Source organism: Streptomyces sp. CC208A, assembly GCF_030010625.1.
Lineage (GTDB): Bacteria > Actinomycetota > Actinomycetes > Streptomycetales > Streptomycetaceae > Streptomyces.
Genome location: NZ_JASCXN010000020.1, coordinates 1 through 113343, shown reverse-complemented (window position 1 = coordinate 113343; position 113343 = coordinate 1). Strand labels below are relative to the sequence as shown.

Here is a 113343-nt window from a genome sequence, read left to right as displayed (position 1 = left end):
ACCCTCCACCACGACGTGCCCTTCCCCGTCGACGCCGTCTACACCTGGGTCGACGGCTCCGACGTGAGCTGGCTGGAGCGCAAGAACGCGGTCCTCGCCTCCCTCGGCATCGTCACCGAGGACGCCGCCACCAGCGCCGCCCGCTTCCGCAACCGCGACGAACTGCGCTACTCGCTGCGCTCCCTCGACATGTACGCCCCCTGGATCCGGAACATCTACCTGGTCACCGACCGGCAGGTGCCGCCGTGGCTGGACACCAGCCACCCCCGGGTCCGGGTCGTCGACCACACCGAGATCTTCGGCGCCGAGGGCGCCCTGCCCACGTACAACTCGCACGCCATCGAGAGCCGGCTGCACCACATCGACGGCCTGGCCGAGCACTTCCTCTACTTCAACGACGACGTGTTCGCCGCCCGCCCGATCCAGCCCTCGCTCTTCTTCCTCGGCAACGGCGCCGCCAAGCACTTCATGTCCTCCAACGCCATCCCCATGGGACCGGCCCTGGAAGGCGACGAGTTCAGCCGGATCGCCGCCAAGAACAACCGCGAGCTCATCAGCGGCATGTTCGGCCAGACCCTGGTGAACTCCTTCATCCACGCCCCGCACCCGCTGCGCCGCAGCGTGATGGCCGACCTGGAGACCCACTTCCCCGAGGCTCTGCGCCGCACCGCCCACAACCAGCTGCGCGACCCCTCCGACGTCTCCGTGGCCTCCTCGCTCCACCACTACTTCGGCTACCACACCGGCCGCAGCGTTCCCGGCCGGATCTCCTCAGGCTTCGTCAACGTCGGCCTCAGCGAGCAGGTCAAGAAGCTCAACGGCCTGCTCGCCTCGCGCCCCCACGACGTCTTCTGCCTCAACGACTTCCACGACGGGGACGTCTCGGAGGACGAGCAGGACGCCACCCTCGCGGCGTTCCTGCCCAGCTACTTCCCCATCGCCAGCCAGTTCGAGACCGGTTCGCCGCGCAACGAACGCTTCCACGCCGGGCGGCTCACCGCCTGGCCCCTGTGAACCGGAGGACCGCCATGCCCAAGTTCTGCATCCTCGGCGCGTCCGTCGCCAAGTCCCGCAAGACCGCCGAAGGCCCGATCGCCGGCTGGGGCCAGTACATGGCCGAGTTCCTCACCCCCGGCTGGGAGGTGCGGAACTTCGCCCGCGACGCGATGACGGCCCGCACCTACTACACGGACCGCTTCGCCACCCTTCTCAACCTGCTCGAACCCGGCGACATCGTCGCCCTCGACTTCGGTGGCGTCGAGCAGCGCATCAACGTCCCCCTGCGCTACCACGGCAAGCGGGAGTTCAAGGAGTTCCTCAAGCTGTACGTGGAGGGCATCCGGGCCCAGGGCGCGTTCCCCGTCCTGCTCACCCCCTGCTCGCGCTGCGCCTTCGACACGCAGGGCCGGGTCTCCGACACCCGCGACGGCTACCCCGAGGTCATCCGAGAGGCCGCCGCCGAGACCGGCGCCGTCTTCGTCGACATGAACGCCCACACCGGCAGGCTGCTCCAGGAGCTCGGCCCCGCTCGCGCCAAGCAGTACTACCGCTGGATCGACGCGGGCGAGCACCCGCTCCACCCGGACGGCATGATCGACTCCACCCACTTCAACCACGCGGGTGCCCGCGAGGTGGCCAGGATCCTCGCCTCCGCCCTGGAGAACCACCCGGAGATCCCAGCGGGAACCGTCGACCCGGCGACCCTGGCCCCCGGCGAATACCCGCCGCCCGCCCCCGAGTTCACCGTGGTGAGCCCGGAGGGCGCGCTCTACGCCACCGACCGGGTCGGCACCGCCCCCGTCTTCGCCTCCCCGGCCCCCGACCGCGCGGTCAGCGGCCTCCAGAAGTTCGCCGGCACCGCCGGACCCGACACCGGCTACCTGCTCTTCTTCGAACAGGGCGAGTACCTCGGCGGCACGGCCGTCAACGAACAGGGCCGCTTCCTGTGGCGCCGCACCATGGTCTGGCCGGCGGGGGAGCACACCGTGCAGGCCGTCGGCATCGCCCGGACGGGCGGGGTCACCCCGATCGCCTCGCTCCGCTTCGAGGTCCGCGACCACGTCGCCCCGCCGGTGGTGACCGCCCCGAAGAGCGGCTCCTGGGTCAACCCGCGCCCCCGCTTCAGCGGCACCGCCGCCCCCGGCGTCACCAAGGTGATGGCTCTGGAGGGCGAGCGGCTGATCGGCGAGGCCACCGTCGCCGAGGACGGCACCTGGAGCATGCGCCACCCGCACAGCTGGCGGCCCGGCACCTACCGGGTCGAGTTCGTGTCGATCTTCAGCGCCTTGCACTCCACCGCCACCCCGGTCGACATCAAGGTGCTCGGCGTCCCGGAGGACAGCTTCCTCCGGACCTCCGCCTCGGCCCGCGAGCGCTGCGGGGAGAAGTGCGACCACTACCCCTTCGACGGGCGCTGGTAGCCCGCGGCGGGACGCGACGGCATGAGGAAGGGGCCGGTGGCATCAGCCACCGGCCCCATCTTCACGCTCTCCCGGGCGTCACGCCGGGACGCTCGCCACGCCCTGCGCCAGGAAACGCTTGCCGTTGACGCGCTCGGAGACGCCCTCGCGGTCCAGGTACGGCGTGATGCCGCCCAGGTGGAAGGGCCAGCCCGCGCCGGTGATCAGGCAGAGGTCGATGTCCTGCGCCTCGGCGACGACACCCTCCTCCAGCATGAGGCCGATCTCCTGCGCCACCGCGTCGAGGACGCGGTCGCGGACCTGCTGCTCGGTGAGGACGACATCGCCCTGCTTGAGCAGCGCGGCGACCTCGGGGTCGAGCTCCGGCTTGAAGCCGTTCTCCGGCTTGTAGACGTAGAAGCCGCGCTTGCCGGCCTCGACGACGGCCTTCAGGTTGGGGGAGACCTTGAAGCGCTCCGGGAAGGCGCGGTTCAGGGTCTCGGAGACGTGCAGGCCGATGGCCGGGCCGACGAGCTCCAGGAGGACCAGCGGGGACATCGGCAGGCCGAGCGGCTCGACCGCCTTCTCCGCCGTCTCCACCGGGGTGCCCTCGTCGATGACGTTCTGGATCTCGCCCATGAAGCGGGTCAGGATGCGGTTCACGACGAACGCCGGGGCGTCCTTCGTCAGGACCGCGGTCTTCTTCAGCTTCTTCGCCACGCCGAAGGCGGTGGCGAGGGAGGCGTCGTCCGTCTGCTCGCCCTTGACGATCTCCAGGAGCGGGAGGACGGCGACCGGGTTGAAGAAGTGGAAGCCGACCACGCGCTCCGGGTGCCGGAGCTTGGACGCCATCTCGGAGACCGAGAGGGAGGAGGTGTTGGTGGCGAGGATCGCGTGCGCCGGGGCGACCGCCTCGACCTCCGCGAACACCTTCTGCTTGACGGACATCTCCTCGAACACGGCCTCGATGATGAAGTCCGCGTCCGCGAAGCCCTCGGCCTTGTCGAGGACACCGGAGACCAGGCCCTTGAGACGGTTGGCCTTGTCCTGGTTGATCCGGCCCTTGCCGAGCAGCTTGTCGATCTCGCCGTGGACGTAGCCCACGCCCTTGTCGACGCGCTCCTGGTCGATGTCGGTCAGGACGACCGGCACCTCCAGGCGGCGCAGGAAGAGCAGGGCCAGCTGGGAGGCCATCAGACCGGCGCCGACGACACCGACCTTGGTGACCGGGCGGGCCAGGGACTTGTCCGGGGCGCCGGCGGGGCGCTTGCCGCGCTTCTGCACCAGGTTGAAGGCGTAGATGCCGGAGCGGAGCTCGCCGCCCATGATCAGGTCCGCCAGGGCCTGGTCCTCGGCGTCGAAGCCCTTCTGCAGGTCGCCGTCCTTGGACGCCTCGATGATGTCGAGGGCGCGGTAGGCGGCCGGGGCGGCGCCGTGCACCTTGGAGTCGGCGACCGCGCGGCCCTTGGCGACGGCCGCGTCCCAGCCCTCGCCCCGGTCGATCTCCGGGCGCTCGACGGTCACGGAGCCGTTCAGGACACCGGCGGTCCAGATGAGCGACTGCTCCAGGAAGTCGGCGCCCTCGAAGATCGCGTCGGCGATGCCGAGCTCGAAGACCTGCGCGCCCTTGAGCTGGCGGTTCTGGTTGAGCGAGTTCTCGATGATGACCTGGACGGCCTTCTCGGCGCCGATCAGGTTCGGCAGGATCGTGCAGCCGCCCCAGCCGGGCACCAGGCCGAGGAAGACCTCGGGCAGCGAGAAGGCCGGGAGGGCCTTCGACACGGTGCGGTAGGTGCAGTGCAGACCGACCTCGACGCCGCCGCCCATGGCCGCGCCGTTGTAGTACGCGAAGGTCGGCACGGCGAGCGCGGACAGACGCTTGAAGACGTCGTGACCGCCCTTGCCGATGGCGAGGGCCTCGTCGTGCTTCTTCAGCAGCTCGACGCCCTTGAGGTCGGCGCCGACCGCGAAGATGAACGGCTTGCCGGTGATGCCGGCGGCGACGATCTCGCCGTTGGCGGCCTCGGCCTCGACCTGGTCGATCGCCGTGTTCAGGTTGGCGAGGGACTGCGGGCCGAAGGTGGTCGGCTTGGTGTGGTCGAAGCCGTTGTCCAGCGTGATCAGCGCGAACCGGCCGGCCCCGAGGGGCAGGTCGAAGTGGCGTACGTGGGCGCTGGTGACGACCTCGTCGGGGAAGAGCTCGGCGGCGCCCTTCAGAAGCTCGGCGGTGGTGCTCACTTGCCCTCCCAGTGGGGGTTCTCCCAGATGACCGTCGCGCCCATGCCGAAGCCGACGCACATGGTGGTGAGGCCGTAACGGACCTCCGGCTGCTCCTCGAACTGGCGGGCCAGCTGCGTCATCAGACGGACGCCGGAGGAAGCGAGCGGGTGACCGAAGGCGATGGCGCCGCCGTACTGGTTGACGCGCGCGTCGTCGTCGGCGATGCCGTAGTGGTCGAGGAAGGCGAGGACCTGGACGGCGAACGCCTCGTTGATCTCGAACAGGTTGATGTCGTCGATCGTCAGACCGGCCTTGGCCAGGGCCTTCTCGGTCGCCGGGATCGGGCCGTAGCCCATGACCTCCGGCTCGACGCCGGCGAAGGCGTACGAGACGAGGCGCATCTTGACCGGGAGGCCGTTCTCGCGGGCGAACTCCTCGGAGGCGATGATCGAGGCGGTGGCGCCGTCGTTCAGGCCGGCCGCGTTGCCCGCGGTGACGTTGCCGTGGACGCGGAAGGGCGTCTTCAGGTTCGCGAGCGACTCCAGGGTGGTGCCCGGGCGCATCGGCTCGTCGGCGGTGACCAGGCCCCAGCCGGTCTCGCCCGCCTCGGCGTTCGTACGGCGGACCGAGATCGGCACCAGGTCCTGCTGGATCTTGCCGTCGGCGTACGCCTTGGCGGCCTTCTCCTGCGAGCGCACGGCGTACTCGTCGGCGCGCTGCTTGGTGATGTGCGGGTAGCGGTCGTGCAGGTTCTCGGCGGTCATGCCCATGAAGAGGGCGGACTCGTCGACCAGCTTCTCGCTGACGAACCGCGGGTTCGGGTCGACGCCCTCGCCCATGGGGTGACGGCCCATGTGCTCGACACCGCCGGCGATGACGGCGTCGTAGGCGCCGAAGGCGATGGAGCCGGCGACCGAGGTGACGGCGGTGAGGGCACCGGCGCACATGCGGTCGATGGAGTAGCCGGGCACCGACTGCGGGAGGCCCGCGAGGATGCCGGCGGTACGGCCGAGGGTGAGGCCCTGGTCGCCGATCTGGGTCGTCGCGGCGATCGCGACCTCGTCGATCTTCGCCGGGTCGAGGGCCGGGTTGCGGCGCAGCAGCTCCCGGATGGCCTTCACGACGAGGTCGTCGGCGCGGGTCTCGTGGTAGATGCCCTTCGGGCCCGCCTTGCCGAACGGGGTGCGGACGCCGTCGACGAAGACGACGTCCCTGACGGTACGAGGCACGATGGCTCTCCTCCAGGTGCGGGACGGCACTGCTGCGGCGCACACCACTAAGCGTGCGCTTGCTTCCCCCATGCTACTTGCGGGTAACCAGGCTGCCCACCCCCTGAGGGCCAAGCGGCGAAGGTCACATCCTGGCAGGACGCGCACCCCCTCCGAGCGCCCGTCCGATCGGAGGGTTCCACAACCCGACGGGCCCAGACGGGAGGCGGTGCCGTGGCGCCGGTTCCGGGGCGAACGGAGGCTGGCCGTGCCGGGACGCGAAGACCCGGCGCGAGCCGCGCACAGAAGGGACCCCCATGCCCGTCGTCACCACCGACCACAAGGTCACCCACACCTCCACCGTTCCGGCGAACAAGGACGAGGTCGTCGAGCTCTTCGTGCGGGAGCGGAACGGCACGCTCCCGGGACAGCCGCGCAAGCCGGTCCTGATGCTCCACGGCCGGAGCATCCCGGCGCTGGCGGGCTTCGACCTCCCGTACAAGACGTACAGCTGGGCCGAGGCGCTGGCGAAGGCGGGTTACGACGTCTTCCTGATGGACCTCCAGGGCTCCGGCCTGTCGCCGCGCCCCCAGATGGACGACCCCCACGACGTCAACCCTGCCCAGCAGCACCTGCTGACCCCGAGGCCACCGGGATTCACGCCCGGCCCGCCGAGCTACCCGTACCAGCTGACCAACTCGTACAGCGACAGGGACGAGCTGGACACCGTCGTGAAGTTCGTCCTGAACGAGACCGGGGCCGCGAAGCTCGCCTTCATCGGCTGGTCCGCCGCCGCCTTCCACATGGGGCCGTACGCGGTCGACAACCCCGGCAAGGTCGAGAGCCTGTTCCTGCTGGCCCCGATCTTCCCGGCCAACGGCTCCTCCACCCCGCCGTCCCCGCTGCCGCAGCCGGGCTTCCCGACGTTCGTCGGCGGGAAGACCGGATTCGTCGCGACCCTGAACAGCGAGGCGCACTGCGTCGACCAGCGTGAACCCGGCGTCGACGACGCGGCATGGGACATGATCATGAAGTGCGACCCGGTCGGCAGCACCTGGGGGCCGCCCACCGGGTTCAACCGGATCAGGAACTTCGTCAGGTGGGGCTGGAACAGCACCACCGCGGCGCAGGGCGGCGTGCTCGGCGGAAGCGTGCCGGTGCTCATCGTGTACGGGGACAGGGACACCCAGGCGAACACCTCACCGCACAACCCCGACCCGGAACTCGACTTCTCCGTCCCCGAGCTCTACGACTCCATCGCCGGCTCCCACAAGCTCATGGTCAAGCTGGCATGCGCCGGGCACTCGGTGGTGTGGGAGATGCAGCACAAGAACCTGCACAACCTCTCGAAGCACTGGCTCGACCACCACAAGGTCGACGGCAAGACCCAGGGCGTCTTCGACATGGACCCCGACGGCATCCTCAGTCCGGCCCCGTAGGAAAGCCCCGGCCGTAGGAAAGCCCCGGCTGTAGGAAAGCGGAGAGCCCCCGGCGCCCGCTTCCAGGCGCCGGGGGCTCTCCGGACGGGTCACGCGGCCGCCGTCAGCGCCTTCACCAGGAGCGGCGTCACCAGGCCCACCTGCCAGCGCCGGGCCCCGTGGGCGGTCAGCGCGGCGGCCACCGTCTCCGGGTCCGTCGGGGCGGGCGGCTCCCAGCAGATCCGGCGCACGGTGTCCGGGGTGATCAGGTTCTCCTGCGGCAGGTTCAGCTCCTCCGCGAGGGCCGTGACGGCGGTCCGGGCCGCCGCCAGGCGCGCGGCGGCCGCCGGGTCCTTGTCCGCCCAGGCGCGCGGCGGGGGAGGCCCGGCCGGCTCCTTGCCCGGCTGCGGCAGCTCGTTCTCGGGCAGGGCCCGGGCCCGGTCCACGGCCGCCTGCCACTGCTCCAGCTGGCGCCGGCCCATCCGGTGGCCGAAACCGGGCAGGGCGGTGAGCGCGGCCACGCTCACCGGGACGGCGAGCGCCGCCTCGACGATCGCCGCGTCGCTCAGCACCTTGCCCGGCGAGACGTCCCGCCGCTGGGCCACCCGGTCGCGGGCCGTCCACAGCTCCCGTACGACCGCCATCTGACGGCGGCGGCGCACCTTGTGCATGCCGGAGGTGCGGCGCCAGGGGTCCTTGCGCGGCGGGGCGGGCGGGGCGGCGGCGATGGCCTCGAACTCCTCGCGGGCCCACTCCAGCTTCCCCTGCCGGTCCAGCTCCTTCTCCAGCGCGTCGCGCAGGTCGACGAGGAGCTCGACGTCGAGCGCCGCGTAGCGCAGCCAGGGTTCGGGGAGCGGGCGGGTGGACCAGTCGACCGCCGAGTGGCCCTTCTCCAGGGCGTAGCCGAGGACGGACTCCACCATGGCGCCGAGGCCGACGCGGGGGAAGCCGGCGAGCCGGCCGGCCAGCTCGGTGTCGAAGAGGGAGGCGGGGCGCATGCCTATGTCGCGCAGACAGGGCAGGTCCTGGGTGGCGGCGTGCAGGATCCACTCGGTGCCGTCCAAGGCCTCGCCGAGCGCCGACAGGTCGGGGCAGCCCACGGGGTCGACGAGCGCGGTGCCCGCGCCCTCGCGGCGGAGCTGGACGAGGTAGGCGCGCTGGCCGTAGCGGTAGCCGGAGGCGCGCTCGGCGTCGACGGCGACCGGCCCGCGCCCGGCGGCGAAGGCGGCGATCACCTCGGCGAGCGCCTGCTCGCTCGCGACGACCGGGGGGATGCCCTCCCGGGGCTCCAGCAACGGGATCGGAAGCCCATTCGCAGGGACGTCGTCGGCCGGGGGGCCGCCCCCGGTGGTGCGCAGTGCGGTGTCTGCTGCGGTCTCTCGGGCGTCGGTCACCTGTCAAGGGTATCCGCCGACGGCAAGCGCCTGCCGACGGAACGTTCCGTCGGCAGGCGTCGCTTTTCCGTCAGGGGCGCCTCAGTGGATGATCCCCGTCCGCAGCGCCACGGCGACCATGCCGGCCCGGTCGCCGGTGCCCAGCTTGCGGGCGATCCGGGCGAGGTGGCTCTTCACGGTGAGCGCCGAGAGCCCCATGGAGACGCCGATGGCCTTGTTGGACTGGCCCTCCGCGACCAGGCGGAGCACCTCGACCTCGCGGCCGGAGAGCTCGCGGTAGCCGCCCGGGTGGCTCGGGGCGCCCGGGGGACGGCGGTGGCCGAGCCGGGCGGCCGCGGCGCCGATGGGCGCGGCGCCGGGACGCGTCGGGTGGCCGATATTGGTCCGTGTGCCGGTGACGACGTAACCCTTCACGCCGCCGGCGAGCGCGTTGCGCACCGCGCCGATGTCGTCGGCGGCCGAGAGGGCGAGGCCGTTGGGCCAGCCGGCGGCGCGGGTCTCGGACAGCAGGGTGAGGCCGCTGCCGTCGGGAAGGTGGACGTCGGCCACGCAGATGTCGCGCGGGTTGCCGACGCGGGGACGGGCCTCCGCGATGGACGACGCCTCGATCACGTCCCGTACGCCGAGCGCCCACAGGTGGCGGGTGACGGTGGAGCGGACGCGCGGGTCGGCCACGACGACCATGGCCGTCGGCTTGTTCGGGCGGTAGGCGACCAGGCTAGCGGGCTGCTCGAGCAGAACGGACACTCGGCCTCCTGGGGGGAAGGGGCGGGACGGAGCCGGCTCGGGGAGAAGCCGGGGGCGAACCCGTGCTCTGAAGGGGTCATGGAATCCTTCGGCAGCATGGCCGCCCGCCTTTAGGGAAAGATCACGATTTAGTGAGTAACAATTGGGGCAATTCGGACGCGCGATCGATCATCCTACGAGCGGCCCCCGCTCCTTCACTCCCACGAGGGACCCCGTACGAACGCGGAAGGGGCCCGAAAGGCCCCGCGCGCACATCTGCCCGGACGGACCGGACTCAGGCCCCCTGCGGCCCCCGCCGCTGCGGCAGCGAGACGACCCCCGCCCCCGTCCCCGTCGCCCCCGCCGGCCCCGAGGGCTCGGCGGGAGCCGGCGGCAGCCCGGCGATCTGGCACAGCAGGTCCGACCAGGCCGCCAGGTGCGCCGCCGTGTCCGGCACCCCGCCCAGGCCCTCCCGGGGCGTCCACGAGGCCCGGATCTCGATCTGGGTGGCCGGCCGCCGCTCCGCGAGCCCCCCGAAGTAGTGCGAGCCCGCCATCGTCACCGTCCCGCTCGCCTCCCCGTACGCGAGCCCGCGCGCCTCCAGGGCCCCGGTCAGCCACGACCAGCACACCTCCGGCAGCAGCGGGTCCGCCGCCATCTCCGGCTCCAGCTCCGCCCGCACCAGCGTCACCAGACGGAAGGTGCCCTTCCACGCCTCGTGGCCCGCCGGGTCGTGCAGCAGCACGAGGCGCCCGTCCGCGAGGTCCTCGCCGTCGTCGACGACCGCCGCCTCCACCGCGTACGCGTACGGTGCGAGCCGCTGCGGCGGCCGGGTCGGCTCGACCTCCATCTCGGACCGCAGCCGCGCCGTCCGCAGGGCCTCCACCGCCCGCCGGAACGCGGGCGGCACCGGGGCCCCCGCCGTACTGTCCGTCGTGTCGCCCGCTCCTCGTCCGCCGTCGGAATGATCGGAAAAATGTCCCTGAGCCGCAGCCATGCGGGGAAGAGTAGGCGGAACGGGGCCGCCATGCGGGGAGGGACACCCGTCCCGCACGAGCGGCTTCCGGCCACATGCGAAGATTTGGGCGTGAGTGCCATGGACAGCCCGACGGGCCAGCAGACGAAGCAGCAGTCGCGGACGTACGACTCCGCGTTCCTCAAGGCGTGCCGGCGCGAGCCCGTGCCCCACACCCCCGTCTGGTTCATGCGACAGGCCGGACGGTCCCTCCCCGAGTACCTCAAGGTCCGCGAGGGCATCCCCATGCTGGAGTCCTGCATGCGGCCCGAGCTGGTCACCGAGATCACGCTCCAGCCCGTCCGCCGCCACAAGGTCGACGCGGCGATCTTCTTCAGCGACATCGTCGTCCCCCTCAAGGCCATCGGCGTCGACCTCGACATCAAGCCCGGCGTGGGCCCCGTCGTCGCCGAGCCGTTCCGCACCCGCGCCGACCTCGACCGGCTGCGCGACCTCACCCCCGACGACGTCCCCTACGTCGCCGAGGCCATCGGCATGCTCACCGGGGAGCTCGGCGACACCCCGCTCATCGGCTTCGCCGGCGCGCCCTTCACCCTCGCGAGCTACCTCGTCGAGGGCGGCCCGTCCCGCAACCACGAGCACACCAAGGCGCTCATGTACGGCGACCCGCAGCTCTGGGCCGACCTGCTCGACCGCCTCGCCGAGATCACCTCCGCCTTCCTCAGGGTGCAGATCGAGGCCGGCGCCTCCGCGATCCAGCTCTTCGACTCCTGGGTCGGCGCCCTCGCCCCCGCCGACTACCGCCGCTCGGTCCTCCCGGCCTCCGCCAAGGTCTTCGACGCGGTCGCGGGCCACGACGTCCCCCGCATCCACTTCGGCGTCGGCACCGGCGAGCTCCTCGGCCTCATGGGCGAGGCGGGCGCCGACGTCGTCGGCGTCGACTGGCGCGTCCCGCTCGACGAGGCTGCCCGCCGGGTCGGCCCCGGCAAGGCCCTCCAGGGCAACCTCGACCCCGCCGTCCTCTTCGCCTCCACCGAGGTCGTCCGGGCCAAGACCGACGAGGTCCTGGCCGCCGCGAAGGACCTGGAGGGGCACGTCTTCAACCTGGGTCACGGCGTCATGCCGTCGATGGACCCCGACGCCCTGACGCGCCTGGTCGAGTACGTGCACACGCGGACGGCCGTCTGACGGCCGTCCGCGCGCGGGACGGGGTTCGGAAGCCGGGGCTCATGCCTCGCAGTCGACGGGCGGGATGCCGGTGTCCACCCGGCGGACGTCGAGGCCGGTGCCGCCGTCCACGGTGCCGCCGTTCGCGTCGACCCGGAGGTAGTCGTTCTGGTCGCCTCCGCCGACCACGCCGCCCGGCGCGACGGATCCGTTGACCCGGATGTGGTCGCGGCCGGTGTCGCCCAGGGCGGTCCCGGCGGCGGTCCCGGTGACGACGATGTAGTCGTCACCGCCCCCGCCGCGCACCACGTCGCCCGCGGCGAGCGAGCCGCAGGTGATGTAGTCGGCGCCCGGCGTGCCGACGACGGTCGTGCCGGTGGCGGGGAAGCCGTTGACCCGGCACGAGGCCACCGCGTGGGCCGGCGTCGCGGTCAGGGCGATCGGGGCGATGACGAGGGTGGCGGCGCTGAGCGCGCGCAGCGTGTGTCTGATCATGCGACCAGTTGCACACGGTGACAGGAAGGGTGTAAATCGTCACGTACGGTGCTGCGCCGCCCGGGTCACCCCGCCGCCCGAACAGCCGCCACCGCCTTGCGCGCCGCGATCAGCACCGGGTCCCACACCGGCGAGAACGGCGGCGCGTACCCCAGGTCGAGGGCCGCGACCTGCTCCACCGTCATCCGGGCCGTCAGCGCCACCGCCGCCACGTCCACCCTCTTCGCCGCGCCCTCCCGGCCCACGATCTGCACCCCGAGCAGCCGGCCCGTGCGCCGCTCGGCCAGCATCTTCACCGTCATCGGCGCCGCCCCCGGGTAGTAGCCCGCCCGGCTCGTCGACTCCACCGTCACCGTCACGAACCGCAGCCCCACCTCCCGGGCGTCCTTCTCCCGCAGCCCGGTCCTGGCGATCTCCAGGTCGCACACCTTCGACACCGCCGTCCCCACCACCCCGGGGAAGGTCGCGTAGTCGCCGCCCACGTTCGCGCCGATCACCTGGCCCTGCTTGTTGGCGTGGGTCCCCAGCGGCACGTACCGCTCCCGGCCCGACACCAGATCCAGGACCTCCACGCAGTCCCCGCCCGCCCACACGTTCTCCTGCCCCCGCACCCGCATCGCCGGGTCGGTGAGCAGCCCGCCGTGCGCGCCCAGCGGCAGCCCCGCCGCCCGCGCCAGCGAGGTCTCCGGCACCACGCCCGTACCGAGGACCACCACGTCCGCCGGGTACTCGTCCGCGTCCGTCGCCACCGCCCGCACCCGGCCCCCGGCACCGGTGAGGATCTTCGTCACCGCCGCCGAGCCGACCGTACGGATCCCGAGGCCGTCCATCGCCCGGTGCACCAGCCGGCCCATGTCCGGGTCGAGCGTCGCCATCGGCTGCTCGCCCCGGTTGAGCACCGTCACCGCGTAGCCCCGGTTCAGCAGCGCCTCGGCCATCTCCACGCCGATGTACCCGGCGCCGACGACCACCGCCCGCCGCCCCTCCGTCCCGGCCAGCGAGTCGAGCAGCGCCTGCCCGTCGTCGAGGGTCTGCACCCCGTGCACCCCTGGGGGTGCCCCCTCTGGGGGAGCGTCGATGCCCGGCACCTCCGGCCGGCGCGGCCGCGCCCCCGTCGCGATCACCAGCTTGTCGAAGCCCGTCCACGTCTCCGTACCGGCCTCCAGGTCCCTGGCCAGAACCCGCTGCCCCGGGACATCGATCTCCGTCACCTCGGTCCGCGTCCGCAGGCCGATGCCACGGGCCCGGTGCTCCTCGGGAGAGCGCGCGATCAGCTCCCCGCGCGAGGCCACGTCCCCGCCGACCCAGTACGGGATGCCGCAGGCCGAGTACGAGGAGAAGTGCCCGCGCTCGAAGGCGACGATCTCCAGCTCCTGCCGCCCCTTGAGCCTGCGCGCCTGCGACGCGGCGGACATGCCCGCCGCGTCGCCGCCGATGACCACCAGTCGTTCGCTCATGCGCCCACGCTACGGCGCCGGGGTCTCCCCGTCCGGCGCTCCGTCGGTCTCCTTGCCGGGCAACGGAAGTCCGGCCGCGTTCGTCCGCGGTGCCCCCTGAGCGGGTACGGAAGCCGGTACGGGTACGGCGACGGGCGCGGAGGCCGGGGCCGTACGGGCACGGGCCGCGCGGCGCGGCCGCAGGACCCACCGCCACACCGCGTACCCCGCGAGCGCCACCGCCAGCCACGGCGCGAGCGCCGCGAGCACCACAAGCATCCACGCCACCACGGAGACCAGGGCGTTCCAGCCGCCGGACAGCGCGTCCAGGAAGCCCGGACGGCCCTCCTCGGCCGGCTTCTCCTCGACGGCGGCCCGCTCCTTCTCGTGCAGGTTCAGCGTGATCGTCGCCAGCGAGGTCCGGTCCTTCAGGGACGCCTGCTGGGCGAGGAGCGCCTCCAGGTCCGCCTGCCGCCGGCTCAGCTCCCCCTCCAGGGTCACCACGTCGGCCAGCCGCTCCGCCCGCTCCATCAGCGTCCGCACCCGCGCCACGCTCGCCCGCTGGCTGGCGATCCGGCTCTCCACGTCGACCACCTGGTCGGTGACGTCCTTCGCCTCCGCCGTGCGGTCAAGGAGTTTCCCGGTGCCGGCCAGGTCGGCGAGGACCCGGTCGTAGCGGTCCTGCGGCACCCGAAGGACCATCGTCGACCGGTCGTACTCCTCGTCCACGCGCTCGGTCGTCTCCGACTCCACACGCCCGCCCGCGGCGGCCACCACCGCCCGCACCCGGTCGGTGGTGGCCGCCACGCGGTCGACCTCCACCGAGAGCGAGGCCGTACGGATCAGGTGCTGCGCGGCCGGCGCCTTCGACGCCCCCGGCTTCGCGGTGTCGGCGGCCTTCGCCGCGTCTCCCGAGCCGCCCGCCCCGTCCTGCCGGTCGGGTGCGGCCTCGCTCCCCGCCACGGCGGCCTTGCCGTCCGAGGCCTGGCTGGTGGTGCCGCCGCCCGCGCACCCCGCCGTCAGCGCCAGCGAGGCGGCGAGCAGCACCGCGACCGCCCCCGCTCTCCTCGCCCGCGCCGCCCGTCGTCCGTCCGTCCTGTCCGCAGTGCGCACCGTGCCCCCCAGGGCCGTAGGAAACCGACGTCCCTAGGACGTACGGGACCGGCCGGCGGTTTGCGCCGCGGGGTAGCGATGCGGTCACGGTCCGGCCTCGGAACGGGAGCGTGGAGGCGATTTGAGAGAGTGGTCCCATGAACGCGGACACCACGGGACCCCACGCCGGAGCTCATGCCGGACCGCACGCCGTCGTCGTCGGCGGCGGCATCACCGGCCTCGCCACCGCCCTCCGGCTGCTCGCCGCCGGCGTGCGCGTGACCGTCCTGGAGGGAACCGGCCGGCTCGGCGGCAAGCTGCTCGCCGGGGAGATCGCCGGCGCCCCCGTGGATCTCGGTGCCGAGTCCCTGCTCGCCCGCCGCCCCGAGGCCGTCGCCCTCGCCGAGGCCGTCGGCCTCGGCGACCGGCTCCAGGCCCCCGCCACCAGCACCGCCTCCGTCTGGTCCCGCGGCACCCTCGTCCCCATGCCCAAGGGCCACGTCATGGGCGTTCCCGGCGACGCGGCGGACGTCGCCGGGCTGCTCTCCGAGGAGGCCCTGCGGCGGATCGGCCAGGACCTGGAGCTGCCGCCCACCGAGCTCGGCGAGGACACCGCCATCGGCGCGTACGTCGCCGCCCGCATGGGCCACGAGGTCGTCGACCGGCTCGTCGAACCCCTCCTCGGCGGCGTCTACGCCGGTGACGCCTACCGCATCTCGATGAAGGCCGCCGTCCCCGCCCTCTTCGAGGCCGCCCGCCGCCATCCGACCCTCACCGCCGCCGTCCGCGCCGTCCAGGCCGCGGGCTCCGCCACCCCCGCCGACGTGGCGGGCGCCGCCACCGGTCTCGGCGGAGCGGTCTTCGCCGGTCTCGCCGGCGGCGTCGGCACCCTCCCCGTCGCCGTCGCCGCCGCCGTCCGCGCCGCCGGCGGCACCGTCCTCACCGGCACCCCGGCCACCGCCCTGCTCCGCACCGGCCCCGCCACCTGGCAGGTCGTGACCCGGGACCGGACCCTCGACGCCGACGCCGTCGTCCTCACCACCCCCGCCCCCGTCACGGCCGGGCTGCTCGCCGCCCACGCCCCGGCGGCCGCCGCCGAGCTCGACGGGATCGACTACGCCTCCATGGCCCTGGTCACCCTCGCCTTCCGCCGCGCCGACCTGCCCGGGCTGCCCGGCTCCGGGTTCCTCGTCCCGCCCGTCGACGGCCACACCATCAAGGCGTCCACCTTCTCCTCGCAGAAGTGGCGGTGGGTCGCCGAGGGCGCCCCCGACCTCTTCGTCCTGCGGACCTCCGTCGGCCGCCACGGCGAGGAGCACCAGCTCCACCGCGAGGACGCCGACCTCGTCGCCGCCTCCCTCAAGGACCTCGCCGCCGCGACCGGCCTCGCCGCCCGGCCCGTCGCCACCACCGTCACCCGCTGGGCCGGCGGCCTCCCCCAGTACCCCGTCGGCCACCTCGCCCGGGTCGCCCGGATCCGCGAGGCCGTCGCCGCCCTGCCCGGGCTGCGCCTCGCGGGCGCCGCGTACGACGGCGTCGGCATCCCCGCCTGCGTCGCGTCCGCCCACCGCGCGGCCGACGGGATCGCCGACGAGATCATCGCCACGTCGGAAACGACCCACCCCGGTGCGGGGCACTCTTCGTGACGGGCGAGAATAGGCGTATGAGTGCGCCCGAAAAGATCCCGAACGCCGGTAAGAAGGCGAAGGACCTCAACGAGGTCATCCGCTACACCCTGTGGTCCGTGTTCAAGCTGCGCGACGTCCTGCCCGCCGACCGAGCCGGCTACGCCGACGAGGTCCAGGAGCTGTTCGACCAGCTCGCCGCCAAGGACATCACCATCCGAGGCACGTACGACCTCTCCGGTCTGCGCGCCGACGCCGACGTCATGATCTGGTGGCACGCCGAGACGAGCGACCAGCTCCAGGAGGCGTACAACCTCTTCCGCCGCACCAAGCTGGGCCGCGCTCTGGAACCGGTCTGGTCGAACATGGCGCTGCACCGCCCCGCCGAGTTCAACAAGTCGCACATCCCGGCCTTCCTCGCCGACGAGACCCCCCGCGACTACGTCTCGGTCTACCCCTTCGTCCGCTCCTACGACTGGTACCTGCTGCCGGACGAGGACCGCCGCCGGATGCTCGCCGACCACGGCAAGATGGCCCGCGGCTTCCCGGACGTCCGCGCCAACACCGTCGCCTCCTTCTCGCTCGGCGACTACGAGTGGATCCTCGCCTTCGAGGCCGACGAGCTGTACCGCATCGTCGACCTGATGCGGCACCTGCGCGGCTCCGAGGCCCGCATGCACGTCCGCGAGGAGATCCCCTTCTACACCGGCCGCCGCAAGAGCGTCGCGGACCTGGTGGCGGGCCTGGCCTGACGGCCCCACGACCTGGTGGCGCCCCGGCACCCCGCCGGGGCGTTCGCCCCTCGACCCGGAAGATCAGACGGTGGCCACGCCATGGCCCGCCGCTCCAGCGACACCGGGTCCGGCACCGGGTGCGGCGCGCGCGAGCGCGCCGCACCGGCGTCCTGTCCTTCTTCCTGAAAAGCTCTTACGGAGTCGTCGGCCGGCCCAGCGCGGCCCGCAGCTCCGGTTCCAGCACCGCCGGCCCGCGCGTGGCCAGGGCGGTGAGCGGATCCTCCGCCGACAGCCCCGCGAGCAGCCGCCGACCGGCGTGCGAGGCCCACCGGCCGCGCGGAGACGAGCCCATCGCCCAGCAGAGCCCCGAGGCCGTCAGCGGCAGGGCGAACGCGGCGAGGGCCTGCGCGCGTTCCCCCTCGGGCACCAGCGGCACCGCGACCGCCCCCAGCGCCAGGGCCAGCAGGAACGCCCCCTTCACCGCCCGCAGTCCGGCCGCGGCCTCCCGCCGGTCCGCCCCCTTCACCGCGAGCCCCCGCGCCACCAGACCCTCCTCGATCCGGCGTACGCACGGGGCGGCGGCGACCGCGGGGCGCAGCAGCGGCACCGGCGCCTGCCCGTCGGGACCGATCGCGCCGAGCACCGCCCGCTCCAGCTCGTCCCCGCCGTCGGAGGCGCCGACGACCGTGGCCCAGCCGGTGTGCGCGAGGAACAGCCGCCGGGCCCGGTGCATCGACACCAGCGTCAGCTCGGTGACCCGCCCCGGCCCGCCGGCCAGGAACGCGGCCTCGCCCAGGGTGAGTCCGCCGTCCCCGCCCGCCCCGGCGCCGTGCCCGCCGGCGGCGATCGCGGCCCGGCAGAGCCGGGCGCAGGCGACGGCGGTCACGACGCAGGCGACCAGGAACAGCGGTATCCAGACCATGATCGAGTTGTACGGCAGGACCGGCGGCCCCGCCACCCGAACGGCTCAGCCGCTGGACCCGCAGGACGAGCCGCACGAGGACGACGACGAGGACGAGGACCCGCACGAGGACGACGACGAACCGCACGACGAGGACGCGCAGGACGAACCGCTCGACCCGCAGGACGAACCGGACCCCGAGCCGGAGTCCGAGCCCCAGCCGTCCCCGCCGCCCACCGCCTCTCCCGCACACCACACCACCACGGCCGCGGCCGCGCTCGTGTCGGAGGAGTGGCGCGAGGACGACCGGGTACGGCTCCGGTGCCCCGGGCTCCCCGCTCCCTGGAACCGCGCCGCGTCCCGCAGCCGCTCCCACAGCTCGCGGTCGGGCAGCGCCCGGATCCCGCGGAGGGCCACCACGGTGCCGGTGTCGTCCCGGCGCTCGTGCTCCCGCCGGTACGCGGCCAGCGCGGCCGTTCCCGCCGCGCTCAGCCGGTGCGCGGCTCTGACGCGGCAGAGGACCGAGGCGGTGACGCAGCCGATGACCAGCGGCAGCACCTTCACGAAGAACGGAAGCCCCGGCTCCTCCCACGCGTCCCACGCGGAGCTCCACTGGACGACGGTGATCACGATCGCCACCGGCAGCAGCACGAAGGCCGACGCGCCGACGAGGGCGCACCAGCGCCGCAGGGCCCGGCGGCGGGCCGGCTCGGCCACGAGCCCGCGGATGGCGAGGCCGTCGCCGATCTCCTGGACCGCCGGGTGGGTCATCACGCCGAGCCGCAGGTGGTGCAGGGCACCGTGCGGGGCGGCCGCGTGGGTGTCGAGCACGGCCCGCTCCACCGGGTCGTGCGCGGTCCGGCGGTTGACCGCGACCACGCCGGGGCCGCCGATCGTCAGCCGGCCGTCCACGGCCATCGTGGCGAGCGCCGTGTCGGCGACCCTCCCGGGACCGCCGCCGAGGAACGCGGCCTCGTACACGTCATGGACGGGACCGCCGGGACCGCCCCGCCCGCCGGAGGCGAGCACGACGAGCCGTACGACGGCGGCGGCGCCGGCGAGGTGGAGGACCACGAGCAGGATGTCCATGCCGGTCACCGTCCCAGGAACACGTGTCGGGCGGCCCGCACGACGCGGCCCGCGATGCCGGGCGGACGGCTGTCCGACCGGTCCTGCCACCAGCGGGTCAGCTCCCGCCGCTCGGGCCGCCCGGCGAGCAGCAGCCCCTCCACGAAGTCGAGCGCGTCCCGCCGGTAGCTCCCGGGCATGGGCCGGGTCCGCGCGTAGGCGAGGAACGCGGGCCGGAAGTCCTCGCCGAGGATCTCCGGCAGCTCCGGCGCGATCCGCGCCACCACCGAGGCCCGCTTGGCCGCGAGCGCCCGGCTCTGCACCTTGAGCCGCCGCACGTCGAACCCCTCCGGCGCGGGCGTCCCCGCCACCAGCGCCGACAGCAGGGCGGCCTGCGCGAGGCCGGCCCGCTGCCGTACCCCCTCCGGGAGGGTTCCGCGCTCGCCGCCGCCGGAGGGCCGTACGTCCTTCACGGCCGCCGGGGCCGGGACCGGGTTCGGGCGGACCGCCGGCATCGGGCCGCCCGAGACGCGGGCGCCCGCGCCGATGAGCGGCGGCGCGTCGCCCGTGAGGGCGCGCCCTGCGCGCAGGGCGGCGGCGCCGAGACCGTGCCGCCGGGTCGGCCGGACGGGCGTCCGGGCCGGGCGGGCGGCGGCCACCGTCGTGCGGATGGCGGTGAGTTCGGCGGCGAGCTCGGTCGCGGCAGGGAAGCGGTCGTCCCGTTCGAGGAGCACGCCGGGCGGGTCGATCCGCCCGGCCAGGTCGGCCAGGATCTCCAGGACCGGCTCCGGCACCGGGTGCGCGTGGCTGTCGTGCCAGACGCCGTCCCGCTCGATCCCGCCCGCCACGTGCACGTACGCGAGGGCCTCCAGCGGCAGTTCGGCGAGCGCCCGCGCCGGGTCCTCGCCCCGGTTGCGGTGGTTGGTGTACAGGTTGGCGACGTCGACGAGGAGCCGTACCCCCGTGCGCTCCACCAGCTCCGCGAGGAACCGCCCCTCCGTCAGCTCCTCGCCCGGCCAGGAGAACAGCGCGGCGATGTTCTCCAGGGCCAGCGGCACCGGCAGCGCCTCCTGCGCGATGCGCACGTTCTCGCAGAGCACGTCGAGGGCGTCCCGGGTGCGCGGGACCGGCAGCAGGTGCCCGGCCTCCAGGCGCGGGGTCGCCGTCAGCGGCCCGCCGGCCCGGACGAACGCGAGGTGCTCCGTGACGAGCGGCGCCCCCAGCGCCTCCGCCTTCGCCGCCAGCGCGGCAAGCCGCTCCGGGTCCGGCCGCTCCGCGCCGCCGAGCCCGAGCGACACCCCGTGCGGCACGACCGTGACGCCCCGCGCCCGCAGCCGGGCCAGCGAGTCGGGCAGGTGGTCGGCGCACACGTTCTCCGCGACGACCTCCACCCAGTCGACCCCGGGCAGTTCCTCGACCGCGTCCGCGATCTCGGGCCGCCAGCCGATGCCGATGCCGAGTTCCGTCATGTCCTCCCCCTTCGGTCCTCAGTCACCCACGTGATGACCCCGGGGGCAACGGCCGAACCTCGCAGGAGGAAGGTTCAGAGCTTCATTTGAGGTTCACGACCCGAGGTTCACGCCCGTCGGGAACGCCGACACCACCGTGGCGCTGCCGGGGGCGATCTCCGTGAACCCGGCGTCACGCACCACCGGAAGACCGCTCGCGGCGAGCGCGGCCCACCCGGCCTCCGGCGCGGTCCGGACGGCGAGCGGGAAACCGGCCTCCCGCCAGGCCGCGCGGGCCGGCTCGTCCAGCGCCCACCACAGCAGCTGCGCACCGTGCCCGGCCTGGGCCATCGCCTTGCCCGCCGACATGGGGAGCCCCGGGTTCATCCACAGCACCGCCGCCCCGTCGGGCACGGCCCCGGCAGGGACCGGGTCGTCGAGCTCGGTGCCCGACACCTGGAGCTTGGCGAGCTCCTTGGGCCACCCGTCCAGAGGCACCGGCGGGAAGACCCGTACCTCCGCCTCCTCGCCGCGCACGGTGATCCCGGGCAGCGTCTCGGCGCGCCGCCACTCCGCACCGCGCGCCCGCCGCACCACCTTGCGGATGCGGGCGTCCTCCCAGCCGGCCACGGCCGCCGCCCACTCGCCCTCCCCGACCGCCCGTTCGTCGGTCAGGAGCCGGAGCACGGCCCGGGCCGCGGTCTCCAGGGCGTCGGTACGGGCCGGCGGCGCGTCCCGCTCGATGCGGACCACCAGGGGGAGGACGTACTGCGGCTTCTCGTCGCGGGGATCGGCGCCGCGGGGATCGGTGTCGTCACTGCTCACCCGGCAAGTCTGCCACCACCCCGAGCCGGCGGATCCCGTGGCCGGGGCGCGGGGGTCAGCCCTCCCGCATCAGCTCGGACACCTTCACGAAGCGGTAGCCGCGGGCCCGGAGCTCGGGGACGATCCGGCGGATCGCCCGTTCGGTGGCGGGGGCGGCGGAGCGGGTGCAGTGGAGGACGACCAGGGAGCCGGGGCGTACCCCGGAGAGCACCTGCTCCGCGACCGCGTCGGGGTCCTTCGCGAAGGCGTCGCCGCCGACCACGTCCCACTGCACGGCGGTGACGCGGGCCGGGGCGAGGGCGTGCAGGGCGGCGTCGTCGTAACAGCCGCCGGGGAAGCGGAAGTACGGGACGACGTTGACGGCCCCGGCGTCGCGGAAGGAGTCGAAGGCGCGCCGGACGTCGGAGGCCATGTCCGGCTCGGCCACCGTCGGCAGGCCGTAGCAGGGCTCGGCGAAGGCGTAGTGGCTGTAGGAGTGGTTGGCGATCTCGAAGCGGGGGTCGCCGCCGATCGACCGGACCTGGTCGGGGTACTCCTCCGCCCAGCGGCCGGTCATGAAGATCGTCGCGTCCACCTTCAGGCGGCGCAGGGTCGCGATGAGCTCCGGGTTGTCGAAGCGCTCGCCGCGCGCCGCCCGGGGGCCCTGGTCGGCGGTCATGTCGGCGTCGAAGGTGAGCGCGACGACCTTCTCGGTGTCACGGCCGGTCCGCCGCTCGTAGACGGGGGTACGGCCCTGGGGGCCGGGCGCCATCGTGGGCGGTGCGGCGGGGGCGGGCTTCGCGCCGGGGGCGGCGGTCGCCGAGGCCGTGGGCGCCGTCCCGGGGGGAGAGGTCGCCGGGGCCTTGGGGGCTGCCGGGGACGCGGTGTCGGCGCCCCCGGCGCAGCCGACGAGAGCGGCGCCCAGAAGACCGAGCGCCGCCATTTTTCGTACAGGAATGGTCACGCACGGAAGTTATCCGATCAGAACCGGAGGTCCGCCGTCGCACCCCGGGGCACGGCGGGGCCGTCACCCGTCAGGCGTCGGCCCTCATGTCGCGAGCAGCCGGCGCCGGTACTCCGCCACGTCGAAGTCGGCCGGCGGGTACTGCGGGTCCAGCGCCTCCAGGTGTTCCAGGAGCAGCCTGCTGACGGCCCAGTTCCGGTACCACTTGCGGTCCGCCGGGACCAGGAACCACGGTGCGGCGGGCGTCGAGCAGCGCTCCAGGGCGAGCTCGTACGCCTTCTGGTAGGCACCCCAGCGGGTGCGCTCCTCGATGTCGCCGGGGTCGAACTTCCAGTGCTTCTCCGGGTTGTCCAGGCGCTCCAGGAGGCGGCTGCGCTGCTCCGCGTACGACAGGTGCAGGAAGACCTTCACGAGGGTCACCCCGTCCTCGGCGAGCGTGCGTTCGAAGCGGTCGATCTCGGCGTAGCGCCGCTCCACCTCCTCGGCCGGTGCCAGCTCGCGGACCCGGGCGACGAGCACGTCCTCGTAGTGCGAGCGGTCGAAGATGCCGATCTCGCCCGGCTCCGGCAGCGCCCGGGTGATCCGCCACAGGAAGGGGTGCTCCCGCTCCTCGGGGGTGGGCGCCTTGAAGGCGCGGATCCGGCAGCCGGAGGGGTTGAAGTGGCCGATGACGTGCTTGACCGTGCCGCCCTTGCCGCTGGTGTCCATGCCCTGGAGGACCAGCAGCAGCCGTCGTCGGTCGCCCGCCGTGCTCGCCGCGTAGAGCCGCTCCTGGAGCGAGGCGAGCCGGGGGCCGAGGGCGGCGGTGGCGGTGGTCCCGGCCGTCTTGTCGGCCGGACCGTCCGGGCCGCCGGGGGTGGCCCGGGGGTCGTACGCGGAGAGGTCGACGGGCTCGCCCGGCGGGAGCCGCAGCGCCTCGACGAGGGACGCGGCCCGCTCGCCGCCGTGTTTCTTCGTCACCGGTCAGCGCCAGGGGCCGGTGACGGCGAAGGTGGTGCCGGGGGTGTAGCAGTTCACGTACATCGTGGAGCCGTCGGGGGAGAAGGTGACACCCGCGAACTCGCCCCACTCGGGGGCTTCCGGGGTCCCGCCCGCCGCGGTAGCGGCTGATGTCAACGCCTGTCGTCCCCGGGCGACCGCGTACACCTCGCCCTTCCGGCTCACCCCGAAGACGTGCTGCGCCCCGGCGCCGTCCTCGCAGACCATCAGGCCGCCGGAGGGCGCAAGGCAGATGTTGTCGGGGGACTCGCCGGGCAGTTGGACGTCGGTGTCCGGGCCGAAGACGACGGCGAGGGCGAGCCGCCGGCCGCGCGGATCGTACTTCCACACCTGCCCGAAGTGGGTGGCCCCGGAGCCGTCGGAGGCCCGCGCGAAGGAGGAGACGAAGTAGACGCAGCGCCCGCCCCAGTAGCAGCCCTCCAGTTTCTGCGCGTGGGTGATCCCGCCGCGCCCGAAGTCCTGGAAGCGGATCGGCGTCCCGGCCGCCTGCGGGTCCGGTACCGGCACCCACTCGACACCCTCGAAGACCGTCCCTGCCTCCTGGACCACCGACAGGTCGGGGACGCCGGGCACGCGCAGCGCCTCCAGGGTGCCGCCCGCGCGCAGCGCGCCGGTGCCGCCGAGCGGCCGCTCGGGCAGGAAGCGGTAGAAGAGGCCGAAGGGGTGGTCGAAGGCGTCCTCCGTCTCGTACACGATCCCGCTGTACGGGTCCACGGCGACGGCCTCGTGGGCGAAGCGGCCCAGGGCGGTGAGCGGGACGGCCCCGGTGCGGTGCGGGTCGGCCGGGTCCACCTCGAAGACGAAGCCGTGGTCCTTCTCGTACCCCTTCGTCCCGGCCCTGTCCTCGGTCTCCTCGCAGGTCAGCCAGGTGCCCCAGGGGGTGGGGCCGCCCGCGCAGTTGACGGCGGTGCCGGCGATGCCGACGCGTTCCCCGGCCGCGCCGTCGTACACCGTGCCGTCGGCGTCGAGGCCGAGGACCGTGCAGCCGCCCCTGCCGCCCCGGTCGTAGACGAGGCCGGGGACGAGGGGGACGGCGTGGCGGGCCCCGGGGCGGTTCTCGTGGTTGCGGACGAGACGGACTCCACCGCTCGGTCCGGCGAAGGCGCCCATGCCGTCGCAGTGGCTGGGGACCGGGCCCTCGCCGGAGCGCAGCGGCTCGCCCTCGCGGGAGAGGACCCGGTAGGAGAAGCCGGCGGGGAGGTCGAGCAGACCGTCGGGGTCGGGGAGGAGCGGGCCGTAGCCGCCGCGCGGCTCGGCGGCGGCCGGGCCGCCCGCGAAGAGCTCGGCCAGGGCGCCGGTGAAGGCGATCCCGGCGACGGACGCGCCGGTCCGGGCCAGGAGCTGACGTCGTGTCACGGGCATGGGACGGCCTTCCCGCCGGAGACAGGTGTGGACCCGCTGTGTGTACCACGCACGGGTGTGCGTGATGCCGCGACGCGGGTCCATGGGGCCTCGAACGGCGCAATCCCGCCCCTGTCCTGACGGCGGGTCGGAAAGGCCACCTCGGTGACGGTGCGTCAGATGAGCTCGGCCGTCAGGGTGATCGTCGTGCCGGCGAGCGCCTGGCTGACCGGGCAGTTCTTCTTGCCCTCCTCGGCGGCGGCCTGGAACTGCTCGGCGTCCATGCCGGGGACCTCGCCGCGCACGGTGATGTGGACGCTGGTGATGCCCTCGCCCGGCTGGAAGGTGACGTCCGTCCTGGTCTCCAGGCGGGTGGGCGGGGTGCCCGCCTTGTCCAGGACGTTCGAGAAGGCCATCGAGTAGCAGGAGGACTGCGCGGCGGCGATCAGCTCCTCGGGGCTGGTTTTGCCGTTCGGCTCCTCGGTACGGGCCGGCCAGGAGACGTCGTACGAACCGAGACCGGAGGAGTCGAAGGTGACGACGCCGGAGCCCTTGAAGAGGTTGCCCTGCCAGACGGTGTGGGCGTGACGGACGGAGGCCATGATGGATCCCTTCCTATCGGTGAGGGCCCCAACCTACTGCGCCACGAGCCCCTTCGCGTCGCGCGCCAGGGCGGTGAGCCGGGAGATGGCGCGGAAGTACTTCTTGCGGTAGCCGCCGTTCAGCATCTCTTCACTGAACAGCTTGTCGAACGGGAGTCCGGAGGCGAGGACGGGTATCTCGCGGTCGTAGAGGCGGTCGGCGAGGACGACGAGCCGCAGCGCGGTCGACTGGTCCGGGACCGGGCCCACGTCGGTCAGGCAGACCGCCGTCAGGTCGTCGGTGAGGGCGCCGTACCGGCTCGGGTGGACCTTGGCCAGGTGGTCGAGCAGGTGCGGGAAGTCGTCCAGCGATGCACCCGACACGCGGTACGCGGTCTCCGTGACGACCCGGTCGGAGTGGGGCGCGGGGGCCTCGGGCAGGCCCCGGTGGCGGTAGTCCTCGCCGTCGATCCGCAGCGGCCGGAAGTGCGCCGAGAGGCCCTGGATCTCGCGGAGGAAGTCGGCGGCGGCGAAGCGGCCCTCACCGAGCTTGCCCGGCAGCGTGTTCGAGGTCGCGGCGAGCGCGACGCCCGCCTCGACCAGCTTGGCGAGCAGGCTGGAGACGAGCACGGTGTCGCCCGGGTCGTCCAGCTCGAACTCGTCGATGCACAGGAGGCGGTGCCCGCTCAGCGTCCGCACGGTCTGCTGGAAACCGAGCGCGCCGACCAGATTGGTCAGCTCCACGAAGGTCCCGAAGGCCTTGAGCGCGGGCTCGGCGGGCGTGGCGTGCCACAGGGAGGCGAGGAGGTGGGTCTTGCCGACGCCGTAGCCGCCGTCCAGGTAGACCCCGCGCGGGCCGGCCGGGGCGGCGGCCTTGCGGGAGAACCAGCGGCGCTTCCCGCCGCCGCTCGCGTGGGCCCCGCCCAGGGACTCGGCGAAGCCGGAGAGCGCCTTGACGGCCTCGTACTGGCTGGGCTGGTTCGGGTCGGGGAGGTAGGTGTCGAAGCGCACCGAGTCGAAGCGCGGCGGCGGGACCATCTCCGCGACCAGCCGGTCGGCGGGGACGTGGGGCTCGCGCGAGCACAGCGAGAGCGGGGCCGCCGCTGCGGAGGCGGCTTCGTTCAGGGCACGGGTCGACACAGTTCCCCACTGTAAGCGCCGTGTCAGACTGCGAGAATGCGACAGCTCTTCCCTGTGACGGACATGACAGCCTCGAAGACCCAGGTCACCGCGGTGGGGGGTGTCGACGGCGGGGACCGGGAGTGGTCCCTCGACGAGCTGGCCGACGCCTACGCCTACCCCGAGGACGCCGAGGTCTGGCTGCGGGCCAACATGGTCTCCTCGCTCGACGGGGCCGGGCAGCACGAGGGCCGCTCGCAGCCGCTCTCCTCCGACACCGACATGCGGATCTTCGGCACCCTCCGCGCCCTCGCGGACGTGGTCGTCGTCGGCGCGGAAACGGTCCGTCTGGAGGGGTACCGGCCCGCCCGCGCCCGGGAGGTCTTCGCGGAGCGCCGGGCCGCCGCCGGGCAGGGCCCCGCCCCGGCCATCGCGATCGTCACCGCCTCCCTCGACCTGGACCTCTCCCTCCCCCTCTTCACCTCCCCGCTGGTTCCGACCCTGGTGCTCACCGGCGCCGGCGCCCCCGCCGAGCGGATCGCCGCCACCCGGGACGCCGGCGTCGAGGTCCTCCTCGCCGGCGACGGGGCCGCCGTGGACCCGGCCCGCGCGGTCGCCCTGCTGGCCGAGCGCGGCCTGCGCCGCCAGCTCACCGAGGGCGGACCCCGGCTGCTCGGCCAGTTCACCGCCGCCGGGGTGCTCGACGAGCTGTGCCTGACGCTCTCCCCGACGATGACGGCGGGTGAGGCCCAGCGGATCGCCCACGGCCCTTCGCTCGCGCTTCCGACACGCTTTGGGCTGGCTTCTCTGCTGGAGCAGGACGGCTTCCTCTTCAGCCGCTACCGTCGGATCTGACAATCGGCGGAATTTGTCGTTCCGCTTAGCGTCGGCTGGGCACAATCACAGTCGCAGTCCCCGTGTGATCACGGGGAAGGATGGTTTCCGCAGAAGGGCTCCTGAGGTGTTCACAAGCGTTCTGATGATCGAGAAGCCCCTGACGTCCGTGGACGTGGAATTCGTCACCACCCTGCACGGCGACGAGGGCGTGTCCTTCATCGTGCTGATGCAGCCGCGCGGTGACCAGGCCGATGTACTGCTGCGCGCCATCGACGACGTCGCCCTGGGCGAACTCAAGGAAGCGGCCCGCGAGGGCGGCGAACCGGAGGGCAGAGAGGCCCGCCGGCCGGCCGAGCTCGCTCTGGAGCAGTCCCTCCAGGCCCTGAGAGACGCCGGCTGCGAAGCGGTCGGACAGGTGGTCGAGGACCACCCCCTGGACAAGATGAAGGCCGTCGTCGAGGAGGCGGAGGCCGACGAGGTCATCGTCCTCACCGCCCCCCACTACGTGGAGGAGTTCTTCCACCGCGACTGGGCCTCCCGCGCCCGCCACAAGGTCGGCGTACCGGTCCTGAAGCTCTTCGCGCACAGCGAGTGACCACCCGCGGACCGGGGGCGCGGCGCGCTCGTGTCCCCGGCCCGCCCGCCCGCAGCCACTACGCTGGGGGCGTCACATCAGCACACGCTCACCCGGGGAGAGAACCGCATGGCACCCGCCATCCCTGCCGCCATGGAACGGCCGCACTTCATCGGCATCGGCGGTGCCGGAATGTCGGGCATCGCGAAGATCCTCGCCCAGCGCGGCGCCAAGGTCGCCGGCAGCGACGCCAAGGACTCCCCGACCGCCGAGGCCCTCCGCGCCCACGGCGTCACCGTGCACATCGGCCACGCCGCCGAGCACCTCGCCGACGACGCCTCCGCCGTCGTCGTCTCCAGCGCCATCCGCGCCGACAACCCCGAGCTGGCCCGCGCCGCAGAGCTCGGCATCCCGGTCGTGCACCGCTCCGACGCGCTCGCCTCCCTCATGGACGGCCTGCGCGCGATCGCCGTCGCCGGCACGCACGGCAAGACGACGACCACCTCCATGCTGGCCGTCGCCCTCACCGAGCTCGGCCTCGACCCCTCGTACGCCATCGGCGGCGACCTCGCGGGCCCCGGCACCAACGCCCGCCACGGCGACGGCCAGGTCTTCGTCGCCGAGGCCGACGAGAGCGACCGCAGCTTCCAGAAGTACGACCCCGAGGTCGCGATCGTCCTCAACGTCGAGCTCGACCACCACGCGAACTACGCCTCCATGGACGAGATCTTCGAGTCCTTCGAGGCCTTCACCGCCAAGATCCGCCCCGGCGGCACCCTCGTCGTCGGCGAGCACGCCGGCGCCCGCGAGCTGGCCCGCCGGGTCGCGGACCGCGAGGGCCTGGAGATCGTCACGGTCGGCGAGTCCGAGGACTCCGACGCCCGCATCCTCAAGATCGTCCCGAACGGCATGACGAGCGAGGTCACCGTCGTCCTCGACGGCACCGAGCACACCTTCACCGTCTCCGTCCCCGGCCGCCACTACGCCCACAACGCCGCCGCCGCGCTCGCCGCCGGCGCCCGCGTCGGCATCGACCCCGCCGCCCTCGCCCAGGCCCTCACCGCCTACACCGGCGTCGGCCGCCGCCTCCAGCTCAAGGGCGAGGCGAAGGGCGTCCAGGTCATCGACTCGTACGCGCACCACCCCACCGAGATGACCGCCGACCTGGAGGCCATGCGCGGCGCCGCCGGGGCCTCCCGCCTCCTCGTCGTCTTCCAGCCCCACCTCTTCTCCCGCACCCAGGAGCTGGGCCGGGAGATGGGCGAGGCGCTGGCCCTCGCCGACGCCTCCGTCGTCCTCGACATCTACCCGGCCCGCGAGGACCCGATCCCCGGCGTCACCAGCGCACTCATCCTCGACGCCGCCCGCGCGGCCGGCGCCGACGTCACCGCCGTCCACGACAAGGACACGGTCCCCGAGGTCATCGCGGGAATGGCCGCCCCCGGCGATCTCGTTCTCACCATGGGCGCGGGCGACGTCACGGACCTCGGTCCGGAGATCCTCGCCCGCCTGACGAACTGAGGGAGTGGACGAACCATGGCGTACGAGGTCGAGAAGTCGGACGAGGAGTGGCAGGCCCAGCTGACCCCCTCGGAGTACCAGGTGCTCCGCCTGGCCGGCACCGAGCCCGCCTTCCGCGGTGAGTACACCGACACCAGGACGAAGGGCGTCTACTCCTGCCGCGCCTGCGGGGCCGAGCTCTTCACGTCGAACGAGAAGTTCGAGTCGCACTGCGGCTGGCCGTCCTTCTACGACCCGAAGGACAGCGAGGCCGTCGAACTGGTCGCCGACACCTCCCACGGCATGATCCGCACCGAGGTCCGCTGCGCCCGCTGCGGCTCCCACCTGGGCCACGTCTTCGAGGGCGAGGGCTACCCGACCCCGACGGACCAGCGGTACTGCATCAACTCGATCTCGCTGCGGCTGGAGCCGGACGAGGACTGACGCCCGAAGGCGCGGCATAGGTCCGCACGGCCACCAGGCCGTGCGGACCCCACTCCTGGCCCACCGTGGCCAGCAGCTCCCAGCCCAGCCGCTCGTACAGCGCCGTCGCCGCCGCGTCGTGGGCCGCCACGTCGAGCACCGGGTGCAGCCCGTGCTCCCGGGCCGCCTCGACGGCCTTCGCGAGCAGCAGCGCGCCGATGCCGTGGCCCCGGGCCGAGGGGGACACGTACAGCCGGTTGACCATGGCGGTCGCCTCGACGCCCGCCCCCGTACGCAGGCTCCACTGGACCGGCGCCCCGTCGCCCGGCCTGGGCCCGGCCAGCCCCGCGTGCCCGACGACCCGTCCGTCCAGCTCCGCCACCCACGCGCCGAGGAACGTCGGCGGCGTGATCCACGAGGCCGGCCGCTCGGGCCAGCTCACCGGATAGCCGTCGTGCTCGTGGACCTCCCGCAGCAGACGCACGCAGGCGCCCAGGTCGTCCTCGGTCCGCCGCCGGACGGCGACAGGCGTGTTCTCGATCTTCATCGGGGTATCGAAGCACACACGGGTCGGCGGGACGCGGCGCCCGCCGGATTGGCCCAGGGAGACAGTTCCGAGGTTGCCCATGATCCGGGGCCGTTCACCCGGCAGACTGTTCCCATGACCATTGACCAGACCCCGCGCCTCCTCGACTCCGTCCCCGCCCCCGCGTCCGACTCCACCCGCACCCGGGTGGACTTCTGGTTCGACGCCGCCTGCCCGTTCGCCTGGATCACCTCCCGCTGGATCCTGGAGGTGGAGCCGCTCCGGGGCCTCGACGTCCGGTTCCACGCGATGAGCCTGTACCTGCACAACGAGGGCAACGACCTGCCCGACGGCTACCGGAAGCTGGTCGACAGGACGCTCGGCCCGGCGCGGGTCGCCGCGGCCGTCGGCGAGCAGCACGGCGAGGAGGTCCTGCGCGACCTCTACACCGCGTACGGCACCCGCATCCACCAGCAGAAGGACGAGGACTTCGACCGGGTGATCGCCGAGTCGCTGGCGGAGCTGAAGCTGCCCGCCGAGCTGGCCGGGGCCGCGCACACCGACGCGTACGACGAGGCCCTCCAGCGCAGCCACGACGCCGGCAAGGACCCGGCCTCGGGCGCCTACGTCGGCACGCCCACCCTCCACCTCGACGGCACCCCGTTCTTCGGCCCCGTGCTCAACGCGATCCCGCGCGGCGAGGAGGCCGCGGAGCTCTTCGACGCGGTCCGCGTCCTGGCCCGCCACCCCCACTTCTTCGAGCTGAAGCGCGAGCGCACCGGAGGCCTCGACTTCTCCTGAGGCCTCCTCAGTGGACGGAGAACCCGCCGTCCACGAAGAGCGACTGGCCCGTGACGTACGCGGACGCCGCGCTCGCCAGAAAGACGGCGGCACCCGCGAAGTCCTCCGCGAGGCCGTTGCGGCCCACCATCGTGCGGGCGGCGAGCGCGGCGACCCGCGCCGGGTCGGAGGAGAGGCGTGCGTTGAGCGGGGTCATCACGAAGCCGGGTACCAGGGTGTTGGCGGTGACGCCGTACGAGGACCACGCCTCGGCCTGCGAGCGGGCGAGCGACTCCAGGGCGCCCTTCGACACCCCGTACGCCCCGCTCTGCACGAACGCGCGGTGCGCCTGCTGAGAGGTCACGTGGATGATCCGGCCGAAGCCGCGCTCGGCCATCCCCGGCCCGAACCGCTGCCCGAGGAGGAACGGCGCCTCCAGGTTCACGGCCATCGTCGTGTCCCAGACCTCCTCGCCCAGCTCGCCGAGCGGCGGACGCAGGTTGATCCCGGCGGAGTTGACCAGAACGTCCGGCTCCCCGAACACCTCGGCCGCCGCCTCCGCGCCCGCCCTGATCCCGTCCCGCGTGCTCAGGTCGGCGCTCACCCAGGCCGCCCGGCACCCGTCGCCCGTCAGCTCGTCGACGGTCGCGGCGAGCTCCGCCTCCTTGCGCGCCAGGACCACCACGCCCGCCCCCGCGCGGGCAAGGGCTCTCGCGATCGCCTTCCCGATGCCGGAACTACCGCCCGTGACGAGGGCGGTGCGGCCTTCGAGGGAGAAGAGGCCGGAGAGGTATCCGGCGGGGGTGGTGGTCATGGGTGTGTCTCCTCTTGTCATACGGAACCGGCCCGTCCACGCGCGGTGGAGGGCCGGTGCGCGCGCCGCCTCAGCCGAGCTGGGCGACGAACTCCGTCCAGGCGGCCGGCGCCACCGCGAACTGCGGGCCGTCCGGGACCTTGGAGTCACGGACGTGGACGGTGGTGGGGCAGGTGGCGACCTCGACGCAGTTGTCGCCGTCGCCGCTGCTGTAGCTGGACTTGTGCCAGGAAAGGGCGACTTCTACGCAGTTGCCGCCATCGCCGGTGCTGTAGCTGCTCTTGAACCAGGCCAGTTCAGTGGTGCTCATAGGGCTCCTCGGATCTCCCGCAACAGGCTCACGGTCGCCTCTACGGACAGAGCCTGTGCCCGCATCCTGACATATCGCTGCTGGAGGATGCTGACCTCTTTGGGGTCGGAGATGAGCTGGCCAGTGCCCTGGCCCTCGCTGTACGCGTACCACTCGTTCTCCTCGGTCTCCAGGAGGCACAAAGGGCCGTCGAGGCCCGCGTGGTGCCCGCGAGACTGCGGCATGATCTGGATGTCGATGTTGCGTCGCTCGCAGAGATCGAGGATGTGGTCGATCTGCTCGCGCATGACCTCAGGGCTGGCCACCTGGCGACGCAGTGCGTGTTCCTCGATGATGAAGCTGAAGATCGTCTCCGGGCGCTCCGTGAGGATGCTCGTCCGCGCCATGCGGGCGATCAGGCTCGTCTCGATCTTGTCATCGCTCATCGCCGGAAGCTGCTTCTCGAAGAGCGTGCGGGCGTATGCGGTTGTCTGGAGCAGGCCCGGCGCGAGCCGAGGCTCGTAGGTGTACAGCGTCACCGCCAGCGGCTCCAGCTCAGCCCACGCCTCGAACCACTTCGCCAGCCCCGCCTTGCGCGTCAGGTGCTTGGCCGCCACCCGGATCACCCCAAACGCGTCCAGCACCTCCTCCGCCCGCTCCACGAACTCCTTCGATGGCAGGCGCCTTCCCTGCTCGATCGAGGCGACCATGGGGACCGAGTAGCCCACCAGCGGCGCGAACTGCTCCTGCGTCAGGCCCGCCCGCTTGCGGAAGACCTTGACCACTTCCCCGAAAGCCCTCAGGCTCTCCGACGTCTCCGGTTCGCTCCCCTTCGGAACCTCGTCCGTCACCCCGCCACCTCCTGCACCCGTGTGCTCGCGCTGAACGCATCCAGGTTCACGGATAGTCACCGGTACGGTCCAGAGGGTGAACCCGTACGCTGCGCAGCGTACGGGTTCCCGAGCTGGCAACTCCCTCTCTTCCTCGCCACATTGGCCCCATGGCCACCCCACTCGCCCGCAAAGGGCCCGTCACCGTACGTATGTTCGCGCAGCGGTTCAGCTCCACCCCGCGCGGCGCCCGCCTCGCCCGGCGGCTCGCTCTCCTCCAACTGCACCAGTGGGGCGTGCCGTACGGCTCCGGGCTCTCCGACTCCGCCGGTCTCGTCGTCGCCGAGCTCGCGGCCAACGCGGTCACGCACGGGAGGGTGCCGGGGCGCGGCTGCGAGCTCGCGCTCCTGTACTCGCCCGGGCTGCTGCTGCGGATCGACGTCTCCGACACCCGGGGCGAGCGCCGGCCGGAGCCCGGGGAGCCGGGGCCGCTCGACGAGGGCGGGCGGGGGCTGCTCCTCGTCGACGCGCTGGTCTCGCGGTGGGAGGTGCTCGACCGCGTACCGGTCGGGAAGACGGTACGGGCCGAGCTGGACCTCAGGCCGGCCCCGGTGGTCACCGGGCCTTGAAGACGTACTTCTCCACCTCGCCGTGCTCCGGGTTCCGGAACGTCACCAAGGGCTCGGTGGGCGGGCGGTACCTCAGCCCTTCAGGGGCTCGTACCCGGCCGGGCGGGTGGCGAAGGTGCCCCGGCCCTGGGTGCGGCCCCGCAACCGGGTCGCGTAGCCGAAGAGTTCGGCCAGCGGCACCGTCGCCGTCACCATCGACGTACCGCCCCGGACCCGCGAGTCCGCGACCCGGCCCCGGCGGGCCGCGAGGTCGCCCAGGACCGCGCCCACGGAGTCGGAGGGCACGGTCACCGTCACCTCGGCCACCGGTTCCAGCAGCGCCACCACGCTCGCCCGGAGCGCCTCGCGGAGCGCGAAGCGGCCCGCCGCACGGAACGCGAGCTCCGAGGAGTCCTTCGGGTGCGTCGCCCCGTCCGTGAGCGTGACCCGGACGCCCGTCACCGGGTGCCCGCCCAGGGGGCCCTCGACGAGCGCGTCCCGGCAGCCGGCCTCGACCGCCCGGACGTACTCCGCCGGGACCCGCCCGCCCGTCACCGTCGACGAGAACGCGAACTCCCCGCCGCCGTCGAGCGGTTCCACGTCGAGGACGACATGGGCGAACTGGCCCGCCCCGCCGTCCTGCTTGACATGACGGTACGTCAGCCCCGTCACGCCCTTCACCACCGTCTCGCGGTACGCGACCTGCGGGCGGCCGACCGCGACCTCCAGGCCCCGGTCGCGGCGCAGCCGCTCCACCGCGACCTCCAGGTGGAGTTCACCCATCCCGGACAGGAGCGTCTGACCCGTCTCCGGGTCCGACCGCACCACCAGCGACGGGTCCTCCTCCGCGAGCCGGGCCAGCGCCGTCGCGAGCCGGTCGGTGTCCGTGCTCCGGCGGGCCTCCACGGCCACCGAGACCACCGGCGCGGCGGTCACCGGTGGTTCGAGGACCACCGGCGCGCCCGGGGCGCACAGGGTGGCCCCGGCGCGGACGGTCTTCGGCCCGACCACGGCGACGATGTCCCCGGCGAGGCCGACGGGCAGCTCGGCCGTCCGGTCGGCCTGCACGCGCAGGACACGGGAGATCCGCTCCGTCCGGCCGGTGGCGGTGTCGAGCACGGTGGCGCCCTTTCCCAGACTGCCCGAGTAGACACGGAGGTACGTCATCCGCCCGGTGGCCCCCGCGCTCACCTTGAACGCGAGCGCCACGAGCGGCCCGTACGGATCGGCCGCCCGCTCGCCCCCGCCGACCGGAGGCCGGTCGGCGGGGGCGGGAAGATAGGCGACGACCGCGTCCAGGAGCGGTTCCACCCCCCGGTTCCGGTACGCCGAACCGCACAGCACCACCACGGCCGCGCCCTCCAGCGTGAGGTCCCGCAGGGCCCGGACGAGCGTCCCGTCGCCGAGCGCGTCCGTCGCGCAGAACTCCTCCAGGGCGGGCGGATGCAGCTCCGCCACCGCTTCCTCCAGGGCCCGCCTGCGGCGCAGGGCCTCGGCCCTGAGCGCCCCGGTGACCTCCCGCTCCTCGGGCTCGCCGGCGCCGTCGGCCCACACGTACGCCCGCATCCCGACCAGGTCCACGACGCCCCGGAAGCCGCCCTCCCGACCGATGGGCAGCTGGACGGGGAGCGGGACGGCGCCGAGGCGGTCCCGGATCGAGACGACGGCCGCGTCGAGGTCGGCGCCCGCCCGGTCCATCTTGTTGACGAAGGCGATCCGGGGCACGCCGTACCGGTCGGCCTGCCGCCACACCGTCTCGCTCTGCGGCTCGACGCCCGCGACCGCGTCGAAGACGGCCACGGCCCCGTCGAGGACGCGCAGCGCGCGCTCCACCTCGTCGGAGAAGTCGACGTGACCGGGCGTGTCGATGAGGGTGATCCGGTGGTCCGCCCAGGAGCAGCTGACGGCGGCGGAGGAGATGGTGATGCCCCGCTCCCGCTCCTGCGGGTCGAAGTCGGTGACGGTGGTGCCGTCGTGGACCTCGCCCCGCTTGTGGACGGCGCCGGTCAGGAACAGGATCCGCTCGGTGACGGTGGTCTTGCCCGCGTCGACGTGGGCCAGGATGCCGAGGTTGCGGACGCGGGTGGTGGGGATGACGCGCACGGTGTCGTGCCTTTCGCTGCTGCGTACGGACAGGGCAGCGCGATTCCCGGACGCGGCAGGGCGTCAGCGGGCCTGCGGTGACGGGCGCGCAGCCGTCACCGGCAGGAGGGAGAGGCGAGGATCACGTCGTACCGGACACGGGGGAGGGCCACGCGGCGCATGGTCGACTCCCCTCGGACGGACACACGGATACGGAAACGGCACCGCACACCGGATGGGCGGTGCGCGGTGCCGCGAGTCTAGGAAGCGGGGACGGCGGGACGACAGCGAATTTCAGGCGGTGGCGTCCGCCGGCTGGAGGAGGTCCCAGCGGTTGCCGTACAGGTCCTCGAAGACGGCGACGGAGCCGTACGGCTCGTGGCGCGGCTCCTCCAGGAACTTCACCCCGGCCTCCGTCATCCGCGTGTGGTCGCGGGCGAAGTCGTCGGTGTGGAGGAAGAAGCCGACCCGGCCGCCCGTCTGGTTCCCGACGGCGGCTTCCTCCTCCTCGTTCTTGGCGCGGGCGAGGAGCAGCCCCGCGTTTCCGAGGCCGCCGACGCCGCCGGCGCCGCGCGGCCGGACGACGACCCAGCGGGTGCCGTCGCCCCGGTCGGTGTCCTCGACGAGGTCGAAGCCGAGGGCGTCGGTGTAGAAGGCGAGGGCCTCGTCGTAATCACGGACGACGAGAGTGACGAGTGCGATGGACGGCATTACCCCAACGTAATACCCGGAACGGGTAGGAACCCACCCGCGCGGACCCCCGTCGGAGCCGGGGCGACCCTCGATGCGAGGAGGGTCGGGACGAGGGTCGGGGGAGGGGTCGGTAGGGGGGTGGCCTGCCACGCGATCATGGGGTTCCGTCACCATGGACGCGACGACAGGGGGAACGGTGAACGAGGTCCTTTACGGCGAGCGGTCGTGGAATCCGCTGGCCCGGACGGTGGAGCTGGGCGCGGACGGGCTGCGGCGGGGCGGCGGCCTCACGCCGCCGGCCGAGCTGAACCTGGGCGCCATGGCGGAGGCGTACCTGCGGGGACGGTGGCTGGGCGGCGGCGGTGCGGAACGGCCGCTTGAGCGTCTGGAGGAAGGGCCCGGCGTCATCCCGGTCACCCGCGTCACCGGCACCAGCACGCCGGTCAAGGTGCGCAGGGCCGCCGACTTCGCCCGGGCGCTCGGCGACCTCGCGGTACGGCTGAGCGGCGGCCCGGAGCGGGTCGCCGCGCTGGGGGAGCGGGCCCGCGCCGAGGGCGTTCCCCTGTGGATGGCCCGGCGCACCGCGCCGGGACCGGTTGGGGACGTCACCGTCGCCGTGGACCGGCGCCTCGTGCGGGTGGACGTCTGGGGCCCGTACGCCCCCGTCGTACGGCTCCGGGCACCGTACGGGTTCCAGCACGACGAGCCCGACCCGTCCAGGGGCCTGGTGCTCACCGTCGGCGACGTCCCGGCCGTGCTCCGCCTGACGCGGAAGAAGCTGCGGAAGTCGAAGAGCGCGGTGGAGGCGGAGCTGCCCGGGCAGCGCTGGGAGCTGCGCCGGGAGAGCGCGACCAGCTCGTGGCTGCTCCGCGACGACCGGCGGGTCGCCCTCCTCGCGCGGCCGCCGCGCCGCCGCCGGGGTGCTGCGGCGGACGGGATCCTGCGGCCGCTCGGCCCGGTGGGCCACGAGACCACGGACCCGCTGGACGCGGTCATGGCGCACGCCTTCGCCGCCTCCTTCGGCCTCGGCGACACGACCGGGCTCGCCCGCTTCCGGTCCCAGCGGCGCCCGGGGGAGGAGTACGAGCCCGTGGCGCTTGACATCGACTGGGACCGTCCCTGGTTCAGCAACCTCGGCACCAGCGGCGACGACAACGAACCCGGCGGCGGGGACGGCTGGGGCCCGGACGGCGGCGACGCCGGGGACTCCGGCGGAAGCGGCGGCGACGGAGGGGGCGGAGACGGCGGTGGAGGCGGCGACGGCGGCGGGGGCGGAGGCGACTGAGGGTGCGCCGGACGCGCCGGGCGCTCCGGTTAGGGTGACGCCATGACTGACACGGGCCTCGGGGACGACGGGTGGGAGGGGCGGGTCGCCGCCCTCTGGGAGAAGATCGACGCGTACGGGCCGGAGGACTTCCGGACCCGGATCGCGGAGCTCGCCGCCGAACGGCCGGAGGACGACGCCGCCGCGCTCTTCGAACGGGGCGCCGCGCACGACTCCACCGGGCTGCCGGTCGAGGCCGTCAGGTACTACGAGCGCGCGCTCGCCCGGGGGCTGAGCGGACTGCGGCGCCGGCGGGCCGTCATCCAGCTCGCCAGCAGCCTGCGGAACCTCGGCCGCCCCGACCGGAGCGTGGAACTGCTCACCGCCGAGCGCGACCTGCCCGCCGACCGCCTCGACGCCGGGGAACGGGCGCTCGCCCCGGCCGTCGACGCCTTCCTCGCCCTCGCGCTCGTCGACACCGGCCGCGACCGGGAGGCCGCCGCGCTCGCGCTCGGCGCCCTCGCCCCGCTGCTGCCCCGCTACAACCGCTCCCTGGCGCACTACGCCCGCGCCCTCCTCACCGCCCCCGACGGCTCCTGACCCCGCGCCGACTTCTCCGGGCGGCCGGTGGAGGCCCCGGGCCAGTCGCTACGCTGAACACAACGGCGACGGAAGGCGGGCTGACGTGGGGTGGCTGCGCAGGGGATCCAGACGGGACGGCGAGGACGTGCCGCGCGACCCGGAGTTCGCGTACTTCTCCGAGCGCGAGGCCGCGCTCTTCCGCGCCACCGTCCGCGAGGCGTTCGCCGAACTCGGCCTGGAGGTCACCGTCTACGCCGCCTCCGTCCAGGACGACAGCCGGCGCCGCTTCGGCCTCGGCAACCTCGCCGCCGTCTGCCACCGCGACCGGCGCGGCCCCCGCGCCTGGCCCGAGCTGATCCGCCGTCACGTCACCCTGGTGGTCCGCACCCTCGACGGCCCCTCGGCCCTCGACACACTGCCGCCCGAGCAGATCCGCGCCCAGCTCTACCCCCGGGTCGTCAACGGCGAGGGCATCGACCCCGGCTCCTTCGGCTACGCCCGGACCCTCGCGCCCGGCCTGTACGAGGTGTTGGCGCTCGACCTGCCGGAGAGCGTCATGATGCTCACCGACGAGGCCCTCGACCGGCTCGGCGACCACGCGCAACTGCGCGCCCGCGCCCTGAAGAACCTGCGCGGCCTGCCCGTGGAGGAGCACGAGACCGTCCGGGACGCCGACGGCATGTCCTTCGAGGTCGTCGTCGGCGACTCCTTCTACACGGCGAGCCGCGTCCTCGACCTGGACGCCCTCGCCCAGCGGGTCACCGGCCTGCCGCTCGGCGAGCACGGCGCCCTCGTCGCGCTCCCGTTCCGCCACCAGATCGCCTTCCACCCCATCCGGGACACCTCGATCATCCCCGCCCTCGGCGCGATGGCCTCCTTCGCCGCCGCCGAGTACGAGGACACCCCGGGCGCCATCAGCCCGTACGTCTTCTGGTGGCGCTCCGGCACCCTCACCCAGCTCAGCGAGCACGACGAGGAACGCGGCCATCTCCGCATCGTCGTCGGCGACGACTTCCAGGACCTCCTGGAGCACCTGATCGCCCAGGGTCCGGGACCCCGCTGAGAAGCCCTGACCGCGCGGGCCGAGCGGCGGGGCTCACCCGTCGGACAGCACCACCGCCGACTCGCCGCCGAGGCGCAGCAGCCCGTCCCGGCCGGGCGCCTCGGCCGGCTCCCAGGCGGCGAGCACCCGGTCCCGGCCGTTGGAGCCCAGGGGGATCGTGGCGGGCTCCGGGGCCAGGTTGACCGCCACGCGCACGTCGCCGCGCCGGAAGACCAGCCAGCGGGCCTCCTCGTCGAAGGCGACCTTCACGCCGCCCAGGTCCGGGTCGGTCAGGTCGGGCAGGGTGCGGCGCAGGGCGATCAGTTCGCGGTGCCAGGCGAGGAGCCGGCGGTGCGGGTCGCGTTCCCGTTCCGTGCGGTCGAGGACCGAGCGGTCCCGGGTCGCCGGATCCTGCGGGTCGGGCACCTCCTCCTCGGCCCAGCCGTGCGCCGCGAACTCCCGGCGTCTGCCCCGCCGTACGGCCTCCGCGAGCTCCGGGTCGGTGTGGTCGGTGAAGTACTGCCAGGGGGTGCGGGCGCCCCACTCCTCGCCCATGAAGAGCATCGGCACCGACGGTCCTGTGAGGACGAGCGCCGCCGCGCAGGCCAGCAGACCGGGGGAGAGGGAGGCCGAAAGGCGGTCCCCCACGGCCCGGTTGCCGATCTGGTCGTGGGTCTGGGCGTAGCCCAGGAAGCGGTGGGCGGGGGTCCGCTCGCGGTCGACCGGGCGGCCGTGGTGCCGGCCGCGGAAGGACGAGTACGTGCCGTCGTGGAAGAAGACCCGGGTGAGGGTCTTGGCGAGCGCCGCCATCGGGGCCCGCGCGAAGTCCGCGTAGTAGCCCTGCGATTCACCGGTGAGCGCGGTGTGCAGGGCGTGGTGGAAGTCGTCGTTCCACTGGGCGTGCAGGCCGAGGCCGCCGAGCGTGCGCGGCGTCGTGGTGCGCGGGTCGGCGAGGTCGGACTCCGCGATCAGGAAGTGCTGCCGGCCCTGCTCCTTCGCCAACTCGTCGACGGCCGCCGACAGTTCCTCCAGGAAGGTGAGCGCCCGGTCGTCGGCGAGCGCGTGCACCGCGTCGAGCCGCAGCCCGTCGATCCGGTAGTCCCGCAGCCAGGCGAGCGCACTGCCGAGGAAGTACGCCCGCACCTCGTCCGAACCGGGCGCGTCCAGGTTCACCGCCGCGCCCCACGGTGTGTGGTGGGTGTCGGTGAAGTACGGCCCGAAGGCGGGGAGGTAGTTGCCGGACGGGCCCAGGTGGTTGTGGACCACGTCGAGGACCACGCCCATGCCGAGGCCGTGCGCGGCGTCCGTGAACCGCTTCAGCGCCTCCGGCCCGCCGTACGGCTCGTGCACCGCCCACGGTGCCACCCCGTCGTACCCCCAGCCGCGCACCCCCGGAAAGGGGCAGAGCGGCATCAGCTCCACATGGGTGATGCCGAGCCCGGCGAGCTCGCCGAGCCGGGCGGCGGCCGCGTCGAGGCTGCCCTCCGGGGTGAAGGTGCCGATGTGCAGCTCGTAGAGGACCGCGCCGCGCAGCCGCAGCCGGGGCGGCTCGTGGCGCCAGGCGTAGGCCGCGTGGTCGACGACGGCGCTGAGCCCGTCAGGCCCGTCCGGCAGCCCGCGCCCGCGCGGATCGGGGAGGACGGGCCCGTCGTCGAGGCGGAAGCCGTACCGGTCGCCGTCGGCGGCCGGCACGGTCCCGCTCCACCAGCCGTCCCGCAGCGGATCCCGGTCCAGGGGGTGCCCGGTGCCGTTCAGCTCCAGGGTCACCCGGTCGCGGGCGTGCGGCGCCCACACCTCGAAGAGCACGGCGGATCTCCTCGCAGACGTCGGTACGGTCGGCTACGTCGCTCCCATCCTGGCAGTCAGGAACGCGACGCGCCCGGTGCGTCCCACACGTAGTCGATCTGGCGCTGGAAGTTCACGTACCCGGCGCGGGCGAAGGCCGCGGCCATCGGCACGTTCCCCAGGTCGGTGGCGGCCCGCACCCGGGGCACCCCGGCCCCGGCCAGGATCCGGGTGCCCTCGGCGAGGATCTCGTCGATGTACCCGTGGCCCCGGTGGGCGGGGAGCACACCGATGTAGGCGATGATCGGGTTGTAGCTGTTGCGGGCGGGGACCACGAAGCCCACCGGCTCGCCCGTGCCCGGCAGTTCGGCCACCCGCCACCACTCGCGCGGCGAGGCGTAGTGCGGGAACTCCCCGTCGTAGTGCCGCTCGGCCGCCTCCCGGGGGGACAGCCCCTCGGCGAGGTCGGCCTGCCCGTGCGCGTCGAGCGTGCCCTCCATCACCGGCGTCATCAGCGCGAGCAGGTCCTCGCGGTCCCGCACGGGGCGGAAGACCAGCCGGTCCGTCGGCTCCGCGACCGGGGTTCCGGGCCGCCACTCCAGGCGCAGCCGTTCGACCAGCGGCCGGGCACCCGTCTCCGCCAGGAGGGAGAGCAGCAGCTCCACGCGGGCCCGGGTCTCCGGGACCTCGCGCCAGTCGGGCGGCAGGTAGCGGGTGTACTCCGGGGGCACGGTCCCCGCCGGTACGACGGCGGCCATGGCGGTGCGCAGCAGGCGGCGTCCCACCTCGGCGGCCTCCCCGTCCGGGAGCTCCGGGTCGAGGTCGAAGAAGTCGAGGGCGAGCGGCTCGCCCCCGTCCTTCTTGGTCCACCAGGCGATCCTGCCGAGCAGACGGCCGTCGCGGAGGGCCACCCACAGCCACTCGGGGCGGCGGCGGCCGGTGGCGAGGTCGTCGGAGAGTTCGTGGTCGAGCGTGTAGGTGAGGCCCAGGAACAGGTCGAGTTCCTCGGGCCCGGCGAGCGGGCGGACGACGAGGCCGTCGGTCATGCGGTGGTTCCCCCAGGGGTACGGTGGTGCGAGCCCGCAGACCGTAGCAGTGATCTTGTGGGGCGGGCCCGGGGTTTTCGGGCGGGCGGTTTCGGACCGGGGATCTCCGCGTCGGAGATTCCGTGCCGGAGATTCCGTGCCGGGATTCTGTGCCGGAGCCGGTACGTCCCTGGTACGGGAGGGCGCTGGACAGCCCGGGCCGGGCACTTGGACAATCGCCTGTGTGACGACCCCTTACGAGCCCCCGGCGCACTCCCCCCGGCTGACCGACGCCGAGCGGGACCGTGCGCTGGTCCTGCTCCGGGAGGGCGCGGCACAGGGCCGTCTCTCGCACGACACCTTCCTCTTCCGGATGGAGCGGGCCCTCCAGGCCCGCCGCCCCGACGAACTCGACGTGCTCACCGCCGACCTGCGCAGCGAGGGCACCTGGACCCGGCGGGTGGTCGGCGCGGTCGAGCGGATGTCCGCGTTCACCGCCCGCATAGGCCGGGCCTGGCACGCCGAGCGGCTCCCGAAGCTGCTGCTGCCGCAGCCGGGGCCGTACCCCCTGCGGATCGGCCGCGACCCGGTGAACGGGCTGCGGCTCAGCCACGAGACGGCCTCCCGGCTGCACGCCGAACTCTCCCTCCAGGGCGGCCTGTGGGTGCTGCGCGACCTCGGCTCCACCAACGGCACGACCGTCAACGGACGCCGGGTCACCGGCGCGGTCGTGGTGCGGGCCGGTGACGTCGTCGCCTTCGGCGAGATGTCCTTCCGCCTCTCCGTCGACTGACCGCGCCCCCTCGGGCCGCACAGAGCGGCACCTTTTCACCCGTCCGGCGGTATGCGGCGGGCGGTGCGGGGCTGCGGGTGGTGGGCTGAGGAGACGCGCGCCACGATCGCCGGCCGCGGCCAGTCACCGCCGAACGAGCCGAACGACGAGGGGGCGCGATGCGAGACGAGCCGAGCCGCGAGGCGGGGGGCTGGGGGGATCCGGATCGCGAGGTGGGGCACCTGGGCGGATCGAAGCGCGGAGCGGGGCGCCGGGAGGGACCGGCGCCCGGTGCCGGTCGGGGCTCCTGGCGGCGGCTGCCCGCCATGACGTCTGCCGGGCGCGCCGCCGGGGTCGTGCCCGGGCGGGTGCGGGCCGTCGCCGATCCGGCCGCCGGGCCGCCCGTGCCGCCCGGCGGGCGGACCGTCGCGCCCAGCCCGCTGGACGCGGACGCCGCCCTCGACCCGCACCCGGTGCACCGCCGGCTGCGCGAGGAGTTCCCGCTCACCTTCGACCCGCTGCTGCGCGCCTGGGTGCTCAGCCGGTACGCGGACGTCGCCACCGCCCTCACCGACCCCCGCTTCAGCCACGGCCACCGCCCCGGCGACCCGGAGTGCGCCCGCGCCCACGTCGACGTGGACCTCGCCGAGCTGCGGGCCGTCGCCGAGCGCACCGCCCACGTCCTCGCCCGCCGGCTCGCAGGGCGTCCCCGGGCCGACCTGGTCGCCGACTTCTGCCACTGGCTGCCCGCCGGGACCGTCGCGGCCGCCCTCGGCGTGCCGTACCGGGACATGATGCGGCTGGTACGGGGCCGGGCCGCGGCGGCGCTCGCCGGGGAGTGCGGCGGGCAGATCGCCGTACGGGAGAAGGCACTGGCCTCCTTCCTCGGCAACGTCCTCGCCGACCCCGACCGGACCGCCGCCCTGCGCGACGCCCCGAGGGCGCTGGTGGCCCGGGCCTGGACGGAGTCGCTGCGCCGCGACCCGCCGGTGCAGATCGCCGTCCGGCGCACCCGCGAGGACGTACCGGTGAGCGGCGGGATCCTGCCGGGCGGCTCCTCGGTCGCGCTGCTCATCGGCTCGGCCGGGCGGGACCCGGAGCGGTTCCGGGAGCCGGACCGCTTCGACCCGCTCCGCGACGACCCGGGCCAGCTCACCTACGGGCCCGGTTTCTGCCCGGCGGTGATACTGGCCGGCTTCGAGGCGGAGTACGCCGTCCGCGCGCTCTTCGAGGCGATGCCCCGGCTGCGCCCGGCCGACGGCTTCCGCCCGGAGCCGACCGGTCTGATCACCCGGGCGCCGCGCACGCTCATGGTCCTGCCGAACGGCTGACCCGACAGCTCCTCAGCGGCGCCTCTGGTAGACGTCGATCTGCGTCGGCATCGCGTTGTGCATCGCACGGGCGTTGTACGACACCCGGTGGTGGGCCGCTTGACGGCGGGCCTGATCCTTGATGCGCAGGCCCTCGGCGCCCTCGGTCCGGCTCGATCCGCGTCTCATCAGCACCACCGTCACGAGCGCGATGAGGCCCCCCAGAACCCCGAACAACAGTGCCAACTCCATCGTTCCCCCCTTTCGTCGAACGTGGTACTGATCAGTATGCGCTCACTCCGTGATTCTGGCGAGGAGTGCGTACGGCCGGTCGGCGAAGAGCTCCGCCAGCTTGAGCTCGCTCGCGGCACCCCCGGTGAACTCCCGTACGCCGTCCAGGAGATCGGCCCACCGTCCCTCCGGCAGCACCAGCTCCGTGTCCCGCCAGCCGCCCGCCTCCGCGAGCCGCAGCGACAGCCGGGTCACCGCCGTGACCACCTCCCCCGAGCGGGCGAAGGCGAGGCAGTGCGCGGCGGCCGGGCCCTCGGCGGCGAGCGGCAGATAGGTGCTGCCGGGGCCGAAGGCCGCCGGGCGCTCCCGGCGCAGCCGCAGCGCGGCGCGGACGAGCGCGGTCCGCCCGTCGTCGGGGCCGGGCGCGAACGGCGCCCGGTTGTCGGGGTCGACGAGCGCCCGGTACTCCCGCTCGGTGTTCTGGTACAGCTCCGGCACGCCCGGCATCGTCAGCTGCACGAGGGCCGCGCCGTCCGCGTGGGCCCGGATGTGCGGCTCCAGGGCGAACGCGGCCTCGGACGCCGACCGCAGCGGCACCCGGCCGGGCCCCGCCGCCGTGAACTCGGCCACCGCCCGCTCGTACGCCGGGTCCTGCTCGGTCCACGAGCTCCGCAGCCCTTCCTCCCGTACGGCCTTGAGCACGGCGGGCCCGAGCCGCTCCGGGTCCGGCGTGCCGAAGCCGAAGGCGGTCTGCCAGGCCGTCCAGGCCAGGTGCGGGTCCGGCGCCGGGACCGTGGCGACCTCGGTCAGCAGCCCGGCCCACACGCCGGGGCACTGGGCGAGGACCGCGATCGCCGCGCGCACGTCGGCGCTGCGCTTGGTGTCGTGGGTGGTGAGGACGGTGCCGGTGGCCGGCCAGTCGCGGACGAGGCGGGCGCAGGCGGCGTGGAACTCGTCGACGCCGACGGCGGGCCTGCCCGGGTCGCCGCCGACCTCGTTGGCCGAGAGCAGCGGGGTGTACCGGTAGAAGGCGGTGTCCTCGGTGGACTTGGCGCGCAGCGCCGAGGAGGTCTGCGCGAACCGGGCCCGGAACGCCCGGTGTTCGGGAGAGTCGCCGTAGGCACCGAGGACCAGGCCCCGGACGGCGTCCACGGCGGCGGCCTCCTTCTCCACCGCGAACGCGGCCCGCGCGCCCCGGGCGGCCTCGGGGGTGAGGACGTCCTCCGCGCCGGTCCGGTACGGCCGGTAGACCGGCATCCGGACGAGCAGCTCCTCGATCGCCGTCCGCAGGGCCCAGGGCGCGTGGTCCTGGAGCGCGGGATGCGCGGCGCAGAGCCGGACGGCCGCCCGGGTCAGGGCGGCGGTCTCGGCCGCGAGGTCGTGCCGCACCACCTCGTACGCGGCGCGCCGGGCGGTCGCCTCCCACTCCCCGCCCCGGTCCGCGGACCGTCCCACGAACTCCCGGTACACGTCAGCGAGTTCGTCAGCGCCCTCGGGGTCGGTGAGCACACCGTCGACCAGCCGCAGGGCGTCGTAGCCGGTGGTCCCGGCCACCGGCCAGGCGTCGGGGAGGGTCTCGCTCCCGGTGAGGATCTTCTCGACCACGGTCCAGCACCGCCCGCCGGTCGCCTCCGCGAGCCGCTCCAAGTAGCCCTGGGGGTCGGCCAGTCCGTCCGGATGGTCGATGCGCAGCCCCTCGATCACCCCGTCGGCCACCAGTTCCAGGATCTTCGCGTGGGTCCCGGCGAACACCTCCGGGTCCTCCGCCCGCACCCCGATGAGGTCCGAGACGGTGAAGAAGCGGCGGTAGTCGAGCTCGGTGCGGGCCAGTCGCCACCAGCCCAGCCGGTACCACTGGGCGTCCAGGAGCGCGTCGAGCGGCAGCCCCTCGGTGCCCTCGCGGAGCGGGAACTCCTGTCCGTCCAGGCGGAGCACGCCGTCCTCGACCCGTAGCCGGTCGCGTACCTCGGAGAGCCGGGCGGGCAGGACGGGCAGCAGCATCCGGCCGTCCCCGGCCGCCCACTCGATGTCGAACCAGCGGGCGTACGGGGAGTCCGGGCCGTGCCGCAGGACCTCCCGCAGCGCGTGGTTGTGGCGCGGCGAGGCCGCCATGTGGTTCGGCACCAGGTCCACCACCAGGCCCAGACCGTGGGCGCGCGCGGTGGCGGCGAGCGACCGCAGGCCCGCCTCGCCGCCGAGCTCCGCGCGGACGGACCGGGGGTCGGTGACGTCGTAGCCGTGGGTGGAACCGGGCACCGCCTCCAGGACGGGGGAGAGGTGCAGGTGCGAGACGCCGAGCCCGGCGAGGTGCGGCACGGCCCGCTCGGCGGCGGCGAAGGGGAAGGCGGGCTGGAGCTGGAGCCGGTAGGTGGCGGTGGGCACGACGGCGGGCACGGCGGTGGGGGCGGCCGATGAAGGCGGTGAGGTCGGTGAGGACGTCATACGAACGTACGTACCCGGTAGGACGCCGTCCGCGTCATCACGTGATCCACCCGTTCGGGTGCATCACCCCGTTTCCGCCCGGCGCCGTCGGGGCCGCCGCGCCCCGACCGGCCGCGCCCTCCCTCGCCCGTACGGGTGACGGAGGGCGCGGCCGGCGGACGGCTCAGGCCGGCCGGCGCAGCACCGTCAGGCTCAGCGGCGCGAGGGTGACGCGCTCCCCGGCCGCGATCTCCGGGCCCTCCTGCGGCGGCATGCCCTCCGGATCGGAGGTGTCCACCACCGTGCGCCAGCACCGCCCGTGGCTGTCCGGCACCGCGAACTCCAGCTCCTGGGAAGAGGCGTTGAACATCAGCAGGAAGGAGTCGTCGGCGATCCGCTCGCCCTGCGGCCCCGGTTCGGAGATCGCGTTGCCGTTGAGGAAGACGGTCAGCGCCCGGGCGTGCGCGGCCTGCCAGTCCCGGGCCTTCATCTCCTCGCCCTCCGGCGTGAACCAGGCGATGTCGGTGAGCTCGTCGTGGGTGCCCTCCACCGGCCGGCCGTGGAAGAAGCGGCGGCGCCGGAAGACCGGGTGCTCGCGCCGGAGCCGTACCATCGCCCGGGTGAAGCGCAGCAGGACGGCCTCCGCCTCGCTGTCCTCCTTCGGCCAGTGCACCCAGGAGAGCTCGTCGTCCTGGCAGTAGGCGTTGTTGTTGCCGCCCTGGGTGCGGCCGAACTCGTCGCCGTGGCTGAGCATCGGCACGCCCTGGGAGAGCATCAGGGTGGCGAGGAAGTTGCGCATCTGCCGGGCCCGCAGCTCGATGATCCCGACGTCGTCGGTGTCGCCCTCCGCCCCGCAGTTCCAGGAGCGGTTGTAGCTCTCGCCGTCCCGGTTGCCCTCCCCGTTGGCCTCGTTGTGCTTCTCGTTGTACGAGACGAGGTCGCGCAGGGTGAAACCGTCGTGGCAGGTCACGAAGTTGACCGAGGCGAGCGGCCGGCGGCCGTCGTCCTGGTACAGGTCGGAGGAGCCGGTCAGCCGGGAGGCGAACTCGGCGAGCGTGCGCGGCTCGCCCCGCCACAGGTCCCGCACGCAGTCCCGGTACTTGCCGTTCCACTCGGTCCACAGCGGCGGGAAGTTGCCCACCTGGTAGCCGCCCTCGCCGACGTCCCACGGCTCGGCGATCAGCTTCACCTGGCTCACCACCGGGTCCTGCTGCACCAGGTCGAAGAAGGACGACAGCCGGTCCACCTCGTGGAACTGGCGGGCCAGGGTGGCCGCCAGGTCGAAACGGAAGCCGTCCACGTGCATCTCGGTCACCCAGTACCGCAGACTGTCCATGATCATCTGGAGGACGTGCGGGGACCGCATGAGGAGCGAGTTCCCGGTGCCGGTGGTGTCCATGTAGTACCGGGGGTCGTCGGCGAGCCGGTAGTACGAGGGGTTGTCCAGGCCGCGGAAGGAGAGCGTCGGGCCCAGGTGGTTGCCCTCGGCGGTGTGGTTGTAGACGACGTCGAGGATGACCTCGATCCCCGCCTGGTGCAGCGCCCGCACCGCCGACTTGAACTCCAGGACCTGCTGGCCCCGGTCGCCCCAGGAAGCGTACGCGTTGTGCGGGGCGAAGAAGCCGATCGTGTTGTAGCCCCAGTAGTTCGAGAGCCCCGCGTCGGACAGACGGTGGTCGTTCACGAACTGGTGGACGGGCATCAGTTCGAGGGCGGTCACGCCCAGTTCCTTCAGATGGCCGATCACCGACGGGTGCGCGAGCCCCGCGTAGGTGCCCCGCAGCTCCTCCGGAAGGTCCGGGTGGAGCATCGTCAGGCCCTTCACATGGGCCTCGTAGATCACCGTGTGGTGGTACTCGGTGCGCGGCCGCCGGTCGTCGCCCCAGTCGAAGTACGGGTTCACCACCACCGAGGTCATCGTGTGCGGGGCGGAGTCCAGGTCGTTGCGCGCGTCGGGCCGCCCGAAGGGGTACCCGTACACCGCCTCGCTCCAGGCGATCGTGCCCGACATCGCCCGCGCGTACGGGTCGAGGAGGAGTTTCGCCGGATTGCAGCGCAGGCCGCGCTCCGGCGCGTACGGCCCGTGCACCCGGAAGCCGTACCGCTGCCCGGGCATCACGCCCGGCAGGTACGCGTGGCGGACGAAGGCGTCCGTCTCGCGCAGTTCGACGGACGTCTCCGTGCCGTCGTCGTCGATGAGACACAGTTCGATGCGGTGCGCCGCCTCCGAGAAGACCGCGAAGTTGGTGCCCGCTCCGTCATAGGTGGCGCCCAAGGGGTACGCCTGTCCCGGCCAGACCTGCATGGGTATGAATCTTCCTCTTCTGTCCGGGTTCCGGTGTGCTCTTCGGCCAGATCCTGCCCGAAAGAGGCGCAACCTCACAGGAACTCGCCCCGTCCTACCGGGTGACCGCATGCCAAGCGGGGGATAGAGGGGGAAATGTGTACGAAATAGTGCGCCGTCACCTGGGGAAGGTGATGGCCGGAGCGGCCATGGCGGTGACCGGGACCGCCGCCGCGGTCGCGATCAGCCTGCCGGGCCAGGCCGGAGCGGACGACACGCCGTCCGGCGCCGCCGCCCCCGGCGCGTCCGGCCCGTCCCGGCCCGGCGGAACCGCCGGGACCCAGGGGGTGCAGGGGACGGACGGGGCGCAGGAGGCGCAGGGGACCGGCGGCGCCGACGGTGCGGCCGGGACGGGCGGCCAAGGGGCCGTACCCGCCCCCGCCACCGTCCTCCCGGCCGCCGCCGAGGACAGCCGGGGCACCGGCACCGATCCGCTCACCGACGCCGAACTGGACCGGGCCCGGAGCCTCGCGCTCGCCCCGGCCGACACCGCGGCCCGCCAGGACGTCGACGGCGACCGCGGCCGGCCCCAGCACCTCGGCACCGAACTCGCCGACCCGGAACCCGGCCGGGAGGGCGTCCGCCGCGCCCAGGTCCGCTTCTACGACTACGCCCGCGACGAACTCATCACCCGGACGGTCGACCTGACCACCGGGAAGATCGAGGCCGGCACCACCCGGCGCGGCGTGCAGCCCTCCGCCCACCCCGAGGAGCTGCGCACCGCCCTGGAACTCATCCTCGCGAGCCCGCTCGGCGGCGGCGTGAAGGAGGACTACCGGGACGCCACCGGCAAGGAACTGAAGAGCGCCGACCAGCTCTGGTTCAACGGCGACGTCTACCGCACCTACCGGGAGAAGAACGTCCCCGAGGCGCTCTCCCGCTGCGGCGAGCACCGCTGCGTCCGGCTCGTCACCAAGGTCCGCGACGGGGCCTGGATCGACACCCGGAACCTGATCGTCGACCTCTCCGCCAGGAACGTCGTCCGTGTCGGCTGACCACCGCCGCCCGCCGTTCCCCACCCACCCAAGGAGCACACCCGCATGACCATCCGGCACCACCGGCGAGCCAGGGGGATCCTCGCCGCCGCCGCGGCCACCGCCGTCCTCGGCACCACCGCCGCCGCGGCCCCGGCCTCCGGCGCCCCCGCCTTCCCGAACCCGCCCGGCCCCCTGCCCACCGCCGCGCCCCCGCCGCCCGTCACGCCCGTCTGCTCGGCCGCGTACCGCATCACCCGGAAGCTCGAGGGCGGCGCCACCTGGGACATGTGCTGGCGCTACAGCACCGACGCGGGACTGATCCTCGACCGCGTCACCTACCAGCCGCCCGGCGGCGCCCCCGTCCGCGTCCTCACCACCGCCCGGCTCGCCCAGATCCACGTGCCGTACGACGACGGCGGCGCCGAGTACGACGACCTCACCGGCGCCGGCTTCGGCTGGGGCCTGCAGAACCTCAAGCCCGCCGAATGCCCCGGCGGCACCCTCTCCACCGTCAAGGTGCCCGAGGTCGGCCAGGTCAAGGGCCTGTGCACCACCACCCGGGCTCGCGGCCACGCCTACCGCATGGCCGCCGACAGCGGCTCCGGCGTCTACCAGACCCAGGCCAAGGACCTGCTCGTCTACACCGTCAACAAGGTCGGCTGGTACGAGTACATCTCCGAATGGCGCTTCTCCTCCGACGGCACCATCGGCGCCAACGTCGGCGCCACCGGCAGCCTCTCGCCCGTCGACTACAACGCCACCGACGGCCGCGGCTGGCCCCTCGGCAAGGGCGCCCGCGGCTACGCCACCAGCCACGCCCACAACGTCTTCTGGAAGCTCGACTTCGGCCTCGACGGCGGCAAGGACCGCATCGAGCAGTACGACTCCACCGTCACCCCGCCCGCCCGCGGCGGCAGTCCCACCGTCAAGACCAGGCGCACCGCCGTCACCAAGGAACTCGCCGGCGACGCCAAGAACATGCGCTGGTGGCGGGTGGTCAGCGGCAGGGGCAAGAACGCCGACGGCCACGCCCGCAGCTACGAGATCGTCCCCGGCCACACCGACACCCACGCCGGCCGCCCCTTCACCAAGCACGACGTCTACTTCACCCAGGCCCGCGCCTGCGAGCAGTACGCCAGCAACAACATCGGCAACTGCGCCGCCAACGCCGGTGACAGCGTGGACAAATGGGTCAACGGGGAGACTCTGACCAAACCGACCGTGTGGGTCAACATCGGGTTCCACCACATCGCCCGTGACGAGGACCAGCAGCCCATGCCCGTCCACTGGCAGGGCTTCCAGCTCGCCCCCAGGGACGTGACCGCTATGAATCCGCTCACTCCGCCCGCTCTCGCCTCCCAGAACGGACAGCCTCGCACCGAGAGTTGAGCAAACGGCCGACCGATCCTGCTGCACCGCCTCCCGCTCGCGGAGTACCCTTCCTTGATCTTGTCGGAAGAATCGGAACGGACGTCCGGGAGCAGAAGGCGGTGCGCGGGTGAGCTCGGGAGGCCTTGAGCTGCCCCCAGGTGACGCGGGTCACGAGGGGGAACCGGCCGACTCCGGGGAGGCGCCGCCCGGAGCGGCCCTGCCCCCGGAGACGGCCAACCCGCCCGGCGCGGTCCCCGTGGTCCGCCCGGTGGAGATCGGAGCCGAACTCGACTGGGGCGCCGAGGCGTGGAGCGAGGTCCGCACCCGCGCCCAGCGCGCCGGCCGCGCCTACATCTGGCTCAACCTCGTCGAGCAGCGGATGCGGGCCGTCGTCGCCGCCGTCCTGCGGCCCGTCTACGAGCCCGTGCACGGCGACGAATGGACCGTCGCCGCGGCAGGACCGGCCGGCCAGGAATGGGTCCGCCGCGCCGTCGCCGTCCGCGAGGTCTCCCGCCGCAAGGGCTACCTCCTCGACCCCGCCGACGACAACGTCCTCTCCTTCCTCACCCTGCCCCAGCTCCGCGAGCTGATGGTGCAGCACTGGCCCTGCTTCGAGCCCTACTTCGACGACCGGCGCGAGGTCGAACTCGCCCTCGACGAACTGGAGGTGACCCGCAACGTCGTCTCCCGCAACCGGGCCCTCTCGCCCACCGTCCTCGCCCAGGCCGAACGGGCCTCCGCCCGCATCCTGGAGATCCTCGGCGGCGGCGCCGGCGTCCCCTCCGCCGACCGGCTCCCCGTCGACGCCGTCGAGGACCTCGTCGGCGACCGGTACGCCGACGTCGTCTCCGTCCACCCCGACCGCGTCCGGCTCCAGCGCCAGCTGCCCGCGGAGGACCTCTTCGGCGGCGCCCGCCGCCTCGACGCCACCGGCATAGGCCTGAACCTGCTCGTCCAGAACTTCTCCGGCCGCCGCATGGTCCGCCTCGCCGAGTCCGGCTGCCGGATACGGCTGCTCTTCCTCAACCCGGCCAGCAGCGCCGTCAAGCGCCGCGAGCGGGAGCTCGGCATCAAGAAGGGCGAGCTGAGCCGCTCCGTCGAGATGAACATCCTGCACATGCGCCGGGTCCGCTCCAAGCTCCGCGACCCCGACGCCTTCCAGATCCACGTCTTCGACGAGACCCCCCGCTTCACCGCCTACCTCGTCGACGGCGACGGACCCGACGGCGTCGGCGTCGTCCAGTCCTACCTCCGCAGGGCCCGCGGCATGGAGGCCCCCGTCCTGGTGCTGCGCGGCGGCGGCCGGACCGTCGTCCGGCACGGACAGCGCGACCCCCACGGCGAGCACGGACTCTTCGAGACGTACCGTGAGGAGTTCGAGTCGGTCTGGCTCGATTCCCGCCCGGTCTCCTGACGCCGTTGTCAGTGGCCCGTGCGAGGGTGGTGACACCACGGGGGAGATCACACAAGGAGGACCCGATGGCCTGGCACGGGGAACCACTGGTCGGCTTCGACCTGGAGACCACCGGTACCGATCCGCTGGAAGCCCGCATCGTGACGGCCTGCGTCGTCGGCTTCCACGGCGGGCGGGTGGTCCGGCAGCGCGACTGGCTCGCCGACCCCGGCGTCCCCATCCCCGAGCCCGCCACGGCCATCCACGGCATCAGCAGCGAGCGGGCCGCCGCCGAGGGCAGACCGGCACCCGAGGTCGCCGACGAGATCGCCGAGACCCTGACCGGGTACTGGAGACAGGGCGTCCCGGTCGTCGCGTACAACGCCTCCTTCGACCTCACCCTCCTCGCCGCCGAGCTCCGCCGCCACGGCCTGCCCTCCCTGGAGGAGCGGCTCGGCGGCACCGGCATCGGCCCCGTCGTCGACCCGTACACCATCGACCGGGCCGTCGACCGCTACCGGCGCGGCAAGCGGACCCTGGAAGCCGTCTGCCGGGAGTACGGCGTCGTGCTCGACGCCGCCCACCAGGCCTCCGCCGACGCCCTCGCGGCCGTCCGCGTCGCCGTCGCGATAGCCGAGCGGCACCCGAGGGTCGCCGAGCTCACCCCGGACGAACTGCACCGGCGGCAGATCGACTGGTACCGCGCCTGGGCCGAGAACTTCCAGGCCTTCCTGCGCCGCAAGGGAGACGAAGACGCCGTCGTCGACCCCGTGTGGCCGCTGCGCGGCCGGCCGGCGGCCGTCACCTCCTGACCGGAGGAGCGGGGGGCACAGGTCAGACGTGCTCCTTCAGGAAGGACAGCAGCAGCTCGTTCACGGTCTCCGGCCGGTCCAGCTGGAGCCAGTGCCCGGCCTCCTCGACCCGCTCGTACCGCCACGGGCCGCCGGTCAGCCCGCCCGTCCGCTCCATCGAGCGCTCGGTGAGGAAGCGGTCACCGGTCGACCAGACGCCCATCACCGGGACCGTCCCCGGCAGCGGCGGCACCGGAAGGTCCGGGCCGAACAGGAGCTCCGGCGAGGCGGCCGCCCGGTAGATGTTCAGCGCGGCCGTCAGCGCGCCGGGCGCGCGCAGCGGCTCGATCACGGACTCCGCGTCCGGGTGCTCGGCCAGCATCTCGCGCAGCTGCGCGAAGTCGTCCCGCGCCAGCCACTCCTCCGCCACCCCGGCGAACTGGAACAGCAGCATGTACCAGGAGCGCTGCCTCTGCTCCCAGCCCGCCTCCCGGATCGCCGCCGGGTGCCCCACCGACAGCAGGCTCAGGCTCCGCACCCGGTCCGGCACCACCGACGCGAGGCCCTGGGCGACGGCCGAGCCCCAGTCGTGGCCGACCAGATGGAAGCGGTCGACCTCCAGCCGGGCCAGCAGTTCGAGCAGGTCGCCGACGTGCTTGGCCGGGTGGTACGCCTCCGGGCCGCCCTCCGGACGGTCCGAGCCGCCGAAACCGCGCAGGGTCGGGGCGACCGTACGGAACCCGGCCGCGTTCAGCGCCGGGACCTGACGGCGCCACAGGGCATGGCTGTCGGGGAAGCCGTGGAGCAGCAGGACCACCGGTCCCTCGCCGCTCGCCTCGACGTCCAGCGTCACCTCGGACAGCTCCACGCGCATCACAACACCCCGTTCCCGTCTGCCGGTTCGACAGGGATCATGATGTCAGCGGGTCAGAACGGATACCAGCGGACCTCGGGGTCGCCGTCCCGCAGTGACGCCACCCGCCGCTCGAATTCGGCCAGCGCCTTCGGGTTGTGCGGCGCGTGCTGGGCCACCCAGGCGCAGCTCGCGGTCTCCCGCGCCCCGCGCAGCACCGCGCACCCCTCCCACTCCCGCACGTCCCAGCCGTACGCCTCGGTGAAGGCGTCGTAGGCCGCCGGGTCCAGGCCGTACCGGTCCCGGGAGAGCGCCAGGACCACCAGGTCGTGCTCCCGCAGGTCGGAGGAGAAGGTCTCCAGGTCCATCAGGACCGGCCCGTCCGGGCCCACCCGCACATTGCGCGGCAGGGCGTCGCCGTGGATCGGGCCCGGCGCCAGGTGCGGGGTGAGCGCGGCGGCCGCCGGGGCGAAGGAGTCCCGCCGCTCCCGCAGGAAGGCCGCGTCCTCCGGCGCGATCGCGTCCCCGGCCAGCCGCAGCCAGCGCTCCACCCCGCCGAGCAGTTCGCGCCGGGGCAGGACGAACTCCGTCGGCTCGGGCAGCGCGTGCACGGCCGTGAGGAGCGGCGCCAGATCACACGGCTCGGCGGGGCGGACCGGCTCCGGCAGCGGGCGCCAGAAGGTGAGCGGATGCCCCTCGACCAGCCGCGGCTCCTCCTCCGCCGCCCGTACCGCAGGGATCCCGGCCCCGGCGAGCCGGCCGGCCAGCGCCACCTCCCGCCGCGCCCGCTCGAACAGCTCGGCGGACCGGCCCACCTTGACGACCAGGCCGGCCACGGCGAAGACCGCGTTCTCGCCCAGGGCGAGGAGCCGCACCCCGTCGGCCGGCAGCCCCGCCGCGGCCAGGATCTCCCGTGCCCTCGCCTCGTCCATCACTCTCTCCCTACCCGGTGGTACGTGTGTGCCGGAAGTCTCCCACCCCTGGCAGCACCCCCCGGCATTAAGAAACCTTGTTCAATAAGTCACAGATGAGTGAAGGGCCTTCCGTTCGCCGCCCTCCATCGGGAAGGGTTCGATCCAGCCACCGCGCCGCCCCCCACGAGGCGCGGTGGCGCCCTAAGGTGGCCGCATGGCGACGTACGCGCTCCTCCTCCGCGGCATCAACGTGAGCGGCCACCGCAAGCTCCCCATGGCCGAATTGCGCGCACTCCTCGAAGCCCTCGGACACCGCGGCGCACGGACCTACCTCCAGAGCGGGAACGCCGTCTTCACCACCGAACCGGGCAGCCCCGAGCACGTGCTCGCCGCCGCGATCGAGGAGGCGATCGAGCAGCGGTTCGGCTTCCGCTGCGACTGCCTCGTCCGCGACGGCGCCTATCTCGCCGCCGTCGCCGAGGCCTGCCCCTTCCCCGCCGACGAGCTGGAGGGGAAGCAACTGCACGCCGTCTACTACTCCGCCCCCGTCACCCCCGACCGCTTCGCCGCCGTCGACGCCGGGACCTACGCCCCCGAGGCCTTCGCCCTCGGCGACCGGGTGATGTACCTCTACACGCCCGACGGCCTCGGCCGCTCCAAGCTCGCCGAGGCCGTCATGAAGCCGTCCCTGAACAAGGGCCTGGTGGCCACCGCCCGCAACTGGAACACGGTCCGCAAGCTGGTGGAGATGACCGCCGGCCAGGACGTGTCCGGCTAGCCGGCCGCGACCGCCACCCGCTCCGGGGCGCGGACCGCCTCCGCGTACCGCTCCACCAGGAGCCGGGCCAGTTCGGGGGAGGGGCCGAGGACGCCGGCCAGGACGTCGGCGTCCGCCGCGCCGGCCGCGATGCGGTCCGGGAGGCGGCCCGGGGCGATGACGTAGGGGGCCACCGCCACCCGGCGGACGCCGGGTTCGGCGCGCAGCGCCCGTACCGCCTCCTCGGTGCGCGGGAGGGATGCGGAGGCGAACGCGGGTCGCACGGAGCACCAACCGGTGCGCCGCAGCTCCCGCGCCGTTTCTGCGATCGCCGCGATCGCCTCCGGGTCGGTGGAGCCCGCCGAGGCCAGGACGACCCCGGTGGCGCTCTTGTCGCCGGGCCCGAGCCCGGCCTCGTACAGGCGCCGTTCCACCGTCGCGAGCAGCAGCGGGGACGGGCCCAGGACCTCCGCCTGCCGGATCCGCAGGGAGGCGGGGGCCTGGCGCAGGACGGCGGGGATGTCGGCCTTCGCGTGGAAGGCCCGGGTCAGCAGCAGCGGCAGCGCCATCACGTCCCGTACCCCCTCGGCGGCGAGCCGGTCCAGGACCCCCGCCACCGACGGCAGGTTGAAGTCCAGGAACGCGGTCTCCACCCGCAGCCCCGGCCGCAGCGCGCCGGCCCGGCGCACCAGGGCCTGGACGGTCGCGGCGTGCCGCGGGTCGCGGCTGCCGTGCGCGATCACGAGGAGGGCAGGGGGCGTACGCATGGGGTCAGGCCTTCACGAGCAGGCCGCGGCGGCGGAGCACCGCGCGCTCAAGGGGGCTGAAGACGAGCAGGTCGATGGCGACGCCGACGAGCAGGATGAGGAGGATCGCGAGGAAGATCCCCGGCATGTCGAAGTTGTTGCGGCCGTTCTCCAGGAGCTGGCCGAGGCCGAGGCCCAGGTCGGGGGAGGAGGCGATGATCTCGGCGGCCATCAGGGAGCGCCAGGAGAACGCCCAGCCCTGCTTCAGACCGGCGAGGTAGCCGGGCAGGGCGGCGGGCATCACGATGTGCCAGGCGCCCTTGAGGCCGGTCGCGCCGAGCGTCCGCCCGGCGCGCAGGAAGAGCGGGGGGACCTGGTCGACGCCGGCCACCAGGCCGTTGGCGATGGAGGGGACGGCGCCGAGCAGGATCACCGCGAACATCATGGAGTCGTTCAGGCCGAGCCACAGCACCGCGGGCGCCACCCAGGCGACCGACGGCAGCGACTGCAGGCCGGAGAGGATCGGGCCGATCGCCGTGCGGACCACGCCCACCCGGGCGACGAGCAGCCCCAGCGGGGTGCCGATCGCCAGGGCGAGCAGGAAGCCGAGGAGGGCCCGGGAGACGCTGGTCCACAGCACCCCGAAGAGGGTGCCCTCCAGCCACATCGTCGCCAGGCTGTCCCAGACCGCCCCGGGCGAGGGCAGCTTGCCGGCGTCGGCGACCTCCAGGGTGACGAGCAGCTGCCAGACCGCGAGGACGAGCACGATCGCCAGGACCGGCGGCAGGACCTTCTTCAGGAGGACCTCGCGCACCGGCGTGCGGTGCGTCTGCACGCTGTCCAGGGCGTCCAGACCCGCCTCCAGACCGGCGAGGTCGTCGGTCTTCGTCTCCTTCGTCTCAGTGCTGGCCATGGCGGCGGATCTCCCCACGCAGTTCTTCGGTGATCTCCAGGGACAGTTCCGCCACGGCGGCGTCCTCGATGCGGCGCGGCTGCGGGATGTCGATGGTCCACTCCCGGGCGATCCGGCCGGGCCGGGACGAGAGCAGCACCACGCGCTCGGCGAGCCGCACGGCCTCGCGCACGTTGTGGGTGACGAAGAGGACGGAGAGGTTCGTCTCCCGCCAGATCCGGGTCAGTTCGTCGTGCAGGACGTCGCGGGTGATGGCGTCGAGCGCGGCGAACGGCTCGTCCATCAGGAGCAGGTCGCCGGCCTGGGCGAGCGCGCGGGCCATGGCGACGCGCTGGCGCATGCCGCCGGACAGTTCGTGGACCCGCTTGCCGTACGAGCCGGAGAGCCGGACCAGTTCGAGCAGCCGCTCGGCCTCGGGGCGGCGCTCGGCCTTCGGCACGCCGCGCAGCTTCAGCGCCAGCTCGATGTTCTTGCCGGCGGTCAGCCACGGGAAGAGGGCGTGCTCCTGGAACATCAGGGCCGGTCGGCCGCCGGGGGTCTCGATGGTTCCCGCGGACGGCCGGTCGAGCCCCGCGACCAGGTTGAGCAGGGTGGACTTGCCGCAGCCCGAGGCGCCCAGGAGGGTGACGAACTCACCCGGTGCGACATCGAGCGAGATGTCGTCGAGGACGAGCTGCCCGCCGGCGGGTCCGCCGAAGGACTTCGAGACGTGCGTGATGCGCGCGGCGTGGCCGGCGGTGGACACGCGGTCCTCGGCCTTGGCGAGCGTGGTGGTCGTGGCCATGGTCGTCACCTCCTGTGGGATCGGCTGGGGGTCGGTTACTTGATGCCGAGGCCGGCGTCGGAGACCTCCGGCTCGCCCTCGGCCTTGAGGACCTTGTTGAGCGGCTTCAGGTCGTAGATGCCCTTGAGGTCGGGCTCTTGGAGGAGACCGGCCTTCACCGCGTGGCCGGCCTGCGCCCGGAGGGTGGCGGCCAGCGGGTCGTCGGTGAACCGGATGGACGGCCAGGCGCCGTCGATCACCCGCTCGGGCAGCGGCTTGCCGGACAGCTCCTTCAGCTTCGCGTTGGCACTGGCCTTGGCCTCGTCCGGGTGGGCGTTGATCCAGGCGTTGGTCTTCACCGAGCCGCGCAGCACGGCCTCCACCACGTCCGGGTGCTTCTTCAGGAACTTCTGGGACACGATGATGTTGGTGATGACGAACTTCTTGTCCGGCCACAGCTCGGTCTCGTCGAGGAGGACCTTCGCGCCCTCGGCGACGAGCTTCGACGCGGTCGGCTCGGGGACCCAGGCGCCGTCGACAGCGCCCGACTTGTAGGCGTCCGGGGTCACCTTGTTGTCGGTGCGGAAGACGGAGACGTCGCCCTTGCCGCTCTGGCTGTCGACCGTCCAGCCCTGCTCGGAGATCCAGTTGAGGAAGGCCACGTCCTGGGTGTTGCCGAGCTGCGGGGTCGCGATCCGCTTGCCCTTCACGTCGGCCAGGGTCCTGATCTTCTCCGGGTTCACCACCAGCTTCACCCCGCCGGAGGCGGCGCCGCCGACGATGCGGAGGCCGGTGCCCTGGGACCGGATGTAGCCGTTGACGGCCGGCGAGGGGCCGATGAAGCCGATGTCGATCGAGCCCGCGTTGAGCGCCTCGATCTCGGTGGGGCCCGCGTTGAAGACGGAGGTCTTCAGGACGGTGCCGCCCAACTCCTTCTGAAAGATGCCCTCCTGGTCGCCGACGAGGGCGGTGGCGTGCGTCAGGTTGGGGAAGTACCCGAGCCGTACGGTGTCGGCGGAGAGCTTCTCGCCCGTCGCCGCCACCTTCTCCCCGTCCTTCTTGGCCTGGGAGCCGTAGCCGCAGGACGCGAGCGCCCCGATCAGCAGCGGCAGCGCGGCGGCTGCCGCGAGGCCGCGGCGCAGGGTGGTGCGGATGGTGGCAGGCACGGGAGTGGTTCCCCTCGGTTCAGCTTCTGCGCGGAGCGCGTCTATGTCGGTGGCGTACGGGGTGGAACGGCATCGCGCCGCAGGGGCGCACGGCGGTCAGCGCGCACATCGCGCGACACCTCCTCTGCCCGCGCCGAGGGTGCCGGAGCCGACCCGGCCGCCTTCCTTCGCGAAGGCGCCGTAGAAGTCCTGAGTCTTCCGAGTCATCGTCAGAAGTCCCAGCCGTCTTCGTCGTCGGCGGCCGTGACGGCCTTGGCGGTGGCGAAGGACTCGCCCGCCATGCCCGCCGCGAGCGTGGTGCCGTCGGCCGGGTCGATCAGCAGGAACGAACCGGTGCGGCGGGAGTCGGCGTACGCGTCGAGCGCCAGCGGCTCCGCGGTGCGGACCTTCACCCGGCCGATGTCGTTGGCGACCAGCTGTCCGGGCTCCGGGTGCTGGGAGAGGTCGTCCAGGGTGAGCCGGGACGGGATCTCCTTGACGATCGCCTTGACCGTGCGGGTGGTGTGCTTGAGCAGCACCCGCTGGCCGACGGTGAGCGGCTGGTCCGCCACGTGGCAGACGGTCGCCTCGACGTCCTGGCTGGTGGCCGGGGCGTCGGCGCTCGGGGCGAGCAGGTCGCCGCGCGAGATGTCGATGTCGTCGGCGAGCCGGATGGTCACCGACTGCGGCGCCCAGGCGATGTCGACGGACTCCCCGAGCGCGTCGATCGCGGTGATCGTGGAGGTCTTCCCGGAGGGCAGGACGGTGACCTGCTCGCCGACCCGGAAGGCACCGGCCGCGATCTGGCCCGCGTAGCCCCGGTAGTCGGGGTGCTCGGCGGTCTGCGGGCGGATCACGTACTGCACGGGGAAGCGGGCGTGGCAGGCCGTCAGATCGTGGCTGACCGGCACGGTCTCCAGGTGCTCCAGGACGGTCGGGCCGCCGTACCAGTCCATGTTCGCGGACGGCTCCACCACGTTGTCACCGGCGAGCGCCGAGATCGGGATCGCGGTGATCTCCGGGACGCCGAGCTCGGAGGCGTACGTGGTGAACTCCTCGGCGATCGCGGCGAAGACGGACTCCCGGTAGTCGACCAGGTCCATCTTGTTCACCGCGAGCACCACGTGCGGGACGCGCAGGAGCGCGGCGACGGCGGCGTGCCGGCGGGTCTGCTCGACGACGCCGTTGCGGGCGTCGACCAGGACCACGGCCAGCTCGGCCGTCGAGGCGCCGGTGACCATGTTCCGGGTGTACTGCACGTGCCCCGGGGTGTCGGCGAGGATGAACCGCCGGCGCGGGGTCGCGAAGTAGCGGTACGCCACGTCGATGGTGATGCCCTGCTCCCGTTCGGCGCGCAGGCCGTCGGTGAGCAGCGCCAGGTCGGGGGCCTCCTGGCCGCGCGAGCGGGAGGCGTGCTCGACGGCCTCCAGCTGGTCGGCGAGGACCGACTTGGAGTCGTGCAGGAGCCGGCCCACCAGGGTGGACTTGCCGTCGTCGACGGAGCCGGCGGTGGCGAAGCGCAGCAGGGTGGTGGCGGCCAGCTCGGCGGCCGGCTGCTCGATGGACGTGCTCATTAGAAGTACCCTTCGCGCTTGCGGTCTTCCATCGCGGCCTCGGACAGCTTGTCGTCGGCCCGGGTGGCGCCCCGCTCGGTGAGCCGGGAGGCGGCGATCTCGGCGATGACGGCGTCCAGCGTGGTGGCGTCGGAGTCCACCGCGCCGGTGCAGGACATGTCGCCGACCGTGCGGTAGCGGATGAGCCGCTTCTCGACGGTCTCGGTGTCCTTCGGGCCGCCCCACTCGCCGGCGGTCAGCCACATGCCGTTGCGGGCGAACACCTCGCGCTCGTGGGCGAAGTAGATCTCCGGCAGGGCGATGCCCTCGCGCTGGATGTACTGCCACACGTCCAGCTCGGTCCAGTTGGAGAGCGGGAAGACCCGGACGTGCTCGCCGGGGGCGTGCCGGCCGTTGTACAGCTGCCACAGCTCGGGCCGCTGACGGCGCGGGTCCCACTGCGAGAACTCGTCGCGGAGGCTGAACACCCGCTCCTTGGCGCGGGCCTTCTCCTCGTCGCGCCGGCCGCCGCCGAAGACCGCGTCGAAGCGGTGCTGCTGGATCGCCTCGGTCAGCGGGACGGTCTGCAGCGGGTTGCGGGTGCCGTCGGGGCGCTCGCGGAGCTTGCCGGCGTCGATGTACTCCTGCACGGAGGCGACGTGGAGGCGCAGCCCGTGCTCGGCGACCACGCGGTCGCGGTACTCGATGACCTCGGGGAAGTTGTGCCCGGTGTCGACGTGGAGCAGCGAGAAGGGGACCGCCGCGGGGGCGAACGCCTTCAGCGCCAGGTGCAGCATGACGATGGAGTCCTTGCCGCCGGAGAAGAGGATCACCGGCCGCTCGAACTCGCCCGCCACCTCACGGAAGATGTGGACGGCCTCCGACTCCAGCGAGTCGAGGTGCGACAGCGCGAACGGGCTGTCGGTCTCATGGACATGGGAGACGGTGGTGGTCACAGCAGACCCCTCTCGGTGAGCAGCGCGTGCAGCTGCGCCGCGGACTCCTGCACGGTCTGGTTCTGGGACTCGATCCGCAGATCGGGCGCCTCGGGGGCCTCGTACGGGTCGTCGACGCCGGTCAGGCCGGAGATCTCGCCCGCCGCCTGCTTGGCGTACAGGCCCTTGACGTCACGGACCGAGCAGACCTCGACCGGCGTGGCCACGTGGACCTCGACGAAGGCGGTGCCCTCGGCGAGGTGCCGCTTGCGGACCGCCTCGCGGCTGTCGGCGTACGGGGCGATGACCGGCACGAGCACGGTCACGCCGTGCGAGGCGAGCAGCTCGGCGACGAAGCCGATCCGCTGCACGTTGGTGAACCGGTCCTCGCGGGAGAAGCCGAGGCCCGCGGAGAGGAACTCGCGGATCTCGTCGCCGTCGAGGATCTCGACGCGGCGGCCCTCCTCGCGCAGCCGGCCGGCCAGCTCGTAGGCGATCGTGGTCTTGCCGGCGCTCGGCAGGCCGGTGAGCCAGACGGTGGCACCGGTCACGGGGGTCTCCAGGGGGGTGTCGGGGGTGGTCATCAGCCGTGCAGCCCGCATTCGGTCTTGGCGCGTCCGGCCCAGCGGCCGGCCCGGGCGTCCTCGCCCTCCAGGACCCGGCGGGTGCAGGGGGCGCAGCCGACGGAGGCGTAACCGTCCATGAGGAGCGGGTTGGTGAGGACCCCGTGCTCCGTCACGTACGCGTCGACGTCGTCCTGGCTCCAGCGGGCGATCGGCGAGATCTTGACCTTCCGCCGCTTCTCGTCCCAGCCGACGACCGGGGTCTTCGCCCGGGTGGGGGACTCGTCGCGGCGCAGGCCGGTCGCCCACGCGGTGTACGCGGTCAGGCCCTCTTCCAGCGGCTTGACCTTGCGCAGCGCGCAGCACAGGTCGGGGTCGCGGTCGTGCAGTCTCGGCCCGTACTCGGCGTCCTGCTCGGCCACCGTCCGACGCGGGGTCAGGGTGATGACGTTGACGTCCATGACGGCCTCGACGGCGTCACGGGTGCCGATCGTCTCCTCGAAGTGGTAGCCGGTGTCGAGGAAGACGACGTCCACGCCGGGCATGGCGCGGGAGGCGAGGTGGGCGACGACCGCGTCCTCCATGGAGGAGGTGACGCAGAAGCGGTCGCCGAAGGTGGCGGCGGCCCACTGGAGGATCTCCAGGGCGGAGGCGTTCTCCAGGTCACGGCCGGCCTGCTCGGCGAGCGCCTTCAGCTCGGCTTCGGTGGTCTCCTCGGTGACCTGAGCGACCGTCATGCTTCTTCCCCTCCCGTGGTGTCGGCCGAAGTCGCCGGGGCGAGCAGCCCCAGGAACTTCAGCTGGAAGGCCCGGCTGCACGCGGCGCATTCCCAGGCACCGTGACCCTGCTCGTTGGGGCGCAGGTCCTCGTCTCCGCAGTAGGGGCAGAAGAACGGCGCGGCGCGCTCGCTCACGACAGGGCCTCCTCGGACGCCCTGGCCGCCCAGGCCGCGAAGCGCTCGCCGTCGGCGCGCTCCGCCTGGTAGCGGGTGAGGACCCGCTCGACGTAGTCGGGCAGTTCGGCCGCCGTGACCTTGAGGCCGCGGACCTTGCGGCCGAAGCCGGCCTCCAGGCCGAGGGCACCGCCGAGGTGGACCTGGTAGCCCTCCACGCGGTTGCCCTCGTCGTCCAGGACCAGCTGGCCCTTGAGGCCGATGTCCGCGACCTGGATGCGGGCGCAGGCGTTCGGGCAGCCGTTGATGTTGATCGTCAGCGGCTCGTCGAACTCCGGGAGGCGGCGCTCCAGTTCGTCGATGAGCGAGGAGCCGCGGCCCTTCGTCTCGACGATGGCGAGCTTGCAGAACTCGATGCCGGTGCAGGCCATCGTGCCGCGCCGGAACGGGGACGGCGTGACCCGCAGGTCCAGCGCCTCCAGGGCCGCGACGAGCGAGTCGACCTGCGCCTCCTCGATGTCGAGGACGAGCATCTTCTGCTCGGCGGTGGTGCGGACCCGGCCGGAGCCGTGGGCCTCGGCGATCGCGGCGATCTTGGTGAGGGTGGGGCCGTCCACACGGCCGACGCGCGGGGCGAAGCCGACGTAGAAGTTGCCGTCCTTCTGGCGGTGCACGCCGACGTGGTCGCGCCAGCGGCCGGCCGGCTCTGCGGGCGCGGGGCCGTCGGTCAGCTTCCGCTTCAGGTACTCGTCCTCCAGGACCTGGCGGAACTTCTCCGCGCCCCAGTCGGCGACGAGGAACTTCAGGCGGGCGCGGTTGCGCAGCCGGCGGTAGCCGTAGTCGCGGAAGATCGAGATGACGCCCTCGTAGACGTCGGGAACCTCGTCCAGGGAGACCCAGGTGCCCAGGCGGACGCCGAGCTTGGGGTTGGTGGAGAGGCCGCCGCCGACCCAGACGTCGAAGCCGGGGCCGTGCTCCGGGTGGACGACGCCGACGAAGGAGATGTCGTTGATCTCGTGCGCCACGTCGAGCAGCGGCGAGCCGGAGACGGCGGACTTGAACTTGCGGGGCAGGTTGGAGAAGTCCTTGTTGCCGACGATCCGCCGCTGGATCTCGTCGATGGCGGGGGTGCCGTCGATGATCTCGTCGGCGGCGATGCCGGCCACCGGCGAGCCGAGGATGACACGCGGGGTGTCACCGCACGCCTCGGTGGTGGAGAGGCCGACCGCCTCCAGGCGGTTCCAGATCTCGGGGACGTCCTCGATGCGGATCCAGTGGAACTGGACGTTCTGCCGGTCCGTGATGTCGGCGGTGCCGCGGGCGAACTCCTCCGAGATCTCGCCGATCACCCGGAGCTGCCGGGTGGTCAGCCGGCCGCCGTCGATGCGGACGCGGAGCATGAAGAACTCGTCGTCCAGCTCCTCCGGCTCCAGAACACCGGTCTTGGTGCCGTCCAGGCCCTGCCGGCGCTGGGTGTAGAGACCCCACCAGCGCATGCGTCCGCGCAGGTCGTTGGGGTCGATGGAGTCGAACCCGCGCTTCGAGTAGATCGTCTCAATACGTGTCCGTACATTGAGACCGTCGTCGTCCTTCTTGAACTGCTCATTGCCGTTCAGCGGGGTGAAGTGCCCCGCGGCCCACTGGCCCTCGCCACGGTGGCGCCCGGTCTTGCGGCGGGCGGCGGCGGGAGTGGGGTTTTCCGGGGTGGCGGCCATGGCGTCTTGTCCTTCGGGACTGCGGGAGGGCGGCTCTGACCTGCACACTCGCGCGCAGAACAGAGAGTGGCGCGGCGGTGCGCAGCAGGGGTCGGGCAGGAGGGATGTGCGGCAGTGCTGGCTTGTTCAGCGCGCCGGACAGATGGCGCTGGACATGCGGCCGAGGTCGACGTGCCGCCGACTCACCAAGGCAGTTCCAGTTCCAGGCATGGCGGAAGCGTGTCACGGGACTTTGGACCCAGTCCAGCAACGTCCGTTATGTGGACAGGAAAGTCTCATAGCACGAGACAGTGTGGTCTGGGTCACGCGGAAAGGGCCCTGATCGGGACGATCAGGGCCCTTTCACGGCGAACCGACGGGAGGTCAGGCGTGCGCGCCGGGCCACGGCCCCGGCGTCCCGCCCTCCTCGGCCGTCTCCACCTTGGTGTCGAAGAGGCGGAAACCGCGGCGCTCGTAGTTGGCCATCGCGTGCGGGCCGTCGAGCGAGCAGGTGTGCAGCCACACCCGCTTCGTCGGCTCCCGGTCCGGCCAGCGCTCGGCCAGGTCCCAGGCGCGCCGGACGCCCTCGGTGAGCAGGTGGCCGCCGATGCCCCGGCCCCGGAAGGCGGGGATCAGGCCGAAGTAGACGATCTCGACGACCCCGTCCTCCTGCGGGTCGAACTCCACGTACCCGGCCGGCGTCCCCCGGTCGTACGCCACCCAGACCTCGGCGCCCGGCTTCTCCGCTATCTCCTTCCACTGCTTGTACGTGAGCGGCAGCCGGTCGGCCCAGTGGATGTCACCGCCGACCGCGGTGTAGAGGAAGCGGCTGAACTCGGCGGACGGGACCTCGGCCCGGCGGACGACGACGTCCCCGCCCTCGGGGGCTCGGGCCGGACGCAGGTCGTCGGGCGAGGTCTGTTCCAGGGACCAGGTGGTGAGAGTGATGCTCATGCCTTCTATCGCATCATGCGGAGCGCGGGATTCCCAGAGCGGTCCGGTTCCCCTGGGCCCTCCGGTCCTCCCGGGCCCTCCGGTCCTCCCGGCTCCTCCGGTCCTCCCGGGCCCTCCAACCCTCCCGCCGGACGGGCTGTCCAACATGTGGACAGCTCCGCCTCAGACCCGGCTGCCCGCCCGGATCGCCGGGGCCGCCGAGTGGGGCAGGAGGTCGGCCGGGTCCTCCGGGCGCCGCACCTCCACCGCGATCTCCTCGCGGAAGCGGTACGGGCGGTGGGCGAGGACCCCCGCGAGGGTGCGGCGCACCCGGGACATCTCGGCCCGGACCGTCACCGTCCTCGTCCGGTCCCCGAACACGTCCTCCGCCAGATCGGCCGCCGTCCGCCCATCCGGGTGCAGCGCGAGCAGATAGAGCAGCTCCGCGTGGCGCGGGCTCAGCTCCTGCTGCCAGCTCCCCGCCGCCCCCGAGACCGCCACCGTCCAGCGGCGCGGCCGTCTCAGGTCCAGCACCACCCGGCTCGCCGCCCCCGACTCCGTACCGGCCGGCGCGGTGTCCTCCTCGACCCGCAGCAGCCAGCCGCCGGGCAGCGGCTCCACCGTGCACAGGCCCAGCGACGGCAGCCACACCCGGCCGGCGCCCAGCCCCTTCGGCAGCGCGATCCGGTCCATCGGCGCGAGCCCCGTCACCGCCGCCGTCCAGCCGTGGACGTCCACGGCGACGGCCCGCCCGCCCACCCGGCACAGGATCGGCGCGGCCACCGCCCGCAGCCGCTCGACCGAGCCCCGGTGCCGCTCGCGCAGCTCGGCCTCGGCGAGCCGGGCGACCGAGCCGACGAGCGCCAGCATCGAGGGGTGGAAGGTGGAGGCCGGGCCGCTCACGTCCAGGACGCCGAGCAGCCGCCCGTCCCGGGGGTCGTGGACGGGCGCCGCCGCGCAGGTCCAGTTGTGCAGCGTGTGCACGTAGTGCTCGGCGGAGTGGACCTGCACCGCCTGCCGGGTGGCGAGCGCGGTGCCGACCGCGTTGGTGCCGGTGGCGTGCTCCGTCCAGGCCGCCCCCTCCTCCAGGCAGATCCCGTTCGCCTGCCGCATCACCCCGCGGTGGCCCTCCCGCCACAGCACCCGGCCGTGCTCGTCGGTGACCACCATGATCTGGAGCGAGGCGTCGGCGATCCCGGCGAGGCCGGAGCTGAGGGTCTGCATCACCTCGGCGAGCAGGGTGGAGCGCCGCCGGTGCTCCAGCTCGTCGCGGCGCAGCAGCACGCTGCTGGTGCCCTGGTCGGGGTCGAGGCCGAGCCGGGCCATCCGCCGCCAGGAGGCGTCGATCTCGGGGCGGGGGGCGATCGGCGGCGTCCGCCCCGCCAGGGTCTCCTCGCGGACGCGGTGCAGGAGACGGGCCGCCTGAACGGCGTCCATGGTGGACAGCCGTTTCATGTCGAGCCGTGTGTTGTTCATCGGTTCCTCCCCGCCACCCGGTGTGCTGTATCGGTTCTGCAGATGTCCGGGCGGATGACCGGAGTCTCATGAGCGCCGTACGGCCCCGTTCGGGGGATCGTCCCCGGCCGCGGCGTGCGGTGTCGCGGTGTCGCGGGTCCATCGTGCCGTCCCGGAGCCCTCCGTGGAGCCCGGTTCGGGTAATCCTGCAACCCTTTGCAACTCTGGCCCCGTCCCGCCCCCCTGGGTGAGGGTGGTGACGGCGGGCGGTGGTGCCGTGTCGGCGCAGCACCACCCCCGCCTTCCGCGCGTGCCGGCCCCCCGCCCCACCCCCGTGGGACGCCCGGCCCACCCCTGGTACGCGCGGCCAGACCTCCGGCGGCCCCCGCCACCGCCGTCCCGCCCGCCCGCGTCCTCACGCGGCGGGTCGGCACCGCTCTACCACCGCGCGCAGATCCGGAGTGGGCGGCGGCATGCGGAAGCCCGCGCCCGCCTCCCCGCCGTCCCGCCCGCCCGCGTCCTCACGCCGCGGGCCGGGCCCGTTCCACCACCGCGCGCAGGTCCAGTGAGTGCGGCAGCGTGCCGAAGGCCGCGCCCGCCTCCCCGCCGAGCCGCCCCGCGCAGAACGCGTCCGCGACCTCAGGCGGCGCCCAGCGCACCAGCAGCGCCCCCTGGAGGACCAGCGCCATCCGCTCCGCGAGCCGCCGGGCCCGCGCCTCGATCCCCTCCAGGTCGGCCAGCTCGGCGAGCAGCCCGCGGATCGCCCGGTCGAGCCGCGGGTCCGCGCCCCGCGCCTCCCCGACCTCCCGCAGATACGCGTCAAGGGCCGCCGGCTCCGTCCGCAGCGCCCGCAGCACGTCCAGCGCCTGGATGTTCCCGGCGCCCTCCCACACCGAGTTCAGCGGCGACTCCCGCAGCAGCCGAGGCAGCCCGGACTCCTCCACGTACCCGTTCCCGCCCAGGCACTCCAGGGCCTCCGCCACCACCGGCACGCACCGCTTCGTCACCCAGTACTTCGCCGCCGGCACCGCGATCCGCAGCAGCGCCAGGTCCCGTTCCGTACCGGAGTCGTACGCCGCCGCAAGCCGCATCCCGAGGACGGTCGCCGCCTCCGACTCCACCGCCAGGTCGGCGAGCACGTTCCGCATCAGCGGCTTGTCGACGAGGGGACCGCCGAAGGCCGAGCGGTACGCGGCGTGGTGCACGGCCTGCGCCACCGCCTGCCGCATCAGCGCCGCAGAGCCGAGGACGCAGTCCAGCCGGGTCGCCGCCACCATCCCCATCACCGTCCGAAGGCCGCGCCCCTCCTCGCCGATCCGGCGCGCCCACGTCGTGCCGTCGAACTCCACCTCCGCCGAGGCGTTCGACCGGTTGCCGAGCTTGTCCTTGAGCCGCTGGAGCGCGAAGGCGTTGCGGGAGCCGTCGTTCAGCACCCGCGGCACCAGGAAGCAGGTGAGGCCGCCGGGCGCCCGGGCGAGCACCAGGAAGGCGTCCGACATCGGCGCCGAACAGAACCACTTGTGCCCGGTCAGGACGTACTCGCCCGCCGCCGCCAGCGGCCGCGCGGACGTCGTGACCGTCCGCAGGTCGCTGCCGCCCTGCTTCTCCGTCAGCCCCATCCCGAGGAGCACGCCCGCCTTTCCGGCGGCCGGCCGCAGCTCGCGCTCGTACAAGCGGGAGGCCGCCAGCGGCTCCCAGACCTCCGCCACCTCCGGCTCGGCCCGCAGCGCCGGCACCGCCGCGTGCGTCATCGACACCGGACAGCCGTGCCCGGCCTCCGCCTGGGTGGCCACCAGGAAACCGGCCGCGCGCCGCACGTGCCCGCCCGGCCGCCCCCACGCGTCCGTCAGCCCCGCCGCCACCGACTTGCCGAGCAGCCGGTGCCACGCCGGATGGAACTCCACCTCGTCGATCCGCCGCCCGTACCGGTCGTGGGTCCGCAGCCGCGGCGGAAAGGCGTTCGCCTGCTCGCCCCACTCCCGCACCTGCTCCGAACCCGTCGCCCGGCCGAGCGCCGTCAGCTCCTCGCGGACCGGGTCGAGCAGCTCCCCGGGCAGATGGCGGGCGACCGCCTCCGAGAGCGCCCGGTCGCAGCCGAAGACGTCGTACCCCACCAGGGGCGGAGGCTGGTTGGCCACGGTGTGGGAGCCCGCTGTCATGCAGATACGGTAAGCAGGTGCAGGCAGCAAGCGAAACACCCGACCAGCCGGAGCGGCGCCCCTGGAGCAGGCTGCACCGGGCCCGCGTCCTCTACCGCAACGTCTCCAAGCGGAAGATGGTCTGGCTGCTCCTCAAGGACACCGTCAACTCGTGCATCGAGTACCGGGTCCTCGGCCTCGCCGCCGAGGCCGCCTTCTTCACCCTGCTGTCCCTGCCACCCCTGCTGCTCGGTCTCATCGCCCTCCTCGGCTACGCCGACGAGTGGACCAACACCGACACCGTCGCCAGCATCGAGGAGAACATCCTCCGCGCCGCCGGCACGGTCCTCTCCGACCGGGGCGTCCGCGAGATCGCGCAGCCCATCCTCGACGACATCACCCAGGCGAAACGGCCCGAGCTGATCTCGCTCGGCTTCGCCATCGCCCTGTGGTCCGGCTCCCGCGCGGTGAACGTCTTCATCGACACCATCACCGTCATGTACGGCCTCGACGGCCACCGCGGCATCGTCAAGACCCGGCTCCTCGCCTTCCTCCTCTACATCGTGGCGCTGGTCATCGGAGCGGTGGTGCTGCCCCTCGCCGTCGTCGGCCCCGACCGGGTCGTCGAACTCGTCACCTGGGGCACCGACCTCGTCGCCGTCCTCTACTGGCCGGCCGTCATCCTGCTCTCCATCGCCTTCCTCACCACTCTCTACCACGTCTCCGTCCCCGTCAGATCCCCGTGGATCGAGGACATCCCGGGCGCGCTCGTCGCCCTCGCGATGTGGGTGCTCGGCAGCTTCCTGCTGCGGATCTACCTGACGAGCCAGGTCGAGGGCCCCACGATCTACGGCTCCCTGGCCGCCCCCATCGCCATCCTCCTGTGGATCGGTGTCTCCGCCTTCGCGGTCCTGGTCGGCGCGGCGGTCAACGCCGCCATCGACCGCGTCTGGCCCTCCGTGGCCACCGCCGCCGCCCGCGAGGCCAACGAACGCGCCCGCGCCGCCCAGGCAGCCGAACTCGTCGCCCGCATCCGCGCGGAGGCCGACGACGTCGACGAGGACGACCCCGACATGCCCTCCGAGTTCCCCGAACGCTGGTCCAAGTTCCTCCCCCCGGACGACGTGAAGGCCCGCCTCCACACGGGCTGGGAGAAGGACTGAGGGGGCCGGGGGCCGGCGAAGTACCGAAGAGGCCGGGGGAGTCGGTGTACGAGGAGCGTCCCGCCCGGCTCGACGGTGCCGTCCTGTGGACCCGGACGGCACCGGCCCCCGTGGTCTCCGACGCCCTCGTCGTCCCCGACGGCTGCATGGACCTGATCTGGGCCGACGGCCGCCTCCTCGTCGCGGGCGCCGACACGCGCGCGTACCGCCCGGAGACGGCCGTGGCCCGCTACGCCGGCCTGCGTTTCGCCCCCGGTGACGCCCCGCGCCTCCTCGGCGTCCCGGCCCGCGAGCTGCGCGACCGCCGGGTGGACCTCGCCGACCTGTGGGGCGCCGCCCCGGCCCGCCGCCTCGCCGGGCGGATCGGCACCGCCCCCGACCCGGCCGCCGCCCTGGAGGCGTACGCGCTCCGCCGCGCCGCCGACGCCGGACCGGCCGACCCGCTGCCCCGCGCGGTCGCCGCCCGGCTCCGCGCGGGCCGCCCCGTCGCCGAGACCGCCGACGCCCTCGGGCTCGGCGTCCGCCGCCTCCACCGGCTCTCCCTGGACGCCTTCGGCTACGGCCCCAGGACCCTGGCCCGGATCCTCCGCCTCCAGCACGCCCTCGCCCTCCTGAGGGCCGGACTCCCGCCCGCCGAGGCCGCCGCCCGTGCCGGCTACACGGACCAGCCCCACCTGACCCGCGACGTCCGCGCACTGGCGGGCACGACACCGGCCGCCTACGCGCGCGTGGCGGCCGGGACGTCGGCGAACAGCGAGACCCCGTAGCCGTCCGGGTCGTGGACGACGGCGTACCGCTGCCCCCAGACGGCGTCCCACGGCTCCAGGTGCCCCGTGTACCCGGCGCCGGTCAGCTCCGCGTACACCGCGTCCACCTCCTCCGCCGCACCGCACCGGAAGGCCAGCTCCCCGCGGCTCCCCCCGGCCCGCCGGTACGAGGGGTCGAAGGACCTGACGGACTCCTCCGTGTCCCACGCCAGTCGCAGCCCCCCGGGCAGCACCACCTCCACGTGCGGGGCCCCCTCCGCGCCCTCCGGGAAGTCGAGGCCCAGACGCCGGTAGAAGGCGAGCGAGGCGGCCATGTCGGCGACCACCAGGCCGATGAGATCGAGTCGAGGTGTCTTCATGCCACCGACGCTACGAGCCCCGCCCGGGGGCGTCTTGTACGGATCGGACACCGCGCGCGAAAAACCGTTGGCGCCACCCGGACGGCGGGGACTATCGTGACCGGCGTCGTTCAGGAGAGACACAGGACACAGGAGGTGTGACCGATGGCTGTCGTCACGAAGGGCCTTGCCCGCACGCGGAAGTTCGTCCACATCACCTCCGTGGCCACCGGCTGACCACCACCGAACCACCGGGATCCGCACGACCGGATCACCGCACGGCCGGGGCCACCCCTGTGAAGGGTTCCCCTTGTCTTTCCCGCTTTCCTCTCTTTCTTCTTCCTCTTCCTCCGTTCTCGACGCCCATGGCTGGGACTCCGGCTGGGCCGAGAGCTTCGCCCCGTACGCCGCCCAGGGGCTCGTCCCCGGCCGGGTCGTCCGGGTCGACCGGGGCCAGTGCGACGTCGCCACCCCCGGGGGCGTCGTGCGCGCCGACACCGCGTTCGTCACCCCGCACGATCCGCTGCGGGTGATCTGCACCGGCGACTGGGCCGCCGTCGACCCCGAGGAGGCCGGCGACCCCCGGTACGTACGGGCCTGTCTGCCGCGGCGGACCGCGTTCGCCCGGTCCACTTCCTCCAAGCGGTCCGAGGGGCAGATCCTCGCGGCCAACGTCGACCACGCGGTCATCACCGTCTCGCTCGCCGTCGAGCTGGACCTCGGACGGATCGAGCGGTTCCTCGCCCTCGCCTGGGAGTCGGGGGCCCGGCCGACCGTCGTCCTGTCCAAGGCCGATCTGGTCGCCGACCCGGTCGTCCTCTCCCACCTGGTGGAGGACGTGCAGGGGGTCGCGCCCGGCGTCGAGGTGCTACCGCTCAGTTCGGCCACCGGGGAGGGGGTCGAGGTGCTCAGGGCCGTCGTCTCCGGCGGCACCACCGTCCTCCTCGGGGTCTCCGGTGCCGGGAAGTCCACCCTCGCCAACGCGCTCGTCGGAGAGGACGTCATGACCGTGCAGGCGGCCCGCGACGTGGACGGCAAGGGGCGGCACACCACGACCACCCGGAACCTCTTCGTGCTGCCCGGCGGCGGGGTCCTCATCGACACGCCGGGACTGCGCGGCGTCGGGCTGTGGGACGCGGAGGCCGGGGTCGGGCAGACCTTCGCGGAGATCGAGGAGCTGGCGGCCGAGTGCCGCTTCCACGACTGCTCCCACGAGTCCGAACCGGGGTGCGCGGTCGCGGCGGCGATCGAGGACGGCTCCCTCTCCGTCCGCCGCCTGGAGAGCTACCGCAAGCTGCTCCGGGAGAACCAGCGGCTGGTCGCCAAGACCGACGCCCGGCTGCGGGGCGAGATCCGCAAGGACTGGAAGCGCAAGGGCGCCGCGGGGCGCGCCGCCATGGCGTTCAAGCGCGAGGGGCGGCTGCGGTAGCGGCTCCGGCCCGGGGGAGTGCCGTGTCCGAATCCCGCCAGTGGGCGGCGGTCCGCCGCCGCACACTGGGGGCATGACGGAACCGGACCACGAGAGCGACACCCGCTACCAGGCGGTGAGCAGCAGGGACGCGCGGTTCGACGGGGAGTTCTTCTTCGCCGTCCGCACCACCGGCATCTACTGCCGGCCCAGCTGCCCCGCCGTCACCCCCAAGCGGCGGAACGTCGCCTTCTTCCCGACGGCCGCCGCCGCCCAGGGCCACGGCTTCCGCGCCTGCCGCCGCTGCCGCCCCGACGCGGTGCCCGGCTCCGCCGAGTGGAACGTCCGGGCCGACGTCGTCGGACGGGCGGTCCGGATGATCGGCGACGGCGTCGTCGACCGCGAGGGCGTCCCCGGGCTCGCCGTCCGCCTCGGTTACAGCACCCGCCAGGTCCAGCGCCAGCTCACCGCCGAGCTGGGCGCGGGACCGGTGGCGCTGGCCCGCGCCCAGCGGGCCCACACCGCCCGCGTCCTGCTCCAGACCACCACCCTGCCGGTCACCGAGATCGCCTTCGCCGCCGGTTTCAGCAGCGTCCGGCAGTTCAACGACACCATCCGGGCCGTGTACGCCCGCACCCCGAGCGGGCTGCGCGCCGAGACGCCCGGCGGCCCGGGGCCCGGCGACGCCTCCGGCGTGCCGCTGCGGCTCGCGTACCGGGGGCCGTACGCCGCCCGCGAGGTCTTCGACCTGCTGGCCGCCGAGGCCCTGCCGGGCGTCGAGGAGGTCACCGGGCCGCCCGGCGCCCGCACCTACCGGCGCACCCTGCGGCTGCCGTACGGCCCCGGCGTCGTCGCCGTCGACGAACGGGCGCCCGGCGGCTGGCTGGAGGCCCGGCTGCACCTCGCCGAACTGCGCGACCTCACCACCGCCGTGCACCGGCTGCGCCGCCTCCTCGACCTCGACGCCGACCCGTACGCGGTCGCCGAACGGCTCGGCGCCGACCCCCGCCTCGCCGCCCGGGTCGCCGCCCGTCCGGGCGTCCGGTCGCCGGGCGCCGCGGAGCCGGAGGAGTACGCCCTCCGGGTCGTTCTCGGTCCCGGCGGGTCGGCCCGGGTGCTCGCGGAGCTCGGTACGCCGCTCGCCGCACCCGACGGCACGCTCCGCGCCCTCTTCCCCGCCCCGGCGGACCTCACCGCCCACCCCGTCGCCGGGCCCCTCGCCCGCGCCCTCGCCGACGGCACCCTCCGCCTCGACCCGGGCGCCGACCGCGACGAGGCCGCCCGCGTCCTCGGAGCCGTACCCGGCGTCGACGCCCGGACCGCCGCCCTGATCCGCACCCGCTCCCTGGGCGATCCGGACGTCCCCGCCCCGGACGGCCCGGACGCGCCGGAGTGGGCGCCCTGGAGGTCGTACGCCCGACGGTACCTGGAGATCAGCCCAGGATGACGGCGCCCGCCCACGCCCCCACGACCAGCAGACAGGCGAAGAGCTCGACGAGCACGCTCGTCCCCGCCGCCCGCATGATCGCGCGGGTCGCGGCACGGGCCTGGCCGTGCCCGCCGAGCCGGAGCCGCTCGGAGAGGTAGATGCCGCCGACGAAGCCGGGGACCGCGCCGAGCACCGGCAGCAGCACGAAGCCGAGGAGGGCGCCGGCGCCCGCGTACCCGATGGTCCGGCGGGTCAGGCCCACGCCCCGGAACCGGCGGGGCGGCAGCTGCCAGACCACCACCTGGGTGAGGAGCAGCAGCGCGGTCGAGGAGACGAGCAGGATCCACGCGAGGCCGGTCTGCACGTGCAGCGACCACCAGAGCATCGCGGCCCACACCAGCCAGGTACCCGGCACGCCGGGCGCGAGGACCCCGAACAGGCCGAGCAGCATGACCGTCGCGACCATCAGGAGCTGCCACACACCCACCCGCCCAGCCTCCCCCACCCGTGGTGTTCCCGCAGGTCGCGAGCGCCGATGGGGTGGACGGCGGGTGCCGCACGAACTCAGTGCCGGGCGACCCAGCCCTTCTCGTACGCGTGCCAGCCCAGCTGGAGGCGGGTCGTCACCGCGGCCAGTTCCATCAGGCCCTTCACCCGGCGCTGGACCGTCCGCAGACCGAGGTCCAGCTGCTTGGCCACGCTCGCGTCGGTCATGCCCGCGAGGAGCAGGGAGAGGATCTCCAGGTCGGTGGAGTCGGGGCCGGGGGCCTGCTCCTCGGTGATCTGGGCGCTCGCGCCGAGCCGCAGGGGCAGTGCCTCCCGCCACACCGACTCGAAGAGGCCCATCAGGGACTCCAGGAGGCCGCTCGCGTGCACCACGAGGGCGGCGGGCTCGACGCCCCGGCCGGTGAGGGGGACCATCGCGAGGTTGCGGTCGGCGACCACCAGCTTGGTGGGCACCCGGTCGACGACCCGGACCTGCTCCTCGCGGCCGAGCGCCGCCGTCAGTTCGAGGAGGCCGGAGGGGAGGGTCAGCACCTCGCGCTCGATGACCACCCGGTAGCGCACGCCCCGCCCGGCGGCCAGCTCCTCGGCGTCGTTCTCCAGGCCGGAGACCACCAGCGGCCGGCCGGTGACCAGCGCGCAGACCTCCTCGGCCGCGCCGAGCTGGAGCTGGAGGAAGCGGTGGGTGACGGCGCTCGCGCCGGTGACCACCTCGACCAGGTCGTGCACGGCCGGTTCGGCCGCCTCCGTCCGGTACTCCTCCGCCAGCAGCGCCGCCGCCAGCTCCGCCTGCTCCAGCTCGTGCCGCTGCTGGGTGAGGAGCGCGCCGAGCGCGACCGCGGGCGGCGCCGCCACCCAGCGGCCGGTGCGCGCCGAGGACTGGGCGGCGAGACCCTGCGCCTCCAGGCGGCGCAGCGCCCGTTCGGTGTCCCGCTCGGGCAGGGACAGCCGGTGGGCCAGGTCGGTGACCTCCGCCGCCCCGAGCGCGATCAGCGCCCGGTAGGCGGACTCCTGCCGCTCGTCCAGTCCTATCGCTCCCAGCATCGGTTCCCGCCCCTCGCCGTGCCGCCGGCGGACCACACACGAAATTCCGCATTCCGCGCGCGTTCTCCGGAGGCACTCGTTCCGTTGGTGACCTGGCGGGAATCGGCCACGGCGCATTCCCGCCTCGCCCATCATCCCTGCACCGCCCTCACCTCTGCCAATGTGGCGCCACCGCAGCACCAACCGCCTCCGGATACAGGTGACTTGCGCCTGTTGTCCGGATTCTGATGGGGAGAGCGATGCGTCCGATTTCGCGTACGGCCGTGGGGGCGGCGGCCGCCGCCGTCCTGGCCGTCACCGGGGCCCTGCCGTCCATCGCGGCCCAGCCGCCGGCCGACGGGTCCGCCGAACGCCCCTTGACGGGCAGCGAGACCCAGGCCCGCACCGGCGAGCGAAGCGAGATGGGGGTCCCCCCGGCCGGAGGCTGGGGGAGAAGCGAGATGGGGGTCCCCCCGGCCGGAGGCTGGGGGAGAAGCGAGATGGGGGTACCCCCGGCCGAAGGCCGGGGGAGGCCCGCCACGGTGACCCTGGTCACCGGCGACCGCGTCCTGGTGAGCCGCGACGGGCGGGGCGACCCCGCCGCCACCGTGCTGCCCCGCGAGGACGGCACCGTGCCGGTGGTCCAGACCCGCCGCTCCGGCCGGGACCTCTACGTGTACCCCGACACCGCCGCCGGGGCGCTCGCCGCCGACCTGGTCGACGAGGAGCTCTTCAACGTCACCGGCCTGGTCCGCCAGGGCTACGACGACGCCTCCACCACCACCCTGCCGCTCATCGCCGTCTACGGTTCCGGCGCCACCGCCCGCACCGCCCCGGCCGCCCCGCGCGGCGCCCGCCGCGGCCAGGTCCTCAAGGTCATCGACGGCGTCGCCCTCCAGGCCGACAAGAAGCAGGCCGCCACCTTCTGGTCCGAGGTCTCCGCCCCCGCCGCCCGCTCCGCCTCCGCCGCCATCGAGAAGCTGTGGCTGGACCGCAAGGTCGAGGCCGCCCTGGAGCGCTCCACCGGACAGGTGCACGCCCCCGAGGCCTGGGCCGCCGGCTATGACGGCACCGGCACCAAGGTCGCCGTCCTCGACACCGGCGCCGACGCCGAACACCCCGACCTCCAGGGCCGGATCGTCGCCTCGGAGAACTTCACCGACTCCGACACCGACGCCGACCGCGGGGGCCACGGCACCCACACCCTTTCCACCGTCGGAGGCACCGGCGCCGCCAGCGGCGGGAAGAAGAAGGGCGTCGCCCCCGGCGCCCGGCTCCTCAACGGCAAGGTCCTCAACGACCACGGCTCCGGCGCCACCTCCTGGATCATCGCCGGCATGGAATGGGCCGTCGCCCAGGGCGCCGACGTCGTCTCGATGAGCCTCGGCAACCCGTACGAGACCGACTGCGACGACCCGATGGCCGCCGCCGCCGAACAACTCGCCCAGGACAAGGGCACGTTGTTCGTCGTCGCCGCCGGCAACTCGGGCCCGTCCCTCAACTCGGTCTCCTCGCCCGGCTGCGCGCCCGGCGTCCTCACCGTCGGCGCCACCGACCGCGACGACTCCACCGCGTACTTCTCCAGCCGCAGCCCCGTGCCCAACGGGGCCCACACCCTCAAGCCGGAGATCGCCGCCCCCGGCGTCTCCATCTCCGCCGCCGCGGCCGGCGGCCGCGGCGTCTACGCGTACCAGTCGATGTCCGGTACGTCGATGGCCACTCCGCACGTCGCCGGGGCGGCGGCGATCCTGAAGCAGCGTCACCCCGACTGGACCGCACAGCAGGTGAAGGCCGCCCTCGTCTCCTCCGCCGACACCGGCATCCCCGGCGACGTCCGGGAGACCGGCGGCGGCCGGCTCGACGTCAAGGCCGCCGTCGACCAGACGGTCCTCTCCGCCCCGGCCGTCCAGGGCGGCACCTTCTCCTGGCCGCAGGACAGGAGCGACCGCACCACGGTCACCGTCCCCTACACCAACACCTCCGACGCCCCGGTCACCCTCGACCTCGCCGTCGAGAAGGTCACCGGCAACGACGGCTCCGCCGTCCGGTCGACCGTCGCCCGCCTCGGCAGGCGCACCGTCACCGTCCCGGCCGGCGCCACCGTCGGGGTCCCGCTCGCCCTCGACCCCGCCGCCCGCCTGGAACGCGCCCAGTACGGCGACGTCACCGGCAGGATCGTCGCCACGGGCCCCGGCGGCGTCCACGTCTCCACCCCGTTCTCCCTCTACGTCGAACCCGAGACGGTCACCCTCCGCGTCAAGCTGATCGACCGTCAGGGCGAGCCCGCCGCCGGCGCCTCCTCGCTCGACGTCATCGGCACCGACACCGCCACCGGTGAACGCCGCTTCAACGCCGGCGCCACCGACCAGGTCTACCGCCTGCGCCCCGGCAGCTACTTCCTCACCTCCTTCGTCACCACCCCCGACCCCGGCGAGGGCGCCACACTGACCGACTCGCTCACCCACCTGGCCCGGCCGCAGCTCGAACTCACCAGGGACACCACCGTCGTCCTCGACGCCCGCGAGGCCGCCCGGCTCTCGGTCCGCACCGACCGGCCGTCCGAACTCCGCGGCGCCACCCTCGCCTTCGCCCGCTCCTGGGACGACACCTGGCTGCACGCCGGGACCGCCGCCGGGCCGCGTACCGTCCGCGCCTACTACGCCTCCGTCGAGGGCGAGGCACGCGACGGCTCCTTCGAGTCCGGCAGTTACTGGCGCGCAGCCGCCCCGCAGATCACCTCCCTGCGCACCGGCGACGGCCTCGACCTCCACCCGGTGACCGCCTCCACCGGCTCCGACAACCTCGACGGCACCGGCTCCGCCCCGCTCGTCGACGCCGGCACCGGTACCCCCGAGGAGCTGAAGGCCGCCGGGGTCCAGGGCCGCCTCGCCCTCGTCCGCCTCCCCGACGACACCACCGGCGTCGCCGCCCTCGCCCGCGACGCCAAGGCCGCCGGCGCGATCGGCGTCCTCACCCACCACCGGTCGGCGGCCCGCTGGTATCCGAGCGCCGGCTTCACCGGTGCGGGCCTGCCCGCCCTCGCCGTCCCCGCCGCCGAGGCCGACGCCCTCCTCGACCGGCTCGCCGCCGGCGAGGTCACCCTCCACTGGAAGGCCACCGCGAAGCCCCCGTACGTCTACAGCCTCGCCTTCCCCGAGACCGACGAGATCGACCGCGACCGGGTCCACCGGGTCCGCGACGCCCGCCTCGGCCGCTCGGACGTCTCCTACGGCTCGGCCGGCATCGCCGCCGACTTCATGAACTTCCCCGCCGCGTACCGCCCGAACGGCGTCGCCGTCGGCTTCGGCGGCCTGGAGACCGTCCCCGCCCCCGGCAGCCGCACCGAGTACTACACGCCCGGCGACACCGTCTGGCAGCAGCTGACCGGCAGCAGCTTCCCCTTCGGCGAGCTCATGGTCGGCGACCGGCACGCCTACACCCCCGGCGAGCGGCGCACCGAACACTGGTACGACGGGATCATCGTCCCCACCGCCCCGCGCGACGACAGCGGCGCGCCCGTCCTCGTCGCCGAACGGCAGGGCGACCTCATCGGCTTCGCGAACGCCATGTGGGGCGACGGCTCGCACCACGCCGAGCCCGGCTCCTTCGGCGACATCGGCAACCTGCGGCTGCGCCGCGACGGTGAGACGATCGGCGAGACCGGCTGGCCCTTCGGAGTCTTCGAGGTGCCCGCCGAGCCCGGCACCTACGAGCTCGAACAGAACACGATGAAGATCGGCAACCGGAACTGGGCCCGCTCCACCTCGGTGCGGTCGATCTGGAAATTCACCTCCCGGCTCGACGAGACCGTCTATTCTCAGAGCATCCCGATCCTCTTCCCCCGGTACGACCTGCCGGTGGACGGACTCAAGACCCTCGCCGCCACCGACGGCCAGCGGATCCGCCTCGGCGCCACCGGTCACGCCGGATACAAGGTCGGCGCTCTCGCCTCCGCCTCGCTCTCGTACTCCTATGACGGGGGCGGCACCTGGACCGAGGCACGGGTCACCCAGGCGGACGGCGAGTGGATCGCGACCGTGAACCACGCGGGCGCGACGGGCAAGCCGGTCACCCTGAAGGCCGAACTGACGGACGCCAACGGCAACTCCGTCACCCAGACCGTGGTCCGCGCTTACGACGTGCGCTGACCACGACGGTCCGCCGGGCGTCCTTCCCGTGGGGGGTGGGGTCGCCCGGCGGACCACCCGTTCGCAGCAACGGTTTTCCTCGTGTCCCGTTTTCCCGAGCCGCCCGCGGTGGACAATAAGGGCATGACTCAGCAGGGGGACAACTGGTGGGACGCGCTCTACGACGAAGCGGCGGAGGACATCGCCCCGACGGCCTCGGGCGACAGCCTCGACGCCCGCTTCGCCTCCGCCACCCGGGCCACCACACCCGACACCACCGCACCTGACACCGCCCCGCCGCCTCCCACGACCGCCCCCCTGCCTCCGGTGCCCCCGGCACCTCCCGCGGCCCCGCCCGAGCCGCCGCGCCCGGCCAGGTCCGTCCTGCCCCCGCCGCCCCGTCCGGCCTCGGCGCCGGAGGCCGTACCGCCCGCGAAGGAGGCCGAGCCGGGCCCCGGAGCCGTACCGTCCCCGCCACCGGCCCGTCCCACGGTCCCGCCCGCGGTGCTCGGGCCCGCGCCGTGGGAGGCGCCCGTCAGCGGGCCCCGCACCTTCCCGTCGCCTCCCGCGGCCCCGCCCGAGCCGGAACCGAAGCCGGCGGGCGAGGACGTCACCGTCCAGGTGCAGGTGCCCGACGGGCACGAGCCGACGGTCCAGGTGGCCCTGCCCGCCGCCATGCCCCGGCCCCGTAGCGGCTTCGTCGGCAGCAGACCGCCCACGTACGAGGCCGAGCCGACCGCCCTGCCCACCGCACGGCCCGGCGAACTCGGCGACCTGGTCCCCGACACCGTCCTCGACGGCGCCCGCTACGGCACCGCCACCCTCCGCGCCGCCTCCGTCCGCGGCGACTCCGCCCGGTACCGGGGCGAGCCCCGCAGGGACGCCCTCCTCACCGCCCGCTTCGGCCACGACGAGACCGCCCTCGTCCTGGTCGCCGTCGCCGCCGGGTCCCGCGCCGCCGACGAGGCCCACCTGGCCGCCGCCGACGTCTGCCGCTGGATCGGCGAGGCCGTCGGCCGCAGTCACGCCCGGCTCTCCGAGGACATCCGCTCCGGCCGCCGCGGCGACCTCAAGTCCGGGCTCCACCGGCTCACCGACCGCACCTACGGACGGCTCCGGGCCAGTGCGGCAGAGAGAGGGCTCGCGCCCGACGCGTACACCGCGACCCTGCGCTGTCTGCTGATCCCCGCCGATCCCGACTGCCGGACCCGGGTCTTCTTCGGCATCGGCGGCGGCGGTCTCTTCCGGCTCCGCGACGGCGCCTGGCAGGACATCGAGCCGCTGCTCCCCGACCCCGCGTCGGTCACCGGAGCGCCCGTCGTCGGCTTCGGTTCGACCCCGCCGCACGGGACGCCCGAGGTGACCGAGGAGGGCGACCGGCTCACCATGGACCTCGGCATCGCCACCGCCCCCGGGCCCGTCATCGAGGAGCCCGTCCCGGCCCCGGCCGAACCGTTCCGCTTCCGTGCCTCGGTGGCCCGCCCCGGCGACACCCTCCTCCTCGCCTCGCCCGGCCTCGCCGAGCCGATGCGCGGCGAGCCCGCCCTCGCCCGCGAACTGGCGGCCCGGTGGACCGGCGCCGAGCCGCCCGGTCTCGCCGCCTTCCTCGCCGACACCCAGCTGAGGGTGACGGGGTACGCCGATGACCGTACGGGAGCGGCGGTCTGGGAGGCGTGACCGGCCGGGCCGTGTGTTGATGGACCCATGGCCCGACAGAACGTAGCGGAACAATTCGTCGACATCCTCGTCCGCGCCGGTGTGCAGCGCCTGTACGGAGTGGTCGGCGACAGCCTGAACCCGGTCGTCGACGCCATCCGGCGCCACTCCGCCATCGACTGGATCCAGGTGCGGCACGAGGAGACCGCCGCCTTCGCCGCGGGCGCCGAGGCCCAGATCACCGGCCGCCTCGCCGCCTGCGCGGGCTCCTGCGGGCCCGGCAACCTCCATCTCATCAACGGCCTGTACGACGCCCACCGCTCGATGGCCCCGGTCCTCGCCCTCGCCTCGCACATCCCGTCGAGCGAGATCGGGCTCGGCTACTTCCAGGAGACCCACCCCGACCGGCTGTTCCGCGAGTGCAGCCACTACAGCGAGCTGATCTCCAGCCCGAAGCAGATGCCCCGGCTGCTGCACACCGCCGTCCAGCACGCCGTCGGCCGCGGCGGCGTCTCGGTGGTCTCGCTGCCCGGTGACATCGCCGACCAGCCCGCCCCCGAGAAGACCGCCGGCAGCGCGCTCGTCACCTCCCGGCCCACCGTCCGCCCCGGCGACTCCGAGATCGACGCCCTGGTCCGGATGATCGACTCCGCCGAACGGGTGACGCTCTTCTGCGGCAGCGGCACCGCAGGCGCCCACGCCGAGGTGATGCAGTTCGCCGAACGCCTCAAGGCCCCCGTCGGACACGCCCTCCGGGGCAAGGAGTGGATCCAGTACGACAATCCCTTTGACGTCGGCATGAGTGGACTGCTCGGCTACGGCGCCGCCTACGAGGCCACCCACGAGTGCGACCTGCTGATCCTGCTCGGCACCGACTTCCCGTACAACGCCTTCCTCCCCGACGACGTCCGGATCGTGCAGATCGACGTCCGCCCCGAACACCTCGGCCGCCGCTCCCGGCTCGACCTCGCCGTCTGGGGCGACGTCCGCGAGACGCTGCGCTGCGTCACCCCCCGGATCCGGGCCCGCACCGACCGCCGCTTCCTCGACAAGATGCTGAAGAAGCACGCCGACGCCCTGGAGGGCGTGGTGAAGGCGTACACCCGCAAGGTCGAGAAGCGCACCCCGATCCACCCCGAGTACGTCGCCTCCGTCGTCGACGAACTCGCCGACGACGATGCGATTTTTACTGTCGACACCGGTATGTGCAATGTATGGGGGGCTCGTTACCTCACCCCCAACGGGCGCCGCCGGATCATCGGCTCCTTCAGCCACGGCTCCATGGCCAACGCGCTGCCGCAGGCCATCGGCGCGCAGTTCACCGACCGGGGCCGGCAGGTCGTCTCGCTCTCCGGCGACGGCGGCTTCTCCATGCTCATGGGCGACTTCCTCACCCTCGTCCAGTACGAACTCCCGGTGAAGATCGTGCTGTTCGACAATTCCTCGCTGGGCATGGTCGAGCTGGAGATGCTGGTCGCCGGGCTTCCCTCGTACGGCACGGGCAACAAGAACCCCGACTTCGCCGCCGTCGCCCGGGCCGCCGGCGCCTACGGGGTCCGCGTCGAGAAGCCCAAGCACCTCGCCGGCGCCCTCAAGGACGCCTTCAGGCACAAGGGCCCCGCCCTCGTCGACGTCGTCACCGACCCCAACGCCCTCTCCATCCCCCCGAAGATCAGCGCCGAGATGGTCACCGGCTTCGCCCTCTCCGCCAGCAAGATCGTCCTCGACGGGGGAGTGGGCCGGATGCTCCAGATGGCGCGCTCCAACCTGCGCAACGTGCCCCGTCCCTGAGGCCCGCGGCCGGGCGCATGCGGGCGGGCTCGCGGGGCAGGCTTTCCCCGTGAGCCTGTTCGACACGACCGTGGGTGGGGGCTATGGCCGGGAAGGCACGACAGCCGACTCAACTGCTCAGGAAGGTGGGAGGAGCGGATCTGACCGCGGTGCCGGAGGTACGCCACGCGTTACGCGCACTCCTCGGCGCCTGGGGCGGACCGGGCGCCGGTGACGTCGCCGAACTGCTCACCAGCGAACTGGTCACCAACGCGCTCGTCCACACCGGTCACGGCGCCGTCGTGACCGCCACCGTGGACCCCGGACAACTCCGGGTCGAGGTCCGGGATTTTGAACCCGGCCTTGTCGGTCCGCTCGTACCGCCCGCCGACGACGGTACGCACGGCCGGGGGCTCTTCCTCGTCAGGGAGCTGGCCGACTCCTGGGGGATCGAGGAGCACGGCGGCGGCAAGGTCGTCTGGTTCGAACTGAACGGCGGGGCCGCCTGAGGCGACCCCGCCGCATCGGGGCTGCTAGCCGAACTGGCGCTCCATCTCGGAGAGTTTGCGCTCCAGGGAGTCGAGCCGGGGCAGCGTCTGGGTGTCGTCCTCGGCGGTGAGGTCCACCGTCCGTGACTCACTCGCCCTGACGGCTTGCAGGGAGGGCCGGGGCCTGAGCGGCAGTTGTCCCGGGTCCGCTATGGCAGGTTCCGCGACGGCCGCGGGCACGGCGGCCGTCGCGGAACCCGACCCGGACCCGGGGGCCTGGCCCCCGCCGGTCCCGGCGGCGTTCAGCGCCGCCACCTCCACCTGCCGTCCACCGCGCCCGAAGGCCCGGTGCTGGCGGTTGAGTGCCTTGATCCTCGCCCGGTCGAGCTTGGCCTGCTCGCGCCGGCGGATCCGGTTCTGCTCCTTCTCGCGCCGGTCCTCCCGGACCTCGTCCACGGCCTCGTCCAGGGTCCGTACGCCTTCCAGGAGCATCAGCGACCAGGCCGCGAAGGTCTCCCGGGGCGCCCGCAGCCACCGCACGATCCGGATCTGCGGCAGCGGGCGCGGCACCAGGCCCTGCTCGCGCAGCGCCGCCCGGCGGGTCTGCTTCAGCGCCCGGTCGAAGAGGACCGCCGCCGACAGGGACATCCCCGCGAAGAACTGCGGGGCCCCGTCGTGGCCCAGACCGCGCGGCGCGTGCACCCAGTTGAACCAGGCCGCTGCCCCCGCGAAGAGCCAGACCAGGAGCCGGGAGCCGAGGGCCGCGTCGCCGTGGCTGGCCTCGCGGACGGCGAGCACCGAGCAGAACATCGCGGCGCCGTCGAGGCCGAACGGCACCAGGTACTCCCAGCCGCCGGTCAGGTTGAGGTTCTGCCGGCCGAAGCCGACGAGCCCGTGGAAGGAGAGCGCCGCCGCGACCGCGGCGCAGCAGAACAGCAGCCCGTAGGAGGCGAATCCGTAGATGGCCTCCTTGCGTCTGCGGCGTTCCTCGCTGCGCTCCCAGGAGTCCTCGGCCGCGGCCTGGTCACCGGCGCGCTTCCCGCGCGCGAGCACCGCCACCGCCGTCAGGACTCCGGCGACCATCACGCCGCCCGGAAGCAGCCAGTCCAGCGATATGTCGGTCAGTCTCATGCGGTGTCCCTCGCATCGCAGTAGGGCGTTTGGCCGCCCATACTGTCCGACCGATCGGTGGGCCCACGGGGTTTCGGGGCAAGAGCACGCCAACGGGGGCTCAGGGCATACGAATAGGTACCTTCTACTCGAACGACCGCCCGACCGTGTGGAGTTGAGTTCGATTCGAGTCACCTGTACGGGTGGTGTGATCCTCAGGCGGTGGCGGCGAGCCGCCTGGCTCGGTCCGCGTCGCAGGTGCGCGGACAGGTGAGGCAGGTGTCCTCGGGGCGCAGCGTGTAGAAGAAGCAGCAGGCGGCCCGGTCCCGGGTGGCGCGGGGGGTGCCGTCCGGCGCCGGGGCCCCGGCCAGCGCGCGGAAGCCCGCTCCGCCCGCGTACGGCTTCTCCGGCCTCCTCCCGGCGGTGCCCGGCAGCAGCTCCTCCAGCTCGGCCATGGCCCGCTCCTCCTCGCCGAGCAGGGCGCCGACGTACCAGAGGCCCTCCACGATCTCGTCCGTCACCATCCCCCACAGGGCGCGGCGGCCCCGCCGCATCCGCGGCCCGAAGCCGTCCAGGAGGGCCTCGAAGTGCTCGGCGAGCGAGGCGCGCACCTCCGCGCGCAGGGCGTCCTCACCGGCGACCACCCGTGCGCCGGGCAGGGCGGCCGCGGGATCGCCGGGCAGGCAGGCGAACTCCTCGACGCGGACCGCCATGCGGCCCAGGGCGCGCTGGAAGGAGACGGCCCCGACGGGGAGGCGGGGGACCCGGCGGTCCAGGAACCAGGGGACGGTCACCAGGAGGCAGGCGGGCCAGGCGTAGCGGTGCAGTCCGAAGCTCGCGACGACGTCGGGGCGGGCCTGCCGGCCGTGGTCGCGGAGCACCTGCGTGTTGTCCCAGGCGAGGAAGGCGTCCAGGGCGGCCCCGCCGGCCGCGAGCTCCTCGGCCCGGACCCAGCCGGCGCCCTGCGGCGGCCGCGCGCCCCCGGCCGTCTCCTCCGCGCGCAGTCCCGGGAACACCTCGGCCAGCCGGGCGTACGCGGCCGCGACGGGCGAGGCGAGGGGGGAGGGCAACAGGGCGGGGACGGCCATGGGGGACCACCGAATCGCGATCGTTGACAGGTTAGCCTTACCTTACCCGAAACGGCATCGCGTCTCACCACCGGCGGACCCGCTCCCACCTGCGCCGGAAGGGCGCGGTCCCGCGGAACGGTCCGTTCGCCTATGGTGCACAGGGGACCCCGGTATCGCGAGCCGGGCCCGGCACGAGGCCGCAGGAGGACCCGGGTGGAGCAGGGCGCAGCGCGCGAGCGGGCGACGGAAGGACCGTCCGTGCGATTCGGCGACCCCGGGGAGGCGCGGGCGGGCGAGGCGTACGAGGCCGCGCCCGACGCCGTACGGGTCCCCAGGCAGGTGCGGGGCGAGCACACCCACGGCGAGACGCCCTTCTTCTCTCCCGGCTCTCCCGGCGACGGGCCGCGGGCCGTCCAGCGGCACTCCGTGCGGGGGCAGATCCTCGACGCCCTGCGCACCGCCCTCGTCTCCGGGGAGCTGCGGCCCGGCGAGGTGTACTCCGCCCCCGTCCTCGGCGAGCGCTTCGGCGTCTCCGCGACCCCCGTCCGCGAGGCCATGCAGCGCCTCGCCGTCGAGGGCGCCGTCGAGGTCGTGCCCAACCGCGGCTTCCGCGTCGTCGTCCGCACCCCCCGCGAGCTGGCCGAGCTGGCCGAGGTGCGGGCCCTGATCGAGGTCCCGGTCATGCTGCGCCTCGCCCGTACCGTCCCGCCCGGCGACTGGGCCGCGCTCCGTCCGCTCGCCGAGGCCACCGGCGCGGCGGCGGCCCGGGGAGACCGGGCGCACTACGCGGAGGCCGACCGGGCCTTCCACCGCGCGGTGCTCGCCCTCGCCGGCAACCAGCAGCTCCTCGCCGTCGCCGACGACCTCCACCGCCGCTCGCAGTGGCCCCTCCTCAGCGCCCCCGTTCCGCGCCACGCGGACCTGGTCGCCGACGCCGCCGAGCACACCGCCCTCCTCGACGCCCTGGCCGCCCAGGACCTCCCGGTCGTCGAGGCCCTGGTCCGCGAGCACTTCACCGGGGCCGACGGCTGAGTGGCCCTGCCGTGGACCCTGCCCGCGGGGTCCGCGCCCACTAAGGTCAAGGGCGACAGCCGTCCGTACCGCGCCGCCCGTGAGGTTGCCCCATGCCGTCCGCGACCCCGTCCCCCGCGGACGGACGCCGACCCTCCCCCACCGGTACGGAACCCGCCGCCACGGCGCTGCTCGGCTGGCTCACCGACCCCGAGGCCCCCCGGCTCTGCCTGGTCACCGGCGCGTCCGGCAGCGGCAAGACCGCCCTCCTCGGGTGGCTCGCCACGCACGGCACCCGGGCCCGCGGGGGCAGGGCCCGTACCGACCGCGTCCTCGTCCCGCTCGCCGGGCAGAGCGCCCTCGGCGTGGCCTGGACGCTCGCGAACCGGCTCGGCGTGGTGGCCCGCACCCCGGCCGACCTCGTCCACGCGCTCGCCACGAGCGAGGCCCGCCGCACCGGGCGGACCGTGCTGCTCCTCACCGATCTGCACGCCGCGGCCGAGCCGGGCGCCGTCGCCGAACTGCTCGGCGGGCTCGCCGAGGTCGGACGGATCCGGCTCGTGGTGGAGGTCCGCACCGGCGTCCGGCCGCCGGAGGCCGCCCGTACGACCGTCGTCGACCTCGACGATTCCGATGAGCCCGCCGGACACGCGGCGCCGGCGCCATCCGCCCCCGCTCTTCCCGACCTCTCCGATCCCGTCGCCGTCTGCGCCGCCGACCCGCTCCTCGTCACCACCGGTTACGCGACGGCCACGGCCGACGACCACGGGGGCCTGCGCGGCGCGTGGCTGCGGGTGGGGCAGGCGCTGTGCGCGGCGGACGGGCCGGCCGGGCGGGCACTGGTGCTGCTCAGCGCGCTCGGCGACGGCGCCGACCCCCGGCTGCGGCCGGCCCTCGCCGAGCAGGCCGCGCCGGCGCCGTGGCGGGTGCGGTGGGCGCGGCACCGGGGGGACGTCGCCCCGCCGTGGCCCGGGCCCGTCGCGGTGCTCGGCGCGACGGCGGGCGGGCCCTCGGCCGATCTGGTGCTCGTGGGCGACCTCACCGGCACGGTCCGGCTGCTGCGGGAGGCGGACGCCTCCGTCGCGGGGCGGCTCGCCCACCGGGTCACGGGCGGGATCACCGCCCTCGCGCCCACCGCCGACGGGACGGTGCTGCTGCTCGACGAGCGCGGCCGGCTGCACACCGTACGGGGCACCGCGCCCCGCCCGCCCTATCTGGAGCGGCTCACCGACGCCGTCTCCACCACCCTGTCCCGGCACCCCGGCACGGCGCTCGCGGCCATCGCGGGCTCGGTGGTGGTGGGGGACCGGCTCGGCTCCGTCCACGCCTTCGGGGTGACGGGGCTGCACCAGGCGGCCCCGCACAGCGGCCGGGTCACCGCCGTGACCGCCGTCGAGTCCGAGACCCCCTTCGTCTGCTCGGGCGGCGCCGACGGCACCGTACGGCTCTGGACGCCGGGCCGCGCCCCGGTCTCCGAACCGCTCGCGGAGCGCCGTGCGCCGGTCGTCGCCCTGCACGCGGCCCCCACCCCGGGCGGCCCGCTGGTCGCGGTCGCCTGGGCCGACGGCCGGGTGGAGCTGATCCCCGCAGAGGGCGGCCGGCGCCGGGCCTTCCGCCCGGGGCCCGCCGTCCGCGCCGTCGCCGTCACCGTCACCGGAGCGCTCCTGGTCGGCACCGACGAGAGTCTCATCTGCCTGGAGCCGCAGGGGAGGTGACGTACCGTCACATGGCTGTGCGGGGTGTCAGCTGCCCTGCCAGCCAGGTCGGTACGCCGCCGAGGAGGCGGAAGAGGCGGCGGGCCTCGGCGCGCAGCCGGCCCGCCTCCGGTTCCGTCTCCGTGTCCGCCAGGGCGGTCAGCGCCGGAGCCGTACCGACCAGGTAGCCCAACTCCTCCCGGATCCGCAGCGATTCGGCGAAGCCGTGCCGGGCCTCCGCCAACTCGCCCTCGCGCAGCGCCAGTCCGGCGAGGTGGCGCCAGGTGGAGGAGAGCAGCAGCGAGTCGCCCTGCGCCGTCGCCCCGGCGTGCGCACGGCGGTACGCGGCGCGGGCCGCCTGCGGGGAGTCGCCCAGGTTCTGCGCGATCAGGCCGCGCCGGTAGTCGAGCAGCGGACGGCCCGCCGCCGAGGGGGCGATCAGCGCCGCCGCCCGGCCGAGCGCCATCCGGGCCTCGTCGGCCCGGTCGCGCACCCCGAGGAGGGTGGAGGCGTAGGCGAGGTAGCCGCGTTCGCAGGCCGCGGCCCCGCGTTCCTCGTCACTGCTCGCGACCGCCTCGGCGGTGCGCAGCGCCTCCTCGGCCTCGGCCCAGCCCCGTTCGGTGTAGAGGCAGCGCTCGATCAGGAGCGCGGCCCGTTCGAGTGTGGCGGCCGGTTCGTGGGCGCGGTGGGCGAGCAGCGCCGCCGCGTCGGACCAGCAACCGCGGGAGCGGAGCCGCCATATGGCGGTCTCCACCGGAGTCTCCTCGCCGTAGGCGAGGGACGGGTTCTCGCCGCCCCCTGATTCGGAACCAGACATGGCGGTGTCCGCCACATTGCCCTCCCCGAGCGCGCCATCGAGCTGTTGAGTAGGACGGCATCTCAGCACGAACGGCCGTACCCGGCCAAGGGGTCGGGTGAAAAATTTCACAAAGGTTGGGGAGGTGTGGAACGCCCCGTCGGGACCGGGGCCGACGGGGCGTCAGAGGGTGCTGGGGCCCGTGATCACAGGGGTGATCAGGGAGAGTGACGAGGTGTCGGACCCCGCCGGAAGAGCGGGCGGAGGGGACCTCCCTCACTCCTTCGGACTCAACCGAAGGAGTGAATTCCGGGAGCGTGTCAAAGCCGTCCGGAGCGGGGTCAGCTCATCCGCAGGGCCAGGAAGAAGTCGAGCTTGTCCTCCAGGCGGGACAGGTCGCGGCCGGTCAGCTGCTCGATCCGGCCGACCCGGTAGCGCAGCGTGTTCACGTGCAGGTGCAGCCGGGTCGCGCAGCGCGTCCAGGAGCCGTCGCAGTCCAGGAACGCCTCCAGGGTCGGGATCAGCTCCGCGCGGTGGCGCCGGTCGTAGTCGCGCAGCGGGTCGAGCAGCCGGGCCGTGAAGGCGCGCCGCACGTCGTCCGGGACGAAGGGCAGCAGCAGCACGTGCGAGGCCAGCTCGTGGTGGCCCGCCGCGCAGACCCGGCCGGGACGGGCGGCGGCCACCCGGCGGGCGTGCCGGGCCTCCTCCAGGGCGCCGCGCAGGCCCTCCGCCGAGTGCACGGCGGCGCTGACGCCCAGCGTGAGCCGCCCGTCGTCGGCGAGGCCGGACGAGAGCGGAGCGCGTACCGCCGAGAGCAGGGCGTCCGCGTGCAGGCCGAGGGCGGGGGCCGGGCCGTCGTCCTCGCTCTCCGGCAGCGGTCCCGCGGCCAGCGGCACCAGCGCGATGGCCTCGTCGCCCGTGTGGGCGACGGCGATCCGGTCGGCGGACTCCGCGCCGACGGTCGCCGGGTCCACCAGGATCTCCTCCAGGAGCGCCTGGGTGACCGGGCCCGACTCCACCGGGGCCTGCCCGCCCTCCTGGTCCCACTCGACGCGGGCGACGACCACCTGCCAGTGCGGGGCGGTGCCGAGGCCGGGCAGCAGCACCGGGGCGGCGACCCGCAGGCGGGCCGCGATCTCGGCGGGCGCGGCGCCCGTCTGCACCAGCTCCAGGACCTCCTGGGCGAGCCTGCGCCGCACCGTACGGGCCGCGTCGCGCCGGTCCCGCTCGACGGCGATCAGCTGGGTGACGCCCTGGAGCAGGTCGAGCCGGGCGGCGGGCCACTCCCCGGCGTCGGCCTCCACGGCGAGCAGCCAGTCCGACAGGACCGTCTCGCGCACGTCCCTGGCGGCGGGCCCGGCGGCGCGGACGGCGTTCCGGATCGGGAAGAGCGAGTACGCGGTGCCGTTCACGGTCAGCCGGTGCGGGCCGCGCCGGCCGGTCCGGGTGGCGGCCAGGTGCTCGCCCGCGAGACCGGCGGCGAGGGCCGGGTCGAGCGGCTCGCCCGCGCCCGCGATCTGCCGCCCGGTGGGGGAGAGGACCCAGGCCCGCAGGTCCAGGTCGGAGCCGAGCAGGTCGAGGACGGCCTCGGGGCCGCCCCCCGCGGGACCGGAGGTCATCAGCCGCCTGTGCCGATCCACGACGGCCGCCAGGTCGCCCGCCCGCTCGCCGGAGACCTGTCGAACAACGTGCTCGGTGATCGTCGCGAACGCAACGGATTCGTTGACCGCGAAAAGCGGCAGACGGTGGCGAGAACACGCCTGTACGAGATCGTCGGGGATGTCGCCCAGCTCGGCCTCGCCGGCCGCGAGCGCGGCCACCCCGGCCGAGGCCAGGATCCGGACGAAGGGCTCGGCGTCGGCCGCCTCCCGCAGCCAGGCCAGGCCGGTGAGCACCAGCTCACCCCCGGACAGGTACCGACTGGGGTCCTTGAGGTCCGTGGTCATCACGCCACGGACGGAGCGGTCCAGCTCGTCCTCGCCGCCCAGGAGGCGCAGCCCGAGCGCGTCGTTCTCCAGCAGTGCGCGCAGCCGCATGGTCTCGCCGCCGTTCCTTCGTTCCGGTGATCGTGTGTGTCCCGTTGTCGACGGTGGGGTGGTGCCACTGTTTCCAGGGGAAAACAGCGAGGTTTACGTTCCCCGCCTTTCGTTCGAATCTACAAGACGTGCCGGGGCACCGGCCAACTCCTTCATGGTTTCGGTTACTGCACACGGGCCCGGCGGCCTTGTGTACTAGGCCACACACCGCGTGAACAGGACATGAACACGAAGTCGAGGGCCGAACGTCCCGCAGGGCCCCGTCGTCCGCCCCCGATCCCCGGAATCACTAGAAGAGAGCCACCATGGACTTCCTTCGCCCCGCCAGCTGGGAGGAGGCGCTCGCCGCCAAGGCCGAGCACCCCACGGCCGTCCCCATCTCCGGCGGTACCGACGTCATGGTCGAGATCAACTTCGACCACCGGCGCCCCGAGTACCTCCTGGACCTGAACCGCATCGAGCTGCTGCGCGAGTGGGAGGTCGGCGAGGAGAACGTCCGACTCGGCGCTTCCGTTCCGTACACGCAGATCATGGAGAACCTGCGGGCCGAGCTGCCGGGCCTGGCGCTCGCCTCGCACACGGTCGCCTCCCCGCAGATCCGCAACCGCGGCGGCGTCGGCGGCAACCTCGGCACCGCCTCCCCGGCGGGTGACGCGCACCCCGCCCTCCTCGCCGCCGGCGCCGAGGTCGAGGTCGAGTCGGTCCGCGGCAGCCGCTTCATCCCGATCGACGAGTTCTACACCGGCGTGAAGCGCAACGCGCTCCAGCCCGACGAGCTCATCAAGACCGTCCACATCAAGAAGGCGGACGGCCCCCAGCAGTACTCCAAGGTCGGCACCCGCAACGCGATGGTCATCGCCGTCTGCGCCTTCGGCCTGGCCCTGCACCCCGAGACCCGGACCGTCCGCACCGGCATCGGTTCGGCCGCGCCGACCCCGATCCGCGCCAAGGAGGCCGAGGCCTTCCTCAACGCGGCTCTGGAGGAGGGCGGTTTCTGGGACAACGGCAAGATCATCACCCCCTCGATCGCGAAGCAGTTCGCCGACCTCTGCTCGGCCGCCGCCAACCCGATCGACGACGTCCGCGGCACCGCCAAGTACCGGCGCCACGCCGTCGGCATCATGGCCCGCCGCCAGCTCGGCTGGACCTGGGAGCAGTACCGCGGCACCGGCCGCACGCTTGAGGGAGCTGCATAACCATGCGCGTCAATTTCACGGTCAACGGTCGTCCGCAGGAAGCCGACGACGTCTGGGAGGGCGAGTCCCTCCTCTACGTGCTCCGCGAACGGCTGGGCCTGCCCGGCTCCAAGAACGCCTGCGAGCAGGGCGAGTGCGGCTCCTGCACGGTCCGCCTCGACGGGGTGCCGGTCTGTTCCTGTCTGGTCGCCGCCGGCCAGGTCGAGGGCCGCGAGGTCGTCACCGTCGAGGGCCTGGCGGAGTTCGCCAAGGAGCGCGAGGAGCACGGCAATTGTGCCTCCGGCGCCTGTGGCACCTCGCTCGACGAGGCCAAGCGCTGGGAGGCCAAGCCGGCCCAGGACTCGCAGACCGGTGAGGGTGTGGAACTCTCCCCGATCCAGCAGGCGTTCATCGACGCCGGCGCCGTCCAGTGCGGCTTCTGCACCCCCGGCCTGCTCGTCGCGGCCGACGAGATGCTGGAGCGCAACCCGTCCCCGACGGACGCGGACATCCGCGAGGCGCTCTCCGGCAACCTCTGCCGCTGCACCGGTTACGAGAAGATCCTCGACGCGGTCCGCCTCGCGGCCGCTCGCCAGGAACGCCAGGGAGAGGCGGTCTGACGATGGCTCAGAACACCCGTACCGTACCGGTGGGCACCCCCACCGACGTCACCCAGAACCACGTCAAGGGCGGCATCGGCGAGTCCACGCTCCGCCCCGACGGCACCCTCAAGGTGACCGGCGAGTTCGCCTACTCCTCGGACATGTGGCACGAGGACATGCTGTGGGGCCAGGTCCTGCGCTCCACCGTCGCGCACGCCGAGATCGTCTCCATCGACACCTCCGAGGCCCTCACGATGGACGGCGTCTACGCCGTCCTGACGCACGAGGACCTGCCGGCCGCCAAGAACTACGGCCTGGAGTTCCGGGACACCCCGGTCCTCGCCTACGGCAAGGTCCGCCACCACGGCGAGCCGGTCGCCCTCGTGGCCGCCGACCACCCGGAGACCGCGCGCCGCGCCGCCGCCAAGATCAAGGTCGAGTACCGGGAGCTCCCGGTCATCACGGACGAGGCCTCGGCCACCGCCCCCGACGCGATCCTGGTCCACGAGAACCGCGACGACCACCACGCCGGCCACGTCCCGCACCCCAACATCGTGCACCGCCAGCCGATCATCCGCGGCAACGCCGACGAGGCCGCCAAGCGCGCCGACGTCATCGTCAAGGGCGAGTACACCTTCGGCATGCAGGACCAGGCCTTCCTCGGCCCCGAGTCCGGCCTCGCCGTGCCGGCCGAGGACGGCGGCATCGACCTGTACGTCGCCACCCAGTGGCTGCACGCGGACCGCGAGCAGATCGCCCCCTGCCTCGGCCTGCCCCAGGACAAGGTCCGGATGACCATGGCCGGCATCGGCGGCGCCTTCGGCGGCCGCGAGGACATCTCCATGCAGATCCTCGCCTCGCTGCTCGCCCTGCGCACCGGCAAGCCCGTCAAGATGGTCTACAACCGGTACGAGTCCTTCTTCGGGCACGTCCACCGGCACCCGGCGAAGCTCTACTACGAGCACGGCGCCACCAAGGACGGCAAGATCACGCACATGAAGTGCAAGATCGTCCTGGACGGCGGCGCCTACGCCTCCTCCACGGTCTCGGTCGTCGGCAACGCCTCCTCCCTCTCGGTCGGCCCGTACGTCATCGACGACGTCGAGATCGAGGCGATCGGCCTCTACACCAACAACCCGCCCTGCGGCGCCATGCGCGGTTTCGGCGCGGTCCAGGCCTGCTTCGCCTACGAGGCCCAGATGGACAAGCTCGCGGCCGAGCTGGGCATGGACCCGGTGGAGTTCCGCCAGCTCAACGCCATGGAGCAGGGCACGATCATGCCGACGGGGCAGGTCGTGGACTCCCCGGCCCCGGTCGCCGAACTCCTGCGCCGGGTCAAGGCCCGCCCGCTGCCGCCGGAGCGCCAGTGGGAGACCGCCGGCGAGGGCGCGGACGTCCGCGCGCTGCCGGGCGGCCTGTCCAACACCTCGCACGGCGAAGGGGTCGTACGGGGCGTCGGCTACGCGGTCGGCATCAAGAACGTCGGCTTCTCCGAGGGCTTCGACGACTACTCGACGGCGCGGATCCGCCTGGAGGTCATCAACGGCGAGGCCGTCGCGACCGTCCACACCGCCGCGGCGGAGGTCGGCCAGGGCGGCGTCACCATCCACGCCCAGATCGCCCGTACCGAGCTCGGCGTCCAGCAGGTCACCATCCACCCCGCCGACACCCAGGTGGGCTCGGCCGGTTCGACCTCCGCGGGCCGCCAGACGTACATGACCGGCGGCGCCATCAAGAACTCCTGCGCGCTCGTCCGCGAGAAGGTCCTGGAGATCGGCCGGCGCAAGTTCGGCTCGTACCACCCGGCGTGGGCCAACGCCGAACTCCTCCTGGAGGGCGGCAAGGTCGTCACCGACGCCGGCGAGGCCCTCGCGAGCATCGCGGACGTCCTGGAGGACCAGGCCGTGGAGGTCGAGGAGGAGTGGCGGCACCGTCCGACCCAGCCCTTCGACCTCGTCACCGGCCAGGGCGACGGCCACGTCCAGTACGCCTTCGCCGCGCACCGCGCGGTGGTGGAGGTGGATACAGAGCTGGGACTTGTGAAGGTGATCGAGCTGGCCTGCGCCCAGGACGTCGGCAAGGCGGTCAACCCGCTCTCCGTGGTCGGCCAGATCCAGGGTGGTACCACCCAGGGCCTGGGCGTCGCGGTGATGGAGGAGATCATCGTCGACCCGAAGACCGCGAAGGTGCGCAACCCCTCCTTCACGGACTACCTGATCCCGACGATCCTCGACACGCCGACCATCCCGGTCGACTACCTCGAACTGGCCGACCCCAACGCGCCGTACGGCGTACGGGGCATCGGCGAGGCCCCGACCCTGTCGTCCACTCCGGCCGTCCTCGCGGCGATCAGGGCGGCGACGGGTCTGGAGCTGAACAAGACGCCGGTCCGCCCCGAGGCGCTCACCGGCACCCTGTAGGACCCTCCGGGCGGTGCGTGCCTCCCCCGGAACGTCACACGTCCCTCCCCGCCCGCACCGCCCGGAGTCGTACCACCCCAGCAGTACCCGCAGTACCCGCAGTACCCGAAGTACCAGAAGTACCCGCAGTACCCGTTCGTCTCGGGCCGTCCCCCGGGTCGTGCAGCCAACAGCAGTTCCCAAATCCCGCTGATACGAGTCCCCCCTCGTGCGGGTGCCCCTTTGAACCTTGGGAGTAGGCCCCATGACCCAGTCGTCTGTGGAGCCCAAGACCGCCGCGGAGGACGCGGGCTCCGGCTCGCGCAACCCCGCCGGACGGTCTTGGCTCGACCGGTACTTTCACATCTCGGAGAGAGGATCCTCCGTCGGCACGGAGATCCGCGGTGGCGTCACCACCTTCATGGCGATGGCGTACATCCTCCTGCTCAACCCGATCCTCCTCGGAGGCCCGGACGTCGACAAGAACGTCCTCGCCCCCTCCGCCGTCATCACGGCGACCGCCCTCGCGGCGGCGGTGACCACCCTGCTGATGGGCTTCGTCGGCAAGGTGCCGCTCGTCCTCGCGGCGGGACTCAGCGTCTCCGGTGTGCTCGCCACCCAGGTCGTACCCCAGATGACGTGGGCACAGGCCATGGGCATGTGCGTCGTCTACGGTCTGGTGATCTGCCTCCTGGTGGTCACCGGTCTCCGCGAGATGATCATGAACGCCATCCCGCTGCCGCTCAAGCACGGCATCACCATCGGCATCGGCCTCTTCATCGCGCTGATCGGCTTCAACAAGGCCGGCTTCGTCGGCGCGGGCCCGGAGTTCGGCCCGCCGGTCACCATGGGCGCCGGCGGTGAGCTGGTCGGCTGGCCCGTCCTGATCTTCGCCGCCACCCTGCTCGCGATCTTCGCCCTCCAGGCCCGCAAGGTCCCGGGCGCCATCCTCATCGGCATCGTCGCCGGCACCGTCATCTCGCTGATCGTCAACGCGGTCGCCGACATCCCGGCCAAGGGCGCCGGCGCCTGGGCCAACGGCGCCCCGGAGCTCAAGGGCAGCGCCGTCTCCACCCCGGACTTCTCGCTCTTCGGCGACGTCGACTTCGGCGGCTGGGGCGACGTCGGCTACATCACCGTCGGCGTGATCGTCTTCACCCTGGTGCTCGCCGGCTTCTTCGACGCCATGGCCACCATCATCGGCGTCGGCACCGAGGCCAACCTCGCCGACGACAAGGGCCGGATGCCCGGCCTGTCCAAGGCGCTGTTCGTCGACGGCGCGGGCGGCGCGATCGGCGGCGTCTCCGGCGCCTCCGGCCAGACCGTCTTCGTGGAGTCCGCCACCGGTGTCGGCGAGGGCGCCCGTACCGGCTTCTCCTCGGTGATCACCGGCCTGTTCTTCGCGGCCTGCCTCTTCTTCACGCCGATCACCCAGATCGTGCCCCGTGAGGTCGGCTCCGCCGCCCTGGTCGTCATCGGTGCGATGATGATGATGAACGCCAAGCACGTGAACTGGGGCGACAGCTCCGTCGCGATCCCGGTCTTCCTGACCGTCGTCCTGATGCCGTTCACCTACAGCATCACCCCGGGCGTCGCCGCCGGCGTCATCGCCTACGCCGTCATCAAGGTGGCCCAGGGCAAGGCCCGCGAGGTCGGCGCGTTCATGTGGTGCCTGACCGCGATCTTCATCGTGTTCTTCGCCCTCCACCCGATCGAGGGCTGGCTCGGCGTCAGCTGACGCCCACCGGCCGCCCTCCCCACTCAGCCAAGGAGACCGACATGCTGGACATCGCCGAAGAGCTGCAGCGGTGGGTCGAGCAGGGACGCGACTTCGCCGTGGCCACCGTGGTGGCCGTCGGCGGCAGCGCGCCCCGGCAGCCCGGCGCCGCCCTCGCCGTCGACAGCGAGGGCACGGCGATCGGCTCGGTCTCCGGCGGGTGCGTGGAGGGCGCCGTGTACGAGCTGTGTCAGGCGGCCCTCGACGACGGCAGGACCGTCGTCGAACGCTTCGGCTACAGCGACGAGGACGCCTTCGCGGTCGGCCTGACCTGCGGCGGCATCATCGACATCCTCGTCACCCCGGTCCGCGGCGGGGTCTTCCCCGCCGCGCTCGCGGCCGCCGCCTCCGGGGAGGCGGCCGCCCTGGCCCGGATCGTCTCCGGCCCCGAGGAGCTCCTCGGCCAGGCGCTCCTGGTCCACCCGGACGGCTCGTACGAGGGGAGGCTCGGCGGCCACCCGGAGCTGGACCGCACCGCCGCGGCCGAGGCCCGGGCCCTCCTCGACGCCGGCCGTACCGGCACCGTGGAGATCGGCGAGGACGGCAGCCGCTGTGGACAGCCGCTCACCCTCCTCGTGGAGTCCTCCGTCCCGGCCCCCCGCATGATCGTCTTCGGCGCCATCGACTTCGCCTCCGCCCTCGTCCGGGTCGGCAAGTTCCTCGGCTACCACGTCACTGTCTGCGACGCCCGCCCGGTCTTCGCGACGAAGCAGCGCTTCCCCGAGGCCGACGAGGTCGTCGTCGGCTGGCCCCACCGCTACCTGGAGTCGACGGAGGTCGACGCCCGGACCGTGCTCTGCGTCCTCACCCACGACGCCAAGTTCGACGTCCCCCTCCTCCAGACCGCCCTGAAGCTTCCCGTCGCCTACGTCGGCGCGATGGGCTCCCGCCGCACCCACGAGGACCGCAACAAGCGGCTCCGCGAGGTCGGCGTCACCGAACTCGAACTCGCCCGCCTGCGCTCCCCGATAGGCCTCGACCTCGGCGCCCGCACCCCCGAGGAGACGGCTCTGTCGATCGGCGCGGAGATCGTCGCCGACCGCCGCGGCGGCAGCGGCGTCTCCCTCACCGGCGCCCACACCCCCATCCACCACGACGGCCCGGACGCCCCGGTCGCGGGCCGCATCGGCTCCGTCGCCTAGGACCTCTTCCTTTCAGGCGGGCTCAGGCCCGGCGCAGCCCGCTGAGCAGCAGCTCGGCCAGCTGGTCGTACGCCTCGGCGTCCGCGAGACCGGTGGACGCGGCCACCTGCCGCCGCTGGATGCGAACCATGACGGAGGCGATGACGTCGGCCGCGAAGGCCACGTGGACCTCCCGGAAGACACCGGCGCGGACGCCCTCCTCGATGAGCTGCTGCACCCGGCCCGCGGCGGCGCGGGTGTTCCGCTCGTACACCTCGGCGGCCGGCTCGAAGGCGGCCACGTCGTCGAAGAACTGAGGGGAGACCGGGGCCAGCTCGGCGGAGACGGCCCGCAGATAGGCGGAGAGCCGCTCGGCGGGCCCGCTCGCGGCGGCGAGCACCGCCTCGACGCGGGCGGTGGCGCGCCGGAAGAAGTGCACGACGGCCGCCCGGACCAGCTGCTCCTTGCTGCCGGCCAGGCCGTACAGGGTGCGCTTGGAGCAGTGCAGTCGCGCGGCGAGGTCGTCGAGGGTCAGCCGGGCGAAGCCCTCGCCGACGAGCAGGGCCACCAGGTCCTCGAAGAGGGCGGAACGGCGCGCCGCGCCACGGCCCGTGAGCTTCGGGGTGTCGGCGGCGGAGGTCTCGATCACCCGAACAGTATGCCGGGCCACGGCCGTGGCGGGGTTACGTCCACGGACATCTGCGCTATTTTTAGCGGTACTGGAGTACCAGTCCTAGTACCACTTTGCGCGCCGATGGAGTCGCCATGGATGTCGACCGCCTGCTTCCCACCCCCGAGGCGGCGGACCTCATCGCCCTCACCCGCGAGATCGCCGACAACGAGCTCTCTCCCCGGGTGGACGCACACGAGGCCGCCGAGACCTATCCCGAGGGTCTCTTCGCCACGCTCGGCCGGGCCGGCCTGCTCGGCCTCGCCTACCCCGAGGAGTACGGCGGCGGAGGCCAGCCGTACGAGGTCTACCTCCAGGTCCTGGAGGAGCTCGCCGCCCGCTGGGCCGCCGTCGCGGTCGCCACCAGCGTCCACACGCTCGCCTGCCACCCGCTGTACGCCTTCGGCACCCAGGAGCAGAAGGAGCGCTGGCTCCCCTCGATGCTGGAGGGCCGCCTCGTCGGCGGCTACAGCCTCTCCGAGCCGCAGGCCGGCTCGGACGCCGCCGCCCTCGCCTGCAAGGCGGAGCGCCAGGAGGACGGCAGCGGCTACCGGATCACCGGCAACAAGGCGTGGATCACCCACGGCGGCAAGGCCGGCTTCTACGCCCTCTTCGCCCGCACCGCCCCCGGCAGCCACGGCGTCTCCTGCTTCCTCGCCCCCGGCGAGACCGAGGGCCTCTCCTTCGGCGCCCCCGAGCGCAAGATGGGTCTCCAGGCGGTCCCCACCACCTCCGCCCACTGGGACGGCGCCCTCATCGAGGAGGACCGGCTCATCGGCAAGGAGGGCCAGGGCCTCCAGATCGCCTTCAGCGCCCTCGACAACGGCCGCCTCGGCATCGCCGCCTGCGCCACCGGCCTCGCCCAGGCCGCCCTGAGCGCCGCCGTCGACTACGCCAACGAGCGCACCACCTTCGGCCGCCGGATCATCGACCACCAGGGCCTCGGCTTCCTCCTCGCCGACATGGCCGCCGCCGTCGACGCCGCCCGCGCCACCTACCTGGACGCCGCCCGCCGCCGCGACCTCGGCCGCCCCTTCAGCCGCCAGGCCAGCGCGGCGAAGCTCATCGCCACCGACACGGCCATGAAGGTCACCACGGACGCCGTCCAGGTCCTCGGCGGCTACGGCTACACCCGCGACTTCCCCGTCGAGCGCTACATGCGCGAGGCGAAGATCATGCAGATCTTCGAGGGGACGAACCAGATCCAGCGGCTCGTCATCAGCCGGGGGCTGGCGAAGCCGGAGAAGTAGCAGGTCAAGGGTGGTTCATGGGAGCGGAGCTCATCCCTGAGGCTCTGCGGCCGGGCGCTTCGGGCGGCGCCTGGGACGTCGCTTGGGAGAATTTTAGGAGATTAAGTTTTCAACTTCTTCTCCCGGGGGGGGGGCGGGCCGAACTCGCGGGAGTCGATCACCGGTTTCACGGACTCCCAGAACATGCGCTCCAAGGCCGCCGCGATCTTGAGCTCCATGGCGAGCGTCGTGTGCGAGTACGTCCCCTCGACGCCGGGGAGCTCGTGCCCCATCCGCTCCTCGACGGCCATCCGCGGGTGGCCGTCCTCGTTCAGGAAGAAGGCGCCCGTCGCCCTGTAGGCGGCACGACCAAGGCGCCCCTCGGCAGGCCGAGCGGGGCGCCTTCGCGTTCTGGCCGGTCAGTGTGGGATGGAGTCGATCACCTCGCGCGCACCCTGGCGCAGGAGCGCGACAGCCACTGAGGTCCCAAGGGCGGCCGGGTCGAGCCTGCCCGCCCACTCGTGGGCGTTGAGTACCGTCTTTCCGTCAGGAGAGAACACGCAGGCCCGTAGGGACAGTTCCCCACCTCGTTCGACGCGCGCGTACCCGGCGATCGGGGAGTTGCAGTGGCCCTGGAGGACGTGGAGGAGCATTCGCTCGGCCTGGGTCTCCCGATAGGCGTCGCGGTCACCGAGGCCGCTGATCGTGTCGATCAGCTCCGTGTCGCCCTCTCGGCACTGGAGGGCGAGGACGCCGGCGCCGATCGGCGGCATCATCACGTCGGTCGGCAGGATGTCGGTGATGACATCCTGATGGCCGATCCGCTCCAGGCCGGCGACGGCCAGGAGCAGCGCGTCGGCCTCCCCGTCTGCCAGCTTCTCCAGGCGGCGGTTGGCGTTGCCGCGCATCGGGACGCACTCCAGGTGCGGGTGGGAGGCTGCGAGCTGCGCGATCCGGCGTACGGACGAGGTCCCGATTCGGGTTCCCTCCGGCAGCTCGTCCAGGGTAAGGCCGCCGGGGTGGATCAGCGCGTCGCGGATGTCGTCCCGCTTCAGGAACGCCGCGAAGGTGGTGCCGGCCGGGAGGGGCCGGTCGGCGGGGACGTCCTTGACGCAGTGCACCGCGAGATCGGCGTCGCCGGCCAGGAGCGCCTGGTCGACTTCCTTGGTGAAGGCGCCCTTGCCCTCGACCTGGGAGAGGTCGCCCATCCACTTGTCGCCCGTGGTCTTCACCGGCAGGACGGTGGTGGTGATGCCGGGGTGGAGCGCGGCCAGCTCGGCGCGGACGCGCTCCACCTGGGCGAGGGCCATGGGCGAATCACGGGAGACGATGCGAATCAGATCACTGCGCATGGGGGCACGATAGACCCTCAGATCCGCGCGGCGACCACCAGCCCGGAGGACCACCGCATGGGCGTGGCGAGCCAGTTGGGGACATCGGGCAGTCGTTCGAGGAAGCCGTCGACCCGGGGTCGATGGTCGTCCGGCCACGTGTCCTGGGGCAGCATGTCGTCCACGACGTACAGGGCGCCGGGCTTGAGCAGGGCGAGGAGATCCGGCAGCCGGAGGTACTTGCCGGGCCTGCAATCGACGTACGCGAAGTCGGACAGCTCGACCGCCTGGGTGAGCCAGTCGTCCGCGTCCGCGTGGACGAACTCGATCCGGGCATCGTCGGCCAGGTGGTGGCGGGCGATGGCCTGCACGGCCGCGTTGGCCTCCACCGTGACGAGGTGGGCGCCGGGGGTCATCCCGGAGGCCAGCCATGCGGCCCCGGCGCCGACGCCGGTGCCGAGCTCCAGGAAGCGGCCGTCCGGCTTGGAGGCGGCGAGGGTGGCCAGGAGGCTGCCGGTGCGGTCCTCGCAGGACATGGCGAAGCCGGCGTGGGCGGCGTCCTCAAGGATCGCGTCGAGCTGCGGCGGGCGCTGGCGGGGCATGTCACGCACGGTGGGCCTCCAGGTGCTCGGCGACGGTCTCGGCGGCGAAGGTGAGGACCTGGTCCGCGCCGGCCCGGACGAGCATCGCCAAGTACTCGACCATCCCGGCCGTGCCGAGGGCCTTGAGCGCGGACCACTCCCCGGAGGTCGAGTAGGCGACGAGCGGGACCTTCTGGTCGTCGCGGAGCCGGACGAGGACGTCACCGGTCGTCATGACGGGCTGGAGGGTGAGGGAGTCGGCGCCCTCGGCGATCCAGCGGCGGGCCTGGAGGAGGGTGTCCTGCTGCGCGCGGCCCGGTTCGAGCTGGAGGCCGCGGCGGTGCCCCGACCGGGGGTCGGTCTGCATGAGGGTCTTGAACGGGCCGTAGAGGCTGGTGTGGATGGCCAGGTTGGGGTTGACGCCCACGTCACGGTGCCCGGCGTCGTCGAGGGCCTGGCGGACGGCGCGGATCGAGCCGTCCAGCATCGCGGTGGGGGAGACGCAGTCCGCGCCGGCCTCCGCGTGCATGACGGCCATCGTGCCCATGAGGCGGTAGGTGGCCTCCAGGTCGATGTCGCCGGCGTCGGTGCGCAGCACGCACTGGCCGTGGTCGGTCCACGAGCAGCCGCACACCTCGGTCGTGACGGCCGTGGTCGGCGCCTCCTTCTTCACGGCCTGGATGGTGCGGATCATGCGGTTGTCGGGGGCGGTGGCGCCGGTGGCGTGTTCGTCGCGGTTGTGCCCGAAGGCGAAGACCTTGACGCCGCGGATGCCGAGGGCGGCCCAGCGGGCCACCGTGGCGGGGACGTCGGCGAACTGGACGGCGCCGGGCAGCGAGGTGGTCAACGCGCCGTCGGGCATGGACAGCAAGGGGGCGCTGAGGTCGGCGGCCGTGAGCGGGGGGCGGCTGTAGAGGGCCCGGACGACGTCGCGGGCCCGGGACGGGTTGATGCCATCGGGTGCCGGCGCAGTGCGCTCGGTGAGTGCGGTCATGCCGGCAGTACATACCGACCCCTCGTCGGCAAAAAGACCGTGCAGGGGATAACCACCGTGGGGAGCGTGCACGGCCCAATCGTGCGCCGGTGCGGGGGCGTTGCACGAGAGGTGATCTAGTGGGAGCCCGAGAGCGGTGGTTAGGCTCCCGGCATGACTGACTACGTGCAGGTGTCGACCGCGACGGAGACCGAAGACCAGGCCGTCGCCCTCGCAGGCGGTGCCGTTCAGAAGCGTCTCGCTGCCGGGGCGCAGATCGCCAAGGTGCGGTCGGTGTTCTGGCACTTGGGGGAGTACGGAACCGGCGAGGAGTGGCAGATCCTCCTCAAGACGACGACTGACCGGTATCCCGAGCTGGAGGCGTATCTCCTGGAGGCACACCCTTGGGACAACCCCGAGGTGTGCGCTGTTCCGATCGTGGCCGGGGCCGAGCGGTGCAAGGAGTGGATCCGTGACTCCGTGAACGGCTCCGAGAGCTAAGGGCCGGCGAGCCCCAGAACCTCCCGGACCTCGGCCACGTCGCTGTACGGGCGTAGGTGGGCGAGCACGACGTCGATTCGCTGCCGCGGCCGGATTGACGCCACGTCTGTTGACAACTCCAGGGCGCGGCGGGTGATCGCGGCGGCCTGTTCGACCTCGCCGGCGGTGATGTACGCCTCGGCGAGCCAGGACAGGTAGAGGCTCTTGTCCCGTGCGTGCTCGTCAGGGAAGGCGTCGAGCGCGCGGGACAGCACCGGGACGGAGCGGAGTGGACGCTTGAGTTCAGCCCAGCAGCGGCCAGCCATGATGTCCAGCTCTTGGTGATCGACCCATGCGGACCAGTGCGGTTGGGGCTCCCCTTCCGGTGCCTCGTCCAGTGCCTTGCGCGCTGCCTGGAGCGCCCTGTCGGTGCCGGCGGGCTGCTGGTCCACGGCGCACGCCCAGGCGAGCCTCTCGTGCAGCAGGGCGCGAACGGTGGCCGGCGTGCGGTCGGTGATCGTGGCGCACGACTCCTCGGCGAAGGCAACGGCGGCGCGCCGGTCCTTCGCGAGCGCCCGTACGCCAGGAAGGCCAAGCTGTTCGAGTAGAGGTCGCTGGCCTGCGCCTCCCGCGCGTAGGTCTGACTCTCCTGGTAGAGGTGGGCAGCATCCCGGCCGCGCCCGCCGTCGAAGGCCGCCCAGCCGGCTTGCTGGGCCTGCTCCGCGAGGAGCGACGTCAGTCGCTGCCGGGAACTGTCCGAGAAGGAGCCGGTACGCAGGAGTGCCTTCGTCCGCTGCATCTCGCCGAGGTACACCTTGAAGGTGTCGGCGCCACCGAGGATGTCGTCCAGACGGCGGAGTCGGGCGGTGCGCTCGTGAAGGCGGTCGACGTACGTGTCTGTGATCCGGCTGGACGGCGGGTCGGGCTGGTGGAGCGCGGGGAGGGCGGCGGCCAGGCCGCCGGCGGTGGCGACCTGGAGGACGGTGCGGCGGTGCAAGGAGGGTCCTGTCGTGCTCGGCGCAGGAGCGACCTCCGCCTCCCACGGTCGGGGAGCGAGGCCGACCATGTGACCTGGGACACGTAGGGCGTCCGCGATCTGCACCACCTTCTCGAAGGTCGTGATGCGGCCGCTGCCGCGCGCGAGTTGCCCGACGCGCTCCGGCTTGATGTCGCACTCAGCGGCGATCTTCGAATAGCTGATGCCAGCCTTCTCGCGCGCCAAGTGGAACACCTCGCCGAAGTCGTGGGCGCCCAGCGCGCGCTGGACGTCGTCGTCGGCGAGGAGGTCCGGCGGTAGCGCCGTTGGCGGCTGGTGGATCATCGGTCTCTTCCTGCCTGGCTGAGCTTGCGCCCCCGGTGATCTAAGGGCATACCCACCATGGGGATACCCGACGTGTGGACGCGGTGCTTTCCCGTGAATCTCACCCTGTCGACAAGGCCCCGGGCCGCAGTTCCACCTGCCCCCGGGGCGTGACGACTGGTGAGGAGTCGCTGTGCCCGACAGTACCCAACTTGGCTGCCAGAGCAGACCAGTTGATTCGGCCTTTGTGCTTGGACCGCTGGAGATGGGGCCTGGAGTTCTCGTCCATTCGCGTCGCAGCCGCGAGGCCGGCGCCGAGACCTGGCTGGTCCTCGCAGCGCGCGACGCCCGCGAGGCCCGGAAAGAGTGGGCGGAGTACGGCGTGGCGCTCCTGCGCTGCTGGACGACCTTCACCGCTGTGCGGATCCCGGCGGACGTCGTCCTCGCCGCAGCCGGCACCACCGACCGTGGCGAGGTGGCCGACTACCTGAGCACCGCTCTCGACGGCGGCCCCTGCTTTTTCGACGGCAACAGCCGGGCGTTCTACGTGCTCACCCCGCTCAGCACCGCGCGCCGGTGGGACGTTCCCGACACGGAGTGTCTGGGCGCCGACTGCTACCTCGGTGTCCCCGCGACCACGATCACCGAGCCCGATCCGCGGTGCGCCGCCTACTGGGTCGTGCCCATGGACGGCCCGGCCGCACTGTGCGACCCGGGCATCGTCCGGCGGCTCGTGCAATGGGGGAGCGCCCGGCGCTTGGAGGCCGCGGCGGAGGAGGCTGGTGAAGATGCTTGACGCCCCTACCCGAGGGCGGCTGGAGTTCTATTTCTCCACCGAGCGGTCCCAGTCCCGCGTGCTGCCGTGCGACCCGGCTTCGGTCGCCGTCGCGCGGCGCCTGGTCGTCGCCCTCCTCGACCACTGGGAGTTGTCGGAGCTCGCCGACCGGGCCGCGCTGGTCGTCTCCGAGCTGGCCACCAACTCGGTCGTGCACGCCCGTACGTGCGGCGCCTCGATTCGGGTGGCCGTCACGCTCATCGAGAACGACCGGGTCGAGATCGCCGTGACTGATCTCGACCGGCGTCGGCCGGTCCTGAGGCAGGCCCGTCCTTCTGACGAAGGCGGTCGCGGCCTCGACCTTGTCGCCGCGGTCTCGCGGAACTGGGGCTGTGAGCGCCGGCACTGGGGGAAGCGCGTATGGGCGGAGCTGGCCCCTCTGGAGGGCGCGTGAGCGACAGCGCACGGCGGGCGGTTTACCTTGCGTCGCTGGTCGGCCTCGCCGTCCTCCTTGTCTGGGGTATGGCCCGGTGACCGCCGGCCGCCCGTGGACGATCGGTCTGTGCTGGCGGTGCGAGGAGGACGACGTGCCCGTCCTCTGGCTCGGGCCCGCGCACAGCGACCACCACGGGCACGCCCCCTTCTACACGTGCGAGCCGTGCGTCCTGCGCATTGAGGAGCTGATCGCGGGCCACGCCGCCAAGCGGTACGCCGCTCCTTGGCCCCACGAACGAAGGAGTACCTGATGGACATCTTCGAGTCGAAGCGGACGGAGGCCCAGACGAACCCGAGGAGGGAAACCGGCCGCGGCGTAGCGGCCGCGCCCCGGGCGCGAGATCACGCAGGACGTGACGGATCCATGGTGATTTCGTGTTGAACCAGTTGGGGCGTATGCTGTGAGTAGCCACCCCGGTTCGCCTGTGTTCCCCCGTTTCAGGCGGACCGGGGTTCGGCGTTTTCCGGGGCTGCTTCGCGAGCTCGGTGGCCACCGGCGCGGGCGGACCCGGCCGAGGTGCGGAACTATTCGTCCTGAAGTACGCAGGGGTGTGCATAAGTGTGTCCCTTTCGTTCGTCTATGGGTTGGTTGGCGGTGGTGTCGGTTAGGTTCGTGGCATCGGTGTTCTGCGGGCTGGGCGGGGGTGACGGGGCGTGGCGGAGAAGAGGCAGTTGCGGGAGATCGCGCGTCCGTTCGTCGCCTACGGTCCCACCGGTGTCAGCATCCGTGACCGGCTCAGGGGCCTGACCGCCCGGGACGAGGAAGTCCTGCGCGCCGTCGGCACCCACATGGGGCGCCTGGCCTCCCAGGATCTGGCCCGCCGTGTGCGTGACGGCCTGGAGCACTCCACGGAGACGTGGGCGGTCCGTAAGCGGGAGCTGACCGCTGTCTCGTCGTCGCGGTGGGCCGGGTCGGTCACGGCGAGCACGCATGACCAGTGGGGGCTGTCCCGGCGTGTCCAGCACGCGCATCTGCAGTCTCCGGATGCCGGGATCCGCACGGTCCGACACCGGCTGTCGCTGCCGGTGGGCCAGAAGGGCGGCAAGGGGAAGCCCGGCGGCTACCGGTCCCGCCGTGAGTGGTTTGCCAAGTCCCGCCGTCTGGCGGTCCTCGAAGACCGCCACGAGAAGGTGCGGGCCGAGCGGGAGAACGGTCGGGTGACCGTGGTGCGGGGCGGTAGGCGGCTGCTCCACCAGCGCCACCACCTGGCCGCCGCCGGCAGGACGCCCGAAGAGTGGCGGGCGGAGTGGGAAGCGGCCCGCTGGTTCCTGACCGCCGACGGCGAGTCCGGCAAGCGGTTCGGGAACGAGACGATCCGCGTCACTCCGGACGGCGAGGTCAGTATCAAGCTCCCTGCGCCGCTGGCCGGTCTGGCCAACGCGAAGCACGGCCGGTACGTGCTGGCCGCGAAGGCGACCTTCCCGCACCGGGGCGAGGAGTGGCGCGACCGGGTCACCAGCAACCGGGCCGTGGCCTACCGCATCCACCTCGACGTGGAGCGCGGCCGCTGGTACCTGGACGCCTCCTGGACCCGGAAGAACCTCCCCGTGATCCCGCTCGCCGCCCTGCGGGCGGGCGGAGTGGTCGGCGTGGACATGAACGCCGACCACCTCGCCGCCTGGCACCTCGACCCCCACGGCAACCCGGTCGGGCAGTCACGCCGCTTCGACTACGACCTGACCGGCACTGCCAGTCACCGTGACGCCCAGCTCCGCCACGCCCTCACCCGCCTGCTGCACTGGACACGGACGACCGGCGTCAAGGCCATCGCGATCGAAGACCTCGACTTCACCGCCTCCACCACCCGCGAGAAACACGGCCGCAGGAAGAAGTTCCGGCAGCTCGTCTCCGGCATCCCCACCGCCAAACTCCGTGCCCGGCTGGCCGGCATGTGCGCGGAGGCCGGTGTCGGCGTGATCGCCGTCGACCCCGCCTACACCAGCAGGTGGGGCGCGGAACACTGGCAGAAGCCCCTCACCACGAAGAACCGCAAGACTTCCCGGCACGCCGCCGCTGCGGTGGCGATCGGCAGGCGCGCCCTCGGGCACCGGATCAGGCTGGGGGCACCTCCCGGCCGAAGGCTGGGGGAGGACGGCACCGCCCCGCGACGACCAGAGTGATCGTCGCGGGCATCGGACCGCCCAGGCCCGGCCCGGCACCCGGGGGCGTGAGGGACACCGCCCCCGTGTCCCCGGGCCACGGACACGATCCGTGCGTGCCGGACACGGCAGGAAAGCGGTCGACCAGGACACCCAACACCGTTCGGGGCGTCCGGCTGAGCACGGGTCCTGGCAACAGGACCCACTCCCACTCAGTCTCTAGGAACGGTTCTATGGTGAGCGGCATAGATCGCGCAGACCGCGCGGTCCCCCGCGGGGACGCGCCCCCCGTCCGGCGGCCAACCCGCCGGCAGGGTCACCCGCACGACACGAACGAGGAGTTCCATGGACATCGCCGGCTCCGCCGCTCTCGTCACCGGTGCCGCCTCCGGGCTCGGTGCCGCCACCGCCGCCGCGCTCGCCGCGCGGGGCGCCACGGTCTACGGGATCGACCTGGACAAGGCCGTCGCCGCCGCAGGGGAGCTGCCCGAGGGCGTGCGGCTGATCGCGGCCGACGTCACCGACGAGGAGCAGGTCCGCGCCGCGCTCGCGGAGATCGACGCCGACGGGGCCGAGCTGCGGCTCGCGGTGAACTGCGCCGGGATCGCGCCGTCCGCCCGCGTCCTGGGGCGCAAGGGTCCGCACGACCTCGACCTGTTCCGTACCGTCGTCGACGTCAACCTGATCGGTACGTTCAACGTGATGCGGCTCGCCGCCGAGGCGATCGCCCGGCACGAGCCCGACGAGCACGGGCAGCGCGGTCTCGTCGTCAACACCGCCTCCATCGCCGCCTTCGAGGGCCAGGTCGGGCAGATCGCGTACGCCGCCTCCAAGGCCGGGGTCGCGGGCATGACCATCACCGCCGCCCGGGACCTCGCCCAGTACGGCATCCGGGTCGTCACCGTCGCCCCCGGCATCGTCGACACCCCGATGATGGCCGGCTTCAGCGAGGAGATCCGGGCCGGGCTCGCCGCGAGCGTCACCTTCCCGCAGCGCCTCGCCCGGCCGGAGGAGTACGCCCGCCTGATCACCATGGTCGCCGAGCACGACTACCTCAACGGCGAGACGATCCGGATGGACGGCGCGCTGCGGATGGCCGCCCGCTGAGCCTCGGTGCCGCATGACAGCACTCGGTGCCGGAGAAATCCGGCACCGAGTGCCGCGTGGGAACGCTGTGGATGTTAGGTTCGGGGCATGGCAGCAGCGGCGACCCCCCACCCGAACTCCTCGAAGCCCGCGATGCGGGACTCCCTCATCGCCGCGGCCTTCCAGCTCTTCCTGGAGCGGGGCTACGAGCAGACCACCGTCGACGACATCGTCACGCTCGCCGGCGTCGGACGGCGCTCCTTCTTCCGCTACTTCCCGTCGAAGGAGGACGTGGTCTTCCCCGACCACGAGCAGTGCCTCGACGACATGACCCGCTTCCTCGCCGCGAGCGCCGACACCGACGACCCCGTGGTCCGGGTCTGCGACGCCGCCCGGCTGGTCATGCGGATGTACGCCGAGAACCCCGCCTTCTCCGTCCAGCGCTACCGCCTCACCCGCGAGGTGGCGGGGCTGCGCACGTACGAGCTCTCCGTCGTCTGGCGGTACGAGAAGACCCTCGGCGACTACCTGCGCACCCGCTGGGCCGACCGCAGGGACGGCACCCTGCGCGCCAACGTGGCCGCCGCGGCCGTCGTCGCCGCCCACAACCACGCCCTGCGGCACTGGCTGCGCTCCGGCGGAGAGGGCGATCCGCTGGACGAGGTCGACCGGGCCCTGGAGTTCGTCCGGGCCACCTGGAGCCCGGACGCGGCCGGGGGCGCCGGCGGCGACGCGCCCGCCGAGGGGGCCGAGGACGTGGTCGTCGTCATCACCAAGCGGTCCACCCCCATGTGGCGGGTGGTGCGCGAGGTGGAGTCGAGCCTCGGCGAGCACTGAGAGGTCCGAGAGGACCGAGAGGGATCTCAGTATCTCGGATTGAGGGAACTCAGGTCTTTCTTTGCTGGCACTGAGTGCCATATCTTGGGCTCCATGCACGGTCGAGCCGCCGAGTGCGAGGAGAAGGCATCGTGTTCCACACGGGACTGAGGACCCCCGGCGCCGTCCGGACCGAGGAATCGGCCGCCGGCACCGATCTCTACTTCCAGCGCTGCGCCTGGTGCCACACCACCACCTTCCAGCGCCTGCTCTGTCCGACCTGTGGGTCGACCGAACTGGCACCCCAACTCAGCGAGGGCGAGGGCGTCATCACCGTGCGCCGCGCCCACACCGCGGCCGAGGCCGACCTCTGGCCGGTCCACATGGCCGAGGGCTTCGTGGTCCGCTGCCGGGTGGACGGGCCGCCGCACGCCGTGCGCCCGGGCGTCCGGGTCAAGCTCGCGAGCGCCGCGGACACCGGGCGCCGGCCGGTCGTCCGGCTCTGCGAGGAGGTCCCGCTGGACGGCTGGATCTGAGGCCGCGCGGGGGCCGGGAACGCGAAAGGGGGGTGGCACAGAGTGCCACCCCCCCCTCGTCGTGTCCGACGGCGTCAGCGCGCGCCGATCTCCTCGGTCAGCTGCGGCAGCACCTCGAAGAGGTCGCCGACCACGCCGTAGTCGACCAGGTCGAAGATCGGGGCCTCCGGGTCCTTGTTGACCGCGACGATCGTCTTCGACGTCTGCATGCCCGCCCGGTGCTGGATCGCGCCGGAGATGCCCGCCGCGACGTACAGCTGCGGGGAGACCTGCTTGCCGGTCTGGCCCACCTGGTTGGAGTGCGGGTACCAGCCGGCGTCCACCGCGGCGCGGGAGGCGCCGACGGCCGCGCCGAGCGAGTCGGCCAGCTTCTCGACGACCTCGAAGCCCTCGGCGGCGCCGACACCACGCCCGCCGGAGACCACGATCGCGGACTCGGTGAGCTCCGGGCGGCCGGTGGAGACGCGCGCGGTGCGGGAGACGACCTTCGCCGCGTTGCCGGTGAAGGCGACGGCGACGTTCTCGACCGTGCCGGCGGCCGGGGCGGCCTCCGGGGCGGCGGAGTTCGGCTTGACGGTGATGACCGGAACGCCGTGCGAGACGCGGGACTTCACCGTGTACGAGGCGGCGAAGACCGACTGCGTGGCGACCGGGCCCTCGTCACCGGCCTCCAGCTCGACGGCGTCGGTGATGAGACCGGAGCCGAGGCGGAGCGCGACCCGGGCCGCGACCTCCTTGCCCTCGCCGGAGGAGGTCACCAGGACGGCGGCCACCCCCTTCTCCTTCGCGATCTGGGTGAGCGCGTCGACCTTCGGCACGACGAGCTGCTCGCCGAACTCGGCGCCGTCCGCCACGTAGACGGTGGCCGCGCCGTACTCGGCGGCGGTGGCGGCGACGGAGGCGGCGGCCTCGCCCGCGCCGAGCACGACCGCGGACGGCTCGCCGAGCCGGCGGGCCAGCGTGAGCAGTTCGAGGGCCGGCTTGCGGACCGCACCGTCGGCGTGGTCCACGAGAACCAGGATCTCAGCCATGATTCCTTGCTCCTGAGGGGTGGTGACGGGCGGTCAGATGAACTTCTGGGCGGCGAGGAAGGCGGCCAGCTGCTTGCCGCCGTCACCGTCCTCGTTCGTGACGATCGTGCCCTGGGTGCGGGCCGGGCGGGCGGCGGCCGACTCGACCAGGGTCCAGGAGCCGGCCAGGCCGACCTCGTCCTCGTCGATGTCCAGGTCGTCGAGCTCCAGCTCCTCGACCGGCTTCTTCTTCGCGGCCATGATCCCCTTGAAGGAGGGGTAACGGGCCTCGCCGGACTGGTCGGTGACCGAGACGACCGCCGGCAGCGGGGCCTCCAGGACCTCGGTGGCGGCGTCGCCGTCACGGCGGCCCTTCACAAGTCCGTCCTCCACCGAGACCTCGGAGAGGAGGGTGGCCTGCGGCAGGCTCAGCCGCTCGGCGAGCAGCGCGGGGAGCACGCCCATGGTGCCGTCGGTCGAGGCCATGCCGCAGACGACCAGGTCGAAGCCGGTCTTCTCCAGGGCCTTGGCGAGGACGGCGGAGGTGGCGATGACGTCGGAGCCGTGGATGGCCTCGTCGTTGACGTGGACGGCCTTGTCGGCGCCCATCGACAGCGCCTTGCGCAGGGCGTCCTTGGCGTCGTCCGGGCCGACGGTGAAGACGGTCACCTCGGCGTCGTCCGCCTCCTCGGAGATCCGCAGCGCCTGCTCGACCGCGTACTCGTCGAGCTCCGACAGCAGACCGTCGACCTCGTCGCGGTCCACGGTCAGGTCGTCGGCGAAACCACGGTCGCCGGTCGCGTCGGGCACGTACTTCACACAGACAGCGATCCTCAGGGTCACGGCCTGTCTCCTTTCGACGAG

At 73.4% G+C, this 113343-nt stretch carries 104 protein-coding genes and 2 pseudogenes (1 of these 106 only partly in view); 46 read left to right on the top strand and 60 right to left on the bottom strand.

Annotated elements, in window-relative coordinates:
* Both QK442_RS21910 and QK442_RS21905 read left to right on the top strand, forming a co-directional pair.
* Window positions 1-1014, top strand: the end of a protein-coding gene (locus QK442_RS21910; RefSeq protein ID WP_282695713.1) for a stealth conserved region 3 domain-containing protein. 1863 nt of this gene lie to the left of the window's left edge; only the last 1014 of its 2877 coding nucleotides appear in the window; its start codon lies off the left edge, out of view; it ends in the stop codon at window positions 1012-1014.
* Between the two features lie 14 nt (window positions 1015-1028).
* The gene (locus QK442_RS21905) at window positions 1029-2420 is read left to right on the top strand and encodes a GDSL-type esterase/lipase family protein (protein WP_282695712.1); all 1392 of its coding nucleotides are present in this window, start codon (window positions 1029-1031) and stop codon (window positions 2418-2420) included.
* A gap of 78 nt (window positions 2421-2498) precedes the next feature.
* On the opposite strand, the gene QK442_RS21900 is transcribed toward QK442_RS21905, so the two are convergent.
* Together QK442_RS21900 and QK442_RS21895 are read right to left on the bottom strand one after the other, a co-directional pair.
* Entirely contained in the window at window positions 2499-4637 is a 2139-nt protein-coding gene (locus QK442_RS21900; protein ID WP_282695711.1) for a 3-hydroxyacyl-CoA dehydrogenase NAD-binding domain-containing protein, read from the bottom strand.
* Window positions 4634-5848, bottom strand: coding sequence for an acetyl-CoA C-acyltransferase (locus QK442_RS21895; RefSeq protein WP_282695710.1), 1215 nt, complete (start codon window positions 5846-5848; stop codon window positions 4634-4636). Before QK442_RS21895 ends, QK442_RS21900 begins: the two co-directional genes overlap by 4 nt.
* Window positions 5849-6144: 296 nt before the next feature.
* On the opposite strand from QK442_RS21895, the gene QK442_RS21890 reads away from it, so the two are divergent.
* A complete protein-coding gene (locus QK442_RS21890) occupies window positions 6145-7266 on the top strand; it encodes an alpha/beta fold hydrolase (protein WP_282695709.1) in 1122 nt (373 codons plus the stop codon).
* 89 nt (window positions 7267-7355) lie between these two features.
* On the opposite strand, the gene QK442_RS21885 is transcribed toward QK442_RS21890, so the two are convergent.
* From QK442_RS21885 to QK442_RS21875, 3 genes are all read right to left on the bottom strand, one after another.
* On the bottom strand, window positions 7356-8639 hold the full coding sequence (locus QK442_RS21885; RefSeq protein WP_282695708.1) for a ribonuclease D: 1284 nt from the start codon (window positions 8637-8639) through the stop codon (window positions 7356-7358).
* A gap of 81 nt (window positions 8640-8720) precedes the next feature.
* On the bottom strand, window positions 8721-9386 hold the full coding sequence (locus QK442_RS21880; RefSeq protein ID WP_015037008.1) for a response regulator transcription factor: 666 nt from the start codon (window positions 9384-9386) through the stop codon (window positions 8721-8723).
* Between the two features lie 274 nt (window positions 9387-9660).
* On the bottom strand, window positions 9661-10362 hold the full coding sequence (locus tag QK442_RS21875; protein ID WP_282695707.1) for a DUF3000 domain-containing protein: 702 nt from the start codon (window positions 10360-10362) through the stop codon (window positions 9661-9663).
* 99 nt (window positions 10363-10461) lie between these two features.
* Between QK442_RS21875 and hemE the strand changes: the two genes are divergently transcribed.
* Window positions 10462-11529 (top strand): uroporphyrinogen decarboxylase, encoded by a 1068-nt coding sequence (gene hemE / locus QK442_RS21870; protein WP_282695730.1) that lies wholly within the window; start codon window positions 10462-10464, stop codon window positions 11527-11529.
* A 39-nt stretch (window positions 11530-11568) separates the two neighbouring features.
* Here hemE and QK442_RS21865 read toward each other — a convergent pair whose 3' ends face one another.
* The 3 genes from QK442_RS21865 to QK442_RS21855 form a co-directional block, all read right to left on the bottom strand.
* Complete coding sequence (locus tag QK442_RS21865) at window positions 11569-12003, bottom strand: hypothetical protein (protein WP_282695706.1); 435 nt, start codon at window positions 12001-12003, stop codon at window positions 11569-11571.
* Between the two features lie 65 nt (window positions 12004-12068).
* Window positions 12069-13460: an FAD-dependent oxidoreductase gene (locus QK442_RS21860; protein WP_282695705.1), complete on the bottom strand. Its 1392-nt coding sequence runs from the start codon at window positions 13458-13460 to the stop codon at window positions 12069-12071.
* Between the two features lie 9 nt (window positions 13461-13469).
* The gene (locus tag QK442_RS21855) at window positions 13470-14552 is read right to left on the bottom strand and encodes a DUF4349 domain-containing protein (RefSeq protein WP_282695704.1); all 1083 of its coding nucleotides are present in this window, start codon (window positions 14550-14552) and stop codon (window positions 13470-13472) included.
* Window positions 14553-14689: 137 nt separating this feature from the next.
* Here QK442_RS21855 and hemG point away from each other — a divergent pair, with 137 nt between their 5' ends.
* Both hemG and hemQ read left to right on the top strand, forming a co-directional pair.
* On the top strand, window positions 14690-16177 hold the full coding sequence (hemG, locus tag QK442_RS21850; protein WP_282695703.1) for a protoporphyrinogen oxidase: 1488 nt from the start codon (window positions 14690-14692) through the stop codon (window positions 16175-16177).
* A gap of 17 nt (window positions 16178-16194) precedes the next feature.
* Complete coding sequence (gene hemQ, locus QK442_RS21845; protein ID WP_282695702.1) at window positions 16195-16908, top strand: hydrogen peroxide-dependent heme synthase; 714 nt, start codon at window positions 16195-16197, stop codon at window positions 16906-16908.
* A 175-nt stretch (window positions 16909-17083) separates the two neighbouring features.
* Here the strand turns inward: hemQ and QK442_RS21840 are convergent, their stop codons facing one another.
* The 9 genes from QK442_RS21840 to zapE all read right to left on the bottom strand — a co-directional run bounded on the left by QK442_RS21840 (window position 17084) and on the right by zapE (window position 26136).
* Window positions 17084-17812 (bottom strand): TIGR04222 domain-containing membrane protein, encoded by a 729-nt coding sequence (locus tag QK442_RS21840; RefSeq protein ID WP_282695701.1) that lies wholly within the window; start codon window positions 17810-17812, stop codon window positions 17084-17086.
* A 45-nt stretch (window positions 17813-17857) separates the two neighbouring features.
* Window positions 17858-18880 carry a TIGR04222 domain-containing membrane protein gene (locus QK442_RS21835; RefSeq protein ID WP_282695700.1) on the bottom strand — a complete coding sequence of 341 codons (1023 nt, stop codon included), beginning with the start codon at window positions 18878-18880 and terminating at the stop codon, window positions 17858-17860.
* 5 nt (window positions 18881-18885) lie between these two features.
* On the bottom strand, window positions 18886-20328 hold the full coding sequence (locus tag QK442_RS21830) for a DUF692 domain-containing protein (protein WP_282695699.1): 1443 nt from the start codon (window positions 20326-20328) through the stop codon (window positions 18886-18888).
* A 93-nt stretch (window positions 20329-20421) separates the two neighbouring features.
* Window positions 20422-21132, bottom strand: a complete 711-nt coding sequence (locus QK442_RS21825; protein WP_282695698.1) for a peptidyl-tRNA hydrolase — start codon at window positions 21130-21132, stop codon at window positions 20422-20424.
* A 55-nt stretch (window positions 21133-21187) separates the two neighbouring features.
* Entirely contained in the window at window positions 21188-22054 is an 867-nt protein-coding gene (locus QK442_RS21820) for a polysaccharide deacetylase family protein (RefSeq protein ID WP_282695729.1), read from the bottom strand.
* A gap of 105 nt (window positions 22055-22159) precedes the next feature.
* Window positions 22160-23035 carry a PPK2 family polyphosphate kinase gene (locus tag QK442_RS21815; RefSeq protein WP_282695697.1) on the bottom strand — a complete coding sequence of 292 codons (876 nt, stop codon included), beginning with the start codon at window positions 23033-23035 and terminating at the stop codon, window positions 22160-22162.
* 3 nt (window positions 23036-23038) lie between these two features.
* Window positions 23039-24436, bottom strand: coding sequence for an alkaline phosphatase PhoX (locus QK442_RS21810; protein ID WP_282695696.1), 1398 nt, complete (start codon window positions 24434-24436; stop codon window positions 23039-23041).
* A gap of 155 nt (window positions 24437-24591) precedes the next feature.
* On the bottom strand, window positions 24592-25017 hold the full coding sequence (locus QK442_RS21805) for an OsmC family protein (protein ID WP_282695695.1): 426 nt from the start codon (window positions 25015-25017) through the stop codon (window positions 24592-24594).
* 33 nt (window positions 25018-25050) lie between these two features.
* Window positions 25051-26136 (bottom strand): cell division protein ZapE, encoded by a 1086-nt coding sequence (zapE, locus tag QK442_RS21800; RefSeq protein ID WP_282695694.1) that lies wholly within the window; start codon window positions 26134-26136, stop codon window positions 25051-25053.
* 36 nt (window positions 26137-26172) lie between these two features.
* Between zapE and QK442_RS21795 the strand changes: the two genes are divergently transcribed.
* The 4 genes from QK442_RS21795 (at window position 26173) to msrB (ending at window position 29470) form a co-directional block, all read left to right on the top strand.
* On the top strand, window positions 26173-26970 hold the full coding sequence (locus QK442_RS21795) for a pyrimidine reductase family protein (RefSeq protein ID WP_282695693.1): 798 nt from the start codon (window positions 26173-26175) through the stop codon (window positions 26968-26970).
* Window positions 26971-27076: 106 nt separating this feature from the next.
* Window positions 27077-27547 carry an indole-3-glycerol phosphate synthase gene (locus tag QK442_RS21790; protein WP_282695692.1) on the top strand — a complete coding sequence of 157 codons (471 nt, stop codon included), beginning with the start codon at window positions 27077-27079 and terminating at the stop codon, window positions 27545-27547.
* 108 nt (window positions 27548-27655) lie between these two features.
* On the top strand, window positions 27656-29047 hold the full coding sequence (murC, locus tag QK442_RS21785; RefSeq protein ID WP_282695691.1) for a UDP-N-acetylmuramate--L-alanine ligase: 1392 nt from the start codon (window positions 27656-27658) through the stop codon (window positions 29045-29047).
* A gap of 15 nt (window positions 29048-29062) precedes the next feature.
* A complete protein-coding gene (gene msrB / locus QK442_RS21780) occupies window positions 29063-29470 on the top strand; it encodes a peptide-methionine (R)-S-oxide reductase MsrB (protein WP_282695690.1) in 408 nt (135 codons plus the stop codon).
* On the opposite strand, the gene QK442_RS21775 is transcribed toward msrB, so the two are convergent.
* Entirely contained in the window at window positions 29430-29996 is a 567-nt protein-coding gene (locus QK442_RS21775) for a GNAT family N-acetyltransferase (RefSeq protein WP_282695689.1), read from the bottom strand. The two genes, msrB and QK442_RS21775, sit on opposite strands and share 41 nt — an antisense overlap.
* 114 nt (window positions 29997-30110) lie before the next feature.
* Here QK442_RS21775 and QK442_RS21770 point away from each other — a divergent pair, with 114 nt between their 5' ends.
* Window positions 30111-30776, top strand: a complete 666-nt coding sequence (locus QK442_RS21770) for a DsbA family protein (protein WP_282695688.1) — start codon at window positions 30111-30113, stop codon at window positions 30774-30776.
* Between the two features lie 7 nt (window positions 30777-30783).
* Here the strand turns inward: QK442_RS21770 and QK442_RS21765 are convergent, their stop codons facing one another.
* The 3 genes from QK442_RS21765 to QK442_RS21755 all read right to left on the bottom strand — a co-directional run bounded on the left by QK442_RS21765 (window position 30784) and on the right by QK442_RS21755 (window position 32709).
* Complete coding sequence (locus QK442_RS21765; RefSeq protein ID WP_282695687.1) at window positions 30784-31569, bottom strand: SDR family oxidoreductase; 786 nt, start codon at window positions 31567-31569, stop codon at window positions 30784-30786.
* A gap of 70 nt (window positions 31570-31639) precedes the next feature.
* A complete protein-coding gene (locus tag QK442_RS21760) occupies window positions 31640-31879 on the bottom strand; it encodes a DUF397 domain-containing protein (protein ID WP_282695686.1) in 240 nt (79 codons plus the stop codon).
* Window positions 31876-32709 (bottom strand): helix-turn-helix transcriptional regulator, encoded by an 834-nt coding sequence (locus tag QK442_RS21755; RefSeq protein WP_282695685.1) that lies wholly within the window; start codon window positions 32707-32709, stop codon window positions 31876-31878. The genes QK442_RS21760 and QK442_RS21755 overlap by 4 nt, the downstream gene beginning before the upstream one ends.
* A gap of 149 nt (window positions 32710-32858) precedes the next feature.
* Between QK442_RS21755 and QK442_RS21750 the strand changes: the two genes are divergently transcribed.
* Window positions 32859-33317, top strand: a complete 459-nt coding sequence (locus tag QK442_RS21750; protein ID WP_282695684.1) for an ATP-binding protein — start codon at window positions 32859-32861, stop codon at window positions 33315-33317.
* Window positions 33318-33389: 72 nt separating this feature from the next.
* On the opposite strand, the gene fusA is transcribed toward QK442_RS21750, so the two are convergent.
* Both fusA and QK442_RS21740 read right to left on the bottom strand, forming a co-directional pair.
* A complete protein-coding gene (fusA, locus tag QK442_RS21745) occupies window positions 33390-35399 on the bottom strand; it encodes an elongation factor G (RefSeq protein WP_282695683.1) in 2010 nt (669 codons plus the stop codon).
* A 273-nt stretch (window positions 35400-35672) separates the two neighbouring features.
* Entirely contained in the window at window positions 35673-36089 is a 417-nt protein-coding gene (locus QK442_RS21740) for a VOC family protein (RefSeq protein WP_282695682.1), read from the bottom strand.
* A gap of 178 nt (window positions 36090-36267) precedes the next feature.
* Between QK442_RS21740 and QK442_RS21735 the strand changes: the two genes are divergently transcribed.
* The 3 genes from QK442_RS21735 to QK442_RS21725 all read left to right on the top strand — a co-directional run bounded on the left by QK442_RS21735 (window position 36268) and on the right by QK442_RS21725 (window position 38980).
* Window positions 36268-37356, top strand: a complete 1089-nt coding sequence (locus tag QK442_RS21735) for a hypothetical protein (protein ID WP_282695681.1) — start codon at window positions 36268-36270, stop codon at window positions 37354-37356.
* 42 nt (window positions 37357-37398) lie between these two features.
* On the top strand, window positions 37399-37935 hold the full coding sequence (locus QK442_RS21730) for a tetratricopeptide repeat protein (protein WP_282695680.1): 537 nt from the start codon (window positions 37399-37401) through the stop codon (window positions 37933-37935).
* A gap of 85 nt (window positions 37936-38020) precedes the next feature.
* Complete coding sequence (locus tag QK442_RS21725) at window positions 38021-38980, top strand: hypothetical protein (protein ID WP_282695679.1); 960 nt, start codon at window positions 38021-38023, stop codon at window positions 38978-38980.
* 33 nt (window positions 38981-39013) lie between these two features.
* On the opposite strand, the gene treZ is transcribed toward QK442_RS21725, so the two are convergent.
* Together treZ and QK442_RS21715 are read right to left on the bottom strand one after the other, a co-directional pair.
* Window positions 39014-40765, bottom strand: a complete 1752-nt coding sequence (treZ, locus tag QK442_RS21720) for a malto-oligosyltrehalose trehalohydrolase (protein ID WP_282695678.1) — start codon at window positions 40763-40765, stop codon at window positions 39014-39016.
* Window positions 40766-40821: 56 nt separating this feature from the next.
* Window positions 40822-41790, bottom strand: coding sequence for a GNAT family N-acetyltransferase (locus tag QK442_RS21715; RefSeq protein ID WP_282695677.1), 969 nt, complete (start codon window positions 41788-41790; stop codon window positions 40822-40824).
* Between the two features lie 223 nt (window positions 41791-42013).
* On the opposite strand from QK442_RS21715, the gene QK442_RS21710 reads away from it, so the two are divergent.
* Window positions 42014-42562 carry a DUF1707 and FHA domain-containing protein gene (locus QK442_RS21710; RefSeq protein WP_282695676.1) on the top strand — a complete coding sequence of 183 codons (549 nt, stop codon included), beginning with the start codon at window positions 42014-42016 and terminating at the stop codon, window positions 42560-42562.
* Between the two features lie 305 nt (window positions 42563-42867).
* The gene (locus QK442_RS21705) at window positions 42868-43872 is read left to right on the top strand and encodes a cytochrome P450 (RefSeq protein WP_282695675.1); all 1005 of its coding nucleotides are present in this window, start codon (window positions 42868-42870) and stop codon (window positions 43870-43872) included.
* Window positions 43873-43884: 12 nt separating this feature from the next.
* Here the strand turns inward: QK442_RS21705 and QK442_RS21700 are convergent, their stop codons facing one another.
* From QK442_RS21700 to glgX, 3 genes are all read right to left on the bottom strand, one after another.
* The gene (locus tag QK442_RS21700; protein ID WP_282695674.1) at window positions 43885-44103 is read right to left on the bottom strand and encodes a hypothetical protein; all 219 of its coding nucleotides are present in this window, start codon (window positions 44101-44103) and stop codon (window positions 43885-43887) included.
* A gap of 42 nt (window positions 44104-44145) precedes the next feature.
* Window positions 44146-46524, bottom strand: coding sequence for a malto-oligosyltrehalose synthase (treY, locus tag QK442_RS21695; protein WP_282695673.1), 2379 nt, complete (start codon window positions 46522-46524; stop codon window positions 44146-44148).
* Window positions 46525-46687: 163 nt separating this feature from the next.
* Window positions 46688-48808 (bottom strand): glycogen debranching protein GlgX, encoded by a 2121-nt coding sequence (gene glgX / locus QK442_RS21690; protein ID WP_282695672.1) that lies wholly within the window; start codon window positions 48806-48808, stop codon window positions 46688-46690.
* Between the two features lie 137 nt (window positions 48809-48945).
* Here glgX and QK442_RS21685 point away from each other — a divergent pair, with 137 nt between their 5' ends.
* The 4 genes from QK442_RS21685 (at window position 48946) to QK442_RS21670 (ending at window position 53400) form a co-directional block, all read left to right on the top strand.
* Entirely contained in the window at window positions 48946-49842 is an 897-nt protein-coding gene (locus QK442_RS21685; RefSeq protein ID WP_282695671.1) for a Tat pathway signal sequence domain protein, read from the top strand.
* Between the two features lie 45 nt (window positions 49843-49887).
* Window positions 49888-51213 (top strand): copper amine oxidase, encoded by a 1326-nt coding sequence (locus QK442_RS21680; RefSeq protein WP_282695670.1) that lies wholly within the window; start codon window positions 49888-49890, stop codon window positions 51211-51213.
* A gap of 109 nt (window positions 51214-51322) precedes the next feature.
* Window positions 51323-52609 (top strand): SAV2148 family HEPN domain-containing protein, encoded by a 1287-nt coding sequence (locus QK442_RS21675; RefSeq protein WP_282695669.1) that lies wholly within the window; start codon window positions 51323-51325, stop codon window positions 52607-52609.
* 65 nt (window positions 52610-52674) lie between these two features.
* The gene (locus tag QK442_RS21670) at window positions 52675-53400 is read left to right on the top strand and encodes a 3'-5' exonuclease (RefSeq protein WP_282695668.1); all 726 of its coding nucleotides are present in this window, start codon (window positions 52675-52677) and stop codon (window positions 53398-53400) included.
* Window positions 53401-53422: 22 nt separating this feature from the next.
* On the opposite strand, the gene QK442_RS21665 is transcribed toward QK442_RS21670, so the two are convergent.
* Window positions 53423-54253 carry an alpha/beta hydrolase gene (locus QK442_RS21665; protein WP_282695667.1) on the bottom strand — a complete coding sequence of 277 codons (831 nt, stop codon included), beginning with the start codon at window positions 54251-54253 and terminating at the stop codon, window positions 53423-53425.
* A 53-nt stretch (window positions 54254-54306) separates the two neighbouring features.
* On the bottom strand, window positions 54307-55164 hold the full coding sequence (locus QK442_RS21660) for an aminoglycoside phosphotransferase family protein (protein ID WP_282695666.1): 858 nt from the start codon (window positions 55162-55164) through the stop codon (window positions 54307-54309).
* A 196-nt stretch (window positions 55165-55360) separates the two neighbouring features.
* Between QK442_RS21660 and QK442_RS21655 the strand changes: the two genes are divergently transcribed.
* Window positions 55361-55924, top strand: coding sequence for a DUF1697 domain-containing protein (locus tag QK442_RS21655; RefSeq protein WP_282695665.1), 564 nt, complete (start codon window positions 55361-55363; stop codon window positions 55922-55924).
* Here QK442_RS21655 and QK442_RS21650 read toward each other — a convergent pair.
* The 14 genes from QK442_RS21650 to QK442_RS21590 all read right to left on the bottom strand — a co-directional run bounded on the left by QK442_RS21650 (window position 55921) and on the right by QK442_RS21590 (window position 69654).
* Entirely contained in the window at window positions 55921-56670 is a 750-nt protein-coding gene (locus tag QK442_RS21650; protein WP_282695664.1) for a sirohydrochlorin chelatase, read from the bottom strand. The two genes, QK442_RS21655 and QK442_RS21650, sit on opposite strands and share 4 nt — an antisense overlap.
* A 4-nt stretch (window positions 56671-56674) precedes the next feature.
* Window positions 56675-57562, bottom strand: a complete 888-nt coding sequence (locus QK442_RS21645) for an ABC transporter permease (RefSeq protein ID WP_282695663.1) — start codon at window positions 57560-57562, stop codon at window positions 56675-56677.
* Window positions 57549-58346, bottom strand: a complete 798-nt coding sequence (locus QK442_RS21640; RefSeq protein ID WP_282695662.1) for an ABC transporter ATP-binding protein — start codon at window positions 58344-58346, stop codon at window positions 57549-57551. The genes QK442_RS21645 and QK442_RS21640 overlap by 14 nt, the downstream gene beginning before the upstream one ends.
* Window positions 58347-58381: 35 nt before the next feature.
* Window positions 58382-59491, bottom strand: a complete 1110-nt coding sequence (locus QK442_RS21635) for an aliphatic sulfonate ABC transporter substrate-binding protein (RefSeq protein WP_282695661.1) — start codon at window positions 59489-59491, stop codon at window positions 58382-58384.
* Between the two features lie 209 nt (window positions 59492-59700).
* The gene (locus tag QK442_RS21630; protein ID WP_282695660.1) at window positions 59701-61044 is read right to left on the bottom strand and encodes a GTP-binding protein; all 1344 of its coding nucleotides are present in this window, start codon (window positions 61042-61044) and stop codon (window positions 59701-59703) included.
* Complete coding sequence (cysD, locus tag QK442_RS21625) at window positions 61044-61979, bottom strand: sulfate adenylyltransferase subunit CysD (RefSeq protein WP_282695659.1); 936 nt, start codon at window positions 61977-61979, stop codon at window positions 61044-61046. Before cysD ends, QK442_RS21630 begins: the two co-directional genes overlap by 1 nt.
* Window positions 61976-62542, bottom strand: coding sequence for an adenylyl-sulfate kinase (cysC, locus tag QK442_RS21620; RefSeq protein WP_282695658.1), 567 nt, complete (start codon window positions 62540-62542; stop codon window positions 61976-61978). The genes cysD and cysC overlap by 4 nt, the downstream gene beginning before the upstream one ends.
* Entirely contained in the window at window positions 62542-63258 is a 717-nt protein-coding gene (locus QK442_RS21615) for a phosphoadenylyl-sulfate reductase (RefSeq protein ID WP_282695657.1), read from the bottom strand. The genes cysC and QK442_RS21615 overlap by 1 nt, the downstream gene beginning before the upstream one ends.
* Window positions 63255-63434 carry a hypothetical protein gene (locus tag QK442_RS21610; RefSeq protein WP_282695656.1) on the bottom strand — a complete coding sequence of 60 codons (180 nt, stop codon included), beginning with the start codon at window positions 63432-63434 and terminating at the stop codon, window positions 63255-63257. Before QK442_RS21610 ends, QK442_RS21615 begins: the two co-directional genes overlap by 4 nt.
* Window positions 63431-65128, bottom strand: coding sequence for a nitrite/sulfite reductase (locus QK442_RS21605; RefSeq protein ID WP_282695655.1), 1698 nt, complete (start codon window positions 65126-65128; stop codon window positions 63431-63433). The genes QK442_RS21610 and QK442_RS21605 overlap by 4 nt, the downstream gene beginning before the upstream one ends.
* Window positions 65129-65254: 126 nt before the next feature.
* Window positions 65255-65338 carry a putative leader peptide gene (locus tag QK442_RS36375; protein ID WP_311136957.1) on the bottom strand — a complete coding sequence of 28 codons (84 nt, stop codon included), beginning with the start codon at window positions 65336-65338 and terminating at the stop codon, window positions 65255-65257.
* Between the two features lie 153 nt (window positions 65339-65491).
* Window positions 65492-66061, bottom strand: a complete 570-nt coding sequence (locus tag QK442_RS21600; RefSeq protein ID WP_282695654.1) for a GNAT family N-acetyltransferase — start codon at window positions 66059-66061, stop codon at window positions 65492-65494.
* 162 nt (window positions 66062-66223) lie between these two features.
* On the bottom strand, window positions 66224-67516 hold the full coding sequence (locus QK442_RS21595) for a helix-turn-helix domain-containing protein (protein WP_282695653.1): 1293 nt from the start codon (window positions 67514-67516) through the stop codon (window positions 66224-66226).
* 500 nt (window positions 67517-68016) lie between these two features.
* Complete coding sequence (locus QK442_RS21590; RefSeq protein ID WP_282695652.1) at window positions 68017-69654, bottom strand: acyl-CoA dehydrogenase family protein; 1638 nt, start codon at window positions 69652-69654, stop codon at window positions 68017-68019.
* A 17-nt stretch (window positions 69655-69671) separates the two neighbouring features.
* Between QK442_RS21590 and QK442_RS21585 the strand changes: the two genes are divergently transcribed.
* Both QK442_RS21585 and QK442_RS21580 read left to right on the top strand, forming a co-directional pair.
* Window positions 69672-70796: a YihY/virulence factor BrkB family protein gene (locus QK442_RS21585; protein ID WP_282695651.1), complete on the top strand. Its 1125-nt coding sequence runs from the start codon at window positions 69672-69674 to the stop codon at window positions 70794-70796.
* Window positions 70797-70840: 44 nt separating this feature from the next.
* On the top strand, window positions 70841-71563 hold the full coding sequence (locus QK442_RS21580) for a helix-turn-helix transcriptional regulator (RefSeq protein WP_282695650.1): 723 nt from the start codon (window positions 70841-70843) through the stop codon (window positions 71561-71563).
* On the opposite strand, the gene QK442_RS21575 is transcribed toward QK442_RS21580, so the two are convergent.
* Window positions 71515-71922 (bottom strand): VOC family protein, encoded by a 408-nt coding sequence (locus QK442_RS21575; protein WP_282695649.1) that lies wholly within the window; start codon window positions 71920-71922, stop codon window positions 71515-71517. The genes QK442_RS21580 and QK442_RS21575 overlap by 49 nt on opposite strands.
* A 289-nt stretch (window positions 71923-72211) precedes the next feature.
* Here QK442_RS21575 and rsgA point away from each other — a divergent pair, with 289 nt between their 5' ends.
* Both rsgA and QK442_RS21565 read left to right on the top strand, forming a co-directional pair.
* Window positions 72212-73330, top strand: a complete 1119-nt coding sequence (rsgA, locus tag QK442_RS21570) for a ribosome small subunit-dependent GTPase A (protein ID WP_282695648.1) — start codon at window positions 72212-72214, stop codon at window positions 73328-73330.
* A gap of 73 nt (window positions 73331-73403) precedes the next feature.
* Window positions 73404-74756, top strand: coding sequence for a DNA-3-methyladenine glycosylase 2 family protein (locus QK442_RS21565; RefSeq protein ID WP_282695647.1), 1353 nt, complete (start codon window positions 73404-73406; stop codon window positions 74754-74756).
* On the opposite strand, the gene QK442_RS21560 is transcribed toward QK442_RS21565, so the two are convergent.
* Both QK442_RS21560 and QK442_RS21555 read right to left on the bottom strand, forming a co-directional pair.
* Entirely contained in the window at window positions 74743-75225 is a 483-nt protein-coding gene (locus QK442_RS21560) for a DUF456 domain-containing protein (RefSeq protein WP_282695646.1), read from the bottom strand. The genes QK442_RS21565 and QK442_RS21560 overlap by 14 nt on opposite strands.
* Window positions 75226-75302: 77 nt before the next feature.
* Complete coding sequence (locus QK442_RS21555; protein ID WP_282695645.1) at window positions 75303-76286, bottom strand: helix-turn-helix domain-containing protein; 984 nt, start codon at window positions 76284-76286, stop codon at window positions 75303-75305.
* A 239-nt stretch (window positions 76287-76525) separates the two neighbouring features.
* Between QK442_RS21555 and QK442_RS21550 the strand changes: the two genes are divergently transcribed.
* From QK442_RS21550 to QK442_RS21535, 4 genes are all read left to right on the top strand, one after another.
* Window positions 76526-80413, top strand: coding sequence for a S8 family peptidase (locus QK442_RS21550; RefSeq protein ID WP_282695644.1), 3888 nt, complete (start codon window positions 76526-76528; stop codon window positions 80411-80413).
* A 123-nt stretch (window positions 80414-80536) separates the two neighbouring features.
* Window positions 80537-82069, top strand: coding sequence for a protein phosphatase 2C domain-containing protein (locus QK442_RS21545; protein ID WP_282695643.1), 1533 nt, complete (start codon window positions 80537-80539; stop codon window positions 82067-82069).
* Window positions 82070-82096: 27 nt separating this feature from the next.
* Window positions 82097-83839, top strand: coding sequence for a pyruvate dehydrogenase (locus tag QK442_RS21540; protein ID WP_282695642.1), 1743 nt, complete (start codon window positions 82097-82099; stop codon window positions 83837-83839).
* A gap of 83 nt (window positions 83840-83922) precedes the next feature.
* The gene (locus QK442_RS21535) at window positions 83923-84327 is read left to right on the top strand and encodes an ATP-binding protein (protein ID WP_282695641.1); all 405 of its coding nucleotides are present in this window, start codon (window positions 83923-83925) and stop codon (window positions 84325-84327) included.
* Window positions 84328-84351: 24 nt separating this feature from the next.
* Here the strand turns inward: QK442_RS21535 and QK442_RS21530 are convergent, their stop codons facing one another.
* Together QK442_RS21530 and QK442_RS21525 are read right to left on the bottom strand one after the other, a co-directional pair.
* Entirely contained in the window at window positions 84352-85437 is a 1086-nt protein-coding gene (locus QK442_RS21530) for a DUF2637 domain-containing protein (RefSeq protein WP_282695640.1), read from the bottom strand.
* Between the two features lie 194 nt (window positions 85438-85631).
* The gene (locus tag QK442_RS21525) at window positions 85632-86504 is read right to left on the bottom strand and encodes a (2Fe-2S)-binding protein (RefSeq protein ID WP_282695639.1); all 873 of its coding nucleotides are present in this window, start codon (window positions 86502-86504) and stop codon (window positions 85632-85634) included.
* Between the two features lie 240 nt (window positions 86505-86744).
* Here QK442_RS21525 and QK442_RS21520 point away from each other — a divergent pair, with 240 nt between their 5' ends.
* Window positions 86745-87518 carry a GntR family transcriptional regulator gene (locus QK442_RS21520; RefSeq protein WP_282695638.1) on the top strand — a complete coding sequence of 258 codons (774 nt, stop codon included), beginning with the start codon at window positions 86745-86747 and terminating at the stop codon, window positions 87516-87518.
* A 92-nt stretch (window positions 87519-87610) separates the two neighbouring features.
* A complete protein-coding gene (locus QK442_RS21515; protein WP_282695637.1) occupies window positions 87611-89212 on the top strand; it encodes a hypothetical protein in 1602 nt (533 codons plus the stop codon).
* Between the two features lie 7 nt (window positions 89213-89219).
* Here QK442_RS21515 and QK442_RS21510 read toward each other — a convergent pair whose 3' ends face one another.
* Window positions 89220-90008, bottom strand: coding sequence for a hypothetical protein (locus QK442_RS21510; RefSeq protein ID WP_282695636.1), 789 nt, complete (start codon window positions 90006-90008; stop codon window positions 89220-89222).
* 320 nt (window positions 90009-90328) lie between these two features.
* A complete protein-coding gene (locus QK442_RS21505) occupies window positions 90329-92023 on the bottom strand; it encodes a PucR family transcriptional regulator (protein WP_282695635.1) in 1695 nt (564 codons plus the stop codon).
* Window positions 92024-92328: 305 nt separating this feature from the next.
* Between QK442_RS21505 and QK442_RS21500 the strand changes: the two genes are divergently transcribed.
* From QK442_RS21500 to QK442_RS21480, 5 genes are all read left to right on the top strand, one after another.
* Complete coding sequence (locus QK442_RS21500; RefSeq protein ID WP_282695634.1) at window positions 92329-93219, top strand: xanthine dehydrogenase family protein subunit M; 891 nt, start codon at window positions 92329-92331, stop codon at window positions 93217-93219.
* 2 nt (window positions 93220-93221) lie between these two features.
* A complete protein-coding gene (locus QK442_RS21495) occupies window positions 93222-93818 on the top strand; it encodes a 2Fe-2S iron-sulfur cluster-binding protein (protein WP_282695633.1) in 597 nt (198 codons plus the stop codon).
* Between the two features lie 2 nt (window positions 93819-93820).
* On the top strand, window positions 93821-96220 hold the full coding sequence (pucD, locus tag QK442_RS21490) for a xanthine dehydrogenase subunit D (RefSeq protein WP_282695632.1): 2400 nt from the start codon (window positions 93821-93823) through the stop codon (window positions 96218-96220).
* 244 nt (window positions 96221-96464) lie between these two features.
* The gene (locus tag QK442_RS21485; RefSeq protein WP_282695631.1) at window positions 96465-97937 is read left to right on the top strand and encodes an NCS2 family permease; all 1473 of its coding nucleotides are present in this window, start codon (window positions 96465-96467) and stop codon (window positions 97935-97937) included.
* Window positions 97938-97978: 41 nt separating this feature from the next.
* Entirely contained in the window at window positions 97979-99118 is a 1140-nt protein-coding gene (locus QK442_RS21480) for an XdhC family protein (protein WP_282695630.1), read from the top strand.
* Between the two features lie 22 nt (window positions 99119-99140).
* On the opposite strand, the gene QK442_RS21475 is transcribed toward QK442_RS21480, so the two are convergent.
* Window positions 99141-99746, bottom strand: coding sequence for a TetR/AcrR family transcriptional regulator (locus QK442_RS21475; RefSeq protein WP_282695629.1), 606 nt, complete (start codon window positions 99744-99746; stop codon window positions 99141-99143).
* 116 nt (window positions 99747-99862) lie between these two features.
* On the opposite strand from QK442_RS21475, the gene QK442_RS21470 reads away from it, so the two are divergent.
* Entirely contained in the window at window positions 99863-101017 is a 1155-nt protein-coding gene (locus tag QK442_RS21470; protein WP_282695628.1) for an acyl-CoA dehydrogenase family protein, read from the top strand.
* A 101-nt stretch (window positions 101018-101118) separates the two neighbouring features.
* On the opposite strand, the gene QK442_RS21465 is transcribed toward QK442_RS21470, so the two are convergent.
* The 4 genes from QK442_RS21465 to QK442_RS21450 all read right to left on the bottom strand — a co-directional run bounded on the left by QK442_RS21465 (window position 101119) and on the right by QK442_RS21450 (window position 103902).
* The gene (locus QK442_RS21465; protein ID WP_282695627.1) at window positions 101119-101307 is read right to left on the bottom strand and encodes a hypothetical protein; all 189 of its coding nucleotides are present in this window, start codon (window positions 101305-101307) and stop codon (window positions 101119-101121) included.
* Between the two features lie 108 nt (window positions 101308-101415).
* Window positions 101416-102348, bottom strand: coding sequence for a hydroxymethylbilane synthase (hemC, locus tag QK442_RS21460; protein WP_282695626.1), 933 nt, complete (start codon window positions 102346-102348; stop codon window positions 101416-101418).
* A gap of 17 nt (window positions 102349-102365) precedes the next feature.
* Window positions 102366-102929, bottom strand: a complete 564-nt coding sequence (locus QK442_RS21455) for a class I SAM-dependent methyltransferase (RefSeq protein WP_282695625.1) — start codon at window positions 102927-102929, stop codon at window positions 102366-102368.
* 1 nt (window position 102930) lies between these two features.
* Window positions 102931-103902, bottom strand: a complete 972-nt coding sequence (locus QK442_RS21450; RefSeq protein WP_282695624.1) for a hypothetical protein — start codon at window positions 103900-103902, stop codon at window positions 102931-102933.
* 153 nt (window positions 103903-104055) lie between these two features.
* On the opposite strand from QK442_RS21450, the gene cutA reads away from it, so the two are divergent.
* Window positions 104056-104382, top strand: coding sequence for a divalent-cation tolerance protein CutA (gene cutA, locus QK442_RS21445; protein WP_282695623.1), 327 nt, complete (start codon window positions 104056-104058; stop codon window positions 104380-104382).
* Here cutA and QK442_RS21440 read toward each other — a convergent pair.
* Both QK442_RS21440 and QK442_RS21435 read right to left on the bottom strand, forming a co-directional pair.
* Window positions 104379-104813: a hypothetical protein gene (locus QK442_RS21440; RefSeq protein ID WP_282695731.1), complete on the bottom strand. Its 435-nt coding sequence runs from the start codon at window positions 104811-104813 to the stop codon at window positions 104379-104381. The genes cutA and QK442_RS21440 overlap by 4 nt on opposite strands.
* Window positions 104814-105493: 680 nt before the next feature.
* Window positions 105494-105682, bottom strand: a pseudogene (locus tag QK442_RS21435) (XRE family transcriptional regulator); the annotation flags it as partial.
* 244 nt (window positions 105683-105926) lie between these two features.
* Here QK442_RS21435 and QK442_RS21430 point away from each other — a divergent pair.
* The 7 genes and pseudogenes from QK442_RS21430 to QK442_RS21400 all read left to right on the top strand — a co-directional run bounded on the left by QK442_RS21430 (window position 105927) and on the right by QK442_RS21400 (window position 111469).
* Window positions 105927-106457 carry a hypothetical protein gene (locus tag QK442_RS21430; RefSeq protein ID WP_282695622.1) on the top strand — a complete coding sequence of 177 codons (531 nt, stop codon included), beginning with the start codon at window positions 105927-105929 and terminating at the stop codon, window positions 106455-106457.
* Window positions 106450-106890 (top strand): ATP-binding protein, encoded by a 441-nt coding sequence (locus QK442_RS21425; protein WP_282695621.1) that lies wholly within the window; start codon window positions 106450-106452, stop codon window positions 106888-106890. The genes QK442_RS21430 and QK442_RS21425 overlap by 8 nt, the downstream gene beginning before the upstream one ends.
* A 76-nt stretch (window positions 106891-106966) precedes the next feature.
* Complete coding sequence (locus tag QK442_RS21420) at window positions 106967-107182, top strand: hypothetical protein (protein ID WP_282695620.1); 216 nt, start codon at window positions 106967-106969, stop codon at window positions 107180-107182.
* A 403-nt stretch (window positions 107183-107585) separates the two neighbouring features.
* Window positions 107586-109254, top strand: a pseudogene (locus tag QK442_RS21415) (IS200/IS605 family accessory protein TnpB-related protein).
* Between the two features lie 122 nt (window positions 109255-109376).
* Entirely contained in the window at window positions 109377-110138 is a 762-nt protein-coding gene (locus tag QK442_RS21410; RefSeq protein WP_282695619.1) for an SDR family NAD(P)-dependent oxidoreductase, read from the top strand.
* A gap of 87 nt (window positions 110139-110225) precedes the next feature.
* A complete protein-coding gene (locus tag QK442_RS21405; RefSeq protein WP_282695618.1) occupies window positions 110226-110954 on the top strand; it encodes a TetR family transcriptional regulator in 729 nt (242 codons plus the stop codon).
* Window positions 110955-111085: 131 nt separating this feature from the next.
* Window positions 111086-111469 carry a hypothetical protein gene (locus QK442_RS21400; RefSeq protein WP_282695617.1) on the top strand — a complete coding sequence of 128 codons (384 nt, stop codon included), beginning with the start codon at window positions 111086-111088 and terminating at the stop codon, window positions 111467-111469.
* A gap of 74 nt (window positions 111470-111543) precedes the next feature.
* Here the strand turns inward: QK442_RS21400 and QK442_RS21395 are convergent, their stop codons facing one another.
* Together QK442_RS21395 and QK442_RS21390 are read right to left on the bottom strand one after the other, a co-directional pair.
* A complete protein-coding gene (locus QK442_RS21395; RefSeq protein WP_282695616.1) occupies window positions 111544-112500 on the bottom strand; it encodes an electron transfer flavoprotein subunit alpha/FixB family protein in 957 nt (318 codons plus the stop codon).
* Window positions 112501-112533: 33 nt separating this feature from the next.
* Window positions 112534-113322: an electron transfer flavoprotein subunit beta/FixA family protein gene (locus tag QK442_RS21390; RefSeq protein WP_282695728.1), complete on the bottom strand. Its 789-nt coding sequence runs from the start codon at window positions 113320-113322 to the stop codon at window positions 112534-112536.
* Window positions 113323-113343 lie beyond the last annotated feature (21 nt).

Coding starts and splice junctions, on each gene's coding strand:
- QK442_RS21905 (WP_282695712.1), top strand. CDS start 1,029: ATGCCCAAGTTCTGCATCCTCGGCGCGTCCGTCGCCAAGTCCCGCAAG.
- QK442_RS21890 (WP_282695709.1), top strand. CDS start 6,145: ATGCCCGTCGTCACCACCGACCACAAGGTCACCCACACCTCCACCGTT.
- QK442_RS21875 (WP_282695707.1), bottom strand. CDS start 10,362: ATGGCTGCGGCTCAGGGACATTTTTCCGATCATTCCGACGGCGGACGA.
- hemE (WP_282695730.1), top strand. CDS start 10,462: ATGGACAGCCCGACGGGCCAGCAGACGAAGCAGCAGTCGCGGACGTAC.
- QK442_RS21865 (WP_282695706.1), bottom strand. CDS start 12,003: ATGATCAGACACACGCTGCGCGCGCTCAGCGCCGCCACCCTCGTCATC.
- QK442_RS21860 (WP_282695705.1), bottom strand. CDS start 13,460: ATGAGCGAACGACTGGTGGTCATCGGCGGCGACGCGGCGGGCATGTCC.
- hemG (WP_282695703.1), top strand. CDS start 14,690: ATGAACGCGGACACCACGGGACCCCACGCCGGAGCTCATGCCGGACCG.
- hemQ (WP_282695702.1), top strand. CDS start 16,195: ATGAGTGCGCCCGAAAAGATCCCGAACGCCGGTAAGAAGGCGAAGGAC.
- QK442_RS21840 (WP_282695701.1), bottom strand. CDS start 17,812: ATGGTCTGGATACCGCTGTTCCTGGTCGCCTGCGTCGTGACCGCCGTC.
- QK442_RS21835 (WP_282695700.1), bottom strand. CDS start 18,880: ATGGACATCCTGCTCGTGGTCCTCCACCTCGCCGGCGCCGCCGCCGTC.
- QK442_RS21830 (WP_282695699.1), bottom strand. CDS start 20,328: ATGACGGAACTCGGCATCGGCATCGGCTGGCGGCCCGAGATCGCGGAC.
- QK442_RS21820 (WP_282695729.1), bottom strand. CDS start 22,054: ATGGCGGCGCTCGGTCTTCTGGGCGCCGCTCTCGTCGGCTGCGCCGGG.
- QK442_RS21810 (WP_282695696.1), bottom strand. CDS start 24,436: ATGCCCGTGACACGACGTCAGCTCCTGGCCCGGACCGGCGCGTCCGTC.
- QK442_RS21805 (WP_282695695.1), bottom strand. CDS start 25,017: ATGGCCTCCGTCCGTCACGCCCACACCGTCTGGCAGGGCAACCTCTTC.
- QK442_RS21795 (WP_282695693.1), top strand. CDS start 26,173: ATGCGACAGCTCTTCCCTGTGACGGACATGACAGCCTCGAAGACCCAG.
- murC (WP_282695691.1), top strand. CDS start 27,656: ATGGCACCCGCCATCCCTGCCGCCATGGAACGGCCGCACTTCATCGGC.
- msrB (WP_282695690.1), top strand. CDS start 29,063: ATGGCGTACGAGGTCGAGAAGTCGGACGAGGAGTGGCAGGCCCAGCTG.
- QK442_RS21775 (WP_282695689.1), bottom strand. CDS start 29,996: ATGAAGATCGAGAACACGCCTGTCGCCGTCCGGCGGCGGACCGAGGAC.
- QK442_RS21770 (WP_282695688.1), top strand. CDS start 30,111: ATGACCATTGACCAGACCCCGCGCCTCCTCGACTCCGTCCCCGCCCCC.
- QK442_RS21765 (WP_282695687.1), bottom strand. CDS start 31,569: ATGACCACCACCCCCGCCGGATACCTCTCCGGCCTCTTCTCCCTCGAA.
- QK442_RS21760 (WP_282695686.1), bottom strand. CDS start 31,879: ATGAGCACCACTGAACTGGCCTGGTTCAAGAGCAGCTACAGCACCGGC.
- QK442_RS21750 (WP_282695684.1), top strand. CDS start 32,859: ATGGCCACCCCACTCGCCCGCAAAGGGCCCGTCACCGTACGTATGTTC.
- QK442_RS21740 (WP_282695682.1), bottom strand. CDS start 36,089: ATGCCGTCCATCGCACTCGTCACTCTCGTCGTCCGTGATTACGACGAG.
- QK442_RS21730 (WP_282695680.1), top strand. CDS start 37,399: ATGACTGACACGGGCCTCGGGGACGACGGGTGGGAGGGGCGGGTCGCC.
- QK442_RS21715 (WP_282695677.1), bottom strand. CDS start 41,790: ATGACCGACGGCCTCGTCGTCCGCCCGCTCGCCGGGCCCGAGGAACTC.
- QK442_RS21705 (WP_282695675.1), top strand. CDS start 42,868: ATGACGTCTGCCGGGCGCGCCGCCGGGGTCGTGCCCGGGCGGGTGCGG.
- QK442_RS21700 (WP_282695674.1), bottom strand. CDS start 44,103: ATGGAGTTGGCACTGTTGTTCGGGGTTCTGGGGGGCCTCATCGCGCTC.
- treY (WP_282695673.1), bottom strand. CDS start 46,524: ATGACGTCCTCACCGACCTCACCGCCTTCATCGGCCGCCCCCACCGCC.
- glgX (WP_282695672.1), bottom strand. CDS start 48,808: ATGCAGGTCTGGCCGGGACAGGCGTACCCCTTGGGCGCCACCTATGAC.
- QK442_RS21680 (WP_282695670.1), top strand. CDS start 49,888: ATGACCATCCGGCACCACCGGCGAGCCAGGGGGATCCTCGCCGCCGCC.
- QK442_RS21670 (WP_282695668.1), top strand. CDS start 52,675: ATGGCCTGGCACGGGGAACCACTGGTCGGCTTCGACCTGGAGACCACC.
- QK442_RS21665 (WP_282695667.1), bottom strand. CDS start 54,253: ATGCGCGTGGAGCTGTCCGAGGTGACGCTGGACGTCGAGGCGAGCGGC.
- QK442_RS21660 (WP_282695666.1), bottom strand. CDS start 55,164: ATGGACGAGGCGAGGGCACGGGAGATCCTGGCCGCGGCGGGGCTGCCG.
- QK442_RS21655 (WP_282695665.1), top strand. CDS start 55,361: ATGGCGACGTACGCGCTCCTCCTCCGCGGCATCAACGTGAGCGGCCAC.
- QK442_RS21650 (WP_282695664.1), bottom strand. CDS start 56,670: ATGCGTACGCCCCCTGCCCTCCTCGTGATCGCGCACGGCAGCCGCGAC.
- QK442_RS21645 (WP_282695663.1), bottom strand. CDS start 57,562: ATGGCCAGCACTGAGACGAAGGAGACGAAGACCGACGACCTCGCCGGT.
- QK442_RS21640 (WP_282695662.1), bottom strand. CDS start 58,346: ATGGCCACGACCACCACGCTCGCCAAGGCCGAGGACCGCGTGTCCACC.
- QK442_RS21630 (WP_282695660.1), bottom strand. CDS start 61,044: ATGAGCACGTCCATCGAGCAGCCGGCCGCCGAGCTGGCCGCCACCACC.
- cysC (WP_282695658.1), bottom strand. CDS start 62,542: ATGACCACCCCCGACACCCCCCTGGAGACCCCCGTGACCGGTGCCACC.
- QK442_RS21615 (WP_282695657.1), bottom strand. CDS start 63,258: ATGACGGTCGCTCAGGTCACCGAGGAGACCACCGAAGCCGAGCTGAAG.
- QK442_RS21605 (WP_282695655.1), bottom strand. CDS start 65,128: ATGGCCGCCACCCCGGAAAACCCCACTCCCGCCGCCGCCCGCCGCAAG.
- QK442_RS36375 (WP_311136957.1), bottom strand. CDS start 65,338: ATGCCTGGAACTGGAACTGCCTTGGTGAGTCGGCGGCACGTCGACCTC.
- QK442_RS21600 (WP_282695654.1), bottom strand. CDS start 66,061: ATGAGCATCACTCTCACCACCTGGTCCCTGGAACAGACCTCGCCCGAC.
- QK442_RS21595 (WP_282695653.1), bottom strand. CDS start 67,516: ATGAACAACACACGGCTCGACATGAAACGGCTGTCCACCATGGACGCC.
- QK442_RS21590 (WP_282695652.1), bottom strand. CDS start 69,654: ATGACAGCGGGCTCCCACACCGTGGCCAACCAGCCTCCGCCCCTGGTG.
- QK442_RS21575 (WP_282695649.1), bottom strand. CDS start 71,922: ATGAAGACACCTCGACTCGATCTCATCGGCCTGGTGGTCGCCGACATG.
- QK442_RS21565 (WP_282695647.1), top strand. CDS start 73,404: ATGACGGAACCGGACCACGAGAGCGACACCCGCTACCAGGCGGTGAGC.
- QK442_RS21555 (WP_282695645.1), bottom strand. CDS start 76,286: ATGCTGGGAGCGATAGGACTGGACGAGCGGCAGGAGTCCGCCTACCGG.
- QK442_RS21550 (WP_282695644.1), top strand. CDS start 76,526: ATGCGTCCGATTTCGCGTACGGCCGTGGGGGCGGCGGCCGCCGCCGTC.
- QK442_RS21545 (WP_282695643.1), top strand. CDS start 80,537: ATGACTCAGCAGGGGGACAACTGGTGGGACGCGCTCTACGACGAAGCG.
- QK442_RS21540 (WP_282695642.1), top strand. CDS start 82,097: ATGGCCCGACAGAACGTAGCGGAACAATTCGTCGACATCCTCGTCCGC.
- QK442_RS21535 (WP_282695641.1), top strand. CDS start 83,923: ATGGCCGGGAAGGCACGACAGCCGACTCAACTGCTCAGGAAGGTGGGA.
- QK442_RS21530 (WP_282695640.1), bottom strand. CDS start 85,437: ATGAGACTGACCGACATATCGCTGGACTGGCTGCTTCCGGGCGGCGTG.
- QK442_RS21525 (WP_282695639.1), bottom strand. CDS start 86,504: ATGGCCGTCCCCGCCCTGTTGCCCTCCCCCCTCGCCTCGCCCGTCGCG.
- QK442_RS21515 (WP_282695637.1), top strand. CDS start 87,611: ATGCCGTCCGCGACCCCGTCCCCCGCGGACGGACGCCGACCCTCCCCC.
- QK442_RS21510 (WP_282695636.1), bottom strand. CDS start 90,008: ATGTCTGGTTCCGAATCAGGGGGCGGCGAGAACCCGTCCCTCGCCTAC.
- QK442_RS21505 (WP_282695635.1), bottom strand. CDS start 92,023: ATGCGGCTGCGCGCACTGCTGGAGAACGACGCGCTCGGGCTGCGCCTC.
- QK442_RS21500 (WP_282695634.1), top strand. CDS start 92,329: ATGGACTTCCTTCGCCCCGCCAGCTGGGAGGAGGCGCTCGCCGCCAAG.
- QK442_RS21495 (WP_282695633.1), top strand. CDS start 93,222: ATGCGCGTCAATTTCACGGTCAACGGTCGTCCGCAGGAAGCCGACGAC.
- pucD (WP_282695632.1), top strand. CDS start 93,821: ATGGCTCAGAACACCCGTACCGTACCGGTGGGCACCCCCACCGACGTC.
- QK442_RS21485 (WP_282695631.1), top strand. CDS start 96,465: ATGACCCAGTCGTCTGTGGAGCCCAAGACCGCCGCGGAGGACGCGGGC.
- QK442_RS21480 (WP_282695630.1), top strand. CDS start 97,979: ATGCTGGACATCGCCGAAGAGCTGCAGCGGTGGGTCGAGCAGGGACGC.
- QK442_RS21470 (WP_282695628.1), top strand. CDS start 99,863: ATGGATGTCGACCGCCTGCTTCCCACCCCCGAGGCGGCGGACCTCATC.
- QK442_RS21465 (WP_282695627.1), bottom strand. CDS start 101,307: ATGGCCGTCGAGGAGCGGATGGGGCACGAGCTCCCCGGCGTCGAGGGG.
- hemC (WP_282695626.1), bottom strand. CDS start 102,348: ATGCGCAGTGATCTGATTCGCATCGTCTCCCGTGATTCGCCCATGGCC.
- QK442_RS21455 (WP_282695625.1), bottom strand. CDS start 102,929: ATGCCCCGCCAGCGCCCGCCGCAGCTCGACGCGATCCTTGAGGACGCC.
- QK442_RS21450 (WP_282695624.1), bottom strand. CDS start 103,902: ATGACCGCACTCACCGAGCGCACTGCGCCGGCACCCGATGGCATCAAC.
- cutA (WP_282695623.1), top strand. CDS start 104,056: ATGACTGACTACGTGCAGGTGTCGACCGCGACGGAGACCGAAGACCAG.
- QK442_RS21430 (WP_282695622.1), top strand. CDS start 105,927: ATGGGGCCTGGAGTTCTCGTCCATTCGCGTCGCAGCCGCGAGGCCGGC.
- QK442_RS21425 (WP_282695621.1), top strand. CDS start 106,450: ATGCTTGACGCCCCTACCCGAGGGCGGCTGGAGTTCTATTTCTCCACC.
- QK442_RS21410 (WP_282695619.1), top strand. CDS start 109,377: ATGGACATCGCCGGCTCCGCCGCTCTCGTCACCGGTGCCGCCTCCGGG.
- QK442_RS21405 (WP_282695618.1), top strand. CDS start 110,226: ATGGCAGCAGCGGCGACCCCCCACCCGAACTCCTCGAAGCCCGCGATG.
- QK442_RS21395 (WP_282695616.1), bottom strand. CDS start 112,500: ATGGCTGAGATCCTGGTTCTCGTGGACCACGCCGACGGTGCGGTCCGC.